The sequence below is a fragment of the Streptomyces sp. NPDC006435 genome, assembly GCF_040612315.1.
Lineage (GTDB): Bacteria > Actinomycetota > Actinomycetes > Streptomycetales > Streptomycetaceae > Streptomyces.
This window is the reverse complement of sequence record NZ_JBEXPY010000013.1, coordinates 1-113659: the sequence shown is the minus strand read 5'-3', so window position 1 is coordinate 113659 and position 113659 is coordinate 1. Positions and strand designations below refer to the sequence as shown.

General features: G+C 73.0%; 99 protein-coding genes and 1 pseudogene (1 of these 100 cut by a window edge). 32 read left to right on the top strand and 68 right to left on the bottom strand.

Features of this window, described 5'->3' with window-relative positions; translation table 11 throughout:
* Window positions 1–985, top strand: partial view of an erythromycin esterase family protein gene (locus ABZZ04_RS15970; protein ID WP_356932798.1) — the 3' portion only. It extends 365 nt beyond the left edge of the window; only the last 985 of its 1350 coding nucleotides appear in the window; its start codon lies beyond the left edge, outside the window; the stop codon is at window positions 983–985.
* A gap of 186 nt (window positions 986–1171) precedes the next feature.
* Here ABZZ04_RS15970 and ABZZ04_RS15965 read toward each other — a convergent pair whose 3' ends face one another.
* Entirely contained in the window at window positions 1172–4000 is a 2829-nt protein-coding gene (locus tag ABZZ04_RS15965; RefSeq protein ID WP_356932797.1) for a penicillin acylase family protein, read from the bottom strand.
* Window positions 4001–4245: 245 nt separating this feature from the next.
* On the opposite strand from ABZZ04_RS15965, the gene ABZZ04_RS15960 reads away from it, so the two are divergent.
* Window positions 4246–4857 (top strand): hypothetical protein, encoded by a 612-nt coding sequence (locus ABZZ04_RS15960; RefSeq protein WP_356932796.1) that lies wholly within the window; start codon window positions 4246–4248, stop codon window positions 4855–4857.
* A gap of 57 nt (window positions 4858–4914) precedes the next feature.
* On the opposite strand, the gene soxR is transcribed toward ABZZ04_RS15960, so the two are convergent.
* Entirely contained in the window at window positions 4915–5448 is a 534-nt protein-coding gene (soxR, locus tag ABZZ04_RS15955) for a redox-sensitive transcriptional activator SoxR (protein ID WP_356932795.1), read from the bottom strand.
* A 132-nt stretch (window positions 5449–5580) separates the two neighbouring features.
* On the opposite strand from soxR, the gene ABZZ04_RS15950 reads away from it, so the two are divergent.
* Window positions 5581–6042: a MaoC family dehydratase gene (locus tag ABZZ04_RS15950; RefSeq protein ID WP_356932794.1), complete on the top strand. Its 462-nt coding sequence runs from the start codon at window positions 5581–5583 to the stop codon at window positions 6040–6042.
* 159 nt (window positions 6043–6201) lie between these two features.
* Here ABZZ04_RS15950 and ABZZ04_RS15945 read toward each other — a convergent pair whose 3' ends face one another.
* The 3 genes from ABZZ04_RS15945 to ABZZ04_RS15935 form a co-directional block, all read right to left on the bottom strand.
* On the bottom strand, window positions 6202–6822 hold the full coding sequence (locus ABZZ04_RS15945; protein ID WP_148833760.1) for a TetR/AcrR family transcriptional regulator: 621 nt from the start codon (window positions 6820–6822) through the stop codon (window positions 6202–6204).
* Between the two features lie 120 nt (window positions 6823–6942).
* Entirely contained in the window at window positions 6943–7233 is a 291-nt protein-coding gene (locus tag ABZZ04_RS15940; RefSeq protein WP_356932793.1) for a YiaA/YiaB family inner membrane protein, read from the bottom strand.
* A 97-nt stretch (window positions 7234–7330) separates the two neighbouring features.
* Entirely contained in the window at window positions 7331–8482 is a 1152-nt protein-coding gene (locus ABZZ04_RS15935; RefSeq protein WP_356932792.1) for an acyl-CoA dehydrogenase family protein, read from the bottom strand.
* A gap of 63 nt (window positions 8483–8545) precedes the next feature.
* Here ABZZ04_RS15935 and ABZZ04_RS15930 point away from each other — a divergent pair, with 63 nt between their 5' ends.
* The 4 genes from ABZZ04_RS15930 to ppk2 are packed head-to-tail and all read left to right on the top strand — an operon-like array spanning window position 8546 to window position 11953.
* Entirely contained in the window at window positions 8546–9220 is a 675-nt protein-coding gene (locus tag ABZZ04_RS15930) for a TetR/AcrR family transcriptional regulator C-terminal domain-containing protein (RefSeq protein ID WP_356932791.1), read from the top strand.
* Window positions 9221–9235: 15 nt separating this feature from the next.
* A complete protein-coding gene (locus tag ABZZ04_RS15925; RefSeq protein WP_356932790.1) occupies window positions 9236–9958 on the top strand; it encodes a winged helix-turn-helix domain-containing protein in 723 nt (240 codons plus the stop codon).
* Between the two features lie 32 nt (window positions 9959–9990).
* Entirely contained in the window at window positions 9991–10965 is a 975-nt protein-coding gene (locus ABZZ04_RS15920; protein WP_356932789.1) for a DMT family transporter, read from the top strand.
* 34 nt (window positions 10966–10999) lie between these two features.
* Window positions 11000–11953 (top strand): polyphosphate kinase 2, encoded by a 954-nt coding sequence (gene ppk2 / locus ABZZ04_RS15915; RefSeq protein WP_356932851.1) that lies wholly within the window; start codon window positions 11000–11002, stop codon window positions 11951–11953.
* Between the two features lie 16 nt (window positions 11954–11969).
* On the opposite strand, the gene ABZZ04_RS15910 is transcribed toward ppk2, so the two are convergent.
* The 9 genes from ABZZ04_RS15910 to ABZZ04_RS15870 form a co-directional block, all read right to left on the bottom strand.
* Window positions 11970–13052, bottom strand: coding sequence for a Zn-dependent alcohol dehydrogenase (locus ABZZ04_RS15910; protein ID WP_356932788.1), 1083 nt, complete (start codon window positions 13050–13052; stop codon window positions 11970–11972).
* A 76-nt stretch (window positions 13053–13128) separates the two neighbouring features.
* On the bottom strand, window positions 13129–14517 hold the full coding sequence (locus ABZZ04_RS15905; protein WP_356932787.1) for an aldehyde dehydrogenase family protein: 1389 nt from the start codon (window positions 14515–14517) through the stop codon (window positions 13129–13131).
* Window positions 14518–14632: 115 nt separating this feature from the next.
* Window positions 14633–16519, bottom strand: a complete 1887-nt coding sequence (locus tag ABZZ04_RS15900) for an ABC transporter ATP-binding protein (RefSeq protein WP_356932786.1) — start codon at window positions 16517–16519, stop codon at window positions 14633–14635.
* Window positions 16520–16693: 174 nt separating this feature from the next.
* Entirely contained in the window at window positions 16694–17944 is a 1251-nt protein-coding gene (locus ABZZ04_RS15895) for an MFS transporter (RefSeq protein WP_356932785.1), read from the bottom strand.
* A 2-nt stretch (window positions 17945–17946) separates the two neighbouring features.
* Window positions 17947–19389, bottom strand: coding sequence for a citrate:proton symporter (locus ABZZ04_RS15890; protein WP_356932784.1), 1443 nt, complete (start codon window positions 19387–19389; stop codon window positions 17947–17949).
* Window positions 19390–19559: 170 nt separating this feature from the next.
* Complete coding sequence (locus ABZZ04_RS15885) at window positions 19560–20180, bottom strand: TetR/AcrR family transcriptional regulator (RefSeq protein WP_356932783.1); 621 nt, start codon at window positions 20178–20180, stop codon at window positions 19560–19562.
* 47 nt (window positions 20181–20227) lie between these two features.
* Entirely contained in the window at window positions 20228–21511 is a 1284-nt protein-coding gene (locus ABZZ04_RS15880) for a hypothetical protein (protein ID WP_356932782.1), read from the bottom strand.
* A complete protein-coding gene (locus ABZZ04_RS15875) occupies window positions 21508–22353 on the bottom strand; it encodes a hypothetical protein (RefSeq protein WP_356932781.1) in 846 nt (281 codons plus the stop codon). Before ABZZ04_RS15875 ends, ABZZ04_RS15880 begins: the two co-directional genes overlap by 4 nt.
* The gene (locus ABZZ04_RS15870) at window positions 22350–24473 is read right to left on the bottom strand and encodes a right-handed parallel beta-helix repeat-containing protein (RefSeq protein ID WP_356932780.1); all 2124 of its coding nucleotides are present in this window, start codon (window positions 24471–24473) and stop codon (window positions 22350–22352) included. Before ABZZ04_RS15870 ends, ABZZ04_RS15875 begins: the two co-directional genes overlap by 4 nt.
* A 122-nt stretch (window positions 24474–24595) precedes the next feature.
* On the opposite strand from ABZZ04_RS15870, the gene hmgA reads away from it, so the two are divergent.
* The 3 genes from hmgA to ABZZ04_RS15855 all read left to right on the top strand — a co-directional run bounded on the left by hmgA (window position 24596) and on the right by ABZZ04_RS15855 (window position 28114).
* Entirely contained in the window at window positions 24596–25924 is a 1329-nt protein-coding gene (gene hmgA / locus ABZZ04_RS15865; protein ID WP_356932779.1) for a homogentisate 1,2-dioxygenase, read from the top strand.
* A gap of 66 nt (window positions 25925–25990) precedes the next feature.
* Complete coding sequence (locus ABZZ04_RS15860; RefSeq protein ID WP_356932778.1) at window positions 25991–26776, top strand: GntR family transcriptional regulator; 786 nt, start codon at window positions 25991–25993, stop codon at window positions 26774–26776.
* 105 nt (window positions 26777–26881) lie between these two features.
* Window positions 26882–28114: a type ISP restriction/modification enzyme gene (locus ABZZ04_RS15855; protein WP_356932777.1), complete on the top strand. Its 1233-nt coding sequence runs from the start codon at window positions 26882–26884 to the stop codon at window positions 28112–28114.
* Window positions 28115–28130: 16 nt separating this feature from the next.
* On the opposite strand, the gene ABZZ04_RS15850 is transcribed toward ABZZ04_RS15855, so the two are convergent.
* The gene (locus tag ABZZ04_RS15850; RefSeq protein ID WP_356932776.1) at window positions 28131–28838 is read right to left on the bottom strand and encodes a TetR/AcrR family transcriptional regulator; all 708 of its coding nucleotides are present in this window, start codon (window positions 28836–28838) and stop codon (window positions 28131–28133) included.
* Between the two features lie 62 nt (window positions 28839–28900).
* Here ABZZ04_RS15850 and ABZZ04_RS15845 point away from each other — a divergent pair, with 62 nt between their 5' ends.
* Window positions 28901–29896, top strand: a complete 996-nt coding sequence (locus ABZZ04_RS15845) for an ATP-binding cassette domain-containing protein (protein WP_356932775.1) — start codon at window positions 28901–28903, stop codon at window positions 29894–29896.
* On the top strand, window positions 29893–30708 hold the full coding sequence (locus ABZZ04_RS15840; RefSeq protein ID WP_356932774.1) for an ABC transporter permease: 816 nt from the start codon (window positions 29893–29895) through the stop codon (window positions 30706–30708). Before ABZZ04_RS15845 ends, ABZZ04_RS15840 begins: the two co-directional genes overlap by 4 nt.
* Before the next feature lie 240 nt (window positions 30709–30948).
* On the opposite strand, the gene ABZZ04_RS15835 is transcribed toward ABZZ04_RS15840, so the two are convergent.
* Together ABZZ04_RS15835 and ABZZ04_RS15830 are read right to left on the bottom strand one after the other, a co-directional pair.
* Window positions 30949–31212, bottom strand: coding sequence for a hypothetical protein (locus ABZZ04_RS15835; protein ID WP_148833798.1), 264 nt, complete (start codon window positions 31210–31212; stop codon window positions 30949–30951).
* Between the two features lie 270 nt (window positions 31213–31482).
* Window positions 31483–32292: an SGNH/GDSL hydrolase family protein gene (locus tag ABZZ04_RS15830; RefSeq protein WP_356932773.1), complete on the bottom strand. Its 810-nt coding sequence runs from the start codon at window positions 32290–32292 to the stop codon at window positions 31483–31485.
* Window positions 32293–32516: 224 nt separating this feature from the next.
* Here ABZZ04_RS15830 and ABZZ04_RS15825 point away from each other — a divergent pair, with 224 nt between their 5' ends.
* Complete coding sequence (locus tag ABZZ04_RS15825) at window positions 32517–33611, top strand: DUF5925 domain-containing protein (protein ID WP_356932772.1); 1095 nt, start codon at window positions 32517–32519, stop codon at window positions 33609–33611.
* A gap of 53 nt (window positions 33612–33664) precedes the next feature.
* On the opposite strand, the gene ABZZ04_RS15820 is transcribed toward ABZZ04_RS15825, so the two are convergent.
* Window positions 33665–34039: a GntR family transcriptional regulator gene (locus ABZZ04_RS15820; protein WP_356932771.1), complete on the bottom strand. Its 375-nt coding sequence runs from the start codon at window positions 34037–34039 to the stop codon at window positions 33665–33667.
* 83 nt (window positions 34040–34122) lie between these two features.
* On the opposite strand from ABZZ04_RS15820, the gene ABZZ04_RS15815 reads away from it, so the two are divergent.
* A complete protein-coding gene (locus ABZZ04_RS15815) occupies window positions 34123–35043 on the top strand; it encodes a GNAT family N-acetyltransferase (protein ID WP_356932770.1) in 921 nt (306 codons plus the stop codon).
* On the top strand, window positions 35024–35518 hold the full coding sequence (locus ABZZ04_RS15810; protein WP_356932769.1) for a DUF402 domain-containing protein: 495 nt from the start codon (window positions 35024–35026) through the stop codon (window positions 35516–35518). Before ABZZ04_RS15815 ends, ABZZ04_RS15810 begins: the two co-directional genes overlap by 20 nt.
* Before the next feature lie 72 nt (window positions 35519–35590).
* Here the strand turns inward: ABZZ04_RS15810 and ABZZ04_RS15805 are convergent, their stop codons facing one another.
* Window positions 35591–37141, bottom strand: a complete 1551-nt coding sequence (locus ABZZ04_RS15805; protein ID WP_356932768.1) for a trifunctional class I SAM-dependent methyltransferase/NUDIX hydrolase/VOC family protein — start codon at window positions 37139–37141, stop codon at window positions 35591–35593.
* Between the two features lie 222 nt (window positions 37142–37363).
* Window positions 37364–38257 carry an alpha/beta fold hydrolase gene (locus tag ABZZ04_RS15800; RefSeq protein WP_356932767.1) on the bottom strand — a complete coding sequence of 298 codons (894 nt, stop codon included), beginning with the start codon at window positions 38255–38257 and terminating at the stop codon, window positions 37364–37366.
* Between the two features lie 258 nt (window positions 38258–38515).
* Between ABZZ04_RS15800 and ABZZ04_RS15795 the strand changes: the two genes are divergently transcribed.
* From ABZZ04_RS15795 to ABZZ04_RS15765, 7 genes are all read left to right on the top strand, one after another.
* Complete coding sequence (locus ABZZ04_RS15795; RefSeq protein ID WP_356932766.1) at window positions 38516–39553, top strand: DUF3533 domain-containing protein; 1038 nt, start codon at window positions 38516–38518, stop codon at window positions 39551–39553.
* Between the two features lie 223 nt (window positions 39554–39776).
* Window positions 39777–41165: a hypothetical protein gene (locus ABZZ04_RS15790; RefSeq protein WP_356932765.1), complete on the top strand. Its 1389-nt coding sequence runs from the start codon at window positions 39777–39779 to the stop codon at window positions 41163–41165.
* Window positions 41166–41217: 52 nt separating this feature from the next.
* Entirely contained in the window at window positions 41218–42495 is a 1278-nt protein-coding gene (locus ABZZ04_RS15785) for a MoxR family ATPase (RefSeq protein WP_356932764.1), read from the top strand.
* Window positions 42492–43772 (top strand): VWA-like domain-containing protein, encoded by a 1281-nt coding sequence (locus ABZZ04_RS15780; protein ID WP_356932763.1) that lies wholly within the window; start codon window positions 42492–42494, stop codon window positions 43770–43772. Before ABZZ04_RS15785 ends, ABZZ04_RS15780 begins: the two co-directional genes overlap by 4 nt.
* Window positions 43773–43993: 221 nt before the next feature.
* Window positions 43994–44419 carry a hypothetical protein gene (locus tag ABZZ04_RS15775; protein WP_356932762.1) on the top strand — a complete coding sequence of 142 codons (426 nt, stop codon included), beginning with the start codon at window positions 43994–43996 and terminating at the stop codon, window positions 44417–44419.
* Between the two features lie 110 nt (window positions 44420–44529).
* Window positions 44530–45003, top strand: coding sequence for a phospholipase (locus tag ABZZ04_RS15770; RefSeq protein WP_356932761.1), 474 nt, complete (start codon window positions 44530–44532; stop codon window positions 45001–45003).
* Between the two features lie 240 nt (window positions 45004–45243).
* Window positions 45244–46119: an alpha/beta hydrolase gene (locus ABZZ04_RS15765; RefSeq protein ID WP_356932760.1), complete on the top strand. Its 876-nt coding sequence runs from the start codon at window positions 45244–45246 to the stop codon at window positions 46117–46119.
* Window positions 46120–46168: 49 nt separating this feature from the next.
* Here ABZZ04_RS15765 and fxsT read toward each other — a convergent pair whose 3' ends face one another.
* The 4 genes from fxsT to fxsA all read right to left on the bottom strand — a co-directional run bounded on the left by fxsT (window position 46169) and on the right by fxsA (window position 54125).
* Window positions 46169–50098, bottom strand: coding sequence for an FxSxx-COOH system tetratricopeptide repeat protein (fxsT, locus tag ABZZ04_RS15760; protein WP_356932759.1), 3930 nt, complete (start codon window positions 50096–50098; stop codon window positions 46169–46171).
* On the bottom strand, window positions 50082–51404 hold the full coding sequence (gene fsxC, locus ABZZ04_RS15755) for an FxsC protein (RefSeq protein WP_356932758.1): 1323 nt from the start codon (window positions 51402–51404) through the stop codon (window positions 50082–50084). Before fsxC ends, fxsT begins: the two co-directional genes overlap by 17 nt.
* Window positions 51405–51648: 244 nt before the next feature.
* Window positions 51649–53880, bottom strand: coding sequence for a radical SAM/SPASM protein FxsB, inactivated metallohydrolase extension form (fxsB, locus tag ABZZ04_RS15750; RefSeq protein ID WP_356932757.1), 2232 nt, complete (start codon window positions 53878–53880; stop codon window positions 51649–51651).
* Window positions 53881–53957: 77 nt separating this feature from the next.
* Window positions 53958–54125 (bottom strand): FxSxx-COOH cyclophane-containing RiPP peptide, encoded by a 168-nt coding sequence (gene fxsA, locus ABZZ04_RS15745; protein ID WP_356932756.1) that lies wholly within the window; start codon window positions 54123–54125, stop codon window positions 53958–53960.
* 225 nt (window positions 54126–54350) lie between these two features.
* Between fxsA and ABZZ04_RS15740 the strand changes: the two genes are divergently transcribed.
* The gene (locus ABZZ04_RS15740; protein ID WP_356932755.1) at window positions 54351–55277 is read left to right on the top strand and encodes a DUF4231 domain-containing protein; all 927 of its coding nucleotides are present in this window, start codon (window positions 54351–54353) and stop codon (window positions 55275–55277) included.
* Window positions 55278–55396: 119 nt separating this feature from the next.
* On the opposite strand, the gene ABZZ04_RS15735 is transcribed toward ABZZ04_RS15740, so the two are convergent.
* The 7 genes from ABZZ04_RS15735 to ABZZ04_RS15705 form a co-directional block, all read right to left on the bottom strand.
* Window positions 55397–55876 (bottom strand): hypothetical protein, encoded by a 480-nt coding sequence (locus ABZZ04_RS15735; protein ID WP_356932754.1) that lies wholly within the window; start codon window positions 55874–55876, stop codon window positions 55397–55399.
* A 212-nt stretch (window positions 55877–56088) separates the two neighbouring features.
* The gene (locus ABZZ04_RS15730; protein WP_356932753.1) at window positions 56089–56988 is read right to left on the bottom strand and encodes a S1 family peptidase; all 900 of its coding nucleotides are present in this window, start codon (window positions 56986–56988) and stop codon (window positions 56089–56091) included.
* Between the two features lie 255 nt (window positions 56989–57243).
* Window positions 57244–58059, bottom strand: a complete 816-nt coding sequence (locus tag ABZZ04_RS15725; protein WP_356932752.1) for a DUF1684 domain-containing protein — start codon at window positions 58057–58059, stop codon at window positions 57244–57246.
* Between the two features lie 4 nt (window positions 58060–58063).
* A complete protein-coding gene (locus ABZZ04_RS15720) occupies window positions 58064–59365 on the bottom strand; it encodes an NtaA/DmoA family FMN-dependent monooxygenase (RefSeq protein WP_356932751.1) in 1302 nt (433 codons plus the stop codon).
* The gene (locus tag ABZZ04_RS15715) at window positions 59362–60429 is read right to left on the bottom strand and encodes an LLM class flavin-dependent oxidoreductase (protein ID WP_356932750.1); all 1068 of its coding nucleotides are present in this window, start codon (window positions 60427–60429) and stop codon (window positions 59362–59364) included. Before ABZZ04_RS15715 ends, ABZZ04_RS15720 begins: the two co-directional genes overlap by 4 nt.
* Window positions 60430–60480: 51 nt before the next feature.
* Complete coding sequence (locus tag ABZZ04_RS15710) at window positions 60481–62334, bottom strand: FAD/NAD(P)-binding protein (RefSeq protein ID WP_356932749.1); 1854 nt, start codon at window positions 62332–62334, stop codon at window positions 60481–60483.
* A gap of 526 nt (window positions 62335–62860) precedes the next feature.
* Window positions 62861–64102 (bottom strand): DUF5685 family protein, encoded by a 1242-nt coding sequence (locus ABZZ04_RS15705; RefSeq protein ID WP_356932748.1) that lies wholly within the window; start codon window positions 64100–64102, stop codon window positions 62861–62863.
* A gap of 307 nt (window positions 64103–64409) precedes the next feature.
* On the opposite strand from ABZZ04_RS15705, the gene sepF reads away from it, so the two are divergent.
* Entirely contained in the window at window positions 64410–64850 is a 441-nt protein-coding gene (sepF, locus tag ABZZ04_RS15700) for a cell division protein SepF (RefSeq protein ID WP_148833848.1), read from the top strand.
* 94 nt (window positions 64851–64944) lie between these two features.
* On the opposite strand, the gene ABZZ04_RS15695 is transcribed toward sepF, so the two are convergent.
* The gene (locus ABZZ04_RS15695) at window positions 64945–66156 is read right to left on the bottom strand and encodes an acyl-CoA dehydrogenase family protein (RefSeq protein ID WP_356932747.1); all 1212 of its coding nucleotides are present in this window, start codon (window positions 66154–66156) and stop codon (window positions 64945–64947) included.
* A gap of 73 nt (window positions 66157–66229) precedes the next feature.
* Window positions 66230–67951 (bottom strand): MFS transporter, encoded by a 1722-nt coding sequence (locus ABZZ04_RS15690; RefSeq protein WP_356932746.1) that lies wholly within the window; start codon window positions 67949–67951, stop codon window positions 66230–66232.
* Window positions 67952–68484: 533 nt separating this feature from the next.
* On the opposite strand from ABZZ04_RS15690, the gene ABZZ04_RS15685 reads away from it, so the two are divergent.
* Window positions 68485–69492, top strand: coding sequence for a phosphatase PAP2 family protein (locus ABZZ04_RS15685; RefSeq protein WP_356932745.1), 1008 nt, complete (start codon window positions 68485–68487; stop codon window positions 69490–69492).
* Window positions 69493–69622: 130 nt separating this feature from the next.
* Here ABZZ04_RS15685 and ABZZ04_RS15680 read toward each other — a convergent pair whose 3' ends face one another.
* The 4 genes from ABZZ04_RS15680 to ABZZ04_RS15665 all read right to left on the bottom strand — a co-directional run bounded on the left by ABZZ04_RS15680 (window position 69623) and on the right by ABZZ04_RS15665 (window position 73611).
* The gene (locus ABZZ04_RS15680) at window positions 69623–69838 is read right to left on the bottom strand and encodes an I78 family peptidase inhibitor (RefSeq protein ID WP_356932744.1); all 216 of its coding nucleotides are present in this window, start codon (window positions 69836–69838) and stop codon (window positions 69623–69625) included.
* Window positions 69839–70273: 435 nt separating this feature from the next.
* The gene (locus tag ABZZ04_RS15675; RefSeq protein ID WP_356932743.1) at window positions 70274–71233 is read right to left on the bottom strand and encodes a YafY family protein; all 960 of its coding nucleotides are present in this window, start codon (window positions 71231–71233) and stop codon (window positions 70274–70276) included.
* A 243-nt stretch (window positions 71234–71476) separates the two neighbouring features.
* Window positions 71477–72331 carry a transferase gene (locus ABZZ04_RS15670; protein ID WP_356932742.1) on the bottom strand — a complete coding sequence of 285 codons (855 nt, stop codon included), beginning with the start codon at window positions 72329–72331 and terminating at the stop codon, window positions 71477–71479.
* Complete coding sequence (locus ABZZ04_RS15665; RefSeq protein ID WP_356932741.1) at window positions 72328–73611, bottom strand: glycosyltransferase family 4 protein; 1284 nt, start codon at window positions 73609–73611, stop codon at window positions 72328–72330. The genes ABZZ04_RS15670 and ABZZ04_RS15665 overlap by 4 nt, the downstream gene beginning before the upstream one ends.
* A 358-nt stretch (window positions 73612–73969) precedes the next feature.
* Between ABZZ04_RS15665 and ABZZ04_RS15660 the strand changes: the two genes are divergently transcribed.
* Together ABZZ04_RS15660 and ABZZ04_RS15655 are read left to right on the top strand one after the other, a co-directional pair.
* Window positions 73970–74752, top strand: a complete 783-nt coding sequence (locus tag ABZZ04_RS15660; RefSeq protein ID WP_356932739.1) for a hypothetical protein — start codon at window positions 73970–73972, stop codon at window positions 74750–74752.
* 137 nt (window positions 74753–74889) lie between these two features.
* Window positions 74890–75237, top strand: coding sequence for a hypothetical protein (locus ABZZ04_RS15655; protein ID WP_356932738.1), 348 nt, complete (start codon window positions 74890–74892; stop codon window positions 75235–75237).
* A 68-nt stretch (window positions 75238–75305) separates the two neighbouring features.
* On the opposite strand, the gene der is transcribed toward ABZZ04_RS15655, so the two are convergent.
* The 6 genes from der to ABZZ04_RS15625 all read right to left on the bottom strand — a co-directional run bounded on the left by der (window position 75306) and on the right by ABZZ04_RS15625 (window position 80371).
* On the bottom strand, window positions 75306–76775 hold the full coding sequence (gene der / locus ABZZ04_RS15650; RefSeq protein WP_356932737.1) for a ribosome biogenesis GTPase Der: 1470 nt from the start codon (window positions 76773–76775) through the stop codon (window positions 75306–75308).
* A gap of 64 nt (window positions 76776–76839) precedes the next feature.
* Window positions 76840–77499 carry a lysophospholipid acyltransferase family protein gene (locus ABZZ04_RS15645; protein ID WP_356932736.1) on the bottom strand — a complete coding sequence of 220 codons (660 nt, stop codon included), beginning with the start codon at window positions 77497–77499 and terminating at the stop codon, window positions 76840–76842.
* Window positions 77496–78197 (bottom strand): (d)CMP kinase, encoded by a 702-nt coding sequence (gene cmk / locus ABZZ04_RS15640; RefSeq protein WP_356932735.1) that lies wholly within the window; start codon window positions 78195–78197, stop codon window positions 77496–77498. The genes ABZZ04_RS15645 and cmk overlap by 4 nt, the downstream gene beginning before the upstream one ends.
* Window positions 78198–78329: 132 nt before the next feature.
* Window positions 78330–79415, bottom strand: coding sequence for a prephenate dehydrogenase (locus tag ABZZ04_RS15635; RefSeq protein ID WP_356932734.1), 1086 nt, complete (start codon window positions 79413–79415; stop codon window positions 78330–78332).
* On the bottom strand, window positions 79412–79774 hold the full coding sequence (gene aroH, locus ABZZ04_RS15630; protein WP_356932733.1) for a chorismate mutase: 363 nt from the start codon (window positions 79772–79774) through the stop codon (window positions 79412–79414). Before aroH ends, ABZZ04_RS15635 begins: the two co-directional genes overlap by 4 nt.
* Before the next feature lie 156 nt (window positions 79775–79930).
* Window positions 79931–80371 (bottom strand): YidB family protein, encoded by a 441-nt coding sequence (locus tag ABZZ04_RS15625; RefSeq protein WP_356932732.1) that lies wholly within the window; start codon window positions 80369–80371, stop codon window positions 79931–79933.
* A gap of 144 nt (window positions 80372–80515) precedes the next feature.
* Here ABZZ04_RS15625 and ABZZ04_RS15620 point away from each other — a divergent pair, with 144 nt between their 5' ends.
* A complete protein-coding gene (locus ABZZ04_RS15620) occupies window positions 80516–81226 on the top strand; it encodes a nucleotidyltransferase domain-containing protein (RefSeq protein ID WP_356932731.1) in 711 nt (236 codons plus the stop codon).
* 68 nt (window positions 81227–81294) lie between these two features.
* Here the strand turns inward: ABZZ04_RS15620 and ABZZ04_RS15615 are convergent, their stop codons facing one another.
* The 14 genes from ABZZ04_RS15615 to ABZZ04_RS15550 form a co-directional block, all read right to left on the bottom strand.
* Complete coding sequence (locus tag ABZZ04_RS15615; RefSeq protein ID WP_356932730.1) at window positions 81295–82083, bottom strand: nucleotidyltransferase domain-containing protein; 789 nt, start codon at window positions 82081–82083, stop codon at window positions 81295–81297.
* Window positions 82084–82086: 3 nt separating this feature from the next.
* The gene (locus ABZZ04_RS15610) at window positions 82087–83109 is read right to left on the bottom strand and encodes an ADP-ribosylglycohydrolase family protein (protein ID WP_356932729.1); all 1023 of its coding nucleotides are present in this window, start codon (window positions 83107–83109) and stop codon (window positions 82087–82089) included.
* Window positions 83106–83891, bottom strand: a complete 786-nt coding sequence (locus tag ABZZ04_RS15605) for an NUDIX domain-containing protein (RefSeq protein ID WP_356932728.1) — start codon at window positions 83889–83891, stop codon at window positions 83106–83108. Before ABZZ04_RS15605 ends, ABZZ04_RS15610 begins: the two co-directional genes overlap by 4 nt.
* Window positions 83888–84967, bottom strand: coding sequence for an AAA family ATPase (locus tag ABZZ04_RS15600; protein WP_356932727.1), 1080 nt, complete (start codon window positions 84965–84967; stop codon window positions 83888–83890). Before ABZZ04_RS15600 ends, ABZZ04_RS15605 begins: the two co-directional genes overlap by 4 nt.
* Window positions 84964–85617: a nicotinamide riboside transporter PnuC gene (gene pnuC / locus ABZZ04_RS15595; protein WP_356932726.1), complete on the bottom strand. Its 654-nt coding sequence runs from the start codon at window positions 85615–85617 to the stop codon at window positions 84964–84966. The genes ABZZ04_RS15600 and pnuC overlap by 4 nt, the downstream gene beginning before the upstream one ends.
* 123 nt (window positions 85618–85740) lie before the next feature.
* Window positions 85741–86844 (bottom strand): pseudouridine synthase, encoded by a 1104-nt coding sequence (locus ABZZ04_RS15590; RefSeq protein WP_356932725.1) that lies wholly within the window; start codon window positions 86842–86844, stop codon window positions 85741–85743.
* A complete protein-coding gene (scpB, locus tag ABZZ04_RS15585) occupies window positions 86844–87491 on the bottom strand; it encodes an SMC-Scp complex subunit ScpB (RefSeq protein ID WP_356932724.1) in 648 nt (215 codons plus the stop codon). Before scpB ends, ABZZ04_RS15590 begins: the two co-directional genes overlap by 1 nt.
* Window positions 87488–88606 (bottom strand): segregation/condensation protein A, encoded by a 1119-nt coding sequence (locus ABZZ04_RS15580; protein ID WP_356932850.1) that lies wholly within the window; start codon window positions 88604–88606, stop codon window positions 87488–87490. The genes scpB and ABZZ04_RS15580 overlap by 4 nt, the downstream gene beginning before the upstream one ends.
* 426 nt (window positions 88607–89032) lie before the next feature.
* Window positions 89033–89623 carry a hypothetical protein gene (locus ABZZ04_RS15575; RefSeq protein ID WP_356932849.1) on the bottom strand — a complete coding sequence of 197 codons (591 nt, stop codon included), beginning with the start codon at window positions 89621–89623 and terminating at the stop codon, window positions 89033–89035.
* Entirely contained in the window at window positions 89620–90738 is a 1119-nt protein-coding gene (locus ABZZ04_RS15570; RefSeq protein WP_148833898.1) for a ParA family protein, read from the bottom strand. Before ABZZ04_RS15570 ends, ABZZ04_RS15575 begins: the two co-directional genes overlap by 4 nt.
* Before the next feature lie 402 nt (window positions 90739–91140).
* Entirely contained in the window at window positions 91141–92256 is a 1116-nt protein-coding gene (gene ald, locus ABZZ04_RS15565) for an alanine dehydrogenase (RefSeq protein WP_356932848.1), read from the bottom strand.
* A 143-nt stretch (window positions 92257–92399) separates the two neighbouring features.
* A complete protein-coding gene (locus ABZZ04_RS15560; protein WP_356932723.1) occupies window positions 92400–94463 on the bottom strand; it encodes a tetratricopeptide repeat protein in 2064 nt (687 codons plus the stop codon).
* A gap of 236 nt (window positions 94464–94699) precedes the next feature.
* Window positions 94700–95326, bottom strand: a complete 627-nt coding sequence (locus ABZZ04_RS15555) for an NUDIX hydrolase (RefSeq protein WP_148833902.1) — start codon at window positions 95324–95326, stop codon at window positions 94700–94702.
* Window positions 95327–95415: 89 nt separating this feature from the next.
* On the bottom strand, window positions 95416–97077 hold the full coding sequence (locus ABZZ04_RS15550) for a CTP synthase (protein WP_148833904.1): 1662 nt from the start codon (window positions 97075–97077) through the stop codon (window positions 95416–95418).
* Window positions 97078–97456: 379 nt separating this feature from the next.
* Between ABZZ04_RS15550 and ABZZ04_RS15545 the strand changes: the two genes are divergently transcribed.
* Window positions 97457–99283 carry a glycoside hydrolase family 15 protein gene (locus ABZZ04_RS15545; RefSeq protein ID WP_356932722.1) on the top strand — a complete coding sequence of 609 codons (1827 nt, stop codon included), beginning with the start codon at window positions 97457–97459 and terminating at the stop codon, window positions 99281–99283.
* 162 nt (window positions 99284–99445) lie between these two features.
* Here the strand turns inward: ABZZ04_RS15545 and ABZZ04_RS15540 are convergent, their stop codons facing one another.
* Window positions 99446–100336, bottom strand: coding sequence for a sulfurtransferase (locus ABZZ04_RS15540; protein WP_356932721.1), 891 nt, complete (start codon window positions 100334–100336; stop codon window positions 99446–99448).
* A gap of 194 nt (window positions 100337–100530) precedes the next feature.
* On the opposite strand from ABZZ04_RS15540, the gene ABZZ04_RS15535 reads away from it, so the two are divergent.
* Window positions 100531–102156, top strand: a complete 1626-nt coding sequence (locus ABZZ04_RS15535; RefSeq protein WP_356932720.1) for a PucR family transcriptional regulator — start codon at window positions 100531–100533, stop codon at window positions 102154–102156.
* An 8-nt stretch (window positions 102157–102164) separates the two neighbouring features.
* On the opposite strand, the gene ABZZ04_RS15530 is transcribed toward ABZZ04_RS15535, so the two are convergent.
* The 6 genes from ABZZ04_RS15530 to ABZZ04_RS15505 all read right to left on the bottom strand — a co-directional run bounded on the left by ABZZ04_RS15530 (window position 102165) and on the right by ABZZ04_RS15505 (window position 108265).
* Complete coding sequence (locus ABZZ04_RS15530) at window positions 102165–103265, bottom strand: glycosyltransferase family 4 protein (protein ID WP_356932719.1); 1101 nt, start codon at window positions 103263–103265, stop codon at window positions 102165–102167.
* 209 nt (window positions 103266–103474) lie between these two features.
* The gene (locus tag ABZZ04_RS15525) at window positions 103475–104239 is read right to left on the bottom strand and encodes a hypothetical protein (RefSeq protein ID WP_356932718.1); all 765 of its coding nucleotides are present in this window, start codon (window positions 104237–104239) and stop codon (window positions 103475–103477) included.
* 93 nt (window positions 104240–104332) lie between these two features.
* A complete protein-coding gene (gene recN / locus ABZZ04_RS15520) occupies window positions 104333–106060 on the bottom strand; it encodes a DNA repair protein RecN (RefSeq protein WP_356932847.1) in 1728 nt (575 codons plus the stop codon).
* A gap of 126 nt (window positions 106061–106186) precedes the next feature.
* A complete protein-coding gene (locus ABZZ04_RS15515; RefSeq protein ID WP_148833917.1) occupies window positions 106187–107092 on the bottom strand; it encodes an NAD kinase in 906 nt (301 codons plus the stop codon).
* 17 nt (window positions 107093–107109) lie between these two features.
* Complete coding sequence (locus ABZZ04_RS15510) at window positions 107110–107925, bottom strand: TlyA family RNA methyltransferase (protein WP_148833919.1); 816 nt, start codon at window positions 107923–107925, stop codon at window positions 107110–107112.
* 7 nt (window positions 107926–107932) lie between these two features.
* Window positions 107933–108265, bottom strand: a complete 333-nt coding sequence (locus ABZZ04_RS15505; RefSeq protein ID WP_356932717.1) for a hypothetical protein — start codon at window positions 108263–108265, stop codon at window positions 107933–107935.
* A 42-nt stretch (window positions 108266–108307) separates the two neighbouring features.
* On the opposite strand from ABZZ04_RS15505, the gene ABZZ04_RS15500 reads away from it, so the two are divergent.
* Complete coding sequence (locus ABZZ04_RS15500) at window positions 108308–108655, top strand: SCP2 sterol-binding domain-containing protein (RefSeq protein WP_356932716.1); 348 nt, start codon at window positions 108308–108310, stop codon at window positions 108653–108655.
* Window positions 108656–108776: 121 nt separating this feature from the next.
* Here the strand turns inward: ABZZ04_RS15500 and ABZZ04_RS15495 are convergent, their stop codons facing one another.
* Both ABZZ04_RS15495 and ABZZ04_RS15490 read right to left on the bottom strand, forming a co-directional pair.
* Window positions 108777–109616 (bottom strand): ABC transporter ATP-binding protein, encoded by an 840-nt coding sequence (locus ABZZ04_RS15495; RefSeq protein ID WP_356932715.1) that lies wholly within the window; start codon window positions 109614–109616, stop codon window positions 108777–108779.
* 267 nt (window positions 109617–109883) lie between these two features.
* Entirely contained in the window at window positions 109884–110912 is a 1029-nt protein-coding gene (locus ABZZ04_RS15490; protein WP_356932714.1) for an HAD hydrolase-like protein, read from the bottom strand.
* An 84-nt stretch (window positions 110913–110996) separates the two neighbouring features.
* Between ABZZ04_RS15490 and ABZZ04_RS15485 the strand changes: the two genes are divergently transcribed.
* The gene (locus ABZZ04_RS15485) at window positions 110997–112274 is read left to right on the top strand and encodes a DUF1015 domain-containing protein (protein WP_356932713.1); all 1278 of its coding nucleotides are present in this window, start codon (window positions 110997–110999) and stop codon (window positions 112272–112274) included.
* 57 nt (window positions 112275–112331) lie between these two features.
* Here ABZZ04_RS15485 and ABZZ04_RS15480 read toward each other — a convergent pair whose 3' ends face one another.
* The gene (locus ABZZ04_RS15480; RefSeq protein WP_356932712.1) at window positions 112332–113081 is read right to left on the bottom strand and encodes a tetratricopeptide repeat protein; all 750 of its coding nucleotides are present in this window, start codon (window positions 113079–113081) and stop codon (window positions 112332–112334) included.
* Window positions 113081–113659, bottom strand: a pseudogene (locus ABZZ04_RS15475) (hypothetical protein); the annotation flags it as partial. The gene ABZZ04_RS15480 and the pseudogene ABZZ04_RS15475, both read right to left, overlap by 1 nt.

The window sequence follows — 113659 nt, the reverse complement described above, 5'->3', positions numbered from 1 at the left end:
CGCGAAGATCATGCGGGACACCCTGGACACTCCGTTCTGGAACAACCAGGAGTACCTGGACCTCATCCGGTGGATGCGGCAGCACAACGTCCGCCACCCGGACCACCGGGTGCACTTCATGGGCAACGACCTCGGCTTCGCGGATCCCTCGCTCTTCGACCGGGTCGAGCGCTACGTGGCCGAGCACCACCCGGCGCTGCTCCCCCGCTTCAAGGAGCTGTACCGGACGTCGCGGCCGAACGCGCCCACCGCCGAGTGGATGAAGCGGTACCTGGAGAAGCCGAGGCCCGAGCGGCAGCGGATGTCGGCGGACGTGAACCGCGCGCTGGCGCTGCTGGAGGGCCAACGGCCCGCGAAGCCCGACAAGGCGGCCAGGGGCGACAAGAGCGCCGAGGAGCGCGCCTGGGCCGTGCAGAACGCGCGGGCCATCGCCCAGGTCGGCACCCTGCACGCGTTCGACCTCGGCGAGGAGCACGTCCACGAGGCCATGCTGTACCGCGACCGGACCATGGCGGAGAACACGGTGTGGTGGCAGCGCAGGACCGGCGACCGGATGCTCCTGTCCGCGCACAACGGCCACATCGGCTACGAGACCACCGACCCGGCCCACTACCCGAGGCTCCAGGGCGAGTTCCTGCGGGACCTGCTCGGCAAGGAGTACGTGAGCGTCGGCACGACCTTCGGACGGGGCTCGTTCAACGCCAACGACACCGAGCGGCCGGGCGGGCCGATGCGGAAGTTCACGCTCGGCCCGCTGCCCGCCGACAGCAACGAGCACACCCTGGACCGGGTCTCCGAACGCCCCTACTACCTGGACCTGCGCACGGCGACCGGGGCCGCGCGCGCCTGGCTGGGCGGCACCCGCACCTCGCGGTCGATCGGCACGGCCTACCCGTGGCCCGGCTCCGAGGCCCCGCACCGGCTGGGCACCATGTACGACGTCCTGGTCCACTTCCCCCGCGTCACGGCCGCGCACCTGCGCTGATCCCCGGCGGCACCCGGACGTCCGGGCCGTGGCCGTCCCCCCGCGTCCGGCGGGACGCCGGGCGCATCCGCCGGGGAGCCGACGCGGCTCGTGGCGGCGGGCCGGATCGGCGCCGGGTGAGGAAGCGGCACGAGCGAGGGGCGGGGACCGCGGTCCCCGCCCCTCGCGATCCGTTCCCCGGTCCGTCTACCGGTGGGCGGGGAACTCCACCACCTGCTGGTACGTCGGCCGGTTCTGCCAGTGGATGGCCTTCTGGGTGATCCCGCCCAGCGCCCGGTGGACGATCGAGTCCGAGCACCACTGCTCGCCCGGCTTGCAGCTGCCGTCCCCGGGGTAGACCTCCGTGGCCGGTTCCGCCACGGCCTGCTTCAGGGCCGCGAGCAGCACGTCACGGCAGACGGTCCGGTCCCCGTCGCCGCAGTACGTCCGGGCCAGCGGTCCCTCGACCTCCTGTCCCAGGACCTGGCGCAGGTCCTTGTCGACGAAGCCCCACCAGCCGTACTGGAACGCCGATCCGCTGTGCGCCCCGCTCGGGCCGTGGCCGGCCGCCGGGGACTCGTCGGTGGCGAGGTTGGCGGTCAGCGCCCCGTACAGCTCGTTGCCGAGCCCGGGGGCGAACTCCGCCTCGACCAGCTTCGGCCACCACGCGTCCATGATCCGTACCGCGTCGGCGTGGCCGTACGCGTGCGATCCCGGAGCGGTCTCCCGGCGCTGTGATCCGGCCGCCCGCCAGGACTCCAGCTGCTGGACGGCGGTGTTCAGCTCCGGGTCGGTGACCGGTCCGGAGCGGATCACCTTCAGCAGTTCGGGCAGCAGCTGCTCGCCGCGCAGGTCGGTGACCGCGGCCTCGGCCATGGCCCGGGTCAGGGACGCCCGGGTCACCCCGCCCTCCTCGACGAGCTTCGCCACCCGGTCGTCCAGCAGGTCCCCGCGGTGCACCGCGCCGAACCCGAAGCCCGCCGTGGCGTACCCCTCGGCCTGCCGGTTGTTCCAGGAGACGTAGTAGTCCTGGCCGCTGGAGTGCGGGTGTTCGGCGAACGCGGTGTACTGGGCGGTGTTGCCGGCCGGGTCGTACCCCTGCCACTCGTAGGCCCGCTCGGCCCGCACCGGCAGCGCCGGGTCGACGCCCGCCGCGCGCACCGGGTTCATGCCGCTGTTGTAGTAGGCGGCGGTGCGGGAGTCCGCGTAGAACCAGTTGAAGGCGTAGTCGATGTTGCTCGCCGCCCGCTGGAAGGAGGCGGCGTCCTTGACGTAGTCCGGGTCGTTGAACATCTGGAAGCCGATGATCGAGTCGGCCTCGTGGCGGTAGGTGGTGCGCAGCGAGGTGTACGCGACGGGCCTGCCGCCGATGGTGGCGCGGTGGGTGACGATGCCGTAGTCCGTGCGCCTCACCTGCATCCGGTAGGAGCCGGCCGCCGTGGAGTCGGCGACGGTCGGCTTCCAGGAGTTGGTGTGCGACAGCGTCTCCATGGCGGTGCAGGTGCCCCGGTTCAGGTAGTGCGTGGACTCCTTGGTGGGCGTGGTGCCGTCGGGCTCGCACAGTTCGACGGCGTAGGTGTCGGTGATGTCCTGGCCGGCCGAGGTGGCGCTCCAGGCGTAGTCCTGGCCCCGGCCCATCTGGACGTACATGCCGACGCCGGCGAAGGAGACGCCGCGGGCGCTGATGCCGGGCCCCTGGAGTTCCTGGAGCATCATCAGCTGCGGGGCGAAGTAGCCGGTCTGCGGTCCGAACACGGCGATCGGGTTGCCGCTCGCGGTGTGCTTCCCGGAGACCAGCAGGGCGTTGGACATGCCGCGCTTCTGGGCGCCGGTGCCCGATCCGGGCAGCGAGCCCTCGGGGATGACGCCGTCGTCGTGGATGCCCTGGGCCTTCTTGAGCCCGGCCGGTGCCTCGACGGGCGCCTTCCGGTCGGTGCCCGCGGAGCCGGTGCGGTCGTGGATGAGGGGTTCGGCCGTGACGGACCCGGCGTCGGGGAGCGCGGTGCCGCGCGCCTGGTCGGGCTTGCGGGCGTACGGGAACGAGGTGCCGTCGTGCACCGTCAGCACGGCCTCGGGGTCCTCGCGCTGGCGGAACGACTCCCAGACCCTGGTGCCCTCGGCCACGCCGTACTTCTGCTGGGCGGCGAGCAGCGAGAGCGCCGCCTGCACCTCGCCGCCGCCCCCGCCGCCGAACTGGCCGCCGACCACGGAGGCGATGGAGATCAGGTCGGTCAGCTTGAACGGCTGGATCTCGCCGACGTTGGTGATGGCGTCGATCTTGCCGGTGAGGACGTACTCGCCCGGGAAGTATCGGCCGTTCTTGGACTTCTCGCGGTACGCGTTGATGCCGTCGACGTACGCCTGGGCGTCGGCCATGGCCTGTTCGCCGCGGGCGCCCTCATGGGTCCTGATGTACTCGACCTGGGCCTCCAGGTCGGCCTCGGTGTACGGGGCCTGCGGCCAGAACTGCTGCTCCAGGCCCTGGTTGGCGAGCGCGCCGCCGGCGAACGAGGTCAGCTCGCCGCGCCCGATGTGCCGGAAGAGGTCCATCAGCCACAGCCGGTCCTGCCCGGCCGCGTACCCGGCCCCGAACTCGGTGCCGTAACGGGTGGTGCCCTTGATGTGCGGGACGCCGGACGCCTTGTCGCGGGTGATCGTGACGTCGCTGCGCGGCGAGGTGACGGACTCGACCTGGTCCTCGGGCACGCCGAACGAGGCGTCGTTGAAGAACTCGGTGAGCTTCTGGTCGGTGAGGCCGGTGTGCCCGGCCACCAGGCCGTTGTAGCGGTCGAGCTGGTCGTCGCTGTGGGCGGGGTGCGTGCCGATCGTCTTGTTGCCGAGGATCTCGACGAGGGTGGCGTTGCCGTTCTCGCCGGGGGGCAGGATGTCGTCGCACTGTCCTCGGCAGTAGTCGGTGACGGGTGCGGGTTCCGCGGCGGCCGCGCCGGACTGCGGCGAGGCCGCGAGCAGAGCGGCGCCGAGTGCGAGGACCGCCGCGACGGTGGCGGCTCTGAGCTTGACGGTGCGTGGGGGCATGAGCGCTCCTCCAAGTGGCCTGTGGGCCGGAGGTTACTGGCGGTAGGCCCCGCCGGTAAGATGAGCAACCGTCACATTTTCTGAATCATCACATGGCGCCGTTCCCCCCGGCCGCGCGATGCCGCGCCACCCTCCCGTCGGGCACCTCTTCGCCGTCCCGGGATCCAAATCGGGGGGCCGTACGTCAACTCATTGACACCGAAGTACGACGACGGCGAAGTACGAGCGACGGAGGTGGCAGTGCAATGGCCGGTTTTCGGAGTCTTGCGAGACAGGTCCGCGACCCGCGGAGCGATCTGGCACTGCGGCGGTATTCGCTGCGCAAGTGCCTGGAGAGGTTCGCGCCGTACGGGCACCGGGCGACCTGGCACCATCTGTGCGCCCGGCACGGCATCGAGCCCGAGGACCGCTCCCCCGACCCGGCGCGGCTGATCCGCGCGCTGGACGAGCTGGAAGCGGCGCGGGTGGTCTGGCTGGGCCACGAGGCGGGGTTCGCCGAACGCCGCAGACGGGAGAAGCACGACGGGCTGCGCAGACCCGGCGCGTTCGACGACTGGCACCGGCACGTCCGGGGCGGCCACGGGGTCGCCCGCTGCGCGGACCCGGCGGTGCACCCGTCGGCGCCGCTCGCCGAGGTGCTGCGCCGGCTGATCGCGGCCCTGGAGTCCGGGCCGGGCACGGCCTGCCCGGTGTGCGCGGGGACCGAGATGCACTGGCGGGAGGAGGGCGGGGACGGACCCGCCCCGGGACCGGTGTGCGCGGGGTGCGGGATCGTGGTGCCGCAGCCGGTGCTCACGCCGGGGACGCTGGCCGCGGCCCGGGGCGCGCGGCGCCGGGATCTCGCCTCGGTGGCATGACGCGCGGGGCCCGGCGGCACCTCCCCGGTGACGCCCGCCCGGCCCCGGCCCCCGGGGCTACGGGCAGTCGCCCGGCGGGCATTCGGGCGACGGGTTTTCAGTCGACGGGCGTTCGGTCGACGGGCGTTCGGTCGACGGGCGTTCCGGCATCAGGCGCGAACCGCTCATCCGCTGGCCGGAGATGTCGTTCGGGTTGGAGAGCACGCAGTTCTCCAACGACAGGCAGCCGCAGCCGATGCAGTCGGTGAGGTGGTCCCGCAGCCGGGCCAACTGCTTGATGCGCTCGTCCAGTTCGGAGCGCCAGGCCGCGGAGAGCCGTGCCCAGTCCTCGCGGTTCGGGGTGCGCTCCTCGGGAAGCTCGGCGAGGGCGTCCCGGATGGTGGCGAGCGGGATGCCCACGCGCTGCGCCGCCCGGATGAACGCGACCCTGCGCAGCGCGTCCCTGGCGTAACGGCGCTGGTTGCCGCTGGTGCGGCGGCTGCTGATCAGGCCCTTGGCCTCGTAGAAGTGCAGGGCCGAGACGGCCGCGCCGCTGCGCGCGGAGAGCTGTCCGACCGTGAGCTCGTGGAGCGTCTGTGGGATCTGGGGCACTCATCCAACCCTACTTGCCCGCCCACCCGGTGGTCCGTCGTTGACAGGAACGCACCCGCGAACCATGCTGAGCAAGCGCTTAGACAGTGCGCTCAGGGATGGCATGGAGCTGGAAGGGCAGGGACCGGGAACATGGCGGAGCCGAGGATCTTCACGTCCGCGCAGGAGCTGCGCGACGGTGTGGGCGAGCAACTGGGGCACAGCGACTGGCTTGAGGTCGACCAGAAGAGGATCGACCTCTTCGCCGAGGCCACCGGCGACCATCAGTGGATCCACGTGGACCCGGAGCGGGCCGCGTCCGGACCGTTCGGCACGACCATCGCCCACGGCTACCTCACGCTCTCGCTGCTGCCCGCGCTCGTCCCGCAGGTCATGCGGGTCGAGGGCATGAAGATGGGCATCAACTACGGGACGAACAAGGTCCGTTTCCCCTCCACCGTGCCCGTGGGCTCGCGGCTGCGCGCGAGCGCCGTCCTGACGGGCGTCGAGGAGGCCGGGGGCGGCGTGCAGGTCACCGCCGTCGTCACGGTCGAGCGCGAGGGCGGCGACAAGCCTGTGTGCGTGGCCGAGTCGGTGTCGCGCTACTACTTCTGACGACCTCCGCCGCGCCCCGCGCCTTTGCCCGCGGCGGCGCGGCACCCCCGGTGCCGCACGAACCCGTGCGGCACACCCGGCATCACACGAACCCGTGCGGCACACATCCGGCGTCGCGCGAACCCCGTGCGGCACACCCGGCGGCGCGCCGCGCGGCCGTCACCGCTCGGCGCCGACCATGCGCAGCACGAGGCCCGCGTAGAGCTCGCCGACCTCGTCCGGCGTCCGACTGCCCTGCTCGTTGAACCAGCGCGCCACGTCGATGCAGAGCGAGAGCACCGCGAGCGTGGTGCCCGGCACGTCGGGGACGTCGAACTCCCCCGCCCGCACCCCCTCACCGATGATCCGGCGGACCACGGCGTCACTCCTGCGGCGCAGGCCGACGATCTCGGCGCGGTGCTCCTCGCCGAGGGCGTCGAGTTCGTACTGGACCACGCGGGCGGTGGTGTGCCGCTCGGCGTGCCAGCGGACGAAGGAGCGCACGGCCTCGGCCAGCCGCTCGGCCGCCGTGCCGCCGCCGTCGGCGGCCGCCTCCAGGACGGACAGCGCCCGGTCGTGGCCGATCCGGCTGATCCGGTGGAGCAGCTCTTCCTTCGTCTTGTAGTGGATGTAGAGCGCGGCGGGACTCATCCCCGCCCGGCCCGCGATGTCACGGGTGGTGGTGGCGTGGTACCCGCGCTCGGCGAAGGCGTCGACGGCGGCGACGAGCAGCCGCCTGGCCGCCTCGGGCGTCACCTCGGCCCACGGCGCGTCGCCGTCGGTCTCCTCCGCCGTGCTCATCGTCCCTCGCCCCTCTCATCAGCAGGACGAACACCATACCGCGCCCCTGAGCAAGCGCTTAGGGTCCGGGGGCGGTGCTCGGGGGCCGGGGTCCGGGACGGGCCGGGGCCCCCGGGCGGATCAGAGCTTCTGGAAGGGGTCGTGCTCGGCGAGGATCTTCTCCAGCCTGGCCTGGTCGACCCGGCTGACGATCCGCCCCGCCTCCTGGCGGTCCCTGATGACCTTGGCCAGGGTGAAACAGGAGGTGACGAGGTAGAGGACTCCGATCGCGAGGAACCCGCGGACCCAGGCGTCGGCGTCCAGGGAGTAGATACCGAGGGCCACCGCGCCCATCGCCACTCCGAAGGAGGCGACGGCCTGGCCGTAGAAGGCCGCGGTGCCCTGCTGCTTGACGGTTGTTGTCTCGCTCATGCCGCCAGCATCGGGCGGAGTGGCGTGCGCCACATCCGTTCCCGTACTCAGTCCGCTACTCAGACTCCCGTTCGAAGCCGCTCGGGCGGGCGGCGGGTCAGAAGGCGGAGACCCCCGTCAGCGCGCGGCCGATGATCAGCTTCTGGATCTGGCTGGTGCCCTCGTACAGGGTCATCACCCGGGCGTCGCGCAGCAGCTTGCCGACCGGGTACTCGTCGATGTAGCCGTAACCGCCGAAGACCTGGAGGGCGTTGTTGGCGGCGCGGACGGCCGCCTCGGAGGCGAAGAGCTTCGCCTTGGACGCGGCGGTGGCGAAGTCCTCGCCGCGGTCCACGAGGTCGGCCACCCGCCAGGTCAGCAGCCGGGCGGCGTCGACGTCCACGGCGATGTCGCTGATGAGTTCCTGGACGAGCTGGTGGCCCGCGATGGGGCGGCCGAACTGCTCGCGCTCGCCCGCGTAGCCCACGGCGGCGTCGAGGGCGGCCCGCGCGATGCCGACGCAGCCGGCCGCGACCGACATCCGCCCCTTGGTCAGGGCGGACATGACGATCGAGAAGCCCTTGCCCTCCGGCCCCAGGAGCGCGGAGGCGGGCACCCGGACGCCCTCCAGGACCAGTTCGGCGGTGGCCTGACCGCGCAGGCCGAGCTTGCCGTGGATGGCGCGCCGGGTGAGGCCGGGGGCGTCGGCGGGAACCAGGAAGGCGGATATGCCCCTGTGGCCGGGGGCTCCGCCGGTGCGGGCGAAGAGCAGCACCACGTCGGCCCAGGTGCCGTTGGTGATGAACATCTTGGTGCCGTCGATGACGTACGAGTCGCCGTCCCGGACCGCCCTCGTCGTCAGGTTCCCGGCGTCCGAGCCGGTGCCGGGCTCGGTGAGGCCGAAGCAGCCGATCGCCTCGCCCGCGGTGAGCCTCGGCAGCCAGTGCCGCTTCTGCCCCTCGTCGCCCCAGGCCGCGATGGTCTTGGCGACCAGGCCGAGGGAGACGGAGACGATGCCTCGGACCGAGGAGTCGCCGCGCCCCAGCTCCTCGGTGACCAGGCAGTACGCGAGGTGGTCGCCGCCCGAGCCGCCGTACTCCTCGGGGACGGTCAGCCCGAGGAAGCCCACGGAGCCCAGCTTCCCGACGATCGACCTGTCGACGTTCTCCGCCCGGTCCCACTCCACGACGTGGGGGGACACCTCGCGGGCGACGAAGTCCTCGGCGAGCCGGCGGACGGCTTCCTGTTCCTCGCTGAGCTCCAGGTTCATCCTTGACTCCCACTTTTAATTAGCACTGCTAGTTTTAAGTTCGCAGGCCCTACTATGTGCCGCATGGCCCGACCGCGCAAGCCCCTCCTCAGCCGAGACCGGATCGTCGAGACGGCGAGCGCGCTCGTGGACGCCGAGGGGCTCGACGCCGTCTCCACCCGTCGGCTCGCCGCCGAACTCGGGGTCAGCGGGCCCTCGCTCTACAACCACTTCCGCAACAAGGACGAGATCCTGGACGCGGTCGCGGACGCCGTGTCCGCCCAGGTCGACCTGTCGATGTTCGACGAGTCGGACACCCGCGACTGGCGGGCCGCCCTGCACGACTGGGCCGTCTCCTACCGTGCGGCGCTCTCCGCGCATCCGCACATCGTCCCGGTGCTCGCCCGGGGGCCGGGCCGCCGTCCGGCCGGCCTCCGGGTCGCCGACGCGGTCTTCGGCGCGATGGTCCGGGCCGGCTGGCCGCCCGCCCAGGCCACGTACATCGGGGCCCTGATGCGCTACTTCGTCACCGGCTCGGCGCTCGGCTCGTTCGCCCGCGGCTTCGTGGACGACGAGACGGCGTACGACCCCGCCGACTACCCGCACCTCGGCCGGGCCCATCTGCTGGCCGAGCGCCGCCAACAGGTCGACGAGGGGGCGTTCGAGACCGGGCTGCGGGCCCTGGTCGACGGCCTCTCGCTCCAGTACGGACTGCTGGCGCCCGACAGGACGGTTCGGCCGGCGCCGAAGCGTCCCTGACGCATCCTGGTCCCCATGGCACGCATGGCACACCCCGACCCGGCCGCGCCCCGGCTGGCCGCCCTGGCCGCGCTCCTCGCCGACGAGACCCGCGCCACCTTCTGCCTCGCCCTGCTCGACGGCCGCGCCTGGACCGCGGGCGAGCTGGCCCGGCACGCCTCCGTGGCGCCGTCGACCGCCAGCGAACACCTCGGCAGGCTCGTCGCCGGGGGGCTGCTGGCCGAGGAGCGGCAGGGCCGCCACCGCTATCTGCGGCTCGCCGGCGAACGCGTCGCGCACCTCGTCGAGGACCTGGCGGCCCATGCCTCCCCCGGCCCCGCCCCCACGCGTCCGCGGAGCCTGGGCGCGGCGACCGCCGACCGGGCGCTGGCCCGCGGCCGCACCTGCTACGACCACCTCGCGGGGCGGCTCGGCATCGCGATCGCCGACGCGATGACCGTACGGGGGCTGCTCCGGCAGGACACCGGCTTCGCCCTGACCGACGACGGCCTGCGCTGGTTCGACGGGCTGGGCATCGGGCTGGATCCGCGGTCGCGGCGTCCACTGGCGCGGAGCTGTCTGGACTGGACGGAGCGCAGGGCGCACCTGGCGGGTGCGGCGGGCGCCGCGCTGTGCCGGTACGCGCTGGAGGCTCGGTGGTGCGTGCGGATCGGGTCCGGGCGCGCGGTGCGGGCCACCGCGGAGGGCGAACGGGCGCTGCGCGAACATCTCGGCATCGACCCGGAGTCGATTCGGTAGGTACCGAACGGTCGCGGCCCTACGGTCGGGGCATGACGACGACACCCTCCCCCGCGGCGCCCCGTGACTGGCGGGCCCCCGCCGCCGCCTGCACCACCGTCGTGCTGTGGGCCTCCGCCTTCGTCTCCATCCGCAGCGCGGGGGACGCCTACTCGCCCGGCGCGCTCGCCCTCGGCCGGCTGCTCTCGGGCACCCTGGCGCTGGGCGTCCTGCTGGTGCTGCGGCGCGAGGGGCTGCCGCCGCGGGCCGCCCGGCCGGGGATCATCTGGTCCGGGCTGCTCTGGTTCGGCCTCTACATGGTGGTCCTCAACTGGGGCGAGCGGCAGGTGGACGCGGGCACGGCCGCGATGGTGGTGAACATCGGCCCCCTCCTGATCGCGCTGCTCGGCGCCGGGGTGCTGGGCGAGTCGCTGCCCGGCAGGCTGATCGCGGGCATGGCGGTGTCGTTCGCGGGCGCCGTCGTGGTCGGGTTCTCGATGTCGGGGCGCGGCGGTGCCCCGGTGTTCGGCGTGGCGCTCTGCGTGCTGGCCGCGGTGGCGTACGCGGCGGGGGTGGTGCTCCAGAAGCCCGCGCTGCGGCACGGCTCCGCGCTCCAGGTCACGACGTTCGGCTGCCTGGTCGGCACGGTGGCCTGTCTGCCGTTCTCCGGCGCGCTGGTCTCCGAGGCCGCCGACGCGCCCCTGTCCGCCACCCTGAACATGGTCTACCTGGGGCTCTTCCCGACCGCGCTGGCCTTCACGACCTGGGCCTACGCGCTGGCCAGGACCACCGCCGGACGGATGGGCGCCACCACCTACGCCGTGCCCGCGCTGGTGGTGCTGATGTCCTGGCTGGTGCTGGACGAGGTGCCCGCGCCGCTCACCATCGGCGGGGGACTGCTCTGCCTGGCAGGGGTGGCGGTCTCCCGGACCCGTACGCAGACTGGCCTGACGCAAAAGGATCCGGCGCAGCCTGCGGAAGGACACCGAGATGACACGGAGCGCCAAGCGACCGAGCGGCCGCGGTAGCGCCGCGAAGGCGGCGGCCGAGGACCGGAAGGACATGTCGGACGCCCTCGCCGACGCGGCCCGCCACGGCGGTCCCGGACTCTCGGGCTTCGCCGTGGCCGACAGCGGCGACGACGACCCGGTCCTGGTGACGCCCGAGGGCCGGCCCCGGGACGCCTGGCGCGAGGACTACCCGTACTCCGTCAAGCTCGGCCGCAGGAGGTACGAGAAGTCCAAGCGCGCCCTGCAGATCGAACTGCTCAAGCTCCAGCACTGGGTGAAGGACCGCGACGAACGCCTCGTCATCCTCTTCGAGGGGCGGGACGCGGCGGGCAAGGGCGGCACGATCAAGCGCTTCACCGAGCATCTCAATCCCCGTGGCGCGCGGGTGGTGGCGCTGGAGAAGCCCACCGAACGCGAGCGCACCCAGTGGTACTTCCAGCGGTACACGGCCCATCTGCCGTCCGCCGGGGAGATCGTGCTGTTCGACCGGTCCTGGTACAACCGGGCGGGTGTGGAGCGGGTGATGGGGTTCTGCACCACCCGCGAGTACCTCGAGTTCATGCACCAGGCACCGGGCTTCGAGCGGATGCTCGCCCGGGACGGCATCCATCTGGTGAAGTTCTGGTTCTCGGTCTCCCGCAACGAGCAGCGCAACCGGTTCATGATCCGTCAGATCGATCCGGTGCGGCAGTGGAAGCTCAGCCCGGTCGACCTCGCCTCGCTCGACAAGTGGGACGCGTACACCGAGGCCAAGGAGCTGATGCTGTTCCACACGGACACGGCGGACTCGCCCTGGACCGTGGTGAAGAGCAACGACAAGAAGCGGGCCCGGCTGGAGGCGATCCGGCACGTGCTGCACCGCTTCGACTACCCGGACAAGGACACGGACGTGGTGGGCGAACCCGATCCGCTGATCGTCGGCCCGGCCTCCCGGCTCTTCGAGCAGGGCGAGATGGACGCCCGGCTGCTCACCACGGAGCGCGCGGAGACCGGGCCGACGGGCTGAGCGCCGGGGCGACGGGTTACCCGAACACCACGAGTGCGCGGCCGCCCCTGCCCGCGATCATGTCGTCGAAGGCGGCCGGGATGCCGTCCAGCCCGATCCGTCCGGTGACCATCATGGAGAGGTCGAACCTGCCCGCCCGGATGTGTTCGGCGAGGACGGGCAGGTCCCGGGCCGGGTCGCTGTTGCCGTACACGCAGCCGGTCAGCGAGCGGCCCCAGTGGAAGATCTCCAGGGCGTTGAAGGACACCTGCTGGTCCTTGCCGCCGATGCCGACGACCGTGGTGCGGCCGCCGCGGCGGGTGGATTCCCAGGCGCCGCGGATGGTGACCGGGCGGCCGACGCACTCGACGGCGACGTCGGCCCCCTGGCCGCCGGTGAGCCTGCGGATCTCGCGCGGAGTGGTGTCGGAGGCGACGACGTAGTCGGTGGCGCCCGCCCGCCGGGCCAGCTCCTCCTTCTCCGGCGACACGTCCACGGCGATGATCCGCGAGGCGCCCGCGATCCGGGCGGACTGGAGCACCGCGAGGCCGACGCCCCCGACGCCGAACACCACGACGGACTCGCCGGCCCGGACCCGGGCGCTGTGGTGGACCGCGCCGTATCCGGTGAGGACCGCGCAGCCGAGCAGGGCGGCGTCGGTGAGCGGGATGCCAGCCGGGGCGGGCAGTACGCAGTTCGCGGCGACCACGGTCTCCTCGGCGAACGCCGCCACGTTCAGCCCGGGGTGGAGTTCGGTGCCGTCGGCGGTGCGGGCGTGGATGCCGGCCGCGCCGGCCAGGGCGTTGGCGCAGAGCCAGACCTCGCCGATCCCGCAGTGGTGGCAGTTTCCGCAGGACGGGGCCCAGTTGAGCACGACGCCGTCACCGGGCGCGACATGGGTGACGCCCTCGCCGACCGCGACGACGGTGCCCGCTCCCTCGTGCCCGAGGACCGCGGGGACGGGCACCCGCATGGTGCCGTCGGACAGCGAGAGGTCGGAGTGGCAGACGCCCGCGGCGGCGAGCGCGACCCGCACCCGGCCGGGGCCGGGTTCCGGGAGTTCGATGTCGGTGATCTCCAGCGGGGCTTTGACGGCGGGCAGTACGGCGGCGCGGACCACGAACGGGCTCCTCGACGATCGACGGGACTGGACCGGGCGTGCGGGTGGTGCGGGTGGCGGCAGGGCCAAAAGGGGGTCAGAACTGGAGGGACTTGGTCTGGAGGTACTCCGCGAGGCCGTGCGGGCCGAGTTCGCGGCCGACGCCGGACTGCTTGTAACCACCGAACGGGGCGAGCGGGTTGAACCGGCCGCCGTTGATGTCCACCTGCCCGGTGTCCATCCGGCGGGCGAAGGCCACGGCCGTGGCGTCGTCGGCGGCCCAGACGGCGCCCGCGAGCCCGTACACGGTGTCGTTGGCGATCCGCAGGGCGTCGTCCTCGTCCTCGTACCGCAGGATCGAGAGGACGGGGCCGAAGATCTCCTCCCGGGCGATGGTCATCTCCGGGGTGACGTCGGCGAACACGGTGGGGCTGACGTAGCAGCCCTTCTCCCGCGGGGCGTCGGGGCCGCCCACCACGAGCCGGGCGCCCTCCTCGACGCCCTTCTCGATGTAACCGCGCACCCGGGCCTGCTGCTCGGCGTTGACGAGGGGGCCGATGCGGTCGCCGTACTTGCCGGCCGCCTCCGCGGCGAGCGCGACCGCCTCGTCGTACTGCGAGGTGTGCACCAGCATGCGGGTCCAGGCGCTGCACGTCTGGCCGGAGTTGCCCATGACGTTCGCGACGCCGACGGCGACGGCCCTGGCGAGGTCCGCGCCCGGCAGGATGACGTTGGCGGACTTGCCGCCCAGTTCGAGGGCGACGCGCTTGACGGCCGCGCCGGCCGCGGCGCCGATCCGCCTGCCGACGGCGGTGGAGCCGGTGAACGAGACCAGGTCGACGCCGTCGTGCCCGGCCAGGGCCTGTCCGGCGACCGGTCCGAGCCCGGTGACCAGGTTGAACACGCCCGCCGGGACGCCCGCCCCGTGGACGGCCTCGGCGAAGAGCTGAGCGGTCAGCGGGGTGTCCTCGGCGGGCTTGAGGACGATCGTGCAGCCCGCCGCGAGCGCGGGGGCCACCTTGGCCACGATCTGGTGGAGCGGGTAGTTCCACGGGGTGATCGCGCCGACCACGCCGACCGGCTCGGCGTACACGGTGGAGTTGCCGATCCGCTCCTCGAAGGCGTACGAGGCGGCGAGCTCGGCGTACGAGCCCGCCACCTTGACCGGCAGCCCCGTGTGCACCGACTGCGAGAACGGCAGCGGCGCGCCGAGTTCGGCGGTGACGGTCCCGGCGATCTCGTCCTGGCGGGCCACCAGCTCGTCGCGCAGCGCGGCGATCCGCGCGGCCCGCTCGGCGGGTGCGGTGGCCGCCCAGCCGGGGAGCGCGGCGCGGGCGGCCCGTACCGCGGCGTCGACGTCCTCGGCGGTGCCCGCCGGGACATGGGCGATGACCTGCCCGTCCGCGGGGTTCACGACCTCGATCGTGTCCTGTCCCGCGGCGGGCCGCCAGGCGCCGTCGATGTACATGCCGTCGTGGGCCTTCATGGCTGTTCCTCCCGGACGCGGTTGCGGCGATGTCGCCCGCCCCAAACTAGCGCCGTTAGTTTTGTGGCGCCAGAGACGCCCGTCACGCCCGCCGCGCCCGGTGGAACGTTCGTGCTCAGCCCAGTTCCGCGGTTTCGTGGCCGGGGTTCTCGAACTGGGTCCGGTACAGCTCCTCGTACCGGCCGCCCGCCGCGAGGAGTTCGTCGTGCGTGCCCCGTTCCACGATCCGCCCGCTCTCCACGACGAGGATGAGGTCGGCCGCCCGCACGGTGGAGAGCCGGTGGGCGATCACGACCGCGGTGCGTCCGGCGAGGGCTTCGGTCAGCGCCTCCTGGACGGCCGCCTCGGAGGTGTTGTCCAGGTGGGCGGTGGCCTCGTCGAGGATGACGACACGCTGGCGGGCGAGCAGCAGGCGGGCGATGGTCAGCCGCTGGCGTTCGCCGCCGGAGAGCCGGTAGCCGCGTTCGCCGACGACGGTGTCGAGCCCGTCGGGCAGCGAGGCGACGAGGCCGTCCAGGCGCGAGCGGCGCAGGGCGTCCCAGAGTTCCTCCTCGGTGGCGCCGGGGCGGGCGAGCAGCAGGTTGGCGCGGACCGACTCGTGGAAGAGGTGGCCGTCCTGGGTGACCATGCCGAGGGTGTCGCGCAGGGTGTCGGCGGTCAGGTCGCGCACGTCGATGCCGCCGATGCGCACCGTTCCCCCGTCCGTGTCGTACAGGCGCGGCAGCAGTTGCGCGATGGTCGACTTGCCCGCGCCGGACGAGCCGACGAGCGCCACCGTCTGTCCGGGTTCGGCGCGGAAGGAGACGCCGCGCAGCACTTCGCCGCTGTCGCGGGTGTCGAGGGTCGCGACGTCCTCCAGCGAGGCGAGCGAGACCTTGTCGGCGGACGGGTAGCCGAACCTGACCCGGTCGAACTCCACGGAGACCGGGCCGTCCGGGACGGTCCGCGCGTCCGGCTTCTGGTCGATGAGCGGTTCCAGATCGAGGACCTCGAAGACCCGCTCGAAGCTGACGAGGGCGCTCATCACCTCGACGCGGGCCCCGGCGAGGGCGGTGAGCGGCGCGTAGAGCCGGGTCAGGAGGAGGGCCAGGGCGACGACCGCACCCGCGTCCAGCTGTCCGCGCAGCGCGTAGTGGCCGCCGAGCCCGTAGACCAGGGCGAGGGCGAGGGCCGACACGAGGGTGAGGGCGGTGATGAACGCGGACTGGGCCATGGCCGTGCGGACGCCGATGTCACGGACCCGGCCCGCTCGGGCGGCGAACTCGGCGGACTCGTCGGCGGGCCGGCCGAAGAGCTTGATCAGGGTGGCGCCGGGGGCGGAGAACCGCTCGGTCATCCGGGTGCCCATCGCGGCGTTGTGGGCCGCGGCCTCCCGCTGGAGCCTCGCCATCCGGCTGCCCATCCGGCGGGCCGGCAGGACGAAGACCGGCAGCAGCACCAGCGCGAGCACGGTGATCTGCCAGGAGATGGAGAGCATGACGCCGAGGGTGAGCAGCAGCGTCACGATGTTGCTGACGACGCCGGACAGGGTGTTGCTGAAGGCGCGCTGGGCGCCGATGACGTCGTTGTTGAGGCGGCTGACGAGGGCGCCGGTGCGGGTCCGGGTGAAGAACGCGATCGGCATGCGCTGCACGTGGTCGAAGACGGCCGTGCGCAGGTCGAGGATCAGCCCTTCGCCGAGGTTCGCCGAGAGCCAGCGGCTGACCAGGCCGAGCGCGGCCTCCGCGACGGCGATCACCGCGATGAGCAGGGAGAGGCCGGTGACGGTGCCCGACTCCTCGCCCGCGACGATCGCGTCGACGACACGTCCCGCGAGGATCGGGGTGGCGACCGCGAGAAGCGCCGTCACCACGCTCAGGACCAGGAACTGGACGACCCGGCGCCGGTGCGGCCGGGCGAAGGCGGCGATGCGCCGCAGGGTGGCCCGGTCGAAGGGACGCCGGTCGGTCTGCGCGTTCATGACGTTGTGGAGCTGTGTCCACGCCGTGGTTTCCATGCTCATGCAAAGAACGTACGACCTCCAGTGGACTTGAGGTCAACACGGATTCCGCGGCGGGGACACGGTCGCCCGACCGCCGGTACGGAGCGGGCTCCGGCCGGTCCTGTCGCGTGCCGGGATGCCGGGGCCGGCTCCGATCGGTCCTGCCGTGCGACCGCGCCGGGCGTCCCCCGGGTGTCAGGCGCGGTTCCGGTCGGCGGGGCGCCGCCGGGGCGCGGGTACGGCGGCGGGGGCCGGGTCGTCCTCCCGGGGGCGGTCCCCGCGCGCCCCGAGCCCGGCCGCCGCGAGCAGGAGCACGCCGAGCATGACGAACGGCGCCGCGGTGCCGGCCACCCCGGCGATCAGCCCGGCGGAGGCGGGGGCCGCGACCTGCCCGAGGCGGTTCCCGGTCAGCCGCAGGGCGAGGGCGGTGGAACGGGCCTCCGGCGGGGCGGCCCGGACGACGGTGGTCATCGAGAGCGGCTGGCCGACCCCCAGGCAGAAGCCGAGCACGGCGAGCATCACGGCCAGGGCCGCCACCGGGACGGGCAGGGCGATGCCCGCGCAGAGCACCCCCGCCAGCAGGCAGGTCGTGGTGAGGAGCGCCGTGCGGCCGAGGACCCGGAGCATCGGGGTCATCACCAGCCGGCAGGCGATGGTGGCCGCGGCGCGCAGGCTGAGCAGCAGCCCGACGGTGGCGGGGGCGATGCCCCGGTGCTCGCCGACGACGGGCAGGTATGCGGTGAGGATGTCGGTCGCGGAGAGCACGGCGAGGCTGATGAAGATCCCGGCCGGGACTCCCCGGGAGCGCAGGATCCGCCCGACGGGGACCCTGGCGGGGCTCTCCGCGCGGCGGGCCGCGGCCCCGGTCCGGTGCTCGATGCGCCGGAGCGAGCCGAGGGAGACCGCGGCGACGGCCGCCGAGACGATCAGGGCGAGGGCGCTCGTCCGCGCCATGGCGCCGTCCCGTTCGGAGATCAGGTACCCGGCGGCGATCGGGCCGACGAGCTGGCCGAGGGAGGCGCCGATGGTGAAGTGCCCGAAGTTGCGGTCCTGTTCGGCGGGGGCGGACTGCCGGGCGACGAGCGACTGGGCCCCGATGACGAAGCAGAGGTGGCCGAGCCCCATGACACCGCTCCAGGCGGCCATCGCCGGCAGGGAGCCCGCCGTGCCGCTGAGGGCGCAGCCGCCCGCGATGAGGACGACACCGAACGGCAGCAGGGGCGCGCACCGGCCGTGGTCGGTGCGCCGGCCGAGCGGGACGGCCGCGAAGAGCGGGAGGAGCGCGTACACACCGGCGATCACACCGATCGCGCGCGCGTCCGCACCCAGCGCGAGAGCCCGGTAGGAGACGGCGGGCCGCGCCATCGACACCGCCCCCTGCGCGAAGGCGAAGGCGATGACGAGGCGCAGCAGCCAGCCCCTGCCGGGCTTCCGGGTGTGCGGCACGGTCAGACGATGCCGAACAGGAGACCGGCGGCGAGCACCACCAGCGAGGTGAGCGCGGCCCACTTGACGGTGAACCTGGTGTGGTCGCCGAACTCGACCTTCGCCATGCCGACGAGGACGTAGACGGCCGGGACCAGCGGGGACGACATGTGCAGGGGCTGGCCGACCAGGGAGGCGCGGGCGATCTCCAGCGGGGAGACGCCGTGGGCCGCACCTGCCTCGGCGAGCACCGGGACGACGCCGAAGTAGAAGCCGTCGTTCGACATGAAGTACGTCAGCGGGATGCTCAGGACGCCGGTGACGATCGCCATGTGCGGGCCCATGCCCTCGGGGATCGCGCCGACCAGCCAGTCGGCCATGTGCTCGACCATGCCCGTGCCGGAGAGGACGCCGGTGAAGACCGCGGCGGCGAAGACCATGCCGGAGACGTTGAGGACGTTGTCGGCGTGGGCGGCGATGCGGGCCCGCTGGTCGGGCATGTGGGGGAAGTTGACGGTGAGGGCGAGGGCGGCCCCGAGCAGGAACAGCACCGGGATCGGCATCAGTTCCATGATCATCGCGGTGAGCAGCGCGACGGTGAGGGCCGCGTTGAACCAGTACAGCTTGGGGCGCAGGGTGGGCCGGTTCGGGTCCAGGCCCTTGAAGCCCTCGTCCACGTCCTGCTCCGCGCTCTCCGCGTCCTCCGCGCTCCCGCCCGTGCCGGTACCGGTTCCGGTGCCCCGGTCCGCTCCGCCGGAGGCCTTGCGGGCGCGGTCGCCGCCGCCCGCCGCGACGAGCACGGTCTCCGGCTCGGTGACCGTCTCCACGGCCGGTGCCCCGTCGAGGGTGAGCATGCCGATCCGCTTGCGCTCGCGACGGCCGAGCACGACGGCGAGGAGCAGCACGGCGGCCAGTCCGACGCCGAGCGCCGGGATCATCGGGACGAAGATGTCGCCCGCGTCGAGCTTGAGCGCGGTGGCGGCGCGGGCGGTGGGGCCGCCCCAGGGAAGGGTGTTCATGACGCCGTTGGCGGTGGCGGCGACACCGGTCATCACGACCAGGCTCATCTTGAGGCGCTTGTAGAGCGGATACATCGCCGAGACGGTGATCATGAACGTGGTGGAGCCGTCGCCGTCGAGCGAGACGATCGCGGCGAGCACCGCCGTGCCGACGACGATCCGCATCGGGTCGGCCTTGCAGAAGCGCAGGATGCCCCGCACGATCGGGTCGAAGAGGCCGACGTCGATCATCACGCCGAAGTAGACGATGGCGAACATCAGCATCGCGGCGGTCGGGGCCAGGTTGCCGACGCCGTCTATGACGTAGTCGCCGAGCTTCGCGCCCTGTCCGACGGCGACGCAGAACAGTGCGGGGATCAGGACCAACGCCGCGATCGGCGACATCTTCTTCATCATGATCAGGACCAGGAAGGTCGCAATCATGGCAAAGCCGAGGATTGTCAGCATGTGGGATACCTATCGCTCACCCTTGAACTCCCACCGGAGTCGGCGGTGCGGATGACGTTAGGGCTCGCCTCGCGGCGTTAACAAGATGTTGACATGCGAGCAATACGAGCAAAACCCCAGGTCAACGTGGTGTTCACCCGGCGGGTGCAATCCGGCCCCGCTCGCGCGGTTCAGTCCAGGAGCCGTGCCAGGTAGGCCCGCAGCAGGATGCGGGTCTCGGCGACGATGACCGGATCGCCCTCCGGGTCGCTGCGGAACGCGAGTCTGAGGACGGCGTCGGCGGCCTCGACACAGACCAGGATGGTGCGGAGCCGCTCCTCCTCGGGGGCCTGGCCGAGGTACCCGGAGAGCAGTTCGGCGAGCCGGCCGGCGACCCGGCGGTTGGCGTCGTCGGCGGGGTCGTCGACGGGGGCCGGCACACCGAAGTCGACCAGGGCGAAGCCGGCCAGGGACCGCTTCATGGCCAGGTACTCGTCCAGGACGGCGTCGATGGCGCTGCGCCAGTCGGTGGTGGGGATGGTGGCCAGGCGGTCGGTGACGCGTTCGGCGAAGCTGTCCAGGTTGCGCCGGGCCAGCGCGTCGGTCAGCGCGCGCTTGTTGGAGAAGAAGCGGTAGACGGAGCCGATGGGCACTTCGGCGCGCACGGCCACGGCCCGGGTGGACAGCTGCTCGTAGCCGGTCTCGTCGAGGAGCTCGGCGCAGGCGTCGAGTATCCGGGCGAGGCGTTCGGCGCTGCGCTGCTGCACGGGGGCGCGACGGAGGTTCGTGTTGACGTGGGACACGGGCTCCATGATGCCGTGGGTCTCCTCTGCAACGGGTGGCCGACCTCCGTCGATGCTCACACGATGAGCAACGAAAGCCCTCCGACGGTATAGGTGATCATCAGGATCAGCAGCGGGAGCTGCCCCGCGACGGCGCGGCCGGGCGGGAAGAGGCGTACGGACCGGTCGTGGGCGGCGACGACGCCGAGCACGTGGCCGATGACGATCGCGAGGACCTGGAGCGTGGCGACGCCGCCGGGTCCCAGGGGCGGATCGGGCGGGGCGGGGCCGTCGGCGCCGAACGCCATCATGACGGTGCGCGGTCCCTCGGTGACGAAGAGCGTGAAGTAGTGGGCGACGAGGTAGCCGAGGGCGATCGGGACGAGCGAGTGCGCGAAGGAGGTGAGCGGGTGGCGGATCCGGCCGGATATCAGCCGGACGGCCCCGGAGCACAGGGCGTAGAGGGTGGCGACGAGGGCGACGGCGGCCAGGAGGCCGAGCGTGGCCGCGGCGGTGCGGCCCAGGGGCGAGGTCTGGACGGTGGTGATCCAGGAGGGGGAGTCGGAGAAGCCGTCGTAGGCGGTGGAGCCGAGCATGACGCAGACGGTGGCGACGAGCCCGGACAGCTGCGGGGTGGCGTCGAGGCCGTTGAACGGGGAGCGGAGCACGAGCCGGCCGTCGGCGGGGCGGCGGCCGAGCGGGGAGAGCCGGGCGAGCAGGCCGGAGTAGACCTCGAAGGCGTCCGCGTGGTCGAACCATCCGGCGCCGTGGCGGGCGGCGCCCGCGAGCTGGACGGCGGTGTGCAGGGCGAGGAAGAGCAGCAGGGTGGTGGCCGACGCGGGGTCGGGGGCGACGAGTTCGAGCCAGGTGAAGGCGAGGAGCCCGGCCGCGGCGGGCCACAGCCCGAGCCGGGCGGGCAGGGGACGCCCCTCCTCCGGGTCGCGGCGGAGCAGCCGGCAGGCGGCGAGGTGGACGGTGCGCAGCGGGTTGACCAGCCGCCAGACGGGGCCGAGGAGGAGCGAGGCGGGGACCAGCCCGACCCAGAGGAGCACGTACACGGCGCCGGGGGCCGGGTTGCGCTCCGGGTCGTCCGGCCCGAGGAGGAGGTGGAGCACGACGAACAGCCCGGCGGCGAGTCCCAGGACGCGCAGGGCGGTACGGGTGGGGCGGGCGTCGGCGAGGCGCTGGACGGCGGCCGGGACCGGACGGCCCGCCCGGTCGCCGCGGAACCGCGAGGCGGACCAGAGCAGGCCGAGCGCGAGGAAGGAGACGAAGAGCGCGGTGAAGGCTCCGGCGAAGGCGTAGAAGGGGGACAGCGGCAGGTCGTGCTGGGCGCCGATGCCGTGGGCGAGGGCGGTCACCGTACGACGAGTTGGGTCAGGAGCAGTTCGGACTCGTGCGTCTCGACCTCGAAGAGCCCGCTGCGGTCGGCGGTGAAGGTCAGGGTGACGGTGCGGCCCGCGGGCAGCCGGGCCTCCTTGTCGTAGCCGTGGACGTGGAGACTGTCGGCCCGGTCGCTGCGGACGCGCAGCCGTACGGTCCCGCCCTTCTCGACCTCGGTGCGGCCGGGGGCGGGGCTGACCCTGCCGCGGGAGACGGTGATCTCCAGGTCCGTGTCGGGCCGGGGCTCCTCGGAGCGGGTCGTGCCCGGGGCCGGCTTCGCGGAGGAGGCGGCGAGGGAGGCGCCGGCCCGGACGGGGGCGCCGTTCACGGCCCAGGCGGTGTGGTCGTCGGCGTAGAGCCCGGCGGTGAGGCCGGTGCCGCCGCCCGCGCCGCGGACGAGGGAGTCGGGGAGGTGGTACCAGGAGCCGTAGACGCGGGCGAGGGGGCGGCCGTCGAGGAACAGGCGGGCGTGGCCGCGTCCGGGGAGGGCGGCGCCGCCCACGCTGTCCGGGGTGAACCTGAAGTTCCGCACGGAGAGGCGGACGTTCCACCCGTCCTCGGAGTCCCGCCGCACGGTGACCGTCACGGCGGGGGCGCCCTCGGCGTCGACCTCGCGCAGCCGGTTGCCCGAGCCGTCGTCGGCGGTGAGCAGCCGGCCGGTGTCCCCGTCGGCCTGCTCGTGGCTGGTGCCGGGCCTGTGGTGGGTCGTGGCCCGCCCGCCGCAGGCGCCCGCCCCGAACACGAGGGCGCCCGCGGTGAGCACGGTGACGGCCGTGACGACCGGCCGGGCGGCCCCCGGCCGCCTGCAAAAACGCCTCATGCCCTGTCCCCTTCCGAGGTCCGCGGCGCCTTCGGGGCCCGCGGTGTCGCCGATGTCGCCGGTGCCGTCGGCGCCGCAGAGGTCTCCGAGGTCCCGGAGGCCTCCGGCGCTCCGGAGTCCTCGCCCCGTTCGCCGTGCCGGGCGGTGGCGATCACGGCCCACACCACCCAGACCACGCCGAGGAGTCCGCGCACCCAGGCCGGGCCGAGCGGGATCCACGGGATCATGAACACGGCCTTGTCGAGGGCGTCCAGCAGCGTGAGCGCGCCCAGCACCACCGTGGTCCACCCCAGCCACGGCCGTTCGCGCCGCAGCACGAGCCCGATCCCGGTCCACCACACCCCGGTCAGCAGCAGGGCCAGCGCGGGCACGTAGGAGGAGGCGAGCCCCGTCGTCGAACCGGCGACGTCCAGCACGAGGCCGATCGCCCCGAGCGCCGTGACGACGGTGGCGGACCGGCTGCCCCGCAGCCTGCGCCACCACAGCACCCCGCCGACCAGCGCGAGCACCACGGCGATCGCCAGCGTCACCTGCGTCTCGATGCGCTCGATGCCCCGCGCGCCGTACCAGTCGCAGCCGGCCGGCAGCCGCCGCGCCTGCACGTTGTAGTCGGCGCAGACCATCAGTTGGGCCAGTTTGACCGGTTCGCCGACGAGCCGGTCGCTGCCGCCGGACACTGCGCCGCGCTCGGCGCCGCAGGTGGGCAGGGTGCGCGGGGACGACGCCCCGGTGTCCGCCTGCCAGCAGTTGCCGCCGCCCTGGCCGTCCCACCAGACGTCGGTGCCGTTGGGCCGGGAGTTGCCCGCCCGGTCCTTGCCGAGGTGGTTGTTCGCGTACCGGTTGTGGTGGGAGGTGTCGGTCTGCTTGGACAGCGCGTCCTCGCCCCGGATGAAGGCGGGGACGGCGGACAGGTAGAAGGCGGTGCGCCGCTGCCCGTAGATCCAGTTGTTCTCGTACAGGTTCCAGTTGCCGCCCGCGGTGATGATGCCGGAGCCGGGCGGCATGGAGATCTGCGGGCAGACGACGCCGTCCTCGTAGCCCCGTTCCACGGGCGGTTTGGCGCAGGTGCCGTCCGCGACGTACCGGTAGTAGTCGGCGTTGTTGTCGTGGATCAGGTTGCGCTCGAAGCGGGCGTGGTTCTGCGGCAGTCCGGGGTGGCCGGGGAAGGCGCTGTCCATCGAGGCGCCGCCCATGTTGTTGTCGAACTCGTTGTCGTGGACGTAGACGGAGTCGCCCGCCGTGCCCGAGTAGCCGACCATGTTGTGGTGGCTGCGGCAGCCGGTGATCTCGATGGAGTAGCGCGGCACGTCGTAGCCGTGGCCGTCGTTGATATTGGAGGCGCTGCCGGGGTAGATGCCGGAGTCGCCGTTGCCGTACGACTCGCAGTTCTTGTACAGCCCGTGGTCGCTCGCGAAGGTCAGGAAGCCGTACTCGTCGTTCCACCGGGTGAGGACGTCGTCGATGACGAAGCCGTCCTGCGCCAGGACGTACAGGGAGTTGAAGGTGGTGCGCTGGGCGGTGAAGTTCTTGAAGTAGACGCCGTCGGACCGGTCCGCGCGGATCGCGTTGAGCTTCCGGTACTTGGCGTCGATCACCACGTCCGTGCGGTCGGCGCCGGTGCCCTCGATCTGGAGGTTCTTCTTGCCGAGGATCGCCACCAGGTTCTGGTTGTGCGGGCACCGCGCCTGCTGGGCGTACGACAGGATCTGGTAGCCGAGCTGGGAGTCCGGGGCCTTCAGCCGGGCGCACTCCCCCACCGGTGCGGGCAGCGAGGGCTCCTCCTCGTACAGGCCGGGCAGGACCGCGATGTTCATGCCCGGCCGGTCGACCGCGTCGACCGCCTGTTGCAGATGGCGGAAGCCGGACTTCAGGCACCGGTCGAAGAGTTTCAGGTTCCGGTCGCGCAGTCCGGCCGGGAAGGCCGCCACCCGGCGCCCGAAGTCCGCCCGGTCGCCCTTGCACACCAGCAGATCGGGTTCGCCCGTGCGGTACACGGGAACGCTTCCGGTTCCGTCGGGCAGTTCGACCGGACGTTCTTCGTGCGCCTGCGCCACGGGGGCCGCGAGGAGGGCGGCCGCGAGCGCCACCAGAACCACCAGAAGTCTTCGTGTCCACGACATGTGCGAGAGAGTAGAGCATTGTTCAACTTCTGGAACCCCCCTGTGCGTCACGAATGCCGTTGACGCGCCCCGATTCGATTCCTACGGTTGTCCATAGGATTTCTTCGGCACCGGGAGCGCGGATGAGCGGCATCGAGCAGGCGAGGAAGACGGCGGAGGGACTCGGGTACTCCGCCGGTTTCGGCAATCAGCACAGTTCGGAGGCGGTGCCGGGGGCGTTGCCCCACGGCCGCAACTCCCCCCAGCGCGCCCCCCTCGGGCTCTACGCGGAGCAGCTGAGCGGCTCGGCCTTCACCGAACCGCGCGCCCACAACCGCCGTTCCTGGCTCTACCGGATCCGCCCCTCGGCCGCCCATCCGCCGTTCGCCCGGATCGACAACGGCGCCCTGCGCACCGCCCCGTTCACCGAATCCGTGCCCGACCCCAACCGGCTGCGCTGGGACCCGCTCCCCGAACCCGCCGCCGGGACGGACTTCCTGGCCGGCCTGTGGACCCTCGGCGGCAACGGCGACGCCACGCAGCGCACCGGCATGGCCGTGCACCTCTACAGCGCCAACGCGTCCATGACGGACCGGGTGTTCGGCGACGCCGACGGCGAGCTCTTGATCGTCCCGGAGCGCGGCGGTCTGCTGCTGCGCACCGAGATGGGCCTGCTGCGCGCCGAGCCGGGGCACGTCGCGCTGATCCCACGCGGCGTCCGGTTCCGCGTGGAGCTGCTCGACGCCACCGCCCGGGGCTACGTCTGCGAGAACTACGGCCAGCCGTTCGTCCTGCCCGACCTCGGCCCGATCGGCGCCAACGGACTGGCGAACGCCCGGGACTTCCTGGCCCCCGTCGCCGCGTACGAGGACGAGGACCGACCGGTCGAGGTGGTCAACAAGTTCTGCGGGAACCTCTGGTCCGCGACCTACGACCACTCCCCGCTCGACGTCGTCGCCTGGCACGGCAACCACACCCCGTACGTCTACGACCTGCGCCGCTTCAACGTCATCGGCTCGATCAGCTACGACCACCCCGACCCGTCGATCTTCACGGTGCTGACCTCGCCGTCCGACACCCCCGGGCTGGCCGGGGTCGACTTCGTCGTCTTCGCGCCGCGCTGGCTGGTCGGCGAGGACACCTTCCGGCCGCCGTACTTCCACCGCAACGTGATGAGCGAGTACATGGGCCTGATCGAGGGCGCGTACGACGCGAAGACGGCCGGCAAGGGCGGTTTCGTCCCGGGCGGCGGCTCGCTGCACAACATGATGTCGGCGCACGGCCCGGACCGGGAGACCTTCGAGCGGGCCAGCGGGGCGGAGCTGAAGCCGCAGAAGATCGACGACGGCCTGGCCTTCATGTTCGAGACCCGCTGGCCGGTGACGGCGACCGGGCAGGCGGCGACGGCCGGTCATCTGCAGCACGGCTACGACGACGTGTGGCAGGGTCTGAGCCGCAACTTCAGGCCGTAGGCGACGCGGGGCCGATACCCGGCCCCGCGCCGACGCGTCCGCCCTGTCGCAGTACGGAGAGACCAGGTGACCCAGGTGCCCCAGACGCCCAAGACGCCCCCGGGGCCGGCCTTCGCCCCCGACTCGCTGGTCCTGAACCGCAAGCTGCCGCTGTGGTACCAGGTCTCGCAGTCGCTGCGCGCCTCGATACTCGGCCGGGCCCAGGACGCGTCGGCGCGGCTGCCCACCGAGGAGCAGCTCGCCGCGCACTACGGCGTCAGCGTCCTGACGATGCGCCAGGCGCTCAAGGAGCTGGAGACGGAGGGGCTGATCAGCAGGCACCGGCGGCGCGGCACGTTCATCGAGCCGCGCGCCCGCCGGGTGTCGCCGGTCCGGCTGCTCGGCTCGATCGACGCGATCGTGGCCCAGCAGTCGGGCGAGCGGACCGAGGTCCTCGGCCACGGCCCGGTCGCCGTGCCCGGGGACCTCGGCGAGTACTTCCCCGACTGCGCGGAGGTGGTCGGCTACCGCCGGCTGCGCTGCGACGAGAACGACGACGAGCCCACCAACTGGGCGGAGAACATGGTGCATCCCGAGGTCGCGGCCCGTCTCGACGTCGCCGACCTCGAACGCTGGCCGATGACCAAGGTGCTGCGCGACCGGGTCGGCGTCCGGATCGCGCGCATCACCGACACCGTGGAGGCCCGCCTCGCCGACCCTCCCACCGCCGAGCTCCTGCGGGTGCCGCTGCTGAGCCCGATCCTGTTCTACACGGGCGTGACGTACGACGAGGGCGGCCGGGTGGTCGACGTGGCACGGATCCGGTACCGGGGCGACCGCTTCTCCTTCTCGGTCACCCTGGAGGCCCACTGAGGCCCCTCGCGCGGGGCGGACCGCTCCGCGCACGGGCCCGGCCCGGACGGGAGGCCCTACGATGCCCGGGAAGGCGGCGGGCGTGGCGACGGGGAGGACGGCACGGTGGCAGCACGGGCGGCGGGCGGCTCCGGCGACGACGGCCAGGACGCGGACGCCCCGCTCCTCGACGACCTCATGCCCTGGTCCGTACGGCCGTTGCGCACCGGGCGCCCCTGGGTCGTCGCCCCCGACGCCGCCTCGCTCAGGGCGCGCTGGGACCGGCTGGTGCGGGCCCCGGCCGACGAACGCGAGCGGTTGTTCCGGGCCAGCCGGGCCCGTGATCCGTGGACCTCGGTGGCGGCGCTGCCGGGACAGTCCACCGGCACCGGCCGGTTCGCCCGCGAGGACGGGCCGTGCCCCGAGCCGGTGCGGATCGCGCACGGCCCGTTCGACCAGCAGTGGCTGCTGCCCGACCACCGGCTGATCGACGCCGCCCGCCCCGAGCTGTGGCGGGTCGCCGACGGGCACCAGCTGTTCGTCGTGGAGCACGGACACGTGCCCCGGGACACCGGCCCCGCCCTGTCCGTGACGGCGCTGCTCCCGGACGGCCACTCCCCCGCCGGCCGGCCGGGCCGGATCCGTCCGCTGTACCGGCGGCCCGGCGGCCTCGAACCCAATCTGGCCCCGGGGCTGCTCGCGCTGCTGGGCGAACACCACGGCGGACCGGTCGCCCCGGAGGCCGTGCTGGCGTGGGTGCTCGCGGCGGCCCGCCCCTCGCCCGCCGGATGCGTGGTGCCGCTGCCCGCCGACACCGCTCGCTGGTCGGCCGGGGTGGAGCTGGGGCGGGAGCTGTTGCGGCTGCAGCTGCGGGGCGCCCGGGGCCGGGAGCGCCCGCGGCTGCCGGGCGGGCGGCGCCCCTACGTGCGGGCCGCGATCCCGCCGGTGCCGACCGCGCCGGAGTACGACCCGGACGAGGAGACGCTCGCGCTGGGCACCGGCCGGATCTCGCCCGTGCCCGCGGGGGCCTGGGAGTTCCGGGTGGGCGGGGTACGGGTGCTGGAGCTGTGGTTCGGGCGCCGCACGGCATCCGGCGCGCCGGACCCGGGCGGCCTGGAGGCCGTGCGCCCCCGGACCTGGCCCCAGGAGTGGACCTCGGAGCTGCTGGAGCTGATCACCCTGCTGGCCCTGCTGGACGGACTGCGCCCCCGGCAGGAGGGCCTGGACGTCGGCCCGCCGATCACCGCCGCCGACCTGCGGGCGGCGGGCGTCCTGCCGGCCCCGGCCTCCGCACGCCGGCCCGCGTCCGTGCTGGACCATCAGGAGGAGGGCCCGGACGGGCAGTTCGCGCTGCTGTGACCGGGCCGCCGGGCGGCTACCGGCCGAACGAGTTCAGCACCCGGTCGAGCGCCCGGTCGAAGACCCCCTCCAGATCGATCGGTCCGGGGTCCTCGGCGAACCCGGCCGCCATCCGCGGATACTTCCCGGTCGAGATCTGGCCGATCAGGTAGGCGGTGCGCACCTGCTGCTCCTGCTCCTCGGACCAGGGCAGCGACCGGCTGCGCTCCGCCGTGGCGATCTCGTTGGCCACATAGGTGGTGACCACGCCGTTCACCATGGCGATCAGTTCCATCTTCTCGCCGAACCGCGCGTCGACCCCGTCCAGGCAGCTGAGCGCGTACTCCAGGTACCGCAGCGCGTTCGGACTGAAGCCGTACACGGGTGACATCAGCCGGGGCACCCAGGTGTGGCGGTGCATCATCGCGCGCGCCTGGCGGGCCAGCGCGGTCAGATCGGCCCGCCAGTCACCGGACGGCTCGGGGAACTCGTAGTCGGCGCTGACCGCGTCGAGCATCAGCTCGTGCAGGTCCTCCTTGCGCGGCACGTAGTTGTAGAGCGACATCGTGCCGCAGCCCAGCTCCGCCGCGACCTTCCGCATGGAGACCGCGTCGAAGCCCTCCGCGTCGGCGATGCGGACGGCCGCCGCCGCGATGTCCGCGCGGCTGAAGGCCGGTTTGGGGCCGCGGCCGGCACGCTCGGGGCGCGCCCAGATCACTTCGGGTACAGCGGGTCGCCCCACCATCGATCATCACCTCGCCCCCATCGTAGTTACGTACACCGTACGTAGTGCGATACGGTGGCCGCATGACAACTACGTACGCTGTACTTAGTGAAGGTCTGGAGAAGCGCTACGGCGACGTCCACGCACTGCGGGGGCTCGATCTCGCCGTCGCCGAGGGCTCCGTCTGCGGGGTGCTGGGGCCGAACGGCGCGGGGAAGAGCACCGCGGTCCGGGTGCTCACCACGTTGACGGCGCCGGACGCCGGGAGCGCCCGGGTCGCGGGGCACGACGTGGTGCGCGAGGCGGCGGCGGTGCGCGGGGCGATCGGCGTCACCGGACAGGACGCCTCCGTCGACGGCGAGCTGACCGGGCGGCAGAACCTGCGGCTCTTCGCGAAGCTGCTGCGGCTGCGCGGCGAGGCCGTGCGCACCCGCGCCGACGAGCTCCTGGAACGCTTCGAGCTGACCGGGGCGGCCGACCGCCCGGCCCGCACCTACTCGGGCGGCATGCGGCGCCGCCTCGACCTCGCGGCCAGCCTGCTGACCCGCCCGCGGGTGCTCTTCCTGGACGAGCCGACCACCGGGCTCGACCCGCACAGCCGCAACCAGATCTGGGCGGCGGTCCGGGACCTGGCGGACCTCGGCACGACCGTCCTGCTCACCACGCAGTACCTGGAGGAGGCCGACCAGCTGGCCGACGACATCGTGCTGATCGACCGGGGCCGGGCCGCCCACCGCGGCACCCCCGCGGAACTGAAGTCCCTCATCGGCAGCTACGCCGAGGTGGTCGTCGCCGACGGGTCGGCGCTGGTCCCGGCGGCCGGCGTGCTCGACCGGCTCACCGGCGCCGAACCGGTGCTCGACCACGAGCACCGCACCGTGGGCGCCGTCGCGGCCGACACCACGCTCACCCTCCCGCGGATCGTCCGCGAACTCGACGCGGCCGGAGTGCCGCTGGTCGACGCGAGCCTGCGTCCGCCGACGCTCGACGAGGTCTTCCTCCGGCTGACCGGCCGCGGCGACGTCCGCACCCGACCGAACCCGGCCCCGGGTCCGACCCCGAAGGAGGCAGCGGCATGAGCGGCACGACACCGCGCGTCGCCCCCGTCACGAGCGCCCCGGTCGCCGACTGCCTGGCCATGCTGGGCCGTCACCTCCAGCGGATCAAGGCGTCCCCGGGCGTGATGATCCTGACCCAGACCATGCCGATCACGATGCTGCTCTTCTTCGGGTACGTCTTCGGCAGCGCCCTGGCCGTGCCCGGTCAGGAGTACCGCGCGTTCCTGGTGCCGGGGCTGCTGGCGGCTACAGCGGCGAACGGCATCATGGTCGGGATGTTCCAGTCGGCGCAGGACTGCCAGCGCGGGGTGATGGACCGGCTCCGCACGCTGCCGATGAGCCGCCCGGCCGTGCCCTTCGGCCAGACCGCGGCCGACCTGCTGACCACGGCCGTCGGCATGGTCCCGCTGATCCTGGTGGGGCTCGCGGTCGGCTGGCGGATCGAGGGCGGACCGCTCGGCGCGCTGGGCGCCTTCGGACTGCTGCTGCTCTTCCGCTTCGCCACGTCCTGGCTGGGCTACTGGCTGGGCCTGCTGATCCGCAACGAGGAGATCGCCGGTCAGGTGGGCAGCGCCACCTTCGTCCTGCCGCTGCTGTCGAGCGCGTACATCCCGACCGACAACCTGCCGGGGTGGCTGCGGACGGTCGCGGAGTGGAACCCGATCAGCGCCATGGCCTCGGCGACCCGCGACCTGTTCGGCAACGTGTCACCGGCCTCCGACGCCGCCTGGCCGGTCGCCCATCCGGTGGCCGGGACGCTGCTCTGGTCGGCGTTGCTGCTCGTGGTGTTCGTGCCGCTGTCCGTACGGCGCCACGCGCGCGGCGGCGAGTGACGGGAAGGCCGGTCGACGGCGCCCGGCGCGGGAGTGACGGTCACGCGCGGGGGACGGCGATCTGCCGGGAGAACATGTCGAAGCGCCGCCGCCGGCCCCGGGGATGACGGGGAGGGTCGACAGCAGCGCGGAGCCGGGACGGTGCGTTTGGTTCACCGTCCCGGACCATAGGCCCGGATGACGGGCCCCGGCCGGGGAGTCCGGGCCGAGGACCGACGGGTGGTCAGACGGGCCGCAGGGTCAGCGGTGACTTCCGAAGAGCGAACGCCTCAGTCGTCGCAACGGCGCGAAGAGCGACACCCGCGCGCTCTTGCTCCGACGGCGGTGGGCCGCGTCGCGCGAGGTGAGCTCGCGCATCAGCAGCGTCGCCTCCGCGGCTTCCCGCTGTGGCACGGCGGGTCCGCCGAGCACCGCGAGATGACGGTCGAGGCGCGAACTCGTCGCACCACTCCCGCATGTGATGGCAGGCACACGCGGCCTGCTCCGCATCGCTATCTGTTCCATGTCACTCCCCACCCGTACGAGGGCACCGGCCCCGGGCAGGTTAACCCTATCGCCCCGCGACGACACTCGTGTATCCCGGGCGCAGGATTGCGCACACATGTACGGGGGTTGACACCGGCTCCGGATCCCTTCACGTCGGGGCGAGTTGGACGCGAAGGGATCCGGCCCCGTCCGGTGTCCGTGCGCGACCCGCCGGACGAAGGCCCCGGCGGACGGGGCCCCTGCCCGTCGGACGGCCGACGGGTCCGGCGGATGCGCGACCGGGCGGGATCAGGCCGCCGAGGTGAGAACGGGCAGGTAGCCGCCCGACTGCCCGGCGGCGGTGGGGTGGTAGGACTCGCCGATGTTCAGCCAGTTGACGCTGTGCAGCCAGGAGTTGCTGGAGCAGATCTCGTGGCCGGTGAACCGCCCCGCGACGTCGGCGAAGGCGAACCCGTGGTCGGCGGCGCGCTTGGCGGTCGCCTCGTTGAGGTGGTCGGCCGCCGAGTTGATCGCGGAGCGCACCTTGTCGCTCAGGCCGGCGGCGCAGCTGCCGCCGATCTCGTAGAAGCGCGGGTAGCCGAGGACGACGACCCGGGCGGACGGCGCCTTGGCACTGATCGCCGAGTACACCGAGTCGAGGTTCCCGGGCAGGGTGGTGTCCACGAAGCTGCGGGCCGTGGCGATCCGGTCGAGGCAGGTGGTCTCCGACTGGAGCACACAGGTGAGCATGACGTCGGCGAAGCCCGCGTCGTTGCCGCCGACGGAGATCGAGACCAGGTCGGTCGAGGAGCCGAGGGGGCCGAGCTGATTGGCCTTCACGTCCCCGGTGCGGGCGCCCGAGCAGGCGGTGAAGGCGAAGGAGGCGGGCGAGTTCGCGGCGGCCCAGAGAGCGGGGTACGACTTGGTGCTGCGCTTGCAGGAGCCGCTGGCGCCGTCGTAGCTGCCGGCACCGACGCCCGAGGAGTACGAGTCCCCGAGGGCGACGTAGTCGACGGCCTGGACGGACGGGGCGGCGAGGGCGGTGGCCGCACCGGTCAGGGCGAGGGCGGCACCGAGCAGGAGCGAGGACGAGAACGCCGCGAGTCGGGACATCTTCATGGAACCTCCCGTGGACCGACGGGCGGGATCTCCACCCGGTCTGCCGAGTCCGTGGTAGCAGCAGCCGCACCCCTGCCGGAAGTGGGCATGCCAAATTGCTCCGACGAGTCCTCCCGTGCGCCCCTTTGATCCCGTGTCACACCCCCGCTCCCCCCTTCCGGGTGACGGGCGGAGGGCGGCGAAACCCGGGTGCGCCCGTGGTGCCCGTGCCCGATCATGGCGCCATGTCCGCCACTCCCGAGTCCGCGCTGCCGATCCGGCTCACCGTCGACGACAGCGATTCCCCGTCAGATGTCATCGACGCGCTGTTCCTCGGCCGTTTCGCGACGGGCGAGCAGCCGTACTCGCACAGCACCTCCCTGGAACGCGTCAAGGCCGGGGCCACCCTGCTGCCCCCGTCCGCCAAGGTGCTGCGCGCCGCCCGCGACGACGACCGCAGCGCCACCCTCGCCGAGGGCGACGGCTGGACGCTGCTCGTCTCCCGCTGGAACCGCGGCGCCGACGTCACCGTCACCGCGACCGGACCGGAGCTGGCGCGGGAGGTCCTCGACCGGGCGACGGACGGCGCCCGGGACGAACCGGAACCCCGGCCGGAGAACGTGACGATGGGCTTCTGGTACGCCTCCCCGCGCCGCGGCCCGCACCGCACCACCCGGCAGATCTCCTCCGGCACCTGGGACGAGGTCCGCGGCAACTACACGGCCCCGGTGGCCCGCGCCATGGACCGGCTGATGACGCTCACGCCCGACGACGTCTCGGGCCGGCTGCTCCTGCTGCACGGTCCCCCGGGCACCGGCAAGACGTCCGCGCTGCGCACGCTCGCGCGCTCCTGGCGCGACTGGTGCCAGGTCGACTGCGTGCTCGACCCGGAGCAGCTCTTCAACGACGTCGGCTATCTGATGAACATCGCGATCGGCGAGGACGACGGCACGGCGAAGGGCCGGTGGCGGCTGCTGCTCCTGGAGGACTGCGACGAGTTGATCCGCGGCGAGGCCAAGCACACGGCGGGCCAGGCGCTGTCCCGGCTGCTGAACCTCACCGACGGGCTGCTGGGCCAGGGCCGCAACGTGCTGGTGGGGGTCACCACCAACGAGGACCTGGGGCGGCTCCATCCGGCCGTGGTCAGGCCCGGCCGCTGCCTCGCCAGGATCGAGGTGGGCGCGCTGACCCGCGAGGAGGCGGTGAACTGGCTCGGCACGGAGGAGGGAATCGGCCGGGAGGGCGCGACGCTCGCCGAGCTGTACGCCCTGCGGCGCGGCAACGGCCCGGCGTCCGTCCCGAAGCAGGACTCCGGGGCGGACGCGGGCCTGTACCTCTGACGCCCGTGCCCGGGGCCGGACGTCCGGCCCGGACCCGGCGCCTCCCGCCGGAGTCAGTCCGCGTACGCCGCCCGCACCGCGTCCGCCACCAGGGACAGCGCCTCGTCCCGGGACAGGCCCAGCCGCCGGGCGTGCTCCGCGTACTCCTGCGCCGCGGCCGCCGCGTGCCGGTCCGCCGCGTCACCGGCGGCGGCGACGAACGTGCCGTTGCGCCCACGGGTCTCGATCACCCCGTCGGTCTCCAGCGCGCGGTACGCCTTCGCGACGGTGTTCGCGGCGAGGCCGAGCTCCTCGGCGAAGCCGCGTACGGTCGGAAGTCTGAAGCCGACGGGCAGCTCGCCGGAACGGGCCAGTTCGGAGATCCGCGTGCGCAGTTGCTCGTACGGGGCGATGCCGGAGTCCGGGTCAAGGACGATCTTCAAGGTCACGTCCCGATTCTCCCCCACGCCGTCCCCGCCACCGCCGGAAATCCAGGAGCGGGCACCGGCGTCCCGCACGTAGCGTCCGGTCCATGACTGTCATCGTTCGCGACTTCCGGCCCGCCGACGCGGAGGACTGGGTACGGATCCGGCGCGCCGCGCTCCCCTACATGGTGACGACGCCCGAGCACGTCGTCCACGACCTGTCCCGCGCCCATCCCGACAAGCGCTACCGGCTGCTGGTGGCCGAGGAGGACGGGCAGCTCATCGGCACCGCGCAGGTCGGCCTCGCGTACGACAGCCCCGAGCCCGGCCAGGGGTTCTGCAATCCGTACACCCACCCGGAGCACACCGGGCGCGGGGCGGGCGCGCTGCTGCTGGAAACGGCCGAGGAGCACCTGGCCCGGGAGGGCGCGACCACGGTCCACGCCTGGGTGCTCGACGCCCCGTCGAACCACGCCTTCGCCGAGAGGCGCGGCTACGCGCCGAGCCGTTCGGCGCACTTCCTCCACCTCGACCTGGCGGGCGGGGACCTGCCGCCCCGCCAGGAGCCACCGGCGGGGGTGGAGTTGCGCACCGCCGCGGACTTCGCGGACGATCCGCGTCCGCTCTTCGAGCTGGACGCCGAGACCGCGGCCGACGAGCCCGGCGACATCCCGGCCGAGCTGACCGACTACGAGGACTGGCTCGACCACACCTGGAACGTGCCCCTGCTCGACCACGGGCTGACCACGGTCGCGGTGGTCGACGGGGAGCCGGCGGCGTTCAGCCTCGCGGAGACCGACGGCCTGACCCGGTACATGTCCGGCATGACCGGGACCCGCCGGGCCTACCGAGGCCGGGGGCTGGCCAGACTCGCCAAGAACGACTCGCTGCACCGGGCCCGCGCCGCCGGGTACACGGACGCGTACACCGGCAACGACACGGCGAACGGCCCGATGCTGGCGGTCAACCGGTGGCTCGGCTACGAGGTCTGTGCCACGGAGGTGCGGTATGTCCGCGGCCTCGGCTGAGACCTCGCTGACGGTCGCCCTGGTGAAGGCCGGGCGGACCAAGATCAGCTATCCGGCGGACGTGGTCCGCGACGACGGCGTCCGGGTGACGGTGCGGGCGCCCTGGGCGGCGCCCGGCGTGCGGGACTTCGGCTTCGTGCGGTTCGAGCCGGGCGACGTGTTCACCGAGCACTACTGGCGCGACCGGTGGTACGCGGTGAAGGAGGTCCGCTCCGGCGCGGGAGTGCTCAAGGGCTGGTACTGCGACATCACCCGCCCCGCCGTGCTGCGGGACGGCCGGCTCCTGGTGGAGGACCTGGACCTCGACCTGTGGGTGTCGGCGGACGGCACGTCCGTACTGCGGCTGGACGAGGACGAGTTCGAGCAGAGCGGTCTGGCCGGACACGACCCGGCGGCGGCCGACGCGGCCCGCCGGGCGCTGGACGAACTGGAGCGGCTGGCCCGCGCGGAGGGCCTCGCGCCGCTGCTGGCCTGACGGCCCGGGAGCACCGCGGCCCGGCACCGGGTTCCGCTCCGTCCGGCCGGTTCCCGGCCGGGGCGGGCCCGGTCAGTCGCGGCGCCGCGCCCAGACGTCGGCGTACGGGTCCGCTTCCACCCGTACCGGGCGGGGCTCCCGGCGGCCCCCGGCGACCAGCTCCACCTCGTACCCCGCGGCGTCCTCCAGATAGGCGGCGACGTGCTCCTCGCCGCCCGCGTGCGGATAGCGGTCCGCGAAGAGCTGCCGCCAGCCGTGCTCCGGGGCCCGCGCCACCAGGGCGTCGAGGGCGGCCCGGTCACGGACGTGGAACGCGAGGTGGTTGAGCCCGGGGCGGCGGCGGTCGTACGGCTCCGGGAGCAGGTCGGGCGACTGCTCGACCACCACGTAGCTCTCGCCGCGCCGCCAGCTCCGTCCGTGCTCCCAGCGCTGGTACGGGACGTGGCCCAGCTCGCCGAGCAGCCAGCCCCACCCCCGCTCGGCCGCCGCCAGGTCGGGCACCCACAGCTCGATGTGGTGCACCCCGCCGGTGCCGGCCCGCCCGGCCGGCAGCGCGACGGCCCGGCTCGCGCCGTGCGGCCGGTGGGCCACGGAGTCGCCGTCCTCGTGCCAGTGGATCAGGAAGTGCTCCCCCGCGCGGTATCCGTCGAGCCCCGCCCGGCAGTAGGCGACCATGTCGTCCGGGAGGTCGTCCAGCGGGAACCACCTCAGCTCGGAGCACTTGTCCGGCTCGCGGTTGTGGGGTTCGCGGTCGGGGTCGTACTCCGCCTCGAAGAACCAGCCCGTCCTGGGGGCGCCGCCGGGGCCCCGGTGCTGCATGACCAGGGCGACCCGCAGCTCGTCCGGACCGAGTTCGAGCCCGATCTCCTCGGCGGCCTCGCGGATCATCGCCTCGCGGACGTCCTCGCCGTCCTCGACGTGCCCGGACGGGCCGTTGAACAGCCCGTCCGCGTACCCCGTGTTGGCGCGGCGGGCGAGCAGGACCTCGGAGCCCCGGCGGAGGATCAGGTGCACGTCGACGACCTCGGTGTGCCGGTGCGGCGGCACGGCGCGGGCCACCAGGGCGTAGCGCTCGTCGTGGACCCGCTTGCCCCAGAGGTCCGGATCGTCGGAGAGTTGTTCGTGGTGGACGCGCTCGGTGAATTCCGAGAGCAGCCCGGTCAGGGTCTCGGCGGGGACTCCGACGCCGTTCCAGACCCCTTCGATCAGGATCAGCCGGCCACCGGGCCGCAGCAGGCCGAACCAGTGGCGCAGGGCCTCCGCCGGATCGGGCAGCAGCCACACCACGTGCCTGGCCAGGATGACGTCGAACTGCCGTCTGCCGACCGGCGGTCGGGCCGCGTCCCCGAGGAGCACCCCGGTCCCCGTCCCGGCGAGCTTGGCCCGCGCCTGCTCCACCATGCGCGGGGACCGGTCCAGGGCCGTGACCCGGTGGCCCTGCCCGGCGACGAGGAGGGAGAGGCTCCCGGTGCCGCACCCCAGGTCCAGCACCTCGGAACGCTCCTCGGGCAACCAGCTCTCCATCCGCCGTGCCCAGGCGTGCCGGACCACCGGATCGAGCAGACCGTGGTCGGGTTCCTCGTCGAAGGAGTCGGCCGCGGAATCCCAGTCGATCGTCGTCATGGGTCGATCGTGCCAGCCGCCACCGACAACGGCGCCCCTCCGGACGGATCGCGTTCGGCTCGCGGTGGTGAATCCGGGCGCACGGACCGCCCGAGCGGCGCCACACCGGCTCACGGCGGTACGAGGGGCGCGGCCGACCGGCCCCTCGTACCGCCGCGGGTGCGACCGCTCGTCACCGGCGCACGGAGCGTCCGTCCCCCTGCTCCCCGCCCGGTCCGATCCCTAGCCGATGGCCGAGGCGCAGGTGGTGGGGGTGGCGTGCGCCGGGTCGAGGGCGTTCGCCACCTCGTGGTACGCGATCCGGTCGATGGTGCCGATCGCCACGTGCTCGGAGAGATCGACCGGGCACAGGTCCTGGAGCAGGACGTTGCGCACGTTCGGCCCGTCCAGGAACTGCGTGCGGTACGGGGTCACGACCTCGTCGTACCGGGTCGCGATGACGGTGTAGTCCACGCCCGGCACGGTGTCCTCGCCCGCGTTGAGCCTGGTCATGAACGGGGAGCCCGCCACCTGGTCGGCGAGGCCGGGGGTGTTGGCGTTCAGCAGGTCCTCGACCCCGGGGAAGTACGGCAGCAGCTTCGTCAGCCCGAGGAGGGTGGTGCCGTGGTTGTCGGGGGCGAGCCCGATCAGGGCGTTCACCTTGGGGGCTCCGCCGAGGAACTTCAGGTAGTGGTTCGGCATCATGCCGCCCTGGGAGTGGCCGACGAGGTCGACCTCGGGGGCTCCGGTGGCGGCGAGCACCTTGTCGACGAACGCGGCGAGCTGGCCGGCCGACTTGTCGATCGGGCCGAGGCCGTTGAAGAACGGCACGCCGGGCAGCTGGCCGTAGTCGAGGGAGTAGACGCAGTAGCCCCGGTTGACCAGGTAGGGCGCGAGGACCAGCCAGTTGTCGATGGAGTTCCCGAAGGTTCCGTGGACCAGGACGACCGGGCGGGGGTGGGCTGCGGAGGGCTTGCAGGAGTAGTCGTTCCAGCCGCGGGACGTGGCCGTGGCGGCGGTGGGGGCGGCCGCGGCCGCGGTGGTCGTGGAGGTGGCGACTGCGGCGACGGCGAGGAGCAGTGCGGCGAGGGTCCTGCGCGCACGTGGGGTGCGCGACGCACGGTTCCGGGGCAGCATCGTGGGGTCTCCTTGCGGCTCAGGGGAGTTTCGATGTCTGTGCACCCTGCGGCCCGGACCACAAGTTCTGACGCTGGCTCTGCTTGCTTCGTGCCAAATTACGCGTGAGTAAGGTCGCATGGGAAGTTACGCGTCGGTAAAAAGTGTCGGCGCGTCAACCCGGCGGGGCGGAACCGCACGGACGGCCCCGGCCCCGCGGTCCGCCATCCGGCCCAGCCCCGACTGCACGAACGGCCGATGCCCCGGAACGTTGGGGACATGACCTTCGTCGACGAGGTGAAGAACGCCGTCACCCCACGGGCCGCGGTGCTCGTCATCGGTGTGCTCGCACTGCAGTTGCTGTTCATCACGTCCTACGTCGGGGCGCTGCACAAGCCGAAACCGACGGACGTGCCCTTCGGCGTGGTCGCGCCCCAGCAGATGTCCGCCCGGCTCACGGCCGACCTGAAGGCGCTGCCCGGCGGTCCGCTGGACCCCCGCCCGGTCGCCGACGAGGCCGCGGCCCGCGCGCAGATCCTCGACCGCGAGATCGACGGCGCCCTGGTCGTGAACCCCACCGGCACCACCGACACCGTCCTCGTCGCCTCCGGCGGCGGCACGGCCATGGCCGACACGCTGACGCGGATCATCACCGAGGTCGACCGGACGCAGCAGCGCACGGTGCGCACCGTGGACCTGGCCCCCGCCTCCGACCAGGACTTCAACGGGATCTCGTCCTTCTACCTGGTCGTGGGCTGGTGCGTGGGCGGCTACCTCTGCGCCTCGATCCTCGCGATCAGCGCGGGCGCCAAGCCCGCCAACCGCCAACGCGCGGTGATCCGGACCGGTGTCATGGCGCTGTACTCGATCGTGGGAGGGATCGGCGGCGCGCTCATCATCGGCCCGATCCTCGGCGCCCTGCCCGGAAGTTTCTGGGGCCTGTCGGGGCTGGGTGCGCTGACCGTCTTCGCGGTCGGCATGCTCACGCTCGCCCTCCAGGCCCTCACCGGCATCGTCGGCATCGGCCTGGCCGTCCTGATCGTGGTGATCGCGGGCAACCCGAGCGCCGGCGGCGCCTTCCCGCTGCCGATGCTGCCTGACTTCTGGCGGGCGATCGGCCCCGCCCTGCCCCCCGGCGCGGGCACCTGGGTGGCGCGCTCGATCGCCTACTTCAAGGGCAACACGATCACCGGCCCCCTGCTGGTGCTCTCCGCCTGGGCGGTGGCGGGCACGATCGTCACCCTCCTGGTCGCCGTGCGCCGCACCCCGGAGGAACTCACCGGCGACCACCCCGCCATCGGCTCGGTCGTCGACTGACCCCACGGCCCGGCGACCCCCGTGCGCCGAAGGTCCGGCCGGGGTCCGATCGGGCCCGGCCGACGTCCGGCCGGGGTCCGGCCGACGTTCGGCCGGGGGTCCGATCGGGGTCCGGCCGGAAGGAAAACCCTGGCCGATCGGGGAAAGGGGAGCTACGCTGCCTCGCGATGACCACTTACTCTCTCAGCAGATTGGGGGACCCGTCCGCGCAAGGTGAGTGCTGATGCTCACTCAGGACGCGAACGGGGATTCCCGGCTTTCCTTCTGGCGGCGTGTGCGCGAGTTCGCCGTGCCGCCCTCCATGATCGAGACCGCGACCGCCCGCCGCCGGGTCGGCGACTGGGCGGGGGCATGTGCCGCCGCGGGCATCGACATCGATCTCAGCCCGCGGTCCGCGGCGCACGCCCACGGCAGGGAGCTCGCCTCCCGGCTCCGGGACGACCTCCGTCATCTGGCGCCCGACCTGTTGCGCTGGCACATGCCGAGGATCGCTCCTCGCGGGCTGCTGCGACCGGGTCTGACGATCACTCTGGCCCGTTACGACACCGAGGGGTCCGACGGCGTGCGCCCGGTGCACCTGGTGGTGCGGACCCCGCCCGCCTGGGCGGACGCCGGCCAGCGGGTCGGCCTCGCGCTGTGGGACGGCTCCGGGGACGGTCCCCGCCGCCACCCGCACCACCGCCCGAACCCCCGGTTCCGCCTCGACCTGCACCGCCATCTGTGGGACGCGCGCCGGGCCGACGAGCTGCGGGCCCGGTCCGGGGTCGGCCCGCCGCCCTCCGGCAGCCCGCCCCCGGTGCCCCCGGAGGTGCTGGAGGCGGTGCCTCCGGGGCGTCACTGCGCCGTCGACCGGTGGGCGGCCGAGGCACGGCTCCTGCTCCGCGCCGAGGGGCGGTCCGCGGGCCCCGTCGCCGTACGGTTCGGGGGCCGGCACCGGCTGCTCCTGGACCTGGCCGCGGAACGGGACGGCCACGGGCCGCCCGCGCTGCGGCTCGCGGGCGGGGCCGACGGCCCGTCCGCACCGCCGGTGCTGCCCGACGCGGCGACCTGGACGCTGCCCGACCTCGAACTGATCCGCACCGGTGCGATCGGGGCCGACCGGCTGCACCCGCTGGTCGTCGCGGCCCTGATGCCGGATCACACACCGGCCGCCGCGGCCCGGCCCCCGGACCCGCCGGGGCAGCCGCGCCTCGTGGAGTGCCGGGGCGACCGGCACCGGATCGGCCTGGTCGACGGGGTACTGGTCCCGCTGGACCACGACCCGGCCGAGATCCGCCGGGAGGAGCTGCTGGTCGCCCTGACCGGCACTCCGCTCCCCTGCCTGCGGGCCATCGACGAGGCGCACCGCCGCCCGGACTGCCTCACAGGCGTGCGCGAACGCCTGGACCACGGCGACATCGCCGGTGCGCTGGCCGTCGTCGAGGGCCTGCTGGGCCCCGGCGCGCTGCTGCGCAGCGGCGAACTGCGGGACGAGCTGGAGGAGGCCGCGCGGCGGCGGATCACCTACGGACTGTTCCGGGCGGGCCTGGCAGAGGGGCCCGACCGCATCCATCCGTACCGCCATCGCCCCCGGCACCGCCGCGCGCACCCGCGCGACGCGGCCCTTCGCTGAACCGGCGCCCGCCGGCCCCGTACATCCACCACGACTCCAAAGGTGATCAGCCATGCCCGTACGCACCCCCGCAGCCCCCTCCGCCCCTTTCGTCTCCCCCGTCTCCCCCGTCGCGCCCGTCGTCCGGGACCGTGCCGCCCAGCTCGACATCGCCGACGAACTGACGGCCCTGCTGAACGAGACCACCACCGAACCCCGCCCCGACAGCCGGCTGGAAGCCCTGACCCTGGCCGTGGCCGCCGACCTGCCGGTACTCCTGTGGGGTCAGCCCGGCATCGGCAAGACCGCCGCCCTCACCCGGCTCGCCGAGTCCCTGGACCTTCCGCTGACCACCGTCATCGCCAGCGTGCACGAGCCGTCCGACTTCTCGGGGCTGCCCGTCATCGGTGACGACCCCGCGGAACAGGGCGTCCCGATGGCGCCGCCGGACTGGGCGGTGCGCCTGGTGAAGGCCGGCCGGGGGCTGCTGTTCCTGGACGAACTGTCCACCGCGCCCCCGGCCGTCCAGGCCGCCCTGCTCCGCCTCGTGCTGGAACGGCGGGTCGGTGCCCTGCGGCTGCCCTCCGGGGTACGGATCGTGGCCGCCGCCAATCCGCGTTCCTCGGCGGCCGACGGCTGGGAGCTGAGCCCGCCGCTGGCCAACCGGTTCGTGCACCTCCAGTGGACGCACGACCACGAGGTGGTGGTGCGCGGCCTCGGCGGGACCTGGCCCCGGGCGACGCTGCCGCGGCTCGACCCCGGGCGGCTGTCGCAGGCCGTGGACTTCGCCCGCCGCGCGGTGTGCGGGCTCCTCACCGCCCGTCCCGCGCTCGTGCACCGGCTGCCCAGCGGCGAGACGCACCGGGGCGGGGCCTGGCCGTCGCCCCGCAGCTGGGACATGACCCTGCGTCTGATCGCGTTCGCGACCGCGGCCGACTCCTCCCGGGACGTGCTCTCCCTGCTGGTCAGGGGCACCGTGGGGGACGGTCCGGGGCTGGAGCTGCTGGCGGCCCTGGACCGGATGGACCTGCCGGACCCCGAGACGCTCCTCGCCGACCCGGCGGGGGCCGAGCTGCCCGAACGGGGGGACCTGCGCCAGGCCGCGCTCGACGGCGCGGTGGCGGCGGTCCGCAACCGCCCGGAGAAGTCCCGCTGGGACGCCGCGTGGGCGCTGCTGGTCCGGGCGCTGGAGGACGGGGCCCCGGACGTGGTGGTCGTCCCCGCGACCACGCTCGCCTCGCTGCGCCAGGAGGACTGGGACGTTCCGGAGTCGATCGAACGGCTCGCCGGAGTGGTCTCCCTGTCCCGGCGGGCGGACCGGGCCGCGGCCGCCGCGAAGGCCGGCCGATGACCCCGGGCGAGCCGACGGTCCCGGACGGGCACGGAACACCGGACGGGCCCGGGGCACTGGACGGGCCCGGGGCGCTGGACCTCGACAAGCTCTTCGCCGCCCGGCTGCAGGCCGTCCGGGTCCGCCCCTACCTGGCGACGGCCCTGTTCGCCCTGCGGGTCGTGGAGTCGCGGCGGGTTCCGACGATGGCCGTCGACCGGCACTGGCGTTGCTACGTCTCGCCCGGCTTCGTGGACCGGACCCCGGTGGAGGAACTGGCCGGGGTATGGGTGCACGAGGTGTCGCACCTGCTGCGCGACCACCACGGGCGCGGCGACCGGGTGGCCCGGGAGCGCGGGCTGACCGGCCCCGGGGAGCGGCTGCGGATGAACATCGCCGCCGACTGCGAGATCAACGACGACGTGTTCGGCGAGGGGCTGACGCGGCCGGAGGGCGCCGTCGATCCGGAGGCCCTGGGGCTCCCGACGGGGCAGCTCATGGAGGACTACCTGCGCCAGTTCCGGCTCGGGTCGCATCTGGGGGACCTCGCCTGGCTGGACTGCGGCAGCGGTGCCGACGGGCTGGAACGGGAGTGGGACCTGGGGCCGGACGGTGCGCACGGTCTCAGCGAACAGGAGCAGGACGCGGTCCGGTTCCGGGTGGCGCAGGGCATCACCGGCCGTCCGGGGAACGCCCCGAAGGGGTGGAAGCGGTGGGCGGAAGAGGCGTTCCACCCGCCCCAGCCGTGGCGGGATCTGCTGGGCGCGGCGGTCCGTTCGGCCGCCTCGGGGGCCGGTGCGGGCGAGGACTACACGTACGGCCGTCCGTCGCGGCGCTCGGCGAGCGTGCCCGGGGCCGTCCTGCCGAGCCTGCGGCGCAGGCCGCCCCGGGTCTGCGTGGTCATCGACACGTCCGGTTCGGTCAGCGACGCCGAACTGGGCGGCGCGCTCCTGGAGGTGGCCGCGATCTCCCGCGCCGTCGGCGGCCGTCGCGACCTGGTCACCGTCCTCCCGTGCGACGCGGCCGCCCGGGTCGCGCACCCGCTGTGCAGCGCCGAGGGGATACCGCTGGTGGGCGGCGGGGGAACGGATCTGCGCACGGGCTTCGCCAGGGCGCTGCGGACGCGGCCCCGGCCCGATGTGGTCGTGGTCCTGACCGACGGTCAGACGCCCTGGCCGAGTGCTCCGCCGTCGTGCCGGACGGTGGTGGGCCTGTTCCCCCGGCCGTGGGACGAGGACGACCCCCACCACGTTCCGGTCTCCCCGCCCGCCTGGGCACGGACGGTCTCCATCGGCTGACCACCTCCGACAGCGGCCTCCCGCACCGGCGCGACCGGTCCCGGAGGCCGCTGTCGGCCCCCTCGCGCGCCCCGGGTACTGTCCGCATGTTCGAGTCGAACCCCTGGTCAGGGGGTGTACGCGGGAGGGGCGTCATGAACGGTGCGGGCCGGTCCGGAGACATGTGGAGGCCGAGCGACGAAGAGGGCGGGGAACTCGCGGGCCGGTGGTGGAAGTGGGCCATGTCCGCGCCCGACGACCGCAGCCCGGTCAGGGACACGACGGGCGAGCACGCCGCCTGGAACCAGCCGGACGACCTCTGGTTCCTGGCCGGCACCTACGGCGGCCGGGTGGTGCGGCGCTGCCCGATCCCCTCGGACCGGCCGGCCTTCTTCCCCGTGCTCAACATGCAGCACCCCCGGTCGTACTCGCGGGTGCCCCTGTCCATGCCGGTGGTGGAGGCCACCGCGTCGCTCAACGGCGTCCCGCTGCCGCTGCGGGAGTTCTCCGCGTCGTTCCGCACGGAGTCGACGCAGCGTTACGCGTGGGGTGTCTGGGGCGGCTTCCCGCCGCTGCTCCCGGGCGAGTACGTGCTGGAGATCAGGGCGAGGGCCGCGAACGGCTTCTGGGTCGACACGACCTACCACCTGGAGTCGACGGCCCCCTGATCCACCGAACGGCCCCTAGGCATGACAAGTACATGCCGTCATGCTGGAGCGACCCCGTGAAACCACGAGGAGCACGGGCCCAACTGGCTTTCGTACCCCGGAGGTTGCTCATGCGTCGCCGATTCGCCGCTCCGCTCGCCGCGGCGGCTCTGTCGCTCCCGCTCGCCCTGCTCCCCGCCGCGTCCGCCTCGGCCGCCCCCGCGGACAAGCCCCAGGTCCTCAGCTCCTGGACCCAGACGAGCCTGTCCAGCTACAACGCCTGGAAGTCCGCCCGCGGCAACCAGAGCGCCTGGGCCGCGTACGGCTTCGACTGGTCGACGGACTACTGCAGCAGCTCCCCCGACAACCCCTTCGGCTTCCCCTTCCAGACCGCCTGCGCCCGCCACGACTTCGGCTACCGCAACTACAAGGCCGCCGGCACCTTCTCCGCCAACAAGTCCCGCATCGACTCCGCGTTCTACGCGGACCTCAAGCGCGTGTGCGCCGCCTACACCGGCGCGAAGCTCACCGCGTGCAACAGCACCGCGTGGACGTACTACCACGCCGTGGACATCTTCGGCGTGGCACCGGCGAAGACCGCCTGACCGCCGCGCTCCCCCGCGGGCACGGCCCGCCTCCTCCACGGGGCCGACCGTGCCCGCACGGCTGCCGGCCGGAGCCCCCGCACCGTTGCACTCGCACCTTCTCTCCGGGACGGGCGCACTCTCCGAATGCCTCCACGGTTTCCCAACGCACATCTCCGGCAAGAGCTCTGATGAGCCATCATCGAATCGGGTGGCACAAGCCGGGCACATGGTGCCCGCACCACACGGAGGAGGCGCGGAGTGCGTAGTCGGGTGCGCGCGGGGGACGGGCGGCAGTTGGTGGTGGAACGCCTGGGGGATCCCCGGGGCAGGCCGGTCTTCCTGATGCACGGAATGCCCGGCAGCAGACTCGGCCCGGCTCCGCGCGGCATGGTGCTGTACCAGCGCAAGACCCAGCTGATCACCTACGACCGGCCGGGCTACGGCGACTCCGACCGGCTTCCGGGCCGCTGCGTCGCCGACGCCGTCGAGGACGTGCGGGCCATCGCGGACCACCTCGGCATCGAGCGGTTCGCCGTGGTGGGGCGGTCCGGCGGCGCCCCGCACGCCCTGGCCTGCGCGGCGCTGATGCCCGACCGGGTGACCCGGACGGCCGCCCTGGTCGGACTGGCGCCCCGCAGCGCCGACGGTCTCGACTGGTTCGAGGGGATGGCCGCGTCCAATGTGCTGGCGTACTCCACCGCGACGGCCGATCCGGACGGGCTGGCGGAGTCGTTCATCTCACGGTCCGCGGTGATCCGGCAGAACCCGGTCCAGCTCATCGACGAGCTGCGCCAGGAACTGACCGAATCCGACCGGATGGTGGTCAACGACGCCGGGGTCCGCACCATGTTGCTGCGCAACTACCGTGAGGGGTTGCGCACTTCGGCCTGGGGCTGGATCGACGACGCGCTCGCGTTCTCCAATCCGTGGGGGTTCGATCCGGCGGACATCACGGGACCGGTGCTGCTGTGGCACGGCGAGAAGGACGTGTTCTCGCCGGTGAACCACTCCCGTTGGCTGGCCGAACGCATCCCGAACTCCACCGTCGTGGTGGAACCGGCGGCAGCCCACTTCGACGCGCTGCACGCGCTGCCCAGGATCCTGAACTGGCTGCTGGATCCGCCGGCCGAATGAGCGACGGTCCGGGGAGCGTCCGGCCTCGTGGCCGGACGCTCCCCGGCGCCTACACCGCCGTCGGTTCCAGCTCGCGCTCGAACCGGCGCTCGTCCCGGGCGATCCGGGTCATCGGGTGGTCGTCGCCGAGCTGCCGGGACAACTCCTCGACCGTCTCGCTCCTCAGCCGCAGCGCCTCGTCCTTGCGGCCCAGCGCGTCGAGCGTGACCGCCATGTTGGACGTCATGGCCAGGGTCTCCGGATGGTGCGCCCCCAGGACCCGGCGGAGCTGTCCGGACACCTTCTCCTCGGTCTCCAGGACCAGTTCGAGATCGCCCCTCTCCGCCGTCGCGTTGGCCAGGTTCATCACGCAGAACAGGGTGTTGGGGTGCTCCGGCCCGTACACCTCGCGCATCGCGGCGACGACCCGGGTCAGTACCCGCACCGCCTCATCCGACGCGCCGGTGCCCGACTGGTAGACACCGAGGTTGTTCAGCGCGGCCAGGGTGTACGGGTGCTTCTCCCCCGGCACCTTCATGTACTGGTCGACGACCTCCTGCGCGGTGTCCCTGGCCTCGGTCGTCTCACCGGCCGCGTACAGGTCGGCCGCCATGTTGAGGTCGCAGGCCAGCGACTCCGGGTTGGCCGAGGTGTACTTGGCCCGGTACCTGCCCCGGGTGGCCACCGTCAGCCGGCGGGCGTCCTCCAGTCTGCCCGCGCGGCGCAGCGACACGGCCAGGCTCTTCGCCGCGCTCAGCGTGCCGGGGAAGGCCCGGCCCAGAGTGGCCTTGTAGCTGTCGTACGTACGGCTGAGGATGCCGACCGAGTCCTCGTACCGGCCGACGTCCCGCAGGTCCCGGGCCAGGTTCATGGCCGAGGAGAGGCTGTAGGGGTGTTCCGCGCCCAGCACCTCGACGCGCCGGTCGAAGACGTCCTGGTCGATCTCGCGGGCCTTGGCGTACTGCCCGATGGAGCGCAGGGTGAACGCCAGGTTGTTGGCCGCGGCCAGGGTCCTCGGGTGCGATTCGTGGAAGATCTGGTTGAACCCCTCGGTGGCCTCGGTGGCCAGCTCGATCGCCCTGGTGTACTCGCCGAGCGTGCCCAGGTCCGTCGCCAGGCTGCTGGTGCTCATGTACGTGTGCGGGTGCTCCGGGCCCAGGACCTCCTGCTGCACCGACAGGGTGATCTCGTCGAGCTCCCGGGCCTCCACGTAACGGCCGCGCGAGCGGTAGATGTTGGAGAGGTGGAAGCAGAGGTAGAGGTACTGGATGTCCCGCTCCCCCAGTGTCTCCCGCCAGATCTCGCGCAGGTCCTCGCAGAGCGTGGTGGCGGTCCTGAAGTCACCGCGCTTCCAGAGGTAGCGGACCCGGTCGATCAGCAGCCTGCGGGCCTCGGGCTCCTTGCAGTTGCGCGCGTCGGACGGGCCGAGGTGCGGCCAGATGGTGGCGAACTGCGGCCAGGTCGAGGGATTGTCGATCGGCTCGTCGTCGTCGGGCCGGGCGCCCGCCAGGATGCGGTGCACGGCGTGCCGGGCGTCCCGCTGCTCCTGCTCGCTGAGCTGTGCCCGGATGACCGCCTGGACGAGCCGGTGCACCTGGATGGAGTTGGAGACCTGGTCGACCTTGGCGAGGGCGAACCGGCCGATCTCCCGGATGACCCGGCCCAGCACCAGTTTCTCCTGGAGCGAGGCGTCGTACGGCTTCAGCGCCTCGATCATCTCCTTGCTGTACAGGAGGTTCCCCGAGATGGGCTCGGGGGCGAAGAAGGCGCAGAGCTGGAGCAGCCGCACCGCGGCGGGCGAGCGCTCCTTGAGCCGTTCGATGGAGATGTTCCAGGTCGCGGCGACCGGCTCCGGGTAACCGGCCGGCTGGTTGAGCGCCAGGACCTCGGGGGCCTGCTGGGCCAGCTGCTCCAGATAGGTGTCGATCGGGGTGGCGGTCTCCGCGATCCAGGCCGCCGCCTGCTCGACGGCCAGCGGCAGGTCGCCGACGGCGGTGGCCACCTGGGCGGCGTCCTCGTCGCTCAGTCCGGGAGCCCGGCGCTGGAGGTGCTCGATGGACTCCTCGCGCAGGAAGACGTCGACGGGCAGCGCGTCGCCGTGCTGGGACCACGCCTGGTTGCGCGAGGTGACCAGGATGTGGCCGGACCCGCCCTGCGGGAAGTAGCGCCGGAGCCGTTCGGGATCGTCGGCGTTGTCGAAGACCAGCAGCCAGCGGTCCGACGGCACCCCGCGCCGCAGCAGGTCGACCGCCTCCTGGGAGGCCGCCGCCATGTCGTCGCCGCCCTGGGCGCCCAGCCGGACCGCGAGTTCGGCCAGCGCGGCCACCACGTCGTCGGTCTGCTCGGAAGATATCCACCAGACCAGGTCGTAGTCCGCCATGAACCGGTGCACGTACTCCAGGGCGACCTGGGTCTTGCCGACGCCGCCGAGTCCGTACAGGGTCTGCGGCTGCGGCAGCACGACGGCCATGCCGCCGCCGAGCTGGTCGCGCATCCGCTCCAGGACCAGGGAGCGGCCGGTGAAGCCGGGGTTGCGCGGCGGCGCGTTCCAGATCCTGGGGACGGTGCCGGGGAAACGCGGTCCGGGCGAGACGGAGTCGCTGAGCTGCACGGGCCGGTCCAGGGCGCGCAGCAGGGCGGCGGTGGCGTGCACCTCGTCGAGCCGGAAGAGATCGACGGGGTTGCGGTCGATGTAGGGCGCGGACAGCCGCACGTCGCCGACCCTGAGCGGCAGCAGATGGCGCCGGCCGCCGCCGGGGTCCTCCGCGACGGCCCGTTCCCAGAGGTTCACCGCGCGCTGGGACTTGAGGTAGGCGCTGGAGAGCAGCACCACGGTGCGGGCCGCGTTCTCGGGGGTCGCCGGTTCCGGGGTGCTCCGCTCGGCGGACACGTCGCGCGGCACGACGCGGAATCCGGCCCTGGTGAGCACGGACTCGATCCAGTCGGCCCACATCCGGTTCTCCGCCACGTAGCTGAGGAAGAGATCGGCGGGCAGGGCCGGCCTGCGCCGGGTGAAGGCGTCCCGGATGCGCAGCCGCACCTCTTCGCCGACCGGTGGCATCGAGGTGATCTGCTGGGCGGTGATGACGGCGGTGAGCCGTTCGAAGGCGGAGAGCAGCGAGTTGGTGAGACCGGCCTCGTCCCCGAAGGTCGCGAGGGTCTCCTCGTACGCGTAGTAGGGGCGGTACGGGATCTCCACCGCGCCCCAGTAGGCGGTGAGTTCGTCCCCGGACAGGTCGCGCGGCAGCCGGTCGAACTTCAGCCGGGCCAGGGCTCGTCCGGCGTCCGCCTTCTCCTTCTCGCCCTCGTCGATGCGCATCGGAACGGGGAAGATGGAGATGGGGCGGCCGGTGTAGCGCTCGGAGATCTGCCGGGCCACGGAGGCGGCGCCGTCGATGGACTGGTCGCTGAGCGTGAAGCAGTCGACGAGGACGTCGGGGAGGTGGACGGTGCAGATGTCGGCGATGTCGCTGAGGCCGGTACGGCTGTCGATGAGGACGTAGTCGTAGTTGGCCTTCATGTCGTCGCGCAGGGCGTCGAAGAAGTGGCCGCCGCCGAGCCGGTCGTAGAAGTTGTCCCAGTCGAAGGTGGAGACGGTCGCGGAGTACTCGCGGTTCTGTCGCCCGGCGGACACGAAGTCCAGGGTGCCGCCCTGCGGGAACTCCCAGCCGAGCGCCTCGGGGGCGAGGGAGACGGCGTGCGGCTGGATACGGGCGTAGTCCCGGTGCCAGTCGTCGGCGCGCTGGACGGGGCTGGTCGCGGCCCACGCGTACTCGGTGATCAGGTCGATGACACCGGTGGTGGCACCGAGGGTGGACGGGTCGAGGAACGGGTGGAAGAACCGGTGGAGCCCCGGCGCCTCCAGGTCCCAGTCGACGGCCAGTACCCGTTTGCCGTTGGCGGCGAGTATCCAGGCGGTGTTGGCCAGGGCCATGGTGCGCCCGGTGCCGCCCTTGTACGAGTAGAAGGTGACGATGCGCCCGTCACGACCGGCCGTCATCCGTGTCCTCCCCATCCGTCGCAGGGTCGTGTGTCTCGGGGATGTAGTTCGTCTGTGCCATCGGCCCCAGCAACCTCGTCCGTTCGCTGTGTCCGCCACCGGTGGCGGGTGGATACACCGCCGCGTGTCTCAGGTACTGCTGGGCCGCCACCTCGACCACCTGCGGCAGGATCTGCCCGAACGCCTCCATGCTGGGCACGCCCCTGGCCGCGGCGCGGCAGTAGGCGCGCCCCTGGCGCATCTTGGTCGGCATGGTCTGTTCGAGCTTCTCGGTCAGTTCGGCCTCGACCGCCATGCTCTGCCGGTCCTCGCGACTCCACGGCACGACCATCGTGACCCAGGGCCGGTTCTCGGCGTCGAAGGCGGCGAGCCTCCTGCGCCGGTCCTCGTCCTGCAGGGCCCAGCGGTCGACGAGCAGGATCTCGGGCCTGCTGGGCGGCTGTTTGCCCTCCCCGTGCCCCACCTCCTCGTCGAACGAGGAGATGGTGGCCTGGTAGTTGAGGGAACGCACCAGGTCCTCGGCGACATAGGCCAGCGGACGGGTGGTGCTGGGGTGGTAGGGGTTCCAGTCCTGCGGGTTGTCGCCGTAGTAGTCGGCCATGCGCCCCTCGGGCAGGTCGTGCCGGGTGGGTGCGGCAATGGTGACCTGCATGGGGCGGGGTCCGCCGGCCACGCTGTTGGGCGGGCCGAAGGCACTGGGGGCGAGCCGGTAGTCGACCGGGCGCCCGGTGCCGATCTTTATGGTGTCGGCGACGTTGACGATGCGCTTGGCGAGTTCGTAGACCGCGCGCTCGTACTCCTCGGCGAAGAGCCTGAGCTTGATGAGGCCGTAGAGCCCGTCGCTGACGTAACGGTCCCCGAAGTCGCGGTGGTTGAACTGCAACCGTTCGGCCGGGCCGGGGAGCTGGCTCGGCGGAACGGGCACCCAGAGCGCCGGGACGATCGCCTCGGCCGGCTGGTTGGAGCGGGCCCGGTAGTGGATGGCGCGCTGCGCGAAGGCGTACCACTCCTTGCCGCACATCTCACTGGCGAAGTAACGCGGCGAGAACAGCGGAACGAACACCCGGCAGGTGGCGAGCACCTCGCCGAGCCGCTCCGACCAGCCCTCGCCGGAGCGTATCTCCCGGTCGATGAACCCCGCGGGCGCGCCCGCGGGCAGATCCGTCATGGCCAGCACGTGGTCACAGAGATCCTTGAAGAGGCGTTCGACCCACATGTCGGGGTCGGTTCCACCGCCGTACCCCGGTGTATGGGCATAACTCAAGAAGAAGTACGGCCGATGGTCCGCCGCTCGCTGCTGCGTCATCGCGTGCACACGACCCCCGTCCTGTGTGAGCACCCGCACCCGAGGCGTGAAGCGAATGCGAGCGAATTCATCATTCCGGAGCGGAGGTTGCTCCACCCCCATGGCGTTCGGTCATTCAACGCCGGTTTTCAGTCATACGTTCCCGGGTTCGGCCGATCATTTCCTTGATCGAATTCGGTCTGCGGTCGTTCCTCCCACTTGTCCCCTGTATGCCGACACCCTCGATCGAACCGGAATTCGACACTCAGATCTCTTTTCGCATCAGATCCAGCAGCCGTTTCCCGCCGACGGTCACTTCAGCGGCACCTTCCAGCATGTCGAGGGCTTCCGGTACCCCCTCCAGGAAGTTCGGCTCGAATGCGCCCAACGCCATCCGCTCATAGGTGTCGGCCAGCAACCGGGAAAACGGAACTGGTTCTTCCTGCCAAGGCATTCGATGTTCCCAGGAGCCGTCCGCCGCGTAAAGATCCGTGACGTCGACAAGCGCCTGCAATTCGGCCCTCCGGAATCCCCTCAGCAGTGCGAACGCCAGTTCCTCGGCGCCGCCGTCCACGGAGATGCCCAGCGCCCCGGGTCCGTGCCGTCCCACGGCGGGCTCCGCCGGGTCCAGGCCCGTGAGGGGCGTGAGGGTGGTGAGGCGGTCCGCCATCTCCGCGGCCCGAGCGGGGGCCTTCGCCCCGATCAGGGTCCAGGCCTCGACGATCCCGGCCCCCAGACGAGCCGCGGTCCGGTCGTCGAGGGGGGCCGCCGCGGGCACCGGGAAGCAGTCGCGGAACGGGTCGGCGTCGTCGAGCACCGGGCCGGACGCCGCTCCGGGGACCGTGAGCCGCCGCAGCGGACGCCAGCCCGGACCGGGTTCCGCCGGCCGGACGACCCGCAGCTCGGTCCCGCCGCCCTCCGGCCGGACGACGAAGCCGTCCCCGGCGGCCCGCAGCACGCCCGTGCCGCGTTCCCCCGCGTCCGTGACGCGCAGCCCGCCGAGACCGGGCAGGAAGAGACCGCCGTCCGAGAGGTCCACCGGTACGGGCAGGTCGAGGCCGCCCCGTACGACGGCCGCCGCGAGGTACGCCGACAGCCGGCGCGCCGCCCGTACGGCGCCGGGGCGCTCGTGGACCGACCCCAGCGCCCCGAGCAGCCAGCCGCGGGCGTACGGCAGGGCCAGCACCTCGTCCAGGGCGCGGGCGCCCTCCTCGGACGCCTCGACGGCGGCGGCGAGCTCCCAGGCGGCCTCCCACTCCGCGCCGCCGCGCCGGCCGATGTCGGCGTTCAGCCGGGCGAGCAGGGTGCGGTCGAGGTCCAGCTGGGCGGCAGCCGCCCCGGCGGCCCCGGTCACCGCGGGCGCGACGAGCTCCGCCGTCGTACGGGCCTCGATGCCACGCACCAGGGCGAACAGGTCGGCGCAGTACACCGAGGGGTTGTCGAACGCGCCGGACGGGCCGTCGGAGCGGTACCTGTGGGTGTACAGGCCGCCCCCGCAGGTGCGCACCACGGGACAGCGGCGGCAGGTCTCGCCGACCCCGGCCAGCCCGAGCTGACGGGCCCGCACCCCGGGGTGGCCGGCGACCTCGTCGAAAGTGTGGGTGAAGACGTCGAACCCGGTGGCCGCGGCGCCCTCGTAGGCGCTCTTGAGCGAGTCGACCTGCTCCAGCCGGCCGTCGGTCTCGACGACGACGAGGTCCGTCGGGGCGAGTCCCAGGGACTCGGTGAGACTGGGGCCGCCGCTCAGCGTGGAGAGCACCGACGAGAAGAGCCGCACCGGCACCTGGCGCCCCTGCTCCTGCCAGCGGTCGAAGACCGCGAGGAGCCAGTCGGCGTAGGCGGTGGGCGAACCGTCCGGACGCGGCGGCGGGTCGTCCCAGGTGGCGTGCGGGAGCAGGAAGTCGATGAGCGGCGGTTCGAGTTCGGTCAGCGCGTCGAGGACCGCGTGCGGGTCGTTGCGGATGTCGACGGTGCACAGGAGGCCGAGGTCGAGATGGCGGTAGCGCTCCTGGTGGAGCAGCTCGACGGCCTTGAGGACCAGGGGGTGGCTGCTGCGCCCGTCCGCGTAACGGCGGTGCCGGTCGTTGGCGGCCCGGTCGCCGTCGAGGGAGATGCCGACCCGGACGCCGAATTCGTCGAAGAGGTCGAGATACCGGGGACTGAGCTGGAGCCCATTGGTGTGGATGCGGAGGTCGAGCTCCGCGACGCCGTCGAAGGCGGAGGTGAGTTCCTCACAGACCCGGCGCAATCGCGCGGGGCCCGCCAGCAGGGGCTCCCCTCCGTGCAGGATCACTGACACGGAGGGCAGTGCATGTGTCTTGGCATGCTCGGCCAGTCGTTGAGCAGTCCGGAAGATGACATCATCAGAGATTGCTCTGGGTTGGGTTCGCCAACTCTGATCTGCATGTTCATAGACATAGCAATGGTCACAGGCAAGATCACACCTGCTGTGAACCTTGAGAACGACTTCGCGGAAAGGGACCAGGGGTCCTGTCATTCCACCAGTCTAGCCAGCCCGAAGGGGTGCTCGGGGCGTCGGCTCATGGCGCCATGAAGCGCTCGGCGCGTCGTTTTTCAGAGCGCCGAGTTGAAGGTCGACGTCTGGGTGGGGCGACCGGCCGACGCGGCGTTCACACGGCCGAGCTTCCGGGCGACGGCACCGCCGCGGACGTCGATCTCGGTGAGCGGCACCCGGTTCTTCTTCGCAACGGCGAAGGCGGTGGAGGATTCAGTGGTCTTCACGGCTGTCCTTGAGGGGATTTGTTCCGATGGAATGTTTCCAGACAGGAATACAGCAAGGGTATCTGCACCATTGCAGTGCCTGGCGGCACGACTTTACTCTCATGACCTCTGTTGGCAACTGAGGACGCCCACTTGGGACAAGAGCGTTGCATGAGGTCGTCCAGGCCGAACGGAACTAGCGATTCCGCCATTGAGGTGACGACAAACCCGCAGACGGGAGTGAACATGACGGCGCTTCCCGGGCCGCTCCAGAGCATGGTCTTCAGGAACGCTGACCTTCCGGCGCTCTTCCACCACACGGACGAGATCGCCGTCGCGAGCCAGCGGGAGGCCGTGAACACCACCCGCGTCCAACTGATCCTGCTGGTCGTGGGCACCGCGCCGGCCGCGGTTCCGTGGCACGTCACGGTCGGTGACACGTTTCAACTCATCGATGCCGCAGGCGTGTTGGCCTATCTGGGTGTCCTGATCACGACGTACCTCTCCGCCCGGCGCAAAGCAAAGTCGCAATGGCAACTCAACCGCTCGGCCGCGGAGTTCATCAAGTCGATGTGCTGGCGCTACTCGGTGCACGGCGCACCCTTCGACACCGGCACCCAGCACCCGGAGGCGGTGTTCGCCAATCGTCTGGAGGAGGGGCTCCAGGAGCTCCGGAAAGTGGGCTGGGCCGACCCCCGCGACCTGACCGCGGATTCCGGCGGGCTCATCACCGACTCCATGCGCGAGTTGCGCGGAAAGGCGTTCACCGTACGCAAGGAGACGTACGTGCGGGACCGGCTCATCGAGCAGCGGAGCTGGTACCGCAGGCGCCAGGAGGTGTCGCGGCGGGCCACCCTGGTCTGGTCGACCACCATCGCCGCGCTGACCGCGCTCGCCCTGGTCTTCGCCCTGCTGAGGATGGTCTCCGCCACCCAGTCCTTCGCCCTGACGGGGGTGCTGTCGGCGGCGGCCGCGGCCTGTCTGGCGTGGAACGAGATGCGGCGGCACCACCCGCTGATCTCGGCGCACTCGCTGGTCGAGCAGGACCTGGAGGCGATGCAGGTGGCGATGGAGACCACACTGACCGAACGTCAGTGGCCGCGGGCGGTCTTCGAGACCGAGCGCATCGTCTCCCCGCAGCACACCGACTGGCTGGCCCGGCACCAGATGTGACGCGCCGCGGCGCACGCGCAGGGTGACACCGGTGGGCGCGGGCGGCCGCGGGTCACCTGCGCCCGGAGACCCGTTTCAGCGATGTGACGCCGGTGGGCGCGGGCGGCCGCGCCCACCGGTCAGCCGCGTTCCACGCCCTCGCGCCAGATCACCGTGACGGGGCGGCCCAGGCTGCGGGCGTACGTCACGATGTCGCCGGTGCCGCCGAGGCCGCGGGCGGGCCGGCCGTCCCACACCGCGAGCAGCCGGTCGCAGTGGTCGGCGATGTACGCACCCGCGGCGTAGTACGCCTCGTCGGTGGAGTGCGGGTAGTCGAGCCTGACCTCCCGGACCGCCCGGTCCTTGAGGGCCCGGTAGCGGGCGAGTTCACCGGCGTCGGCGAAGGAGTCCTCGTAGTCGCTGCTCGGGATGACCACGGTCAGCTCGGCGCCGCGGGCCAGGGCGATGTCGGCGAAGATCTGGTCGGCCCCCACCGCCAGGCTGGAGAAGGCCTCCAGGGAGCCCTCCAGGCCGTGGAAGGCCGCCCGCAACCCGGCGAGCACATGGGCGTGGGCCTCCTGCGGGATGCTGCGATGACCGGTCACTCCGATGCGTTTCACGGACCTGGAACCCCCTGGGATGTCTGCCGGGGGCCCGGCCCGGGGTGTCCCCCGGCGGTACGACCGCCCCCGTGTGCTCCTGCGTGACCGACCTGTACCCCCACATCCTCTCAAAAGCCGCGGGGTGTGCGGGAGCCCCCGCCCGGGATTTCAGGCGGGGGCTCCGTCCGGATCGATCACCCGTTCGGGGGTCGGACCGGTGTGCCGGGGTGTCAGAAGACGCTGACCCCGTACGCGCTGAGCGCCTCGGTGACCGGCTGGAAGTACGTCGTGCCGCCCGAGGAGCAGTTGCCGCTGCCGCCGGAGGTGAGGCCGATCGCCCTGGAGCCGGAGTAGAGCGGACCGCCCGAGTCGCCGGGCTCCGCGCAGACGTTGGTCTTGATCATGCCGTAGACGACGTCGCCGCCGCCGTAGTTGACCGTGGCGTTGAGGCCCGTGACGGAGCCGCTGTGGATGCCGGTGGTGGAGCCGCGGCGGGTGACGGACATGCCGACCGTGGCGTTGGCCGCGCTGGTGATGTCGACGCTGCCGACGGTGCCCGGGTGGGCGACCGAGGTGTTGTCGTAGCGGACCAGGCCGTAGTCGTTGGTCGGGAAGCTGGAGCCGACCGTCGGACCGATCTTCGTCGTCTTGGCGGAGTTGGAGTACCAGTCCGGGTAGCCGTCGGTGCAGTGACCGGCGGTCAGGAAGTAGTAGGTGGTGCCGCTGCGGACGTTGAAGCCCAGGGAACAGCGCCAGCTGGGCGCGTAGATCGCGTCGCCGCCGGCGACCAGCTTGCTGAACTTCCCGGCGGTGCGCTCGATCTTCAGGGCTCCCGCGTTGACCCCCGCGGTCTTCTTGATGTGCGCGATCTCGGCCCGCGAGACCGTGCTGTCGGCGGTGACCACGACCTTGCCGGTGGCCGGGTCGATGTTCCAGGCGGTGCCCGCCACGTCGGCGCCGAGGACGGCGTCGCTCGCGGCGGAGAGCTGCGCCGTACTGAAGGTGGTGGCGGTGTCGGCCTGGGCGCTGGGGACGGCGAGCGCGGCGACGGAGACGAGGCCCGCCGCGACGGCCACGGCCCTGGCGCGTCTCGCGGTGCCGTTGAGGGGGGCGGTGCGCTTGATCCTCACTTTTCATTCCTCCCGGGGGGAAATCGGGGGTCCGCCTGTGGGGTGGCCGGACCCGTGAGGCGCAGTCGTTCGCACGGCATGGGTCCGCAATGCGAACCTGCCGTGTTCCTGACAAGCGCTGTCCCGGAAGTATTCAAGGCGTTCAACTTGTGGCGCAAGAGGGCCCCATGGCCTGAACCTGTCATGCCCCGTGCGTGTACCCCGGTGCCGCTCGGGGCACCGGGGTACCGCGCCGGGGCGTGGCGGCACGGAGCGTCAGTGGTCGACGCGGTTGCGCTCCCCCGCCTCGACGGCGACGGAGAGGGTGTTGCCGGGCGGCGGGAAGGGGCAGATGAAGTGGTCCGCGAAGGCACAGGGCGGCAGCAGCGCCCGGTTGAGGTCGACCGTCACGCCGCCGTCGGCGGCCGGGGCGGCGGGCCGCAGGAAGCGGAAGCGGTAACTGCTCCGGCCGCTGGTGGCGTCGGCGAAGACGGCCCAGAGCGAGCCGTCGGCCTCGACCGCCACCTGGAGGGTGTGCTCCGTGCCGTCGATCTCGAAGGCGATCTCACCGGCGAGTCCGAGTCCGCGCTCGACCCCGTCGGCGTTCTCCACCCGGACCGTGCGGGAGGCGTCGTACGGACGGAAGGTGCCCGGCAGCACCCAGCGGGCGTCGTACGGGGTGGCCTCGATGGTCCGGAAGGCGCGCCGCGCGGCGGAGTCCGGGTCGAAGTCCCGTACCGCCCACAGTCCTTCGCGGCTCAGCACGACCAGTCGCCGTCCGCCGTGCGCGACGCGGGAGGCGTCGATGGGGGCCCGGTCGGCGGTCAGGCGCACCCGGCCGGTGAAGGGCTCGCCGTCGACGGTCAGTCCGTCCTCGTCGGCGGCGTGGAGCACCACCGCGCCGTCCTCCTCCCGCCATTGGCCGGGGATCCCGGGGAGGCGGCCCTCCGGGTGGTCGGAGAGCCAGTGGGTGCCGGTGAGGGAGAGGGGGCCGTACGGTGCGGCGACCGCGGCGGTGCGCTCCTCGTGCCAGTGCTTCCAGTTCTGCGCCGCCCGCTCGGGGCCGTGCGGCTGCTGTGCGTCCGTGCTCATGCGGTCAACCCTTCCACACCGGCTCGGCGAGCCCGAGATGCGACCGCAGTGTGGGGCCGCCGTACGCGGAGCGGAACGCGCCGCGCTCCTGGAGGAGCGGGACGACCCGGTCGACGAACTCGTCCAGCCCGCCCGGGGTGAGGTGCGGCACGAGGACGAACCCGTCGGCGGCGTCGGCGGCGACGAACTCGGTGAGCCGCTCCGCGACCGTCCGCGGGCTGCCGACGAAGGACTGCCGGCCGGTCGCCTCGATGACGGTCTGCCGGATGGAGAGCCCCTTCCGCTCGGACAGCGCGCGCCAGCGGGCCGCGGTCTCCAGGGGGTCGCCGTGCGCCACCCGGCCCCGGGTCGCCGAGACGCCGGGGTCCGGGTCGACGGCGGGGAGCGGTCCGTCGGGGTCGTGGTCGGAGAGATCGCGGCCCCAGACCTGTTCCAGGGCCAGGATCGCGTTCTGCGGGGAGACCTGCTGGAGGCGGATCACGGCCGCCCGTTCCCGGGCCTCGGCATCGGTGTCGCCCAGCACGAAGGTGACCCCGGGCATGATCCTCAGCTCGTCCCGTTCCCGCCCGTACTTCGCCAGTCGCGCCTTGACGTCGGCGTAGAACGCGCGGCCCGACTCCAGGGTGCCGTGCCGGGTGAAGATCACGTCGGCGGCGGACGCGGCGAACTCGCGGCCCTCCGCGGAGTCCCCCGCCTGGATGACGACCGGGTGGCCCTGCGGGGAGCGCGGGACGGTGAACTCGCCCTCGATGCCGAAGTGCCGGCCGTGGTGCGCGAAGGGGCGCGGAGTGCCGTCGGGGGTCCAGGTGTCCCACAGCTCGCGGGCGGTGGCGACGAACTCGGCGGCCCTGGTGTACCGGTGGGCGCGGTCGAGGTAGCCGCCGCGCCGGAAGTTCTCCCCGGTGAAGGCGTCCGGCGAGGTGACCGCGTTCCAGGCCGCCCGGCCCTCGCTGAGGTGGTCGAGGGTGGCGAGGCGGCGGGCCAGTTCGTAGGGCTCGTTGAAGGTGGTGTTGACGGTGGCGGCGAGCCCGATCCGGTGGGTGACCGAGGCCAGCGCGGCCAGCACGGTGAGGGATTCGGGCCGGCCCACCACGTCCAGGTCGTGGATGCGGCCGTGGTGCTCGCGCAGCCGCAGCCCCTCGGCGAGGAAGAAGAAGTCGAACAGGCCGCGTTCCGCGGTGCGGGCGAGGTGTTCGAAGGAGGAGAAGTCGATCTGGCTCCCGGCTCGGGGGTCCGTCCAGACGGTGGTGCTGTTCACGCCCGGGAAGTGGGCGGCGAGGTGCATCGGCCGGGTCGTGGTGGTCATGCGCGTCCCCTTTCCGGGGCGTACCGGTTGGTGGGACGGGCCAGGCCCAGGTGCTCGCGCAGGGTGCCGCCGGGGTGGAAGGTGCGGAACAGGCTGCGGTGCTGGAGCAGGGCCACGGTGCCGTTGACGATCCGTTCGAGATCGCGGCCGGGGGTGATGGGCGTGAGGTGGAAGCCGTCCACCGCCCCGCCGCGGTGCCAGCGGGTGATCAGCTCGGCGAGGTCGACCGGGCCGCCCCGGTAGTACGAGCCGCCGGCCGCGAGCGGGGGGCCGCTCTCCAGGCCCGGTTCCGGAGCGGTCTCGATGTCGCCGAGGTCGACGGTGAGCGCGACCAGTACCCGGAGCGCGTCGGGGTCGCGTCCGTGCGCCGCGGCGCGCCGGCGCAGTTCGGCACGGATCGCGGCGGCCCGCTCGGGCGCGGTGGCCCGTACCAGGACGACGTCGGCGTGGCGGGCCGCGACCTCCGCGGCCGGGCCGCCCGTGCCGTCGACGACGGTGACCGGGTGCCCCTGCGGGGGCCGGGGCACGATCGCCGGTCCCCGGACCGAGAAGAAGGCGCCCTCGAAGTCGATGTGGTGCAGCTTGTCGCGGTCGACGAAGCGTCCGGTGGCGGTGTCCCGGATCTCGGCGTCGTCCTCCCAGCTGTCCCACAGCCGGGCCCCCGCGTCGGCGACCTCACCGGCCTCCCGCCACAGCTCGTCGGCGGGTGCCGCCGGGCGCCGGCCGAACAGCCGGGCCTCGGCCCCGGTCGTCGACACGTCGACGTACCAGCCCGCCCGGCCGCGGCTCACCCAGTCCAGGGTGGCCACGGCGGACGACACGTGAAACGGCTCGGTGTGGGTGGTGGTGACGGTGGGCACGAGGCCGATCCGGTGGGTGGCGGGCGCAACCCGGGCGAGCACGGCGAGCGCGTCGGGCCCCGGCCTGATGAACGAGTCGCCGAGCGTGACGAAGTCGAGCGCGCCGCGCTCGGCGAGCCGGGCGAGGCCGATGTAGTGCCCCGGGTCGTAACGGGGCGGGCCGCCGATCTCGGCGGCCAGGTGCAGGGGGGCGGTCGCGGACATGGGTGTGACCTTTCGGGGAGGTGGGCCGGGCGGCTCCGGGCGGGAGCCCGGTCAGGTCCGGGGGCCGCCGTCGCTGGCCGGGCCGCGGAGCAGGCGGAGCGCCGTGCGCGCGGTGGCGTCGTTCTGCCGGAAGGCAGGGCCGCCGGTGCGCGGCCGGGTGAACGCCGCGCCGGTGCGCGCCGAGGTGAACGGGCCCAGCGCGAAGCGGCGCGCGTGGGGGCGGCCGTCGCGGTACAGGACGCGGCCGTCGTCGGGATCGACCGAGAGCAGCCCGGAGCCGGTGGCGGCGGCGCCGTCCGCGTACAGCTCCCGGAGCAGCGTGCTGCGGACGCGGTCCGGGGCGGGGTCCGGCAGGCGGGCCTCGACCAGGGCGCGGGCCGTCGTGCGCAGTCCCGGCACGGTGGTGCTGCCCGCCACGAAGAGGCCCCTGCGCTCGTCGGCCTCGACGGTCATCCCGGCGCCCAGGAAGCGGACGAGGCCGGCCCGCGAGAGGGCGAGCAGTCTGCGCAGCCGGGGGCCCGGCGGGCCGGAGGCGAGATGGCTGAAGAAGCCGTGCCACCAGTTCCCGGTGTCCCCGAGCCGGAGCAACTGCCCGTAGGCGGAGAGCAGTCCGAGGAAGACGGCGAGGTCCGGGCTGTGGCCGGGGTCGTGGCGGCGTTCCAGGTCGGCGGTGATGTGGTCGCGCATCCCCTTCTGGAGCGCGTCGTACGAGCGGTGGCGCACCCCGTCCAGTGGGCGGTCGAGCGCTTCCAGGTCGAGGCGGTCCGCCGGGTCGGGCACGGCGGCCTCGACGAGGGCGCGCAGTTCGGGTCCGGCCGGGTCGGCGGCGGCGTACCGCGCCTCGAAGGCGGCCCGGTCGCCCCTGGTGCGTTCGGGGTGGGCGGTGAAGAGGCGGTGGTAGTGGGCGTGGCCGAGTTCCTTCGCGACGTGCGGCCACACGTCCCGCCGGAAGTCGACCGGCCCGTCCGACTTCAGCAGGGTCTCGGTCCGGTCCGGGTCGAGGAAGCGCGGCAGCGGCGGCCGTTCGCCCTCCCAGGCGTAACCGATCTTGGAGTGGTAGGGGACGCCGCGGCGCGATCCGACGTACAGCACGGGTTCCCTGCCGGAGGGCATGTACTCGCCGTTCTCGTACCGGCCGCCGCGCCCCTCGGTGAGCAGCACCATGAGGTCGACGAAGGCGAGGCCGAAGCCCCGGACGAGGACCGGTTCGCCCGCGGGCAGCACGGACAGGTCGCTGTCGGCGGTGAAGTCCGGCGGCAGGTGGACGAGTCCGTGGCGGTCGGCGAATTCGGCCAACCCGGCGTGTTCCGGCTCCGGTTCGGCGTCGAGGTGACCGATGGTAACGGCGACGGCGTCGGCGAGCAGCGGGGTGCCGTGCCCCTCCAGCCAGACGCGCTGGCGGCCCTCGCGCGGTCCGGTGACCCGCACGGCCCGGGCGCGGTGCCAGGTGACGTCGACGCCCTCCGGCAGCGCGGCCACCGCCCGCCCGTACACCCAGCGCAGATAGGCGCCCTGCAGTTGCCTGCTCGGGAAGGCGTCGCCCGTCAGCGCCTCGATCTCGGCGCGGAGTCCGGGCTCGGCGCCGGCCTCGTCGGGGAGGGTCAGGCGTCCGTCCCGGATGTCCGCCGCCCAGGTGTGCAGCGCGGGCCCGGGGCGTACCGGGCCCTCCTGCCGGACCGTTTCGTCGGTGAACATCGTGACGTCCTCGGCCATGGAGTTCATCCACAGCAGCGGGGACTGGTCGTGCCGCCAGACCCGTCCGCCGCCGGGCGGGTACGGGTCGACGATCCGGATGTCCAGGGTGCGGTCCCCGTACAGTTCGGGGGCGTTGGCGGCGATGCGCTCGATCAGGCCGGTGCCGCGCGGGCCCGCGCCTATGACGACGAGCACCGGGGCCCGGCTCATCGGGCGCCCGCGGTGCGGTGCGGGCGGGCACCGGCCGTCGGAGGGCTCCCGGCGGGAGGGCGGGGCAGGGGAAAAGGGGCGGGCTGCGCGGGCATGCGAAGGCTCCGTGGATGCAGAGATCGGACACGGGGCGTGCCTTCGGCGTGAACACAACGCGGACCGGGCCCCTCAGCACCGGTCCGCTCCGAGACAACCGCTGTTCACCGCGGGCTGTCAAGCCCGTCCACACTGTGAGCCGTACGTCCGGGCCCGGTTGACGGGTTCACCGGATGCCTGTTCCACTTGGGTCATGCATTCGCAGCAGTGGCTGGTCAAGCGCTCCCACATCGACTTCGGTCGCGTGTGGTCCGCCTCCTGTTGAGCCGACCCCCTGCGTCCTCGCGTTCTTGCGCCCCGCCCCGTGCGCGGCGTCCGAGCAGTCCTCCCGCGTGTCCACGCGTGCCCAACGCCGTTTTCCCCTCCCCTCGCTCCACCCTGCCCGGGACCGGGTGATCCCGACCGGATCGACCGGTCCCGGGCGGGCGGTTCAGCAGCCGCAGTCGCAACCGCAGTCGCAGCAGCCGCCGTCTTCACCGCCGCAGCTGCTGCAGCAGTTGCAGCATTCGCAGCAGTCACCGCAGTTGCCGCAGTCGCACTGACTGCAGAGACCTTCGCGGCGCTGGTGGCTCCACGGGTCCTCGAACGTCCCGCAGCACATCTGGCAGGTGCAGGCCAGGCCCGCCCACACCAGGCAGCCCATGATCAGGCCGCGCCGGTCGCGCGGCGGCTCGGGCGGCTGCCCGGGGCCACCGGGACCGCCGGGGTTCGTCGGCGCGTACGGATTGCCCGGGGGCGGGCCGAACGCCCCGGTCGGTCCGGTCGGCGACGGAGCCGTTCCGTCCAGCAGCACCGTGCCCGGCTGGTGCGAGCACGCCGTGGTGCCGAACGCCCGGTCCACCGACTGCCGCAGCTCGTGGGCGAGCAGTACGTGGGCCAGCTTGCCGTCGGTGAACTCGGCGTCGCGCAGGGCCAGCCGTACGCCGTGCAACGCGTCGTCGCACAGCCGGCGTGCCTCGGCGCGCGAGGTGCCGGTCGCCGTGAGCGGGTTCCAGGCGCCCGACGCGGCGTCGGCCTCCTGGTCCTCCACGGCGTCCAGCAGGTGTGCCAGGCGTCCGAAGAGCCGGCCCGCCTCGGCGAGCGGCTCCGCGTTCTGCGGCCGGCCGGCGAGCACCGCGGTGTGGGCGAAGGCCGCCGCGGTGGCGGTCTCGGTGGGCTCGGTGATGGTGAGCAGCGGGGTGCCGGGACCGGCGGCCAGCTCGATACCGGTCTGCCGGTCGACGGCGTCGACGAGGAGCGCCGTGTCGAAGCCGAGCTGCGCGCCGGTGCGCGCCCCGGCTCGGTCCCAGCCCGCGGCGACCCGGCGGGCCGCCGCGGCGACCGGGCGGCGCCTCAACAGGCCGTCCCCGTCGGCTACGTGGTCCCGGACCTTGGCCGAGGCCAGCACCAGCGAGACGGCGGCGGCCAGCCGGGCCCCCTCGCCGCGGGCGACCGGGGCGGTCCGCATGGCGCGCAGCGGGCAGGGCCCCGCGGTGCGTCGCCATCCGGTGGTGCGTTCCGACTGAGCCTCCGTCAGAACGGAGACGATCAGGCCGTCATAGTTCGTCACGATCCGGGCGAACTGCCCGTGGTCGGAGCGAAGTGCGAGGCAGAGCCCGCAGAGATGGGCCATCCATTCGGTCCTGAGCCCCTCGGACAACCGATGGGTACAGGGCCTGACGATTCCGAACACGACGATCCCCCGAGAGTTTTCCGCCTTCGCGCCGGGTCGTGCGACCGCGCGACGTGCATCGTACCGAGCACCCCGTTCACCCGTACGTCCCTCATGTCACCCGTACGGACCGGGGCATCATATTTTCTTTCTTTCACTCTCTTTATACGGGAGGAACCCTGACGAAACGCCACATCTTCTGCATCAGTACCGTCACGAACCCTCTGCGCGCCGACTATCCACTTGGCGCACGATCCGCATCATGGACGACCATAGGGATACGAAAGAGATGCGGAACATCACGGAACCGCGGTGAGAGGAGGCGTCCATGGGATCGGTGCGCAAGGCAAGTGCCTGGCTGGGCCTCGTGGAGGACAACGACGAGCGGTACTACGACGACGAGTACGCCGAGGGCCCCCAGACCGGGGCGGCCCAGGCCTGGGTGACCGACCCCCGGGTGCAGATCGCGTCCGAGACGGCCGAGGAGACGGGACGCCGGATCGCCACCGTCACCCCGGACAGCTTCCGGGACGCGCGGGCCATCGGCGAGCTCTTCCGGGACGGCGTTCCCGTGATCGTCAACCTCACGGCCATGGACCCCACCGACGCCAAGCGCGTCGTGGACTTCGCGGCCGGCCTCACCTTCGGCCTGCGCGGCTCGATCGAGCGCGTGGCCACCCGGGTCTTCCTGCTGACCCCGGCCGACACCCAGGTGGTCAGCGGCGAAGCCGTCGGCCGGCCGGCCGACGGCTTCTTCAACCAGAGCTGAGCAGGGCGCTCCTCGGGCCGTTCCCGTGACCCTTCCGGCAGCCCCCCGCCGGTCGCGGTCCCGAGACGTGCTCCGGAAGTCCCGGCCGGAACGCCTAGCGGAACGCGTCGAGACCGGTGAGCGCCTTGCCCAGCACCAGCTGGTGCATCTCCACGGTCCCCTCGTAGGTGAGCACCGACTCCAGATTCGTCGCGTGACGCATGACCGGGTACTCCAGCGAGATCCCGTTGGCGCCGAGAATCGTGCGCGAAGTGCGGCAGATGTCGATCGCCTCCCGCACGTTGTTGAGCTTTCCGAAGCTGACCTGCTCCGGGCGGAGCCTCCCCGCGTCCATCCGCCGCCCCAGGTGGTGGGCGAGCAGGATGCCCTTGTGCAGCTCCACGGCCATGTCCGCGAGCTTGGCCTGGGTGAGCTGGAAGCCGCCGATCGGCCGGTCGAACTGTTCCCGGGTCCTCGCGTACTCCAGGGCCGCCTCGAAGCTGGAGCGCGCCGCGCCCATGGCCCCCCAGACGATGCCGTAGCGGGCATGGCTCAGACAGCTGAGCGGGCCGCGCAGGCCGATGACGCCGGGGAGCACCGCGTCGGCGGGCAGCCGCACCTCGTCGAGGACCAGTTCGCTGGTGACCGAGGCGCGCAGGGACCACTTGTGCCGGATCTCGGGCGCCGAGAAGCCCGGCGCGTCGGTCGGCACGACGAACCCGCGGATCCCGCGGCCCGGACCTCCCTCGTCGGTCTGCGCCCAGACGACGGCCACCCCCGCGACCGAACCATTGGTGATCCACATCTTGCGGCCGGTGAGCACCCAGTCGTCCCCGTCCCGCCTGGCGTGGGTGCGCATCCCGGCCGGGTCGGAGCCGTGGTCGGGCTCGGTGAGGCCGAAGCAGCCGATGATCTCGCCGGCCGCCATGCCCGGCAGCCACTGCCGGCGCTGCTCCTCGGAGCCGTAGCGGTGGATGGCGTACATCGCCAGCGAACCCTGCACGGAGACCAGGGAGCGGATGCCCGAGTCCGCCGCCTCCAGCTCCAGGCACGCCAGTCCGTACTGGACGGCGGTGGCGCCCGCGCAGCCGTAGCCCTGCAGGGACATGCCGAGCGCGCCGAGCGAACCGAGTTCGCGGGCCAGCTCGCGGATGCCGGGCAGTTCGCCGTTCTCGTACCACTCGGCGATGTGCGGCAGTACGCGGTCGGTGGCCCAGCTCCGGACGGTGTCGCGGATCGCGAGGTCCTCGGCGCCGAGCAGGTCGTCGATGCCGAGGGGGTCGGCGGGGTCGAGGGGCGGGAGCTTCGAGGACTCGGTGGTGGACATGAGGGTGCCTCCGGCGGCTCGCACGATGCTAAAACTAGCGGTGTTAGTTATGGCGTCGCACCGACGTTACGGCTCAGTGCGCCGCCCGTCCAGAGCCGGTCGCCCCGGCGGGTCGGCGCCGGGCGGGCCGGGGTATCGGGTGCGGCGCGCAGTCCGCGGCGGGCGCCTCGTGCGCGGTACGGGACTCGCGCGCGTCGTCCGCGTCGGCCCTCAGCGGTTCGCACGCGTCGTCCGCCGGGGAGTCGGGGGCCGGGGCCGCGTGTTCCATTCCTCGCGGCAGCCGCAGCGCGGCGAGCGCCCCGAGCAGCAGCAGTGCCGCGCTGACCAGCAGTGTGACGCGCAGCCCGGAGACGAAGGCGTGCCGGGCGGTGGTGCGCAGCGCCGCGCCCAGCGGTCCGCCCAGCCGGTCCGCCACCTGGTACGCCTCGCCCAGCGAGTGGGCGGCCGCGGTGCGGGCCCAGCCCGGGACGCCCTTGCCGGGCAGTTCCGAGAGACCGGGGGTGTAGGCGGCGTTCATGACGCTGCCGAGCAGGGCGATCCCCATGCCCGCGCCCAGCTGGTACGAGGTCTCGCCGATCGCAGCCGCGCCGCCCGCGCGGTCGGCCGGGGCCTCGCTGAGCATGGATTCGTACGCCCCGAAGAGGGTGGTCTGCAGCCCGAAGCCGAGGGCGACGAAGGCCGCGGTCAGCAGCACGGGCCGGTCGTGCTGCCCCATCGCGGTCAGGGCCAGCACCGAGAGGGCGGTGAGCACGAAGCCCCAGCCGACCATCCGGCGCGGACCGAGCAGGCGCAGGGTGTGCGAGCCGAAGGCACCCGCGACCATGGCCGCGATGGTGAGGGGCAGCAGCCGCAGGCCGGTCTCCAGCGGGCTCAGGCCCAGGACGAGCTGGAGGTACTGCACGGCTATGAGCTCCAGCCCGACCAGGGCCAGCATCGCGATGACGATGCAGCCCACCGAGGTGGAGAAGGCCGGCCTGGAGAACAGTCCGATGTCGATCAGCGGATGCGCGCGCCGCTTCTGCCGGCGCACGAACGCGACGAGCAGCACGGCCCCGGTCAGCAGCGGGACGAGCGTGGCCGCGCCCAGCACCTCGCCGGTGCCCGCGCGCTTGACCCCGAGGACCACCCCGAGCACCCCGGCCGCGGCCATCAGCGCGCCCAGCACGTCCCACGGACCGTCGTCGCCGCCGCGCGACTCGGGCAGCAGCAGGCGGCCGACCGGCAGGACCAGCGCCATCAGCGGAACGTTGATCAGGAAGACCGAGCCCCACCAGAAGTGCTCGACGAGGAAGCCGCCGACGACCGGTCCGGTGGCTGCGCCCACCGCGGCGACGGCGGTCCAGATGCCGATCGCCACGGCCCGTTCGCGCCGGTCGGGAAAGACCTGCCGGAGGATCGACAGCGTCGCGGGCATGATCATCGCGCCGCCGACGCCGAGCAGGGCCCGCGCCGCGATGAGCACCCCGGGGCTGTCCGCCATGGCGGCGACCGCGGAGGCCGCCCCGAAGAGCGCGTAGCCGAGCAGCAGGATGCGGCGCCGGCCGACCCGGTCCCCGAGGGTGCCGAAGAGGACCAGCAGCGAGGCGCAGACCAGCGGGTAGGCGTCGACTATCCAGAGCAGGGCGACGGCGCTGGGGCGCAGGTCCTCGGTGACGGCGGGGACGGCGACGTGGAGCACCGTCGAATCGAGCGCCACCAGCAGGAGGCTGAGGCAGAGAACGACGAGGACGACCCATCGATTGGCACCGTCGGCGGCTGGGCGCAGCCGGAATCGGGCTGTGGTCGTCCCGGACATGCATGTACCTCCAAAGGTCCCTCGCGCTCGGCGGGCCAACCGGGGTGACAGGGGTTCGCTGTCCCTCATGGCCCGGCATCGACGGGCGAGTGATCCGTCAGCGTACGCGAGTTCGGCACCCTCACGCGTGGCCCACTTCATACCCCGTCGGACCTCGCGGTGTGGCGTGCACCACGCCACGCCGTCGCCCGGACCTGCACGGACTCGCCCCGCGCCCGGCACAGGACGGTACCCAAGGCCCGCCGGGAGGCGTCCGGCGGGGCCCGTGTCGGGCGCGACCGGTGACCGCACCGGCACCGTCCGTTCCGCCCTTCTCCCGTCCGGAGAAATTCATACCGGCGCCTCCTGTGCTTTTCTGTCCGGAGCCAAACACTCTTCCGAAATGCGTGCGAAATCAATGGCGCGGAGAGTCGCCGGAACGCTTCCGCCGATCAGGAATTAAGGCCCGTCCGAGACATAGCCCACATCACATCGTCATCACGAAGAGACCGGATCGCCCTGGTCGCTCACTAACTCGCTGTAACGTCGATTGGGTGCGTACCGACATCTTTGCCCGGCTGGACCGGGAGCCGGAGCCGCCGAAGATAGAGCCACCGCGGATGAGTCGTCACCGCATCGCTCTCTTCGGCGGGACGTTGGCGTTCTATCTCGCCATCGTCGTCGCCGTCCTGGTCTCGTCCTGGCTGGTGGCCCTGGACTGGAAGGTCATGCTCTTCCGGCCGTATCAGCAGTGGCCGGAGATCCACGCCTTCCTCGACTACTACATCGTGCTCGGCCAGCGCGGCCCCACCGCAACCATGGTCGCCTGCTGGCTCGGCTGGCGCTCCTGGCGGCAGCACACGCTGCGTCCGCTGCTGACGCTGGCCGCGGCGCTGCTGCTGCTCAACGTCTCGGTCGGCGCGGTCAAGATCGGCCTGGGGCGCCTCGGCCCGCACTACGCGACCCAGATCGGCTCCGCCGAGCTCTTCGCCGGCGGGGACATATTCCCCTCGGGCCACACCGCCAACGCGGTCGTGACCTGGGGAATCCTCGCCTACCTGGCCACCACTCCACGCGCCCGGCGCTATCTGTCGGCCCTGTCGGCCATCGTCTCGCTCGGCGTCGGCCTCACCACCGTCTACCTCGGCACGCACTGGCTCAGCGACGTCCTGCTGGGCTGGGCCGCGGGGCTGCTGATCATGCTGGGCCTGCCCTGGGTCGAACCGCTGATCACCCGGGCCGAGGCGTGGATCTTCGCCCAGCGCGAGAACCTGCGGGGACGCGGACCCGTTCCGTCCGTTCCCGTCGCGTCCGGGGGCCCCCGGCCCGTGCCGCTCCCGCACCCGGAGAGCCGCGACGCCGTGGCGCAGGAGCCGGCCGTCGCGGCGGCGGGCGGCGGCATCCGCTCGCGTTCCCACCCCGCGCACCCGTCGCACCCCTCGCAGCACCTGGTGCGTTCGGAGCGGTCCCCGGTCACGCCGACCGGCAGCCGGCGCCCGCCGCACGCCGACCGCGCACCGCGCGGCGGTACGAGTCCGGCCCGCCCGGTGGCGGGCGGCTGAGGCCCGGACGCGGGGCCGGTACGCACCGCCGCTCCCCCCCGCCGCACATGGGAAAGGCCCCGACCGAGGTCGGGGCCTTTCCCATGTCTCCGGAACCCGCCCGGGGAGCCGGGCGGCGGGGCGGCGGGCCTCAGCCCACCCAGCAGCGGGTGACGACGGCGTCGTCGACCTCGAAGTTGATCCGCCCGCTCCGGAACTCCATGGTGATGATCGCGCCCGGCGGCAGGGATCTGACGGTGTCCCAGCCGTGGCTGCGGGCCCGTCGTTCGGCCGCGTCGGCGGCGAGGCCGACATACGCACCGGGCGGGTCGTCGGGCTGGGCGGAGGGGGTCGGTATGGGTGCCATGCCTCTCACCGTAGGCGGCCCGGCACCCGGACGGAAGCCGGGGAGGCGGTCGCCGCACGGCATCCCCGCGTCCCTCGCCGGTCACGCTTGTGTCACAGGATCACGACACGCGCACCGCCCGTGCCGCGACGCCCGGGCCCGCGCCCGGGGACCCGACACACAGTAATCACACAAAATCGGAAATGATCACGCGGAAGCCGTGGAAACCAAACGGAATAACCCGTTCGGACCGTTCGCGATTTCCGCACGGAATAGCCTGAGTAAATGAGCATGCCACCAGGAATTCACGCTTCCTTATGGCACCCTTATCCTTTGGTCACAATATTCGCTTCAGGGGACGGAGACGACTGTCCGGCGCTCCTATAGAGGTCGGTCATCGCCCCGCGGAGGGCGGCCGGCACCCCTCCGTGCGGAACCGGTCACCTGCGGCGGGGCTCAGTCCAGGGCCCTGGACAGCCGGTCCCTGGCCGTCCGGATCGCCTCCTCGAACTCCGGCGGCTCGACGACCTCGAAGTCGAAACCCAGCATCATGACGTGGACGACCAGCACGTCCATGCTCGCCGCACCGGTGCGCAGCAGACAGCTGTCGGCGTCGACCGCCTCCAGGGTCCCGGCGAACGGCGAGGTCCTCGCGGCCGCGCGCTCGATGCCCACCTTCAGCCGGACCACCGCCCGCGTGGCGTACGCGGTGGTGGAGAGCCCCTCGGAGACATAGGCGGCCAGATCCTCGGCCGGCGGGTCGCGGGGGACGAACCGCGGGCCGTGCGGCGGCGTGGGCGTGATCCGGTCCGCGCGGAACGTGCGCCAGGCCGCCCGGTCCAGGTCCCAGGCGACGAGGTACCAGCGGCGCTCGGCACACACCAGCCGGTGCGGTTCGACGGTGCGGCGCGACGCGGAACCGGCGTGGTCGCGGTATGCGAAGCGCAGCCGTTCGCCGTCCCGGCAGGCCGCGGCGAGTTCGGTCAGGACGGCCGGGTCGGCGGCGAAGGCCCCGGGGTCGCGGAACAGCGGCACGGTGAAGGAGTTCAGCGCGTTCACCCGGCGCCGGAGCCGGTTCGGCAGCACCTGTTCGAGCTTGGCCAGTGCGCGTACGGAGGTCTCGCCGATGCCCTCGACGCCGTTTCCCGCCGCCGTGCGCAGCCCCACGGCGACGGCGACGGCCTCGTCGTCGTCGAGGAGCAGCGGCGGCAGCTGGGCCCCGGCACCGAGCTGGTAGCCGCCACCGGTGCCGGGGCTGGCGTTGACCGGGTAGCCGAGGTCGCGCAGCTTGTCGATGTCGCGCCGGACGGTGCGCGGGGTGACCCCGAGCCGTTCGGCGAGATCGGCGCCGGACCAGTCGCGGTGCGCCTGGAGCAGCGAGAGCAGGCGCAGCAGTCGTGCCGAGGTCTCCAACATGGGGCGAGTCTGCCAGGATCCCCGGACCCACGGCCGGTCCGGACCCGCGAACGCTCCGGACCCTCGGCCGACCCGGCTTTGCGACCGGTTCCGCGACCGGCGCGACGGCCGCGGAGCGCGGGCGCCTTGAAGCACGGCGGCGTCAAACCGGGGCATCGGGCCCCGGGCACGCGCCGGGTCGCTCCACCGCGCGCCGGACCGCCCGAACACGCGCCGGGCCCGGCCGTACGGCGGGGCGGTGGGCTATCGAGCGGCCGGGGACTTGGCCGGGGCCGGGTCGAGCCGTACGCAGAGGTCGTTGTCGCTCGAATAGCAGGGGGTGGCCCGGACCCCCTCCCCGACGGGACGGGCCGGGTAGACGAAGATCTTCTTCCGGTCCCACACGTCGTCGAGGATGCGGGAGATCCGCACACCGCCGGCCGGTCCGCCGGTCCCGGCCCCCGGTACCAGCCAGAGCGTCCACAGCTGCTGCTCGGCGAGGGGCCCCTCGACCAGCCGCCCGACGGGGAGCGTGCAGGCGAAGGCGCCGTCCCGTCCGGTGACCGGTGCCCGCAGCACCCGGCCGTCCGCGCCGGGCAGCCGCGCCTCGACCCGGGCGTCGGCGCCGAGCTCCGTCCCGTACAGCGTGCCCCGGACGGTCATCGCGCCGTCGTCCAGGGTGATCGGCCCGGCCTCGGCGTGCGGTGCGCGGAGCCAGCAGCGCACGGCGAGCCGGCCGTCGAGCGTCGGGTACGGGATGCGGACCGCGACCCGCCCGGCGTCCGGGGCGCGGTCGACGAGCAGCCGCAGATCCCTGATCCCGGGCAGGACGGCCACCGCCTCGCCGTCGTCCGCGTCCGGCTCCCGGAGATGGACGTCCCAGCGGCCCTCGGCGGATTCCGTGCAGCCCGGCAGCACCGCGCGCAGCCGCCCGTCGCGCAGCGGGCTCAGCGCCAGCCGCACGGTCCCGTCCGCGCCCTTGGCGCCGCGCCGCCGGAGCAGGAGTTCGGGCAGCTCGCCGTCCTCGTCGCGGCGGCGGTCGAGATCGAAGGTGATCCCGCCGTCGGGGCCCACGGTGCAGTCGGCCCGGGACTTCCGGTGGGGCGTGGTGGCGGTCATGCGGAGTTCCCCCTGCGGATCACGGCGGCTGCCTTGTAGCGCAGGGCGTACGCCCCGTCGAGCACCGTGCCCCGGGCGCGGTGCAGTGTGGTGCGCATCGCGCCGTGCGAGCGCTCGCGCGGGCCCCGTGCGGCGAGTTCGGTGAAGAGCCGTTCGTGGCGTTCGGCGATCCGCGCCGGGTCGAACCGCTGCGAGGCGACCAGGGCGGCGCGCCCCGCCCGGTGCCGCGCCTCGTCGTCCTCGATCAGCCCGAGCAGCGCCCGGGTCACCGCCGCCGTGTCGCCGACCGGCACCAGTCGTCCGTCGGTGCCGTCGTCGATGATCTCGCGGGGGCCGTGCGGGCAGTCGGTGGCGACGACCGGCAGTCCGCAGCGCATCGCCTCGACGATGGTCATGCCGAAGGACTCGCGGTCCGAAGTGACCGCGGCGATCGACCCCTTGGGCCACTCGGCCTCCAGCGGGTTGACCGGGCCCATCAGGAACACGTGCTCGTGCAGGCCGAGTTCGTCGATGAGCGCGACCAGCGTCTCCCGCTCGTTGCCGGTGGCGTCGCCGCCGCCGTAGATGCGCAGCCGCCAGTCCGGGCGGGCGGCCACCACGTCGGCGAAGGCCCGCACGAGCAGGTCGTACCGCTTGACCCGGTGCAGCCGGCCCGCGGCGATCACCCACTTGTGGTCGCCGTCGGCGGGCGGGACGGTCGGCGCGGGCACGCTGTTGGGGATGGCCTCGATCCGTACCCCGGGCAGCTTGAGCCCGGTCCGGTAGGCGCGGGCGTCGGCCTCGGTGACGGTGGTGATCGCGTCGAGCAGGGCGTAGCGGTGCCCGATCTCGCGGCGCAGCCGGTAGCCGTGGCTGTCGAGGGTGAGATGTTCCTGGCCGATCCGGACCGGGCCGGGCCGGGTCTGCCTGCTGATCTGCACGTTGAGCCCCGGCCTGGTCCCGACCACGACGTCCGCGTCCAGGGAGCGCAGGTGCTCCGCCACCCGTGCGTCGGTCAGCCTGCTGTACTGCCGGTGCCTGCTGTCGCCGCGCGGGAACACCGTGGCGGGACGGGCGTGCTCGGGCGCGTCGCCGTCGTACGTCGGGCTCTTCTTCCGCAGGTCCACGAGGTGGCTCATGCGCACGCCCGGGGGCGCGCCCAGGACGGGGTCGTCCCGGTGCCGGAAGACCGACACGATCTCGACGTCGTGGTGTCCTGCCAGTTCCTCCGCGAGGTTGAACGTCGTCCGGATCGTGCCCCCGACTCCGTAGGCGTTGTGGAGCAGGAAAGAAATGTGCATGGAACGCCGTGTCTCCCGGTTCAACTGGCCAGTGGGCGGGGTGCACTTGCCATGACGGTTCGAGGCACCCGGAGGTTCACTCCGGATGGGAACGAGTTTCGGCCGGTCACCGACTCGTCCGTTTTCCTGCTTTGTCGACGTATCGGTATGCCGGGCTGTCGCCGAGTCGACCACATCGCCGTACACCCCACCAGGACGAATCGGCCGCAGGTGCCCCGAGGGACACCGGGATTCACCCTCTGTGGCGGATGGTTCGATTACGTTCCCTTTCTCGCGTGACCCCGGCCGCGGATCGCCCGTTGTCATCTTCATGAGCCGGGAACCGCCCGGCGCACGCACCGAGTTCGAGGAGCCACCCGTGCCGCGCATGCTCGACGTCAGCGAGGACGTACGCGCCGAGATCGGCGATGCCGAAGCCGACCGGCTGCTCGTCGGCGACAACACCCCCGGAAGTTACGACTGCACCTCCTGCCGCACCCCCGGGGACTCCGAGCAGGAACGCACCAGCACGGTGCTGTTCGTCGGCGACGAGACCGCGGTGCTCGCCTTCGCCCACGCCACCTGCATCCCCTCCCAGGTCGTCCAGGTCGCCGAGGAGCAGTTGCAGGGCGCCGTGCGCAGCATCACCGGCGACGAGGCCGAGCAGTCGCAGGACCTTCCCGCCGAGCAGGCCGTGCTCGGGATCACCAGCGGTCTCGTCCTGATCGACGACGAGCTCCACCCGGCCCTCGTCGTCGAGCCGACCGGCGCGATCGCCCGGCCGGGCACGGACGGCAGCCGGGGCGACGAGTTCCTCCAGCTGCTGCTGGAGCAGGGCTTCCACCGGGCCCCCCGGATGGACCAGGTGCCCGCCGTCCTGCACGGCTGGTCGATCCTGCTCGCCATGGGCAAGCTGCACGCCGTGCTCCAGCCGGGCCCCGACGGCGGCGCCCCGGTCGCCTGGTGGCAGGCGCACGCCCCGCTCCAGGTCACCGAGGGCTGGCGGACCGCGGCCAACAAGTCGCAGACCGTCCTCGTCTTCGCCGCCCCGGCGGGGTCGATCGGCCAGCAGCCCCGCGAGGACCTGCTGCGCGACGCGCTGGACAGGGCCGCGGCCGACGGGCTCCTGGTCGCCGCCGCGATGCCGCTGGCCGGGACCTGACCGTGGCCGACCGGCCCTCGCGCCCGCGGCGAACCGCTATTTCTCCGCCGCGCCCGCATCCGACGGACACCGGGGTCGTTGGCACGTACGTGCACTCATACGACTCCTCACACCAGCGCCCGAGCCCGATTCCTGCCATGCGCCCCACGCAGGAGCCCTCGGGTGGTCAGTCCCACACCCCGATCTACGACGCGCTGTACTCCGAGTACCGCCGCTCGTTCCGGGCGCTGCCGGGTGACCGGAGCGGCGAGGAGAATCTCGGCTTCATGTCCTTCGGCAGCGGGCTCTTCGGCAGCCGTCTTCCGCTGGGCCCCCGCCCTGGCCACGCCCCGGGCTTCTCCACCGGGCTGTCCGCGACCGGTGGTACGGCCGGCAACGGCGGTACCACCGGCACCCGCGGCGGCACCGGTTCCTGGCAGCGGGTGGGCGGACACTCCGGGCGCGCCCGGCCGGCCGCGCTGCCGCCCGGCTCGCGAGGGGCTTGACCTGCGACGGAGCCCCGGCCGGTCTCGGATTCGAGACCGGCCGGGGCTCCGTCGTACGCCCGTGTCGGCTACTTGTTGCGGCCGCGCTTCTCGCGGACCCGCACCGAGATGTGGATCGGGGTGCCCTCGAAGCCGAACTCCTCGCGCAGCCGGCGCTCGACGAACCGGCGGTAGCCGTGCTCCAGGAAGCCCGAGGAGAACAGCACGAAGCGCGGCGGCTTGGTGCCCGCCTGGGTGCCGAACAGGATGCGGGGCTGCTTGCCGCCGCGGATGGGGTGCGGGTGGGCGGCGACGACCTCGCCGAGGAAGGCGTTCAGCCGGCCGGTGGGGACACGGGTCTCCCAGCCGGCGAGGGCCGTCTCGATCGCCGGGACCAGCTTCTCCATGTGGCGGCCGGTGGCGGCCGAGACGTTGACCCGCGGGGCCCAGGAGACCTGTGCGAGCTCCGTCTCGATCTCGCGCTCCAGGTAGTAGCGGCGCTCCTCGTCGAGGGTGTCCCACTTGTTGTACGCGATCACCATGGCGCGCCCGGCCTCCACGGCCATGGTGATGATGCGCTGGTCCTGGACGCTGATGGACTCGCCGGCGTCGATCAGGACGACGGCGACCTCGGCCTTCTCCACGGCGGCGGCGGTGCGCAGGGAGGCGTAGTAGTCCGCGCCCTCCTGGAGGTGGACGCGGCGGCGGATACCGGCCGTGTCGATGAACTTCCAGGTGATGCCGCCGAGCTCGATCAGCTCGTCGACCGGGTCGCGGGTGGTGCCCGCCAGCTCGTTGACGACGACGCGGTCCTCGTTCGCCACCTTGTTCAGCAGCGAGGACTTGCCGACGTTCGGGCGGCCGATGAGCGCGATCCGGCGCGGTCCGCCGATCGGGGTGCCGAAGCGCTGCGCCGGGGCCTCGGGAAGTGCTTCGAGCACGGCGTCGAGCAGGTCGCCGGTGCCGCGGCCGTGCAGCGAGGAGACCGGGTGCGGCTCGCCGAGGCCGAGCGACCAGAGCGCGGCGGCGTCGGCCTCGCCGCTCTGCCCGTCGACCTTGTTGGCGCACAGCACGACGGGCTTGCCGGCCCGGCGCAGCAGCTTGACGACGGCCTCGTCGGTGTCGGTCGCGCCGACCGTCGAGTCGACCACGAAGACGACCGCGTCTGCGGCCTCGATGGCGTACTCGGCCTGGGCGGCGACGGAGGCGTCGATGCCCAGCACGTCCTGCTCCCAGCCGCCGGTGTCGACGACCTTGAAGCGGCGGCCCGCCCACTCGGCCTCGTAGGTGACGCGGTCGCGGGTGACGCCGGGCTTGTCCTCGACGACCGCCTCGCGGCGGCCGATGATCCTGTTCACCAATGTCGACTTGCCGACGTTGGGACGGCCGACGACGGCGAGCACGGGCAGCGGTCCGTGACCGGCCTCGCCGATCGCGCCCTCGACCTCCTCCAGGTCGAAGCCCTCCTCCGCGGCGAGCTCCATGAACTCCGCGTACTCGGCGTCGCCAAGCGCTCCGTGCTCGTGGTCCGAGCCGTCGGAGTGAATCTGGTCGTTCATGAAGTCCGTTCCTCTTTGCATCATCGATGGGCCGCGATCACGCGGCCCACTACTCAAGTCTTACTCAGCGCCCGGTGAAACGCCGGGCCTCGTCCAGATGGGCGGTCAGCCGCGCCTGGATCCGTACCGTCGCCTCGTCCAGCGCCTTGCGCGTACGCCGCCCGCTGCCGTCGCCGGCCTCGAAGGCCTCGCCGAAGACGACGTCGACCCGGCTGCGCAACGGTGGCAGTGCCGATATCAACCGTCCGCGGCGCTCGGTGCTTCCCAGGACGGCCACGGGCACGATCGGTGCCCCGCTGCGCACCGCGAAGTACGCGAGCCCGGCGCGCAGGGAGGCGAAGTCGCCCTCGCCCCTGGTGCCCTCGGGGAAGATCCCGAGCGCCCCGCCCTCCTCCAGCACACCCAGGGCCCGGGTGATGGCGGTGCGGTCGGCGATCGTACGGTCCACCTTCAGCTGCCCGATCCCGCGGAGGAACGGGTCGAGCGGACCGACGAACGCCTCCTTCTTGATCAGGAAGTGGACGGGCCGGGGCGCGGTGCCCATCAGCATCGGACCATCGATGTTGTGGGAGTGGTTCACCGCGAGTATGACGGGTCCGGAGGCCGGCACCCGCCACGCCCCGAGGACGCGGGGCTTCCACAGCCCGTACATCAGCCCGATGCCGATCCCGCGTCCGACCGCCGCGCCGCGCGGCGAGGGCGAGCCCGTGGTGGCTCGGGTCACTTCGCGGCCCGCTTCTCCTCGACGAGGGTGACGACACACTCGATGACCTGCTGAAGGGTCAGCTCGGTGGTGTCCACCTCGACCGCGTCGTCCGCCTTGGCGAGCGGGGAGGTCTTGCGGCCGGAGTCGGCCGCGTCCCGCTTGATCAGCGCCTCCTTGGTGGCGGCGAGGTCGGAGCCCTTGATCTCCCCGCTGCGCCGGGCGGCGCGCGCCTCCGGCGAGGCGGTGAGGAAGATCTTCAGGTCGGCGTCGGGCAGCACGGTGGTGCCGATGTCCCGGCCCTCGACCACTATGCCCCGGTCGGCCGCGGCGGCGATGGTGCGCTGGAGCTCGGTGATCCTGGTGCGCACCTCGGGGACCGCGCTGACGGCGCTGACCCTGGAGGTGACCTCCTGGGTGCGGATCGGGCCCGAGGCGTCCTCGCCGTCGACGGTGATCGTCGGGGCGGCCGGGTCGGTGCCGGAGACGATGACCGGCTTGGCGGCGGCGGTCGCCACCTCCTTCGCGTCCTGCACGTCGATGCCGTTGTTCAGCATCCACCAGGTGATCGCCCGGTACTGGGCTCCGGTGTCCAGGTAGCTCAGGCCGAGCTGGGCCGCGACGGCCTTGGACGTGCTCGACTTGCCGGTGCCGGAGGGCCCGTCGATGGCGACGATCACTGCGGCCGGGGCCGTACGGGTTTCCACGGTGGTGGACACCTTCCTGGGTACACGGGTGTGGGCGGGAGGACGGGGGCGCGCGTGAATCCGCCCCGCACAAGGTTACCGAGTGTCGGGGCGGGGCCCTGCACCCCTGTGGACAACGCCCTCCCGCCCCCCGTCCGCCCCGGCCTACTGCCGTATCGACCAGCCCCGGTCGCGCAGTGCCGCGCTCAGTCCGGGGGCCGCGCTCGGCTCGACCATCAGCTGGACCAGACCCGCCTGCTGCCCGGTGGCGTGCTCGATGCGGACGTCCTCGACGTTGACCCCGATCCGTTCCGCGTCGGCGAAGATCCTGGCCAGCTCGCCCGGCCGGTCGCTGATGAGCACGGACACGATCTCGTACGCGGCGGGTGCGGTGCCGTGCTTGCCCGGCACCCTGACCCGGCCCGCGTTGCCGCGGCGCAGGACGTCCTCGATGCCCTCGGCGCCCTGCCGGCGCTTGTCGCCGTCACCGGACGCGAGGCCGCGCAGCGCCCGTACCGTCTCGTCCAGGTCGGCGGCGACCCCGGCCAGCACGTCGGCAACCGGGCCGGGGTTGGCGGAGAGGATCTCCACCCACATCCGGGGGTCGGAGGCGGCGATCCGGGTGACGTCCCTGATGCCCTGGCCGCAGAGGCGCACGGCGGACTCCTCGGCCTCCTCCAGCCGGGCGGCGACCATCGACGAGATCAGCTGCGGGGTGTGCGAGACCAGGGCGACGGCGCGGTCGTGGGCGTCGGCGTCCATCACGACCGGTACGGCCCGGCAGAGGGCGACCAGTTCCAGGGCGAGGTTGAGGACCTCGGTGTCGGTGTCCCGGGTCGGGGTGAGGACCCAGGGACGGCCCTCGAACAGGTCCGCGGTGGCGGCGAGGGGGCCGGACCGCTCCTTGCCCGCCATGGGGTGCGTGCCGATGTAGGCCGTGAGGTCGAGGCCGAGGGCCTCCAGATCGCGGCGCGGGCCGCCCTTGACGCTGGCGACGTCGAGGTAGCCGCGCGCGACGCCGTCCCGCACGGCGGCGGCCAGGACCGGGGCCACGTGGGCGGGCGGCACGGCGACGATCGCCAGGTCGACGCGGCCCTCGGGGGCCTCGTCCGTACCCGCGCCGAGCGCGGCCGCGGTGCGGGCCGATCCGGGATCGTGGTCGGCCAGGTGGACCTGGATGCCGCGCCCGGCGAGGGCGAGCGCTGCGGAGGTGCCGACCAGGCCCGTTCCGATGACGAGGGCGGTTCTCACTGGGCGATGTCCTTGCGGAGTGCGGCGGTGGCGCCGAGGTACACGTGCGCGATCTCGGCCTTGGAAAGGTACGTCTCCACATGCGCCAGGACGCGCACCACCCGGGGCATGGCCCCCGTGATGTCCAGTTCCTGGGCGCAGATCAGCGGTACGTCGACGATACCCAGCCCGCGGGCGGCGGCGGCCGGGAAATCGCTGTGCAGGTCGGGGGTGGCGGTGAACCAGATGCTGATGAGGTCGTCCGCGACGAATCCGTTGCGTTCGAGGACGGCGGTGAGCAGGGCCCCGACCCGCTCGCCCATGTGCCCGGGCTCGTCCCGTTCCAGTTGGACGGCTCCGCGGACCGCTCGTACCGCCACGTCGTGCTCCTCGGTTCCCTCGTGCGTGTCGCGCCTGCTGTCCGCCTGCGTGATCCCTGCCCGGTCAGCCTAGAGGGGCGGCGGGGCCCGCGGCCCCGGGTGCTCTGTCAGTGAGACGGGCCGTGCGTCCTGCCGCCCCTCGCGGGCGGTGCCGTTTCAGAGTCGCTGCTCGCGGACCAGGTCCTCGATGGAGCGGCCTTCCGGCACCTCCCCCGACGGAGTCAATTTGTCGACGGCCGTCGGCAGCGACCGGGCGATCTCGTCGGCCGCCTGTTCCGTGGACACCCCGGCCTCCTGAGCGACCTGCCGCAGGGTCCCGTCCGGCAGCGCCTCGGCGATCTGGGCGCCGCTGACCGGCTGGTTCGCGCCGGTGCCGATCCAGGACTGCGCCTGGTCGACCAGGCCGGACCGGGTGAGCACGTCGATCAGCCCTTCGAGCGCACTGCCGCCGCCCTGTCCGCTCCGACCGCCCTGGCCGCCGCCGAGCGCGCCCAGCAGTGCGCCCAGGATGTTCCCCGCGCCGCCGGAGCCGCCGCCCTGTCCGCTGCCGCCGCCCAGCAGTCCGCCCAGCAGGCTGCCGAGGTCGTTTCCCGCCATGGTTCCGCCCTTCCGGAGGGGATGATTCATCGACAATGTCGATCAGAACCGGGGCTCCTGCCACTCGGGCGGCGCGGCTCCCGCGGCCGTGCGCGCCGGGAAACTCCCGACGCGGCGCGCCTCCTCCCCCGTACCCTCACCCGCATGACCACCCCTGATCCCGAGGCCCTCGTACGCGACCACACGGTCTACTCCTGTGTGATGGGCTCACGCGCCTTCGGGCTCGCCACGGAGGGGAGCGACACCGACCTGCGCGGGGTCTTCCTCGCGCCGACCCCGCTGTTCTGGCGGTTCGACAAGCCGCCGACGCACATCGAGGGACCGGCACCGGAACAGTTCTCCTGGGAGCTGGAGCGCTTCTGCGAACTGGCCCTGCGCGCCAACCCCAACGTGCTGGAGTGCCTGCACTCGCCGCTGGTGCAGCACGTCGACCCCGTGGGCCGCGAGCTCCTCTCGCTGCGCGACGCGTTCCTCTCCCGGCTGGTCCACCAGACCTTCGTGCGCTACGCGGTGGGCCAGCGCAGGAAGCTGGAGGCGGACGTCCGGCAGCACGGGGCCCCGCGCTGGAAGCACGCCATGCACCTGCTGCGGCTGCTGGCGAGCGTCCGGGACCTGCTGCGCACGGGCGAGCTCACGATCGAGGTGGGCGCGGCCCGGGAGGAGCTGCTGGCGGTGAAGCGGGGCGAGGTCTCCTGGGCGGAGGTGGAACGCCGCATGGACCGCCTGGTCGAGGAGAACGACGGGGCGGTGGCCGGCTCGCCCCTGCCGCCCGGACCGGACCGGGCCCGGGTGGAGGACTTCCTGGTCCGTACCCGCCGGGCCTCCGCTTCCCGGCCCGGCGGGAACACGGCATGAGGCCCGGCGGGGGAACCACGTCGTAGGACGTGTTCCGGAAGTCCCGTCCTGCCCTGCGGGTGCCGCGGCTACGACACCCGCCCCGTCGGCCGGGCACGCACCACGAGCTCGTGCAGTGCGTCGAACCCGCCGGCCGCGTCGGGGAGCCGTGACGCCGCCTGCGCCTCGTCGAGCACCGTGTGCAGCGCCTCGACCTCCCGGGACACCGCCGCGGCGTCCACGCCCTCCGCTCCCCCGTGCTCGGCCTCGGCCTTGGCCGCGATCAGATCGGGCAGCCGGGCCGGGGCGGCGACCTCCCCGAGCAGCGTCGGCAGATGTGCCAGCACCTCGCCGCTGCGCATCAGGTGGATGCCGGTGAGCAGCGCCCGGAACGTGTACAGCAGCGGTTTCAGCTCGCCGGTCTTCTCGAAGAGCCGCCACTGGGTGTTGGCGAATCCCCGGTAGTGGTGGGCGTGGTTGCGGGTGAGCACCCCGGGGGCCAGGGCCACCAGCTCCGCGTGCGGCTCGCTCGTGTGCACGACGAGCGGCGAGAGCAGCTGCTCCAGCACGTAGCCGTTGGGCTTCAGCATCAGCTGGACGAACTTCCGCAGGTCATGGGTGACGAGGTCCATCTCGACGCCCTCCCGGTCCCACATCCGCGAGCGGGTCTCCTCGGGCCGGCGCAGCCCGAGGAGGTCCTCCGCGGGCAGGAGATGGACCCCCCGAAGGTCCACATCCGAGTCCCGGGACGGGAACCCGTAGAGGTGCGCCCCGGAGACCGTGGCGAACAGCAGCGGGTGGCGTTCCCCGGCGAGGACCGGGCCGAGGTCCATGACCGGCAGTCCGGACCCCTGGAGGGGCGTCGTTTCCGTACTCATGGCTCAAGAATCCCAGAGCGCCCCCAGCGCCAGCAGGTCGCTCCGGTACTCGATCCGCTCCGACCACTCCTTGGGCCAGGCCCCCGCCCCCAGGTGCGCCCCGGCGAACGCCCCGGTCAGGCAGGCCAGCGAGTCCGAGTCGCCTCGGGTGCAGGCGGCGCGGCGCAGTGCGGTGACGGGGTCCTCGGGGAAGAGGAGGAAGCAGTGCAGGGCGGTGGCGAGGGCCTCCTCCGCGATCCAGCCGTCGCCGGTCCGCTCGCAGGGGTCGGTCTCCGGGGAGGGGTCGCGCAGGGCGTCCTGGACGCGGGCCAGGACGGTGAGGCACTCCTCCCAGCCGCGCCGGATGTACAGCTCGGGCGAGGCGTCGCCCGCGTACCGCCAGAGGTCGCCGAGCCAGCGCGTGAGGTAGCGGCCGCTGTTCTCGTACGCGTAGCTGCGCAGCTGCCCGATCAGTCCCGTCGGATCCACCCCCTGGGCCAGCAGGTGCACCGCGCGGGCCGTCAGGTCGGACGCGGCGAGCGCGGTCGGGTGGCCGTGGGTGAGGGCGGCCTGCAACTGGGCGGCGCCGGAGCGCTGTTCGTCGCTCAGGCCGGGCGCGAGTCCGATCGGTGCGACCCGCATGTTGGCGCCGCAGCCCTTGGAACCGGTCTGGCTGGCCTCCTGCCAGGGCCGGTCGCCGTCGAGCAGGCGGCAGGCGGTCATGCAGGTGCGGCCGGGGGCGCGGTTGTTGTCGGGCGAGTGGTACCAGTCGACGAACTCCTCGCGCACCGGCCGGGCCAGCCGCAGCGGGGTGAGCAGCCCGCGGTCCATGGCGGTGCGCAGGCCCCGCCCCAGGGCCAGGGTCATCTGGGTGTCGTCGGTGACGAACGCGGGCTTCGGCAGCCGCATCTCGCGCCACGGTCCGCACTTGGCGAGGATCGAGGGCACGTTGTTGAACTCGGTCGGGAAGCCCAGGGCGTCGCCGAGCGCGAGCCCGGTCAGCGCGCCGGTGGCGGCCTGCTTGGTGATGGTCCTGGTCACGATCATGTGCTTCTTCCTTCCGGTCTCAGGAGTGGAGGGTGCAGGGCGGTGGCGGCACCCGCCCGGTAGAGCGCGGCCGGTTTTCCCCGTCCGCCGGTGCGGCGCGGCGGTCCCTCCACGACCTGGACGAAGCCGGGCGTGGTGAGGACCTTGCGCCGGAAGTTGGGCCGGTCCAGCTCGACGCCCCAGACCGTCTCGTACACCTGCTGGAGTTCCCCCAGGGTGAATTCGGGCGGGCAGAAGGCGGTGGCGAGGCAGGTGTACTCCAGCTTGGCGCCGATCCGGTCGTGGGCGTCGGCGAGGATGCGGTCGTGGTCGAAGGCGAGCGGACCCGGGGCGCGGGGCGGGGGTCCCGCCGGGTCGGGGGTGTCCGGCTCCTTACGCGGCAGCCCGGCGTCCCACCACCGGGCGCCCGCCGCGTCGCCCCCGCCGCGCGGTTCGGGCAGGTCGGGCACGAGCGCGGCGTACGCGACGGAGACGACCCGCATCCGGGGGTCGCGGTCCGGGTCGCTGTAGGTGCGCAGCTGCTCCAGGTGGAGGGCGCCGACGGTGGCCTCCGTAAGTCCGGTCTCCTCGGCGAGTTCCCGGCGGGCGGCGTCCTCGGCGCACTCGCGGGGCAGCACGAAGCCGCCGGGCAGCGCCCAGTGGCCCTTGTAGGGCTCCTCGCCCCGTTCGACGAGCAGGACGTGGAGCCGGCCGGTGCGGACCGTGAAGACGGCGAGGTCCACGGTGACCGCGAAGGGTTCGAAGGCGTGCGGGTCGTAGCCCGCGGGGACGCCGGTGCTCATCGGTTCTCCGGCAGGGGGGCGGCGAAGTCCCAGCCGTCGGCGAGCAGCCGGTCGACGGCGGCGACCGCGGTCTCCAGGCGTTCCTCGTGGGATCCGGTCAGTTCGACGAACCGCCTTCCGGTGCGGGTGAGTTCGGCCCGGAAGCGGTCGGTCATCCAGGGGCGCAGCTCCTCGCCGTCGCGCAGTCCGTCGTCCTCGAAGGCGACGCCCTCGTGGTCGGTGAGCAGCCACAGGTGGTGGGCGACGCGGTCGGCGGTCTCCTCGACGAGCGGGTTGCGTCCGCCGATGTACCGCTCGTGCCAGACGGTGGTGGCGAAGGAGTCGGTGTCGCAGAGGAGCACCGGCGACCCGACGCGCGCGGCCGCGTCCTCCGCGGCGTTCTGGGCCTCGGCGATCAGCGGGAAGTCCTCCGTGCGGAAGACGACGTCCTCCCACTGGGCGCCGGGCCAGCGGGAGCGCAGCTCGGCCAGTTTCCGTTCGCTGAACTCCCGGCCGTACTCGGCGACGTAGCCGGTCCGGGCCCAGACCCCGCCGCGTCGGCGGTAGTGGTCGGCCAGGGCCAGGGCCATCGTCGTGGTGCCGGTGGATTCCGCGCCGAGGACGACGACCCGGCGGGCGAGCGCGGCCCGTACCGGCGGTTCCAGGAAGTCCCAGCAGCCGACCGGGTCCTTGCGGACGGCCGTTCCGGAGACGGGGAAGACCGTGCGGCCGGGGTCGACGCAGACGGACTCGGCGCCGAACCTGCGGGCGAGTTCGTCCCCGTACGACTCCGAGGTGAAGACGGCGTCCACCGGCTCGGGCACGGCCGCGGTGAAGACGGCCATGTGAGCGTCCCAGATCGCCGGGTCGTGGAGGTCCATGCGGGTGTCGTCGACGGCGCCGACGACCCGCGCCTCCGGGTGGACCTCCCTCATCCAGGCCACCCGGTCGGCGAGCGGAACGGACTCGACGGAGGCGGCGCAGACGAGGACGGTCAGCCGTTCGCAGCGGTCCTGCGCGGTGCGGACGAGGTGGTGGTGGCCGGCGTGCGGCGGATAGAACTTGCCGAGGACCAGCCCGTGTCCGAAGCGCTTCACGCCGTCACCGCCGCCGGCTCCCGCCGCTGTCCGGCGAGGTCGCGCCGCCAGTTGCGCAGCCCGATCAGGCAGAGCGTCATGAACCCGATGTACAGCAGCGAGGTCAGGTAGAGCTCCTTGTACGCGTACAGCGGGATGTACACCACGTCGGCGGCGATCCAGAGCCACCACGACTCGACGAGCTTGCGGCACTGCCCGTACGTCGCCGTCAGGGACAGCGCGGTCGTCAGGGCGTCCCAGAAGGGCACGGTCGAATCGGTGGCGCGGTCGAGCAGGGCGGTGAGGGCGAGGGCCCCCACCGCCCCGGCCACGAGCAGCCGGATCCATTCGGCGCGCGTGGTCCGCCTCACCGGCAGGTCCGGTGTTCCTGGTCCACCCCCGTGGGTCCAGGTCCACCAGCCGTAGCAGGCGAGGACGATGAAGACGATCTGCAGGCCGGCGTCGGCGTACAGACCGGCCTGGGCGAACAGCAGGATGAAGAAGAGGTTGTTGGCGATGCCGATCGGCCAGTTGGCGAGGTGCTGGCGGGCCACGAGCCAGACGCACAGCGCACCGCTGCCGAAGCCGAGCACCTCGGTCCAGCTGACCGGGGTGTCCAGAACCGTCACCAGGGGTTGCTGCAGGGGATCGAGGAAATCCGCGAGACTCACGCCCGCCTCCTTAATAGTCACTCTGACTATAAAGGGGGAACGGGCACGGCAAAAGGCCCGCGGCCGGTTCCCGTTCGAAACATCGACGACGGGAACCGGCCGCGGGCCGGGATACGGGTGCTGCTACAGGCCGACCTCGCGCATCAGCATGCCCACCTCGGTGTTGGTGAGGCGGCGCAGCCAGCCGGACTTCTGGTCGCCCAGCGGGATCGGTCCGAAGGAGGTGCGCACGAGCCGCTCGACCGGGAAACCGGCCTCGGCCAGCATCCGGCGGACGATGTGCTTGCGTCCCTCGTGGAGGGTGACCTCGACCAGGTAGTTCTTGCCGGTGTTCTCGACGACCCGGAAGTGGTCGGCGCGGGCGTACCCGTCCTCCAGCTGGATGCCGTCCTTGAGCCGCTTGCCCAGATCTCGCGGGAGCGGTCCCTGGATGGCGGCCAGGTAGGTCTTCTTCACCCCGTACTTGGGGTGGGTCAGACGGTGGGCCAGCTCGCCGTGGTTGGTGAGCAGGATGACGCCCTCGGTCTCGGTGTCCAGCCGGCCGACGTGGAAGAGCCGCGTCTCACGGTTGGTGACGTAGTCGCCGAGGCACTGGCGGCCGTCCGGGTCCTCCATGGAGGAGACGACGCCGGCGGGCTTGTTCAGCGCGAAGAAGAGGTAGGACTGGGCGGCCACGGTCAGGCCGTCCACCTTGATCTCGTCCTTGTGCACGTCGACGCGCATGCCCTGCTCGACGACGATCTCGCCGTTCACCTCGACGCGGGCCTGCTCGATCAGCTCCTCGCACGCGCGGCGCGAGCCCATGCCGGCCCGGGCGAGGACCTTCTGCAGCCGCTCGCCCTCCTGCTCGGCGCCGGGGTGGGTCTTGGGCGTCCTGATCTCGGGCTTGTTCGCGTACCGGTCCCGGTTGCGCTGCTCGATCTTGGCGTCGAGCTCCCGGGGACGGGACGGGGCGCCGCGGCGGCGCTGGTCACCGCTCCGGCCGCCGCCCTGCGCGGCCTTCGGACCGCCCTTGGCCCCGCCGCGGGCCGCGGCGCCGCGGCCCTTGCGGGGGCCGTCGCCGCTCCTCTCGCCGTCGGCGCCCACGTCGTAGCGGCGCTCCTCGGGCCTGGGCCGGCGGGGACGCTGCTCCTGCTTGCCGTCACGGCCGGCGCCGGCACCCCGGGGATTCCGGTTGCCGCCGCTCCTGCCGCTGCCGCTTCCGCTGTTCCTGCCACTGCTTCGCATCAAAAGTCCGTCTTGTCGTCTGCGTGAGTATCCGGGGTGTCCGGTGCGTCCGGATCGAACGACGGCACACCCTCTGGCGTCTCGGCCTCGATCGCGTCCGCCTCGGGGAGGAAGGGCGCGAGCTCCGGGAGCTCATCCAAGCCACGCAGGCCCATCCGCTCCAGAAAGTAGTTCGTCGTCCTGTACAGGATCGCACCTGTTTCGGGTTCCGTGCCCGCCTCCCCGACGAGGCCCCTCTGCAGGAGGGTCCGCATGACCCCGTCACAGTTCACTCCGCGCACCGCCGAGACCCTCGACCGGCTGACCGGCTGACGGTACGCGACCACGGCGAGGGTCTCCAGCGCCGCCTGGGTGAGGCGGGCCTGCTGGCCGTCCAGGACGAAGCCCTCGACCGCCTCCGCGTACTCGGGGCGGGTGTAGAAGCGCCAGCCGCCCGCCACCAGCCGCAGGTCGAAGCCCCGGCGCTGCACGGTGTACTCGTCGGCCAGCTCGCGCAGCGCGTCGGCGACCGCCCTGCGGGGCCGCTCCAGCACCTTGGCGAGGTGCTCCTCGGTCGCGGGCTCGTCGACGACCATGAGGACGGCCTCCAGCGCGGGCTTGAGGTCGAGATCCGCGACGGTGGAGCCGGTGGTGTCCTGCTGACTCATGCCTTCACATCCTCCTGGGCGCCCTGCGCCTCGGTGTCGAACTCGTCCGTGACCACGGGCTCGTCCCCCTCTCCCCCGGCCCAGCGCACCAGGAGTTCCCCGAGCGCCTCGTCCTGGTCGAGCGCGACGGCCTTCTCCCGGTACAGCTCCAGCAGTGCGAGGAACCGGGCGACGACGGTCAGGGTGTCCGGGGCGTCCTCGGTGAGCGCCCGGAAGCTGACCTCCCCCGCCTCGCGCAGCCGCGCCACCACGATCCCGGCCTGTTCCCGCACGCTGACCAGCGGTGCGTGGATGTGGTCGACGTACACCTGCGGCTTGGGCTTGGGCTGCATCGCCTTCACCGCCAGCCGGGCGAATCCTTCCGCCCCGATGCTGATCACGACCTCGGGCAGCAGATCGGCGTGGTGCGGTTCCAGGCCCACGGTCCGCGGGAAGCGCCGTCCCTCCGACTCCAGGCGCTCGCTGAAGATCTCCGCGATGCGTTTGTACGCGCGGTACTGGAGCAGCCGCGCGAAGAGCAGGTCGCGCGCCTCCAGCAGCGCCAGGTCCGCCTCGTCCTCCACCTCGGCGGCGGGCAGCAGCCGGGCGGCCTTCAGGTCGAGCAGGGTCGCGGCGACGACCAGGAACTCGGTGGTCTGGTCCAGGTCCCAGTCCGGTCCCATGGCCCGGATGTGCGCCATGAACTCGTCGGTGACCTTGGACAGCGCGACTTCGGTCACGTCCAGCTTGTGCTTGGAGATGAGCTGGAGGAGCAGGTCGAAGGGCCCCTCGAAGTTCGCCAGCCGAACGGTGAACCGCCCGTCCTCGACGGCCTCGGACTCCACCCCGGCCCCCTCGGACTCCGGCGCTCCGGAACCGGGTGCCTCCGGTGCCTCCGGTACTTCCGGCGCCTCGGCAGGCTCCGACGTCTCGGCCGTCTCGACGGTCTCCGGCACCTCCCGGGCTTCCGGGGCCGCCGCCGGGTGCGCGGGCGCCGCCCCGTCGGCGGGGAGGGCCGGGGCGGGCGGTTCGGCGCCGGTGTCCGGGCCGCCCGCCCGTTCCGGTACGGGACGGCTCCCCGGGCCGCGCCCCAGGGGGCGGCGAGGGGGGCGGGCGGGCTCGTCGGTCGTCGGCATGAGGGTCCAGGGGCTGCGGGACACGGGCGTGGCCGTACGGAAGGGACCGGGCCGCTCGACCGGCGACCCATCAGCAGGCTAACGCCCCGGGGGCGACGGGGAGTGGATCGGCGAGCGGCGTCATGCGGCCTCGAACCCGAGGCGAAGGAGGAGGCAGATGGGGCCTCCCTGCTCGAACACGGCCGAGAGCTCGGGGAAGGAGCGTCGGCGGCCGGCGACAACACCGGAGGCGGGGCCGCAGGGTTGTCGGGAGCCCGCTCCCCATTGCCCCAGGGCGTACAGGGCTGCCCCGCGGTCCCCGGCGGCGCGGCGTCGGACTCGGTGCGCCGCGGGCCGGGGCGTCCGCGTACGGCCGTGCCGGAACGTCTCCGGCGGCTCGGCGGCTCCGTCGTGCGGGGCCCGCCGGGGTTACGGGGCGCGGCCCCGTCAGCGGCCGCGCAGCCGCCGTACGAGGATGCTCGCGTCGCCCCGCGACTCCAGGTCCGCAAGGACGACGGCGACCGCCTCGCGGACGATCCGTCCGCGGTCGACGGCGAGCCCGTGCTCCCCGCGCAGCACGAGGCGCGCGTGCTCCAGGTCCATCAGTTCCTCGGCCGAGACGTAGACGGTGATCTTCTCGTCGTGGCGCTCGCGGCCGCTGGGCCTGCGGTTGGCCCCGCGTCCGCCGCGTCCTCGCTGCTGCTGGACCGCGGGCGCCGCCTCCTGCGCGGCCGGCGGGGCGGACTGCTGGGGCCTGCGCCCCGCCTGTGCGGCCGCCGCGACCCGGTCGCCCTCGCCGCCGCGGCTGCGCGACTCCCCCGCGTCGGCGCCCGCCGCGGAGTGCTCCTCGCGCGGTGCGCCCGCGGTCCCCTCCGCGGTGTCCGTCCCGGTTGCGTCCGCCCCGGGGTCGCTCTCACCGGCGGGGCCCGGCACCCGGGCCTCGCCGTTCGCCTTGCGCCGCCGGTCCCCGGGGGACGAGGCCTGCAGCCCCATTCCCCCGGTGGTACGGAACAGTTCGTCGGCCCCGGGCAGACTCACTCGGCGTGACACCGGGCGAGCACCTCCCTGGCGAGCTGGCGATAGGCGGCGGCACCGACCGAGTTGGAGGCGTACGTGGTGATGGGTTCACCGGCGACCGTGGTCTCCGGGAAGCGCACGGTGCGCCCGATGACCGTGTGGTAGACGTGGTCGTCGAACGCCTCGACGACGCGCGCGAGGACCTCGCGGCTGTGCACCGTGCGGGAGTCGTACATGGTGGCGAGGATGCCGTCGAGCTCCAGGTCGGGGTTGAGCCGCTCCTGGACCTTCTCGATGGTCTCGGTGAGCAACGCCACACCGCGCAGCGCGAAGAACTCGCACTCGAGCGGCACTATGACCTTGTGGGCGGCCGTCAGGGCGTTCACGGTGAGCAGGCCCAGCGAGGGCTGACAGTCGATCACGATGTAGTCGTAATCGGCCATCAGCGGCTTCAGGGCGCGCTGCAGCGTGGATTCCCGGGCGACCTCGCTCACCAGCTGCACCTCGGCGGCGGACAGGTCGATGTTGCTGGGCAGCAGGTCCATGTTGGGGACCGCGGTCTTCAGCAGGACCTCGTCGGCCGACATGCCCCGCTCCATGAGCAGGTTGTAGACCGTGAGGTCGAGTTCCATCGGGTTCACGCCGAGTCCGACCGACAGGGCTCCCTGCGGGTCGAAGTCGACGAGCAGGACACGGCGTCCGTACTCCGCGAGCGCGGCACCCAGGTTGATGGTCGACGTGGTCTTGCCGACGCCGCCCTTCTGGTTGCACATCGCGATGATCTTCGCGGGACCGTGGTCGGTCAGCGGGCCCGGGATCGGGAAGTAGGGCAGGGGCCGACCGGTCGGGCCGATCCGCTCGCGGCGCTGACGGGCAGCGTCGGGCGCGAGGGTGGCCGCGTACTCCGGATCGGGCTCGTACTCGGCGTCGGGGTCGTAGAAGTGCCCCTGGGGCACCTCGTCGAAGTCGGCGAAGCGGGCGGTCTCCCGGCCACTCTCGTTGCCGGCCATGGCGTTCACGTGTAGGCCGTCCATCATCTGGGGGGCTGTCGTCATGTGCTGTTGGGTGGAGAAGGCGCGGACAGCGACGGAGCCGACAGCCTCCAGCCCGTTCGGGCTCTGGCCCCGCGCAGGCATCCCTGGTTGTACACCCCCGGGAGTAAATGTCGACTCATTCACAAGTCGTCTTACCTCCTTGGATGTGACCAGGAAACTTATCGATAGGTCAGCGTGGCACCATGCCGACGATTGGCGACTCTATGGCGTGTCACCGCTTCGCAGCAACACAATCCGCCGGACCCGGCCCGATGTGTCGGCAATCGAACACCTCCCTGTCAAGGGCATGTGGCCATCACGGCGCACTTTTAACCGGTGTACGAATCGGTTGAAGAGTTACGTTCGAGACGAGTTGAACGCGCTCCGCACGGGCCTTGACATGCGTCCGGCCGGACCTTGCTCGGCAAGGTCCGGCCGGACGCATGAAGTTGACGGGAGGTGGGGCGCCTTCCCGCCGCGACCCCTCGGGCCGCCGGAAGGACGTCAGCCGAGGAGCGCGCTCAGCTCGACGTGCTCCAGGCCGTGCGCCTCGGCCACCTCGCGGTAGACGACCTTGCCGTCATGGGTGTTGAGGCCCTTGGCGAGCGCGGCGTCACGGCGCAGCGCCTCGGCCCAGCCGCGGTTGGCGAGCTCGACGATGTACGGCAGCGTGGCGTTGGTGAGGGCGTACGTGGAGGTGTTCGGCACCGCGCCCGGCATGTTCGCGACGCAGTAGAAGACCGAGTTGTGGACCTTGAAGGTCGGCTCGGCGTGGGTCGTCGGGTGCGAGTCCTCGAAGCAGCCGCCCTGGTCGATCGCGATGTCGACAAGTACACTTCCGGGCTTCATCTTGGCGACGAGCTCGTTGGTGACCAGCTTCGGGGCCTTCGCGCCGGGGATGAGCACGGCACCGATGACGAGGTCGGCCTCGACGACCGCCTTCTCCAGCTCGAAGGCGTTGGAGACGACCGTCTGCACCTTGGTGCCGAAGATCTTGTCCGCCTCGCGGAGCTTGTTGATGTCCTTGTCGAGCAGCGTGACGTGGAAGCCGAGGCCGACGGCGATCTGGGTGGCGTTCCAGCCGGAGACGCCGCCGCCGATGACGACCGCCTTGCCGGCCGCCGTGCCCGGGACGCCGCCCGGCAGCACGCCACGGCCGCCGACCGAGCGCATCAGGTGGTAGGCGCCGACCTGCGGGGCCAGCCGACCCGCGACCTCGGACATCGGGGCGAGCAGCGGGAGCGCGCGGTTCGCGGTCTCGACCGTCTCGTAGGCGATGGCGGTGGTGCCCGACTCCAGCAGTGCGTCGGTGCACTCGCGGGAGGCGGCGAGGTGGAGGTAGGTGAAGAGCGTCTGGTCCTTGCGCAGGCGGTGGTACTCCTCGGCGACCGGCTCCTTGACCTTGAGCAGCAGGTCGGCGGTGGCCCAGACCTCGTCGGCGGTGGGCAGGATCTGCGCCCCCGCGGCCACGTACTCCTCGTCCGTGATGGAGGAACCGGCACCGGCGTTCTGCTCGACGACGACCTGGTGGCCGTGGCGGACGAGCTCGTTCACACCGGCAGGCGTGATCGCCACGCGGAACTCGTTGTTCTTGACTTCGCGGGGGATGCCGACCTTCACGTCGATCACGGTCCTTGGCTCAGAGGGCTACCCGGGCATACCCATACATACCCGGATAGACGCTACGTAAATGGAGACACCGCGAACGCACGCGGCACAGCCAGTCTAATGAAGGGTTTCGTACTGTCTAGCCTTACAAAGCATTATTTTTCTGTCGCCGCACTACGGATTTCGCAGGTCGGACCCTTCTGCTCCAGCAATCTGTCGGCCACGCCCCGGTGCAGGCCCGCAGCAGCCGGGTCGCCGAGCCGGTCGAGGGTGTCGGCCAGCCGGAGCTCCAGCGCCGCCTGCAGCCGCACGTCACCGGCCCGCCTGGCCCATTCGACGGCCTCCCGGCAGGTGTGCAGCGACTCGCGCGGCCGGCCCGCGTACTCCTGGACCCGGGCCGCCTCGCTCAGCGCCCGCGCCTGGGCGGGCACGTCGCCGAGCCTGCGGTACCCGGCCGCCGCGGCCCGCCAGTTCCGCAGCGCCTCGCCGTACCGCCCGGCGTAGGTGTGGACGGCGCCGAGCCGCCCGTACAGCCGCGCCTCGTCGGTCCGCTCCCCCTGGGTGAGCCGCTGTGCCAGCGCCCGGCCGTACCAGTCGGCGGCCCGCTGGTAGTCGCCCAGCTCGGCGTAGGCGCCGCCCACGGATTCCATCGCGCGGCCGGTGGCGTACGGGTCCTTCGCCTCCCGTCCGGCGTCCAGCGCGGCCCGGTACCGGGCCAGTGCCTCCCGGGTGCGGCCGGTCCCGGCGTCGAGGTCGGCGAGGTTGAGGAGGGCGGCGGCCCGCTCGCGCGGCAGGTCGCGCCGTTCGGCGACGGCCAGCACCAGGCCGTGCAGCCCGTACAGGTCGGGGGCGGCGGCCTCGGTGCCCTGGTGCGCGGCCAGCGCCCGTACCAGGGCGGCGACCAACCGCCTGGCCAGCGTGTCGAGTTCGCCGTCCTCGACGGCCATCGCGGCCGAGGCCAGCAGCGCCGGGCGGCGGGTCCGCAGCCATTCGGCGGCTGCCTCGGGGTTGGGGAAGCGCAGCGACCGCGGCAGCCCGGCGAGCTTGCGGCGGGCCGGGGAGCCCTCCGGGTCGGTGGTCGCCCGGCAGGACTGCAGCAGCCGCACGGTCCGCTCCAGCAGCCGGGCACCGGCGAGCTGGATCTCCGCCGGGCGTTCCTGCGCCTCCAGCAGCGCCCGCAGCAGCGGGGCGAGGCAGCCGGGCAGCTCGTACTGCGGCCGGCCGGCCCCGTTGCTGCGCAGCAGTCCCAGGGCCACGAAGTCGTCGAGGGTCCGCTGGGCGGCCGAGACGGAGCAGCCGGCCAGCGCGGAGGCGGTGTGGGCGTCGACGAGCCCGGCGGGGGCCAGGGCGAGCAGGCGCAGTATCCGGGCGGCGGTGGCCGGCAGGAAGTCGTGGACCAGCCGGAAGACCCGGGTCAGCGGGCGGGAGCCGGTGGGCTGGTCGGTTTCCTCCGGCAGCTCGCGCAGTTGTCCGGTGATGTCGGCGACCGACGCCATGGGCTGGGCGGCGAGCAGTCCGGCGACCATGACCAGGGCGGCCGGCAGCCCGCCGCACTCCTCGGCCAGGCTCTCGGCGGTCCGCGGGTCGACGGTGATCCTGACCTGTCCGATGGTGCGGGCGAGCATCTTCACGGCGGCGCCCGGGTCCAGACCGCCGATGGTGCAGGGGCGGACGTCGGGAATCCCGGTCAGCGGCCCCTCGGAGGTGGCGACGACCAGGCAGTCCGGGTTGTCGGGCAGCAGCGGGTCCACCTGCTCCGCGTCCGCCGCGTCGTCCAGGAGCAGCAGGACGCGGCGGTCGGCGAGCTCACGGCGGAGCAGCTCGGAGAGTTCGTCGCCGTCCGCGCCGGGCGGTCCCGTCACCCCCAGCCGGCCGAGCAGTTCGCGGGCGGTGCGCTCGGTGGGTACCGGCATGCCGTCGGGGTCGGTGAGCCTGGCTCGGAGCAGTCCGTCCGGGTGGCCGCCGTCGGCGAGCAGACCGCGGGCGAGTTCACCGGCGAGCGCGGTGCGTCCGGAGCCGGGGCGTCCGGCGATCAGCAGGACCCGGGCGCGGGCGGCCTTGCGGCCGGCCAGGGTGTCCAGGCCGGTCCGTTCGATGTCGGCCCGCAGCTGCTTCAACTCGCGTTCGCGGCCCAGGATTCGGGGCGGGGCGGCGCCGGACGGCTCCTCGGTACCCGCCGCCTCGGCCGGGCCGCTGGTGTCCACCGCCTGATCCGTCACGGGCCACGCTCCACTTCGCTGCACGCGTCGCCCGCCGGGGCTCCGGACAGGGCGTTCCGAGCGTAGTTCAGGCGCGTGGGCGATTTCGGTGGAGCACGACGCGGAGGTCCCCCGATCGGATCATCATCTTTTCCGATCAAGGGACTTCGACGGCCCGTACGGCGGACCGCAGGGCCCCGGAACACCCCGGGCCCGCGGTCGGTCCCCGGTGTCCGCGGTCCGCCGACCGCGCCCCGTCAGGCCTCGAACGGGCGGGCCGGCCACGGCGCGTCGGCCGGGCGCAGCGAGTCGATCCCGTCGCCCGCGAGCACCGCCGCGAGCGAGAGGACGCCCACGACGAGGCAGTTGTTGTGCAGCTCCCCCGCGAGCACGCCCCGCACCAGCTCCTGGAGCGGCACCCGGGCCAGCTCCATGTCCGCCTCCTCCTCGGAGACCTCGAAGCGCTCCCCGTCGGCCTCGGAGAGGTTCCGGGCCAGGAAGATCCGTACGGCCTCGTCGCAGCCGCCCGGCGTGGTGTAGACGTCGGTCAGCACCCGCCAGTCCTCGGCCTTGGCGTACGCCTCCTCGTACAGCTCGCGCTGGGCGGCGTGCAGCGGGTTCTCGCCGGGGACGTCGAGCAGTCCGGCCGGGATCTCCCAGAGCTTGTGGCGCACCGGGTGGCGGTACTGGCGCAGGACGAGGACCCGGTTCTCCCCGTCGAGCGCGAGCACGGCGACCGAGCCCGGGTGGACCTGGTAGTCGCGGCGCACGACCGTGCCGTCCGGCATCACCACTTCGTCGGTGCGGACGCTGGTCTTGTTGCCGGTGAAGGGTGTCTCGGTCGCGGTGACCTGCCACTCCTCGGGCGTGTCCTGGAAACCCATCTACGTCCTCCCACGAAAAACAGAAACCGGGGCACGCATCCTCAGTGGATCCGTACCCCGGTCAACGTTAATGCCTGTGCGGCGCCGGACTACTTGCCCGAGGCGGCGGCGACCTTGCGCTCGACGGCCGCCTTGACCAGGCCCGCGAAGAGCGGGTGCGGGCGGGTCGGGCGGGAGCGGAGCTCCGGGTGGGCCTGGGTGGCGACCAGGTAGGGGTGGATCTCGCGCGGGTACTCGACGTACTCGACGAGCTTGTTGTCCGGGGAGGTGCCGGAGAAGACCAGACCGGCCTTCTTCTCCAGCTCGGCCCGGTAGGCGTTGTTGACCTCGTAGCGGTGGCGGTGGCGCTCCTCCACGTACGGCTGGTCGTCGTACGCCTCGCGGACCAGCGAGCCCTCGGCGAGCTTCGCCGGGTACAGCCCGAGCCGCATGGTGCCGCCCAGGTCGCCCGCGCCCTCGACGTACGCCAGCTGCTCCTCCATCGTCGAGATGACGGGGTGCGCGGTGGCGGCGTCGAACTCGGTGGAGTTGGCGTCGGGGATCTCGGCGAGGTTGCGCGCCGCCTCGATCACGATGCACTGCAGGCCGAGGCAGAGGCCGAGCAGCGGCACCTTGTTCTCACGGGCGTACTGGATGGCGCCGATCTTGCCGTTGACACCGCGGTCGCCGAAGCCGCCGGGGACGCAGATCGCGTCGACGTCGGAGAGCTGCCGGGCGGCGCCCGCCGGGGTCTTGCAGTCGTCGGACGCGACCCACTTGACCTTGACCCGGGCCTTGTTGGCGAAGCCGCCGGCCCGGATGGCCTCGGTGACCGAGAGGTAGGCGTCGGGCAGGTCGATGTACTTGCCGACGAGCGCGACGGTGATCTCGTGGTCGGGGTTGTGGACGCGGTCCAGCAGGTCGTCCCAGGTCGTCCAGTCGACGTCGCGGAACGGCAGGTCGAGCTTGCGCACGACGTAGGCGTCCAGGCCCTCGGTGTGCAGCACCTTCGGGATGTCGTAGATCGACTTGGCGTCCACGCAGGCCACCACGGCGGCCTCGTCGACGTCGCACATCAGCGAGATCTTGCGCTTGATGGCGGTCGGCACGTCGCGGTCGGCGCGCAGCACGATGGCGTCGGGCTGGATGCCGATGTTGCGCAGGGCGGCGACGGAGTGCTGGGTCGGCTTGGTCTTGAGCTCGCCGGACGGGCCGATGTAGGGCAGCAGCGAGATGTGCACGACGAAGACGTTGTCCCGGCCGACCTCGTGGCGGACCTGGCGGACGGTCTCCAGGAACGGCAGCGACTCGATGTCGCCGACCGTGCCGCCGACCTCGGTGATCACGACGTCGACGTCGTCGGTGGCCATGCGGCGGATGCGGTGCTTGATCTCGTTGGTGATGTGCGGGATGACCTGCACGGTGTCACCGAGGTACTCGCCGCGCCGCTCCTTGGCGATCACCTGCGAGTAGACCTGGCCGGTGGTGACGTTGGCGGAGCCGTCGAGGTCGACGTCGAGGAAGCGCTCGTAGTGGCCGATGTCCAGGTCGGTCTCGGCGCCGTCGTTGGTGACGAACACCTCACCGTGCTGGAACGGGTTCATCGTGCCCGGGTCGACGTTCAGGTACGGGTCGAGCTTCTGCATGGTGACCCGGAGGCCACGCGCCTTGAGCAGGGCACCGAGGCTGGAGGCAGTCAGACCCTTGCCGAGGGAAGAGGCGACACCCCCGGTGACGAAGATGTGCTTGGTCGTCGTGGATGTGGGCTGCATAGCCAAAGGGGGCTCCCGTGGTCGCGATCGTGAGGTGCGTACCGGCGTTCTTGTCCGGAGACTCCGGAGGCGCCGTCGCTGCGGTTCGGGGGCCTCGTCTGCGGTTGCGGACGACCACCGGTCCACGGGCTACCAGGGTATCAGCGCGGAGGAGAGCCCGCTTCCGGCGACGTCACCGACACCCACCTCGCATGATCACCACGGGTGTCCGCGCACACACCCGTTCGGGTCAGACGTGTTGTCAAGACCGTCGCGCAGATCATCGGAGTGCGTCGTATCCTGCTCGGACACTTGCCCCGGGCGAGGTGACACGTTCGCAGGTTCCCACCACACGCCTTGCGACGACCTCTTGACCCGCAGTAATGCCCTACGGGGCGACATGGCCGTTCGACTGGAGACGCACGTGGCCGGGCGCATCGAGGATTACGCACTCATCGGAGACATGCAGACCGCCGCCCTGGTCTGCCGGGACGGCACAGTGGACTGGCTGTGCCTTCCCCGCTTCGATTCGCACGCCGTCTTCGCGGGACTGCTGGGTACTGAGGAGCACGGCTTCTGGCGCCTGGGTCCCGCGCGGGCGGACGGCGCCGAACCGCAGGCCGCGGACCGCCGCCGCTATCGCGGTGACTCCCTCATCCTGGAGTCGGAGTGGGACACACCCCGCGGAACGGTCAGAGTGACCGATTTCATGCCGCCGCGCGACGGCGCGCCGCAGGTGATCCGGATCGTGGAGGGGATCAGCGGCCGCGTGCCGATGCGTTCGGAGCTGCGGATGCGGTTCAGCTACGGGCGGGTCACCCCCTGGGTCCACAAGGTCGACGGCCGCACGGTCGCCGTCGCCGGCCCGGACTCGGTCTGGCTGGACACCCCCGCCGACACCTACGGCGAGAACCTGACGACGTACTCCGACTTCACGGTCGCGCCGGGCGACCGGATCGCGTTCACGATCAGCTGGCAGCTCTCGCACCGCGAGCCGCCGGGCCTGCCGGACCCGGAGGGTTCGCTGGACGCGACCGCGGACTTCTGGCGCGAGTGGGTCGAACAGTGCACGTACCACGGGCCCTACCGGGAGGCCGTGGTCCGCTCCCTGATCACCCTCAAGGCGCTGACGTACGCGCCGACCGGCGGCATCGTCGCCGCGCCGACCACCTCGCTTCCCGAGGACATCGGCGGCTCCCGCAACTGGGACTACCGCTACACCTGGCTGCGCGACGCCGCGATCACCCTCTCCTCGCTGCTGCGCACCGGCTACCGGGAAGAGGCCCGCGCCTGGCGCGAGTGGCTGCTGCGGGCGGTCGCCGGCGACCCGGAGAACCTGCAGATCATGTACGGGATCGCGGGCGAGCGCGAGCTGGGCGAGGCCGAGCTGGACTGGCTGCCCGGCTACGAGAACTCGGCCCCGGTCCGGGTCGGCAACGGCGCGGCGGGCCAGCTCCAGCTGGACGTGTACGGCGAGGTCACCGAGGCGCTCCACCTCGCCCACATGACCGGGCTGACCCGCAACGACTACGCGACCGGCCTCCAGCTCAAGCTGATCGAGTACCTGGAGAAGCACTGGGACGAGCCGGACGAGGGCATCTGGGAGGTGCGCGGCCCGCGCCGCCACTTCGTCCACTCGAAGGTGATGGCCTGGGTCGCCGTCGACCGCACCATCAAGCTGATCGAGTCCGGGGACGCGGAGGGCCCGCTGGAGCGGTTGCGGGAGCTGCGCGACGAGATCCACCGGGATGTCTGCGAACGGGGCTACGACCCGGAGCGCAACACCTTCACCCAGTCCTACGGCTCGCGGGAGCTGGACGCCTCCCTGCTCCTGATCCCGCAGATGGGCTTCCTGCCGCCGGACGACAAGCGTGTGATCGGCACGATCGAGGCGATCCAGCGCGAGCTGTCCACCGAGGACGGCTTCGTGCTGCGCTACCCCACCGCGGGCGAGGACGCGGGCGTCGACGGCCTGGAGGGCGACGAGGGCGCGTTCCTGGCCTGCTCGTTCTGGCTGGCGGACGACCTGGCGATGATCGGCCGGGTCGACGAGGCGCGCCAGCTCTTCGAACGGCTGCTGGCCCTGCGCAACGACCTGGGCCTGCTCGCGGAGGAGTGGGACCCCCGGCTCCAGCGCCAGGTGGGCAACTTCCCCCAGGCGTTCAGCCACGTGCCGCTGATCGACACCGCGCTGCGGCTGACGGCGAGCGGGGCGTACGCCGGTTGAACCGACGGTGAGTGCCCCGCCCCCTGCCCGGTCGGCCCCGGTGACCTCCACCGTGCGGCCGACGGGCGGCGGGCGGGGAGCCCGGACCGGGTCGAGGAAGCCGTCGTCCCGTCCGGCGCCGCCTCGCCGGCGGTGCGGCACCCGCCCGGGGAGGAACCCCTCTCAGCGCGGTGGGGCGGCGGCGTCCGTCCCGGTCACGACGGGGCGCTCCGACGGCAGCCCCCATTCGCTCCAGGACCCGTCGTACACGGCCGTGTCGCCGTAGCCCGCCAGTACGGCGCCGAGCGCCACGACGCACGCGGTGACGCCCGATCCGCAGCTGAACAGCAGCCGCTCGCGCTCCCCGGCGAGGGCGGTGAACATCTCGCGCAGTTCGTCCGCCGGGCGCATCCGGCCGTCGCGCCGGACCTCGTCGAAGGGCAGGTTGACCGCGCCCGGCATGTGTCCGGCGCGCAGCCCCGGCCGGGGCTCGGCGACCGTGCCGGCGAACCGTTCCCGGGAACGGGCGTCGAGGACGGCCGCGCCGGGGTCGGACAGGGCCGCCGCCACCTCCGCGCCGTCGACGAACAGCTCCGGGCGCGGCCGGGCGGTGAAGTCGCCGCGGGCCACCGCGGGGCCGGGCCCCGCCGCCTTTGCGTCCTCCACCGGCAGTCCGGCGTCCGTCCAGGCGGGCAGGCCGCCGTCGAGCACCGCGGCCCGGTCGAAGCCCATCGCGCGCAGCATCCACCAGGCGCGGGCGCTGGAGTAGATGCCCGCGCAGTCGTAGACGACGACGGTGTCGGTGTCGTGCACGCCCAGGGAGCGCAGTTCCTCGGTGAACCGGTCGGGGGCGGGCATCGTGTGGGGCAGGGGCCCGTCGTGGTCGGACAGCGCCCCGTCGATGTCGAAGGCCCTCGCGCCGGGGATCCGCAGCCTCGCCCCCCGGTGCGCGCCCACGGAGGCGTCGAGGACCACCAGCCCCGGCCGGTTCAGCCGCGGCCCCAGCCAGTCGGTTCCGACCAGTGGGCCGGAGGGCCCCGGGCCGCTCGTGCCCGCCGGTGCGTCGTCGCCCACGTCTGCTCCAGGTCCGGGTTCCGATGTGAGGCCGCGCGGCCGGAACCGGGCGGCGGTCACAAGATCGCAGCGGTGCCCGCCCCTGTCAACGGCCTCCCCTGCTTCTCCCGTCCCCCCGGCCCTCCGGAACCGGGTACCTTCCTGAACAGGGCGATCGCCCGTCCGATCCGAGTGGAAGCGCGAGGCCAGAGGCAGTGGAGACGCAAGGCGGAATCACCGTGCAGCGGGCGCTGGAGCTGCCGGGGCTGCGCAGCGGGCTCCCGGAGGTGGTGGCCGGCACCGACCGGCTGAACCGTACGGTGCGCTGGGTGCACGCGGGCGAGGTCCCCAACATCGCCTCGCTGCTCAAGGGCGGCGAGCTGCTGCTGACCACCGGTCTGGGGCTCGGCACCCGCCCCACCGAGCAGCGCGCCTTCGTCCGCAGGCTCGCCGACCGCAAGATCGCCGCCCTGGTGGTCGAGCTCGGGCCGCGCTTCAGCAGGCTGCCCGCGTCGATAGTGGACGCCGCCCGCGCCGCGGGGCTGCCGCTGGTGCAGCTGCACCGCGAGGTGCCGTTCGTGACGGTGACCGAGGAGATCCACACCGAGATCGTCAACGGCCACTACGCCCTGCTGCGGCAGGCCGAGGACGTGCACCGCCGGTGCACGGAGGCGCTCCTCGGCGGTGGCGGGGTGCCCCAGGTGCTGGGCATCCTGGCGGACTTCACCGCCAACCCGGTCTTCCTGGAGACGGCGGACGGCCAGCTGCTGTACGCGGCGGGCCCCGGGTCCGGCACGGTCGGCGCCGATCCGCTCCAGGTGTGGGAGGGGATGCGCGGCGGCCGGGCGGCCCGTGAGACCCCGCCCACCGGTTCGGTGCTGGTGGACGTGCCGGGCGGCGGCCCCGGAACGGGTTCGGTACGGGCCCGGCTGGTGCTGCTGGCGGTGTCCGGGCCGCTGGTGACCGTGCACCGGATGGCGGCGGAGCGGGCGGCGGGGATCCTGGCCGTCGTGCTGATGCAGGCCCGTCAGGAGGAGGAGCTCGCGGCCCGCGGCCGGGGCGACTTCCTCACCGACCTCGCCGAGGGCCGGATCACCCCGGAGGACGCCCCGGCGCAGGCCCGTGTCCTGGGTTTCAAGCCGGGCGACATGCCGCTGCTGCCGGTCGTGATGCGGCTGGCGCCCGAACTGTCCGTGTCGGGGAACTGGGCGTTGCTGGCGCGGGCGGTGCTGGAGGAGCTCGCGTCGGTGGGGGTGCCGGTGCTGCTCGGCGTGCGCCCCGTGGAGGGCCGGGTACCGGTGCTGCTCGGGCTGCGGTCCGAGACGGAGCGCACGGCGGTCGCGGACCGGGTCGCGGCGGCGCTGCGGGCGGGGGTGGAACGGGCCGGTCTGGAGCGCGCCGGGTCGCATCCGCCGGTCGTGGTGGTGGGGGTGGCGGGCGGCTGGGCGGCGGCCGGCGCGGGACTGCGGCACGCGGCGGAGACGGCGACGGCCGCGCACGGGCTCAGCGACCGGCCCTGGTACGACGCCCGGCGCCTCGACATCGACCTGCTGCTGTGGCGGTTGCGGGACCATCCGGACCTGGCGGCGTTCGTGGACCGGGCGATCGGTCCGCTGCGCGACCACGACCGCGCCTCGCGCCCTCCGCTGCTGCCGACCCTGGAGACGTATCTGGCCCACGCGGGCCGCAAGGCGGAGACCGCGCGGGAGCTGCACCTGAACCGTCAGACGCTGTACAACCGGCTGGCCCGGATCGGTGAGCTGCTCGGCACCGATCTGGACGACCCGCAGGCGGTCCTGGCCCTGAGCCTGGCCCTGCGGGCCCGCCGCCACACCCCGTAGGGCCGGGCTCATCGCCCCCGTGTCGCCAGCGGCTGGGTCAACTCGTCGTAGACGCTGAGCACTTGGGCGATGGTGTCGTCCTCGGTGGGCCAGGTCGCGGCCTGCACCGGCCCCGCCGCCGCCAGTTGCTCGCGCCGGCGCGGATCGCAGAGCAGTCCGGCCACCGCCCGCGCGAGCGCCTCGGGGTCCTCGCACGGCACGAGTTCCGCGGCGTCACCGACGAGTTCGGGCACCCCGCCGACCGCGGTGGCGACCAGCGGCACACCGAGCCGCAGCGCCTCCTGGGCCAGCACCGAACGCGCCTCCCAGCTGCTGGACAGCACGGCCAGGTCGGCCATGGCGAGGAGCCCGGTGGTGTCGTCGTGGTCGCCGACGATCCGGACCGACAGCTCCTCGTTCCTGATCCGGCGCTGCAGGGCGGCCCGCTCCCGCCCCTCGCCCGCGATGACCAGCAGCGGCGCGGGGTCGAGGTCGCACCACAGCCGCGCGGCGTCGAGCAGGGTGCCGTACCCGTGATGCGGCACGAGGCTCCCGTACGACACGATCAACGGCCGTTCGACCACGCCGAGTTCGGCCCTCGCCTTGTCGGCCCGGTCGGGGTTCGGGTCGGGCCGGCGGGGCGCGGGGGCGGAGACGGGCGCGAGCCTGGCGTCGCGCGCGCCCCGGCTCCGCGCCCGGTCGACCAGTTCCGACGTCGTACCGAGCACGACCGCGGCCGCGCGGGCGGCCCTTCGTTCCATCAGGCGCAGCAGTCGGGCGCGGGCGCCCTCGGCGAGGGCACGGGCGTGCCAGGTGACGACCAGCGGGATGTCCAGGCCGCCGAGCGCGAGGGAGGCGCGCACGGCGGCGTGCAGGCCGTGCGCGTGGACCACGTCCGCCGTCGCGCAGGCGGCGCGCAGGGCGGCGACGGCGGCGGGGTCGCTGCGTCGCGGCACGGGGGCGAAGAGGGCTCCCGTGCCGGAGTAGTCGTGGGCGCGGTCCAGTTCGGCGGGGGCGCAGACGGTGACGTGCACGCCCCTCGCCACCAGTCCCGCGGTCAGCGAACCGACGTGGGCGCTGCTGCCCGCGCTGCCGCCGCCCAGGACTTGGACCGTACGCAGCTGTGACACGTTGAATGGCTCCCGGGGCTCCCGAGTCGGCGGTGATTGCACCGCCAAGGATGCCAGTCCGTACGCACGTTCCGGCACGGTCGGGGCGCCGTTCCTGCCCACATCGCAACAACGGCACACGCCCTACCACTCTCACGGGTGATAAACCGGCGCACTGTTGACCAACTGTCAGGAGGACGGGGCCCCGCCGACGGGAGAAACCCCCTCCGTCAGCGGTCCGGCAGCGTCCGGGCGAGCCGGCTGATCCGGTCCCCGTGCACCGCCGCCGCGACGAGCCCGGCCGCGTGGGCGACGAGTCCGGCCCGGCCCCCGGCCGCGACGACCGCGACCCCGAGGGCCGCCCCCAGGGCGTGGGCCCCGGCGTCCCCGATCATGGTCCGCTCCCCCAGGTCGTCGGCGACGAGCGCCGCCACGGCCCCCAGCGGTGCGGCGGTGAGCCCGCCGCGCCACAGCCCCGGCGCGCCGAGGGCGAACACGGTCGTGGCGGCGGCCGCGGGCCGTACGTCCGTCAGGTTGACCAGGTGCGCGCCCCCGGCGATCACGACCGCGGCGAGCACCCGGTCGACGGGCCGTTCCCGGAGCAGCGCACCGGCCGCGAGCCCGGCGGCCCCGATGCCGAGGAGCTTCACCGCGCCGCTGGTCACCTCGCCGTCGCGCAGCGCGCCGAGGTGGGCGCGGAATCCGCGGCGCGGATCGCCCGCCCCCGCGAAGTCGTCGTACGCGCCGCAGCCACCGGCCGCCAGCACGGCGAGCACGGCGCCGTACCGGGTACGGGCCGGCAGGGGCAGCACCGCCGCGCCGGCTGCGGTACCGAGCACCGCGGCGGGCCCGGCGTACAGGTCGACGGTCCGGCCCGCGTGGTTGACGCGTTGCCAGCGCCCGCGCGGCCGGACCCGCAACGCCCGGTACACGCCCGTCGCGACGGCCGCCGAGACCGCGCCGGACACCATGACCCCGCCGAATGTCACTCCCATGCCCGCCAGGCTACGCAGGGCGCCGCCGGGCACGACCGACGCGTACCGGCACCGGCGGGACCCCGTACGGGTGGAACCCCGCACGGGGGCGCCTCAGCCCTCCACCCGTGCCGCGGCCAGCAGTTCCTCCGCGTGGGCCCGTGCCGTCTGGGAGTCCTCCTGGCCCGCGAGCATCCGCGACAGCTCCCGTACCCGGTCCTCGCCCTCCAGGACCGTGACCCCACTGCTGGTCACCGCCCCGTCGACCGTCTTCTCCACCAGCAGCTGCCGGTCCGCGAACGCCGCCACCTGCGGCAGGTGCGTGACGACGACGACCTGCGCGGACCTGGCGAGCTTGGCGAGCCGCCGTCCGACCTCGACCGCGGCCTTGCCGCCGACGCCCGCGTCGACCTCGTCGAAGAGGTACGTGGGCACGGGGTCGGCGCCCGCGAAGACCACCTCGACGGCCAGCATCACCCGGGACAGCTCACCGCCCGAGGCCCCCTTGGCGATCGGCCGCGGCTGGGCCCCGGGGTGCGGGGCCAGCAGCAGTTCGACCTCGTCGGCGCCGGACGGCCCGTAGGCCACGCTCCGGCCGTCGATCTCGATGCCGGACGCCTCGTCGGCCGCCTCGATCTGCCGGATGGCGAAGGAGACCCTGGCGTGCGGCATGGCGAGCGAGGCCAGCTCCGCGGTCACGGCCTCGGCGAAGAGCGCCGCGGCACGGTTCCGCGCGTCGGTCAACGACTGCCCCAGGACGGAGAGTTCGGCGCGCAGCGCGTCCCGCTCCGCCGTCAGCTCGCCGATGCGGTCGTCGTCGCCCTCCAGCTCGGCGAGCCGGGCGGAGCCCTCCCGGGCCCAGGCGAGCACGGCGGTGATGTCCTCGCCGTACTTCCGGGTGAGCGCGGTGAGCGCGGCGCGGCGCTCCTCGACCGCGGCGAGCCGCAACGGGTCCGCGTCCAACTGATCGGCGTACCCGGCCAGTTCGCCCGCCACGTCGGAGAGCAGGATCGAGATCTCGCCGATCCGGTCGGCGAGCGCCGCCAGCGCCGGGTCGTGGGCGCGCACCGCGTCCAGGGACCGGCCCGCCGCCGCGACCACGGTCGTCGCGTCGATGCCCTCGGGGTCCTCGGGGTTGCCCGCGAGCGCGGTGTGCGCGAGGGACGCCGCGGAGGCGAGCGCCTCTGCGTGGCCGAGCCGTTCCGCCTCGGCCGCCAGGTCGGCGTCCTCACCGGCCAGGGGCTCGACCGCGGCGATCTCGTTCAGCCCGAAGCGCAGCAGATCCGCTTCCTGGGCGCGTTCCCGGGCCCGGGTGGTCAGCTCGTCGAGCTCGGTGGCGACGGCCCGCAGCCGCCGGTACGCCGCGGCGTACTCGGCGTGCGGCACGGCGACGCCGTCACCCGCGTACCGGTCGAGCGCCTGCCGCTGCCGGGCGGGCTTGAGCAGCCCCTGCTGGTCGGTCTGGCCGTGCACGGCGACGAGTTCGTCGGCGAGCTCGGAGAGCACCCCGACCGGCACGGACCGGCCGCCGAGATGCGCCCGGGAGCGCCCCTCCGCGGAAACCGTGCGGCTGATCAGCAGCGCGCCGTCCTCGATCTCGCCCCCGGCCTCCTCGGCCCGCAGGGCGACGGTGTCGCCGTCGGCCACCGTGATCCGGCCCTCGACGACGGCGGCCTTGGCCCCGATCCGTACCAGGGCCGGGTCGGCGCGCCCGCCGAGCAGCAGCCCCAGACTGGTGACGACCATGGTCTTGCCCGCGCCGGTCTCACCCGTCACCGCGGTGAAGCCGGGTGACAGCTCCACCACCGCGTCGTCGATGACTCCGAGCGACCGTATCCGCATCTCCTCCAACACGGAGACGACCTTACGAGGTCCGGGCCCCGATGTGCGACGGACCCCGCCCCCCTGCACTCACTCTCCCGTGTGTACACGAAGGATTCGCAACACCTCCGGGGGAATGTCCGTCGCTCAGTGCGGTGCGCCCCGCCACCCGGAGACCGGCAGGGCGAACTTGGCGACCAGCCGGTCCGTGAACGAGGCGTGGTGCAGCCGTGCGAGCCGTACGGGCACCGCGCCGCGGCGCACCTCGACCCGCGCCCCGGCGGGCAGCTCCACGGTCCTGCGCCCGTCGCACCAGAGCACCCCGTGCGGGGTGTGCTGCTGGACCTCGACGGCCAGCACCGAGGTGGGCGAGGTCACCAGCGGCTTGGCGAACAGCGCGTGGGCACTGATCGGCACCATCAGCAGCGCCTCCACCTCGGGCCAGACGACGGGCCCGCCCGCCGAGAAGGCGTAGGCGGTCGATCCGGTCGGAGTGGCGCAGACGATCCCGTCGCAGCCGAACCCGGTCACGGGGCGGCCGTCGATCTCCAGGACGACCTCCAGCATCCGCTCGGGCGACACCTTCTGCACGGCCGCCTCGTTGAGCGCCCAGTCGGTGTGGACGACGTCGCCGTTGCTGTGCACGAGGACGTCGAGGGTCATGCGTTCCTCGACCTGGTAGGCCCGGGTGACGACCCGGTCGACGACCTTGTCCAGGTCGTCCCGCTCGGCCTCGGCGAGGAAACCGACCCGGCCGAGGTTGACGCCGAGCATCGGCACCCCGGACGCGCGGGAGAACTCGGCGCCGCGCAGCAGCGTCCCGTCCCCGCCGAGCACGATCAGCAGTTCGCAGCCGTCCACGGCCCTGGGCGTGGTGTCCGTGACCGTCTCGACGGCCGGCGGCAGCGGCAGGTCGGCCGCCTCGGTGGCCAGCACCCGTACGCCCAGGCCGTTGCGCAGCAGTCCCTGTACGACCAGTTCGGCACTGCGGATCGCGGCCGGGCGGCCGGTGTGTGCCAGAAGAAAAACGGTTCGTGCCGTGTTCGTCGTCATTCGTGCCGCATTCGTCGTCAACGAGGCCCCTCCGCCACTGCACGGTCGACATCCGCGGGATCCAGTTCAGGTGCTCCGGCCCGCAGCCAGAGAAAGTACTCGACGTTCCCCGACGGGCCCGGCAGCGGGCTCGCCGTCACTCCCCGCACCCCGAGGCCCAGCTCCCGGGCCCGGCGCGCCACTTCCCGTACCGCCTCGGCCCGCAGCTCGGGGCTGCGCACCACGCCGCCGCTGCCGAGCCGTTCCTTGCCGACCTCGAACTGCGGCTTGACCATGAGGACCAGGTCCGCGTCGGGGGCGGCGCAGCGCGCCAGGGCGGGCAGGACCAGGCCCAGCGGGATGAACGACAGGTCGCCGACCACCAGGTCCACCGGCTGCCCGTCGATCGCCTCCAGCGTCAACTCCCGCACATTGGTACGGTCCTTGACGGTGACGCGCGCATCGGACTGGAGCGACCAGGCGAGCTGCCCGTAACCGACGTCCACGGCGACGACATGACCGGCGCCGGCCCGCAGGAGCACGTCGGTGAAGCCGCCGGTCGAGGCCCCGGCGTCCAGGGCCCGCCGGCCCTCGACCGTCAGCCCGAGGGGCACGAAGGCGGCGAGGGCGCCCGCGAGCTTGTGCCCGCCGCGCGAGACGTACTCGGGGTCGCTGTCGTCCTTGATGACGACGACGGCCGCGCTGGTCTCGACCTGGGTGGCGGGTTTGGTCGCGGTGTTCCCGCCGACGGTCACCCGCCCGGCGGCGATCAACTGGCTCGCGTGCTCGCGCGAGCGCGCGAGTTTGCGGCGCACCAGTTCGGCGTCGAGACGGCGACGTGCCACTCCTGCCACGTTCGGTTCAGCTCCTGTGGTCGTACGGGGGGACCGGCGCGGGCACGGGCCCGGCGTCCAGCGCGGTCAGCGTTTCGCGCAGTCCGCGGTGTACATCCTCGTACACCTCGACGTGTCCCTCCGTCGGGAGGTGGTCCGCGTCGGCGAGACGCGCCAGCCCCGCGTCCACCCCGGCGTCGCCGGTGGCGGTGCGCGGAACGCCGAGGGGGGCGGGCGCGGCCGGGTCGAGCGGCACCCCCGCGCCGTCGGGGACCGGGCTCCCGCCGGACGGGTCCCGCGCCACGCCCCCGGACGCCGTCGGCGCTGCGGTCGTCCCCTGTTCCGGCATCGAGTCGCTCATGCGGAAACGCTACCGCGAAGGGCTGGGGTACCGTCGGTCACGATGGCGACCATGGCTGAGTGCCGCAGCGCGCTCGACAGACTTTCCGACAACCTCGCGGGTGCCGACGGCGACGTGCGCGACGCGGCGGCCCTCGACCGATCGCTGAGCTGTCATATCAAGGACCTCGACGTCACGTTCACCGGCCGGCTGGCCGACGGCCGGATCCGGGTCCTGGACACGGTGGACGGCCCGCCCCGGGAAAAGGCCGAGATCCGACTCGCGATGACCGGGGACGACCTGGTGGCGATGGTGGACGGCGACCTGAACTTCGCCAGGGCCTGGGGCTCGGGCCGGGTCCGGCTGGAGGCCGGCTTCCGGGACCTGCTGAGGCTCAGATCACTGCTGTAGAGCGGCGCACTGCTGCTGCCTGCTGCGACGGTCAGTGCCATGGCGGCGGGACCGGGCCGGGCCGGTGCGACACGGCGGTGCGATGCGGCGGGGCGGGGCCGGGAGAGGGCCGCCCGTGGGCTCAGCCCCCGGCGACCGCGCCGACCTGCGCGTCGGCCGCCTCCACCCCGCCGCCGCGCGGCCTGCGCGCGGCCGGCACGACCAGCGGGGTCCCGGTCTCCGGGTCGTCGATGACCTGGCACCGCAGCCCGAAGACCCGTTCCACCAGCTCCGCGGTGACGACCTCGCCCGGTGCCCCCTCGGCGACCACCTCGCCGTCCCGCATCGCGACGAGGTGAGTGGCGTACCGCGCGGCGTGGTTCAGATCGTGCAGCACGGCCACCAGGGTGCGCCCCTGCGTCTCGTGCAGCTCCGCGCAGAGGTCGAGGACGTCGATCTGGTGCTGGATGTCGAGGTACGTCGTCGGCTCGTCGAGCAGCAGCAGGGGCGTCTGCTGGGCGAGCGCCATGGCGATCCACACCCGCTGCCGCTGCCCGCCGGACAGTTCGTCGACATAGCGATCCGCCAGCGCGTCGACCCCCGTCGCCGCCATCGACTCCCCGACGATGCGCTCGTCGTCCGGCGACCACTGGCGCAGCAGCCCCTGGTGCGGGTACCGGCCCCGCCCGACGAGGTCGGCGACGGTGATGCCGTCCGGCGCGATGGAGGACTGCGGCAGCAGCCCCAGCGTCCTGGCAACCTTCTTCGCGGGCATCGAGTGGATCGCCTGCCCGTCCAGGAGCACCCGCCCGCTCTCCGGCTTCAGCATCCGGGACAGCGCCCGCAACAAGGTCGACTTGCCGCAGGCGTTGGGGCCGACGATCACCGTGAACGAGTTGTCGGGTATCTCGACCGACAGGTTCTCCGCGATGACCCGCCGGTCGTAGCCGAGGGTCACCGAGTCCGCGGTGAGGCGCTGCATGGTCGTACTCCCGGAGTCGGAGGCGGGCGGGTGCGAGGGGGTGTTCTTCGCCCCCGGGCGGCGGCCGGGCCGGGCCCGGTTCCGCCCGCTCGGTGGGTCGTCGTCCGGACGACGGCTTACCGAACAGAGCGAAGTTAGGTTAGCCTACCCTCCACCGCGTCCGGGTTCCGGGCCGGACCGCCCGCCGCGCCCCGCGCTCCGTACCGGTCCTGCTCCCCGCCCTGGCCCCGCGCTCCGTACCGGTCCTGTTCTCCGTCCCGTGCCCCGTCACAGCCCCAGCCGCGAGACCGCCTTGCCCGTGTCCAGCCCGCACGGGCCGTCCCCGGCGTGCGACCAGGCCGCCCCGCAGAGCGCCCGCAGCCCGTCGAGCACGTTCCCGTCCCCCTCCAGCACCAGTTCGTCCCCGCGCGCCGACGCCGTCCAGTCCCCGCACACGAAGCCGTGGCCGGTCTCCGTCACCTCGGGCTGCCCGGTGAGCAGCCCCCGCAGGTCCGCGTCCACGTAGGTGGGGCGGTGCCTCGGCCCCGCGGCCACCAGCCGCGCCGCGTCCGTGACCCCGGTGAGCACCAGCAGGGAGTCCACACCGCCGTTGAAGGCGCCCTCGATGTCCGTGTCCAGCCGGTCCCCGACCACCAGCGGACGCTCGGCCCCGGTCCGCAGCACCGTCTCCCGGTGCATCGGCTGCAGCGGCTTCCCGGCGACCTGCGGTTCGGCCCCGGTGGCGATCCGTACGACCTCCACCGCCGCCCCGTTGCCCGGCGCGATGCCCCGGGCGCCCGGAATCGTCAGGTCGGTGTTGGACGCGAACCACGTCGCCCCGCGCGCGATCGCGTACGCGGCCTCGGCGAACCGCCCCCAGGCCATGTCCGGACCGCCGTACCCCTGCGCCACCGCGACCGGTTCGTCGTCCGCGTACTCCACCGGCACCAGGCCCCGCTCCCGCAGCGCGACGCGCAGCCCCTCGCCGCCCACCACCAACACCCTCGACCCGGCGGGCAGTTGGTCGGCCATCAGCCGGGCCACGGCCTGCGCCGAGGTGATCACGTCGGTGGGTTCGGCCGGAATCCCCAGTTCGGTGAGGTGCTCGGCCACCGCCGCCGGGGTCCGCAGGGCGTTGTTGGTCACGTACGCCAGGTGCATCCCGCCGTCCCGCGCCGTCCCCAACGAGTCGACGGCGTGGACGATCGCCCGCCCGCCCGCGTACACCACTCCGTCGAGATCGAGCAGCGCCGTGTCGTACGCCTCGTACAACGCGGTGCTGCTTCCCCTCGGTCCGCTGCTGCTCACCTGACTCATCCGTCGCACTCCTCGTTCCATGCTTCCGTCCGATCATCGCTCATCGCCCGTCGCTCACCGGATCCCCCCGCATACGATGCAGAAATGAACACACCAAGTCCGGCCGACCAGGGGCTGCGCCTGATCCCGTTCCGTGGACTGCGATACGTCCCCGAACAGGTCGGCAGCCTCTCCGCGGTGACCTCACCGCCGTACGACGTCGTCGTTCGACCCGACGGGCTGCACCACTTGGAATCGGCGGATCCGCACAACATCGTCCGGCTGATCCTGCCCCAGGCCGACACCGCCGCCGCCCGCCACGAGCAGGCGGCCGAGACCCTGAACCGCTGGCTCGCCGAGGGTGTCCTCGCACCCGACGCCGAGCCGGCCCTGTACGTCTACGAGCAACGCAACGCGGAGATCCTGCAACGCGGCATCGTGGGCGCCCTCGAACTCTCCGGGCCCGCCGACGGCATCGTCCTGCCGCACGAGGACGTGATGTCCGATGTCGTCGAGGACCGGGCCGACCTGATGCGCACGACGGCCGCCCACCTCGAACCGCTGCTGCTCACCTACCGCAGCGATGACGGCGGTCCGGGTGCGACCGCCGTCATCGAACGGACCGTGGACCGCCCTCCGCTGCTCGCCACCACCACCGAGGACGGCTTCCGCCACCGGCTCTGGGCGATCACCGACCCCGACGACCGGGCCGAGATCGACACCGATCTGGCCCGCCGTCAGGCCCTGATCGCCGACGGCCACCACCGCTGGGCCACGTATCTGCGGCTGCAGCGGGAACACACCGATCGCGGTCCCTGGGACTTCGGCCTGGTCCTCCTGGTCGACACCGCCCGCTACCCGCTCCGGGTGCGCGCCATCCACCGGCTGCTGCGCCGCCTCCCGGTCGCCGACGCGCTCGCGGCGCTGGACGGCCTCTTCCGCGTCCGGGACCTGGACGGGCCGCTCCCGCAGGCCCTGGAAGCGCTCGGGGAAGCCGCCGCGGAAGGCAACGCGTTCCTGCTCGCGGGCGACGGCGGTTTCCATCTCGTCGACCGCCCGGACGCCGCCCTGCTGGCCCGCACGGTTCCCACCGACCGCCCGGCCGCCTGGCAGACCCTGGACGCGACTGTCCTGCACTCGGCCCTGCTCGACCATGTCTGGCGAATCCCCGACGCCCCGGAGCACATCTCGTACATCCACGACGGCGCGGCCGCCGTCGAGCAGGCCGAGCGCCTCGGCGCGACAGCGGTCCTGATGCATCCGGTACGGGAGGAGGTCGTCCGCGACCTCGCCCGGCAGGGCGTCACGATGCCCCGCAAGTCGACCTCCTTCGGCCCCAAGCCGGCCACCGGCCTCGTCCTGCGCAGCCTCGCCCTCGACTGACCCGCGCCAACAACGGAGGGCGGCACCCCTTCCCGGGGTGCCGCCCTCCGTCATGTCTCACGCCCGGGGCGCGTCGTCCCCGTCCTCGGCCCTGTCGGTGCCTTCGTCCGTCTCGCTCTTCTCGTCCTCACCCTTGTCGGCGTCCGCGGCGGCCGGGGCGACAACGGTGCCGTCCTCGTCCTCGTCGTCATCGAGGGCGTCGACGAACTCGACACCGTCCAGCTCCGCGAGCCGGTCCGAGGCGTCCGTGGAGCCGTCCTTGTCCGCCTCCAGCGCCTTGCCGAACCACTCGCGCGCCTCGTCCTCGCGCCCTGCGGCCAGCAGTGCGTCGGCGTACGCGTAGCGCAGCCGCGCCGTCCACGGGTGCACGGCGCTCGACGCGAGCTCGGGGCTCTGCAGCGTGACGATGGCGGCGTCGAGCTGCCCCATGTCCCGGCGGGCCCCGGCCGCCACCAGCCGCATCTCGACCTGTCCGGCCTTGTCGAGCTTCTGCACCTCGGGCTCGCCGGCCATGGCCATCGCGCGCTCGGGCCGCCCGAGTCCGCGCTCGCAGTCGGCCATGACGGGCCAGAGCTCCACGGAACCGGTCATCCGCTTCGCCGCCCGGAACTCCGCCAGCGCCTCGGAGTACTTCTGCGTCGCGTACGCGGCGAACCCGGCCGCCTCACGCACGGCGGCGACCCTGGAGGCCAGCCGCAGCGCGATCCGCGAGTACGCGTACGCCTGCTCGGGGTCCTCGTCGATCAGCCGGGCCACCATGACGAGGTTCCGGGAGACGTCCTCGGCCAGGGTCTTCGGCAGGCTCATCAGCTCCTGCCGCACGTCCTTGTCGATCTCGTCACCGGTGACGTCCTCGGGAATCGGGAGCCGCTTGATGGGCTCGCGGTCCCGGTCGTCGCGCCGCTCGTACCCGCCACGGTCGTCACGCCCCCGGTAACCGCCCCGGCCACCGCGGTCGTCCCGCTGCCCGCGGTAACCCCCACCGCGGTTGTCGTCCCGACGGGGCCCACGGTCCCGGTCACGGTCATCGCGCCGGAAGCCGCCACCACGGTTGTCGTCGTCGCGGCGGGGGCCGCGCGGCCGGTCATCACGACGCTCGAACCCACGACCACCACGGTCATCATCACGACGCGGACCACGGTCCCGGTCACGGTCGTCGCGCCGGAAACCGCCGCCACGGTTGTCGTCACGCCGGTCATCCCGACGGAACCCACCACGGTCATCATCCCGGCGCGGGCCACGGAACCCACCACGGTCGTCATCACGACGGGGCCCACGGTCCCGGTCACGGTCGTCGCGCCGGAAACCGCCGCCACGGTTGTCGTCGTCGCGGCGGGGGCCGCGCGGCCGGTCATCACGACGCTCGAACCCACGACCACCACGGT

Coding starts and splice junctions, on each gene's coding strand:
- ABZZ04_RS15795 (WP_356932766.1), top strand. CDS start 38,516: ATGACCTTCGTCGACGAGGTGAAGAACGCCGTCACCCCACGGGCCGCG.
- ABZZ04_RS15810 (WP_356932769.1), top strand. CDS start 35,024: ATGTCCGCGGCCTCGGCTGAGACCTCGCTGACGGTCGCCCTGGTGAAG.
- scpB (WP_356932724.1), bottom strand. CDS start 87,491: ATGAGTCAGCAGGACACCACCGGCTCCACCGTCGCGGATCTCGACCTC.
- ABZZ04_RS15920 (WP_356932789.1), top strand. CDS start 9,991: ATGACGACGACACCCTCCCCCGCGGCGCCCCGTGACTGGCGGGCCCCC.
- ABZZ04_RS15665 (WP_356932741.1), bottom strand. CDS start 73,611: ATGCACATTTCTTTCCTGCTCCACAACGCCTACGGAGTCGGGGGCACG.
- recN (WP_356932847.1), bottom strand. CDS start 106,060: ATGCGGATACGGTCGCTCGGAGTCATCGACGACGCGGTGGTGGAGCTG.
- ABZZ04_RS15515 (WP_148833917.1), bottom strand. CDS start 107,092: ATGACGACGAACACGGCACGAACCGTTTTTCTTCTGGCACACACCGGC.
- ABZZ04_RS15715 (WP_356932750.1), bottom strand. CDS start 60,429: ATGTCCGCGACCGCCCCCCTGCACCTGGCCGCCGAGATCGGCGGCCCG.
- ABZZ04_RS15710 (WP_356932749.1), bottom strand. CDS start 62,334: ATGAGCCGGGCCCCGGTGCTCGTCGTCATAGGCGCGGGCCCGCGCGGC.
- ABZZ04_RS15775 (WP_356932762.1), top strand. CDS start 43,994: ATGTCCGCGCCCGACGACCGCAGCCCGGTCAGGGACACGACGGGCGAG.
- ABZZ04_RS15740 (WP_356932755.1), top strand. CDS start 54,351: ATGACGGCGCTTCCCGGGCCGCTCCAGAGCATGGTCTTCAGGAACGCT.
- ABZZ04_RS15900 (WP_356932786.1), bottom strand. CDS start 16,519: ATGAGCATGGAAACCACGGCGTGGACACAGCTCCACAACGTCATGAAC.
- ABZZ04_RS15845 (WP_356932775.1), top strand. CDS start 28,901: ATGACAACTACGTACGCTGTACTTAGTGAAGGTCTGGAGAAGCGCTAC.
- ABZZ04_RS15505 (WP_356932717.1), bottom strand. CDS start 108,265: ATGAGCGACTCGATGCCGGAACAGGGGACGACCGCAGCGCCGACGGCG.
- ABZZ04_RS15605 (WP_356932728.1), bottom strand. CDS start 83,891: ATGAGCACCGGCGTCCCCGCGGGCTACGACCCGCACGCCTTCGAACCC.
- ABZZ04_RS15850 (WP_356932776.1), bottom strand. CDS start 28,838: ATGGTGGGGCGACCCGCTGTACCCGAAGTGATCTGGGCGCGCCCCGAG.
- ABZZ04_RS15960 (WP_356932796.1), top strand. CDS start 4,246: ATGGCCGGTTTTCGGAGTCTTGCGAGACAGGTCCGCGACCCGCGGAGC.
- ABZZ04_RS15500 (WP_356932716.1), top strand. CDS start 108,308: ATGGCGACCATGGCTGAGTGCCGCAGCGCGCTCGACAGACTTTCCGAC.
- ABZZ04_RS15555 (WP_148833902.1), bottom strand. CDS start 95,326: ATGGGTTTCCAGGACACGCCCGAGGAGTGGCAGGTCACCGCGACCGAG.
- ABZZ04_RS15805 (WP_356932768.1), bottom strand. CDS start 37,141: ATGACGACGATCGACTGGGATTCCGCGGCCGACTCCTTCGACGAGGAA.
- ABZZ04_RS15785 (WP_356932764.1), top strand. CDS start 41,218: ATGCCCGTACGCACCCCCGCAGCCCCCTCCGCCCCTTTCGTCTCCCCC.
- ABZZ04_RS15790 (WP_356932765.1), top strand. CDS start 39,777: ATGCTCACTCAGGACGCGAACGGGGATTCCCGGCTTTCCTTCTGGCGG.
- ABZZ04_RS15800 (WP_356932767.1), bottom strand. CDS start 38,257: ATGCTGCCCCGGAACCGTGCGTCGCGCACCCCACGTGCGCGCAGGACC.
- ABZZ04_RS15670 (WP_356932742.1), bottom strand. CDS start 72,331: ATGACCGCCACCACGCCCCACCGGAAGTCCCGGGCCGACTGCACCGTG.
- ABZZ04_RS15940 (WP_356932793.1), bottom strand. CDS start 7,233: ATGAGCGAGACAACAACCGTCAAGCAGCAGGGCACCGCGGCCTTCTAC.
- der (WP_356932737.1), bottom strand. CDS start 76,775: ATGAACGACCAGATTCACTCCGACGGCTCGGACCACGAGCACGGAGCG.
- ABZZ04_RS15690 (WP_356932746.1), bottom strand. CDS start 67,951: ATGTCCGGGACGACCACAGCCCGATTCCGGCTGCGCCCAGCCGCCGAC.
- ABZZ04_RS15925 (WP_356932790.1), top strand. CDS start 9,236: ATGGCACGCATGGCACACCCCGACCCGGCCGCGCCCCGGCTGGCCGCC.
- ABZZ04_RS15840 (WP_356932774.1), top strand. CDS start 29,893: ATGAGCGGCACGACACCGCGCGTCGCCCCCGTCACGAGCGCCCCGGTC.
- ABZZ04_RS15950 (WP_356932794.1), top strand. CDS start 5,581: ATGGCGGAGCCGAGGATCTTCACGTCCGCGCAGGAGCTGCGCGACGGT.
- ABZZ04_RS15825 (WP_356932772.1), top strand. CDS start 32,517: ATGTCCGCCACTCCCGAGTCCGCGCTGCCGATCCGGCTCACCGTCGAC.
- ABZZ04_RS15870 (WP_356932780.1), bottom strand. CDS start 24,473: ATGTCGTGGACACGAAGACTTCTGGTGGTTCTGGTGGCGCTCGCGGCC.
- ABZZ04_RS15835 (WP_148833798.1), bottom strand. CDS start 31,212: ATGGAACAGATAGCGATGCGGAGCAGGCCGCGTGTGCCTGCCATCACA.
- ABZZ04_RS15675 (WP_356932743.1), bottom strand. CDS start 71,233: ATGTTGGAGACCTCGGCACGACTGCTGCGCCTGCTCTCGCTGCTCCAG.
- ABZZ04_RS15625 (WP_356932732.1), bottom strand. CDS start 80,371: ATGGCGGGAAACGACCTCGGCAGCCTGCTGGGCGGACTGCTGGGCGGC.
- ppk2 (WP_356932851.1), top strand. CDS start 11,000: ATGTCGGACGCCCTCGCCGACGCGGCCCGCCACGGCGGTCCCGGACTC.
- ABZZ04_RS15815 (WP_356932770.1), top strand. CDS start 34,123: ATGACTGTCATCGTTCGCGACTTCCGGCCCGCCGACGCGGAGGACTGG.
- ABZZ04_RS15610 (WP_356932729.1), bottom strand. CDS start 83,109: ATGATCGTGACCAGGACCATCACCAAGCAGGCCGCCACCGGCGCGCTG.
- ABZZ04_RS15770 (WP_356932761.1), top strand. CDS start 44,530: ATGCGTCGCCGATTCGCCGCTCCGCTCGCCGCGGCGGCTCTGTCGCTC.
- ABZZ04_RS15620 (WP_356932731.1), top strand. CDS start 80,516: ATGACCACCCCTGATCCCGAGGCCCTCGTACGCGACCACACGGTCTAC.
- ABZZ04_RS15935 (WP_356932792.1), bottom strand. CDS start 8,482: ATGAACCTGGAGCTCAGCGAGGAACAGGAAGCCGTCCGCCGGCTCGCC.
- ABZZ04_RS15930 (WP_356932791.1), top strand. CDS start 8,546: ATGGCCCGACCGCGCAAGCCCCTCCTCAGCCGAGACCGGATCGTCGAG.
- ABZZ04_RS15525 (WP_356932718.1), bottom strand. CDS start 104,239: ATGGGAGTGACATTCGGCGGGGTCATGGTGTCCGGCGCGGTCTCGGCG.
- ABZZ04_RS15945 (WP_148833760.1), bottom strand. CDS start 6,822: ATGAGCACGGCGGAGGAGACCGACGGCGACGCGCCGTGGGCCGAGGTG.
- ABZZ04_RS15890 (WP_356932784.1), bottom strand. CDS start 19,389: ATGCTGACAATCCTCGGCTTTGCCATGATTGCGACCTTCCTGGTCCTG.
- ABZZ04_RS15480 (WP_356932712.1), bottom strand. CDS start 113,081: ATGAGCCTGCCGAAGACCCTGGCCGAGGACGTCTCCCGGAACCTCGTC.
- ABZZ04_RS15720 (WP_356932751.1), bottom strand. CDS start 59,365: ATGACCACCACGACCCGGCCGATGCACCTCGCCGCCCACTTCCCGGGC.
- ABZZ04_RS15830 (WP_356932773.1), bottom strand. CDS start 32,292: ATGAAGATGTCCCGACTCGCGGCGTTCTCGTCCTCGCTCCTGCTCGGT.
- ABZZ04_RS15680 (WP_356932744.1), bottom strand. CDS start 69,838: ATGGCACCCATACCGACCCCCTCCGCCCAGCCCGACGACCCGCCCGGT.
- ABZZ04_RS15580 (WP_356932850.1), bottom strand. CDS start 88,606: ATGCCGACGACCGACGAGCCCGCCCGCCCCCCTCGCCGCCCCCTGGGG.
- ABZZ04_RS15590 (WP_356932725.1), bottom strand. CDS start 86,844: ATGCGAAGCAGTGGCAGGAACAGCGGAAGCGGCAGCGGCAGGAGCGGC.
- ABZZ04_RS15780 (WP_356932763.1), top strand. CDS start 42,492: ATGACCCCGGGCGAGCCGACGGTCCCGGACGGGCACGGAACACCGGAC.
- hmgA (WP_356932779.1), top strand. CDS start 24,596: ATGAGCGGCATCGAGCAGGCGAGGAAGACGGCGGAGGGACTCGGGTAC.
- ABZZ04_RS15885 (WP_356932783.1), bottom strand. CDS start 20,180: ATGGAGCCCGTGTCCCACGTCAACACGAACCTCCGTCGCGCCCCCGTG.
- sepF (WP_148833848.1), top strand. CDS start 64,410: ATGGGATCGGTGCGCAAGGCAAGTGCCTGGCTGGGCCTCGTGGAGGAC.
- fxsB (WP_356932757.1), bottom strand. CDS start 53,880: ATGACAGGACCCCTGGTCCCTTTCCGCGAAGTCGTTCTCAAGGTTCAC.
- ABZZ04_RS15485 (WP_356932713.1), top strand. CDS start 110,997: ATGAACACACCAAGTCCGGCCGACCAGGGGCTGCGCCTGATCCCGTTC.
- ABZZ04_RS15725 (WP_356932752.1), bottom strand. CDS start 58,059: ATGAGCACGGACGCACAGCAGCCGCACGGCCCCGAGCGGGCGGCGCAG.
- ABZZ04_RS15490 (WP_356932714.1), bottom strand. CDS start 110,912: ATGAGTCAGGTGAGCAGCAGCGGACCGAGGGGAAGCAGCACCGCGTTG.
- ABZZ04_RS15550 (WP_148833904.1), bottom strand. CDS start 97,077: ATGCAGCCCACATCCACGACGACCAAGCACATCTTCGTCACCGGGGGT.
- ABZZ04_RS15695 (WP_356932747.1), bottom strand. CDS start 66,156: ATGTCCACCACCGAGTCCTCGAAGCTCCCGCCCCTCGACCCCGCCGAC.
- fxsT (WP_356932759.1), bottom strand. CDS start 50,098: ATGACGGCCGGTCGTGACGGGCGCATCGTCACCTTCTACTCGTACAAG.
- ABZZ04_RS15570 (WP_148833898.1), bottom strand. CDS start 90,738: ATGCCTGCGCGGGGCCAGAGCCCGAACGGGCTGGAGGCTGTCGGCTCC.
- ABZZ04_RS15965 (WP_356932797.1), bottom strand. CDS start 4,000: ATGCCCCCACGCACCGTCAAGCTCAGAGCCGCCACCGTCGCGGCGGTC.
- ABZZ04_RS15905 (WP_356932787.1), bottom strand. CDS start 14,517: ATGAAGGCCCACGACGGCATGTACATCGACGGCGCCTGGCGGCCCGCC.
- ABZZ04_RS15875 (WP_356932781.1), bottom strand. CDS start 22,353: ATGAGGCGTTTTTGCAGGCGGCCGGGGGCCGCCCGGCCGGTCGTCACG.
- ABZZ04_RS15545 (WP_356932722.1), top strand. CDS start 97,457: ATGGCCGTTCGACTGGAGACGCACGTGGCCGGGCGCATCGAGGATTAC.
- fsxC (WP_356932758.1), bottom strand. CDS start 51,404: ATGACGCAGCAGCGAGCGGCGGACCATCGGCCGTACTTCTTCTTGAGT.
- ABZZ04_RS15655 (WP_356932738.1), top strand. CDS start 74,890: ATGCGCCCCACGCAGGAGCCCTCGGGTGGTCAGTCCCACACCCCGATC.
- ABZZ04_RS15615 (WP_356932730.1), bottom strand. CDS start 82,083: ATGAGTACGGAAACGACGCCCCTCCAGGGGTCCGGACTGCCGGTCATG.
- ABZZ04_RS15495 (WP_356932715.1), bottom strand. CDS start 109,616: ATGCAGCGCCTCACCGCGGACTCGGTGACCCTCGGCTACGACCGGCGG.